This window comes from Azospirillum largimobile (genome assembly GCF_977007025.2).
In genome coordinates, this window is record NZ_CDRMUA020000001.1 from 1,025,575 (window position 1) to 1,137,032 (window position 111,458).

Here is a 111,458-nt window from a genome sequence, read left to right on the forward strand (position 1 = left end):
CGATGATGTTGGTGGCGAGCAGCACCTCGAACTTGCCTTCGTCGAAGGCGGTCATCACGTCTTCCAGCTCGCTGGCCGCCATCTGGCCGTGGGCGGTGACGATCTTGACCTCCGGCACCAGTTCGCGCACGCGCTCCGCCACCTTCGCCAGATCCTCCACGCGCGGGCAGACGTAGAAGCTCTGGCCGCCGCGGTAATGCTCGCGCAGGATCGCTTCGCGGATCACCACCGGGTCGTAGGGCAGCACGAAGGTGCGCACCGCCAGACGGTCGACCGGCGGGGTGGCGATCAGCGACAGCTCGCGTACGCCGGACAGCGCCATCTGCAGGGTGCGCGGGATCGGCGTGGCGGTCAGCGTCAGCACATGGATGTCGGCGCGCAGTTCCTTCAGCCGCTCCTTCTGCTTCACGCCGAAATGCTGCTCCTCATCGACGATGACCATGCCCAGGCGCTTGAAGTCGAGGCCTTTGGCGAGCAGCGCATGGGTGCCGACGACGATATCGGCCGTGCCCTCCGCCAGTTCCTTCTTCACCAGAGTCTGTTCGCGGGCGGTGACCATGCGCGACAACTGGACGACACGCACCGGCAGCCCGTTGAACCGGGTGGAGAAGGTCTTGAAATGCTGACGGGCCAGCAGGGTGGTGGGCACGACGACGGCGACCTGCTTGCCGCTCATCGCCACCATGAAGGCGGCCCGCAGGGCTACTTCGGTCTTGCCGAAGCCGACGTCGCCGCAGACCAGACGGTCCATCGGGCGACCGCTGCCGAGGTCGGTGAAGATGTCCTCGATCGCCTTCAACTGGTCGTCGGTCTCGGGATACGGGAAGCGGGCGGCGAATTCCTGATAGACACCCTCCGGCGTCAGCACCGGATCGGCCTTCTTCAGCATCCGCTCCGCAGCGATCTTCAGCAGGGCTTCGGCCATGTCCTTCAGGCGCTTCTTGACCCGCGCCTTGCGGCCCTGCCAGCCGGCGCCGCCCAGCTTGTCGAGCTGGACATTGGCGTCCTCCGAGCCGTAGCGCGACAGCACCTCGATGTTCTCGACGGGGACGTAGAGCTTGTCGCCGCCTTCGTAGATCAGGCGCAGGCAGTCGTGCGGGGCGCCGGTGACCTCCAGCGTCTCCAGCCCGTCATAGCGGCCGATGCCGTGGTCCATATGGACGACGATGTCGCCCTCATGCAGGGCAGAATGCTCGGCGATGAAGTTCGCGGCCTTGCGCTTCTTCTTGGCCGGGCGGACCAGGCGGTCGCCCAGGATGTCCTGTTCGGTAATGACGGCGAGGTCGGCGGAGATGAAGCCATGCTCCATCCCCAGCACGATGGTGCCGATGATGCCGCGGTCGAAACGGCGGACATCCTCGATGCTCTCCGCCGGCTCCAGCCCCGGAATGCCATGGTCGGCCAGCACGTTGGACAGGCGGTCGCGCGATCCGGCGGAATATCCCGCGATGAGCACCCGCCGCCCGTCGGCGCGGAGCGCCCGGATATGGTCCTTCACCGCGTCGAAGACGTTCACGTCGGGGCGGTTGCGCTCCTCCGCGAAATCGTGGCCGCGCTTGCCGCCGGCGTCCACCGTCCCCTTGATGCCGGGGGGCGTGGAGAAGATCTGCAACTGCGCCACCGCGCGCTCCGCCATCAGCGCGTCCCAGCCGGTGGTGTCGATGAACATCGATGCGACCGGCACCGGTTTATAGACCGGCGATCCTGTCCGCTTCTCGATGGTCATCATCGAATCGCGCGAGGCGTGGAAATCGACCACCTGCGCCATGCGGGCGTCACGCGCCTCCGCCGCCTGGTGGTCCAGGCTGACGATGCCGCGCGGCAGGTAATCCAGCACCGTGTCCATGCTCTCGTGGAACAGCGGCAGCCAATGTTCCATCCCGCCATAGCTGCGGCCGGCGGAGATCGCCTCGTAGAGCGGGTCGTCGTCGGTCACCGCGCCGAACAGCTCGCGGTAGCCGGACCGGAAACGGGCGATCCCCGCCTCGTCCAGGAAAACCTCCGACATCGGCTTCAGCTCGACGCTGTCGCGCTTGTCGGTGGTGCGCTGGGTCATTGGATCGAAGGCGCGCACCCCCTCCAGCTCATCGCCGAACAGGTCGAGGCGCAACGGCTCCTCCGTGCCCGGCGGGAACAGGTCGACGATGCCGCCGCGCACCGCGAACTCGCCGGGCTCCCGCACGGTCTGGGCGCGGGTATAACCGTTGCCGGCAAGGTAGCGCTGAAGCTTCTCCAGGTCGATCCGGTCGCGCAGCTTGGCCGAGAACACCGCGTTCTTGAAAGCGCTGCGCGGCGGCACCTTCTGCACCACGGCGTTGACGGTGGTCAGCACGATCAGCGGAGCCAGCCCGTCGCGGTTGGCCGCCGCCTCGCGCCGGGCGATCAGCCGGGTCAGCGTGTCGATGCGGCGGGCGACGATGCCGCCGTTCGGCGACACGCGGTCGTAGGGCAGGCAGTCCCAGGCCGGGAAGGTCAGCACTTCCAGCTTCGGTGCGAAGAAGGCCAGCGCCTCCGCCAGCAACGCGCAGCGCGTGTCGTCCAACGCCACATGCAGCAGGCCATAGGCCCCGGCCTTCTGCGCAAGCTCCGCCAGGATGCGGGCGTCATGACCCTCGGGCGCGCCGCCGATCAGGAGACGGCCGGCGCGGCCGGGCTGGAGATCGTAACTGACCAAAGGAGGATGCCTCGGGAATACGGGGGACAGGCTGGGAACGTCAGGAGCCTTGACGTGGTGTGTAACGGAACGCCGTCAACAGGCGCATCACGTCGCTGTCATGTTCGGCGGGAACCGGCTCCCGACCCGACATCCAGTCGTAGAGGTCGGGGTCGCCCAGTTCCAGCAGCGCTTCGAACCGGTCGAGCATGGCATGGTCGAACTCGCCGACATGGGCGTCGGCGAAGCTGCCCATCAGCAGGTCCATTTCGCGCGTGCCGCGATGCCAGGAGCGGAAGCGCAGCCGCTTGCGCCGGTTCTCAAGCGATTCGGCCTTCTCGGGAGCCGGCGTTTCGGAAGCCGGGGGGGTGCCGTTTTCGGTCATTGCTGTCCAACGTCGAAAACCCCCAGCGCCACCAGCGGCGAAGGGGGAACCATTCAGGAACCCCATCCTGCACGGGCGGGCGCCGCGATGCAACCTCGGCCGCCTGCCTTGATCCCTGCCATCTTGACCATGGGAGGCGGATGTCCTATCTGCCCACTGGCCCGCGGGGACGACCCCGCCAATGAGAGAGGGTTACCGGGTGGGGACGACCCCGCCATTCCAAGACGGAGGTACCGTCATGGCGTGGGTCACGCTGTTCTTCGCCGGTCTTTTCGAAATCGGTTGGGCCGTCGGCCTGAAATACACCGAAGGCTTCACCCGTCTGGTCCCAAGCGTGCTGACTGCTGCGGCGATGCTGGCGAGCATCCTGCTGCTGGAGGTCGCGTTGAAGACGCTGCCGCTGGGCACGGCTTATGCGGTGTGGACGGGGATCGGCACGGTCGGCACCGCGGTGCTGGGCATGTGGCTGTTCGGCGAACCCGCCGGAGCCCTGCGGCTGCTGTGCATCGCGGCGATCGTCGGGGGGATCGTGGGGCTGAAGGTTCTGCACGGGTGAGGGAATCTGGCACTCACTCGCCCCCACCCTAACCCTCCCCCGCTGGGCGCTACGGCGTGCACACATCTCGCAATTGCGAAAAGGCGTGCAGCTTGGCTTGAGGAAAGCCCCTCTCCCCTTGCGGGAGAGGGGTTGGGGTGAGGGGCGCAGATCCTGATTGCACCGGCCCATGGCTGGTCGCACCCCTCATCCCAACCCTTCTCCCGCAAGGGGAGAAGGGCTATTCGCTGCCAAAGGCTGCTGTTCTTTCGCCGATGCGAGATGTGTACATCCCGTAGCGCCCAGCGGGGGAGGCTAGGTGGGGGGCTAGCTTACCCGTTACAGCCGCCCTCACACCTCTTCCGTCCTGCAAGTAAGCCCCAACGTCTCCGCGGTGTTCGCCACCGCCGACAGGCAAATCTCCGCCCGCTCCGCCGGGATCGACACCGAGAAGCGCAGGACATAGCGCTCGCCGGCACGGTCGGGCAGGGTCTGCGCGTCCAGCCGCACGATGTTGGCGTCGAATTGGGTGAAGATCTCCGACAGACGCGCCACGAGGCCCGGCTGGTCGCCGCCCGACACCTCGACGCGATGGGTGACCATGGCCTGTGGCCCCGGCTGGGGATCGAAGGCGAAGGGTGTGACCTTCACCTCGGCGCCGGACAGCACGGGCAGGGACGACAGGCTGGCCTGAACCTCCGCAACCGTCAAACCGGCCGGCAGCTCGCAGACGGCGGAGAACTCGGCACCGGTGCCGAGCGAGGCGAAGGTGGCGTCGCGCAGGTTGATGCCCTGTTCGAACAGATGGCTGGTGATGCCGGAAACCAGCCCGACCCGGTCGGGGCAAAAGGTGGAAACCAGGGCAAGTCCGGCAGTCGATTCCGTCGCCATCGCACATCTCCCGTGTCGGTTTTCTTCGCGGGCACGGGTTCGGCCGTGCCGTCCGGATGGGTGATCATCGAAGCGGGGTGCCTGGAACGCCAGCACAAAATGGCGTTCAGCTGCCGAACAGGCGGCGGGTGGCGGCGCTGATGGCGTGAAGCTCCGCCGCCAGCGCCGGGTCGACGTCGTCGACATAGTGGGAGGCGAGCAGTCCGAAATTCAGATCCTCGGCACGGTCCAGCCGCTTGGCGCCATCCCGTGCCGCGCCATCGACATAGTCGAGCTGGCGCTGGATACTGGTCAGCCAGCTGTTGTCCGGCTCCCGCCCCGCCAGTGCCGCAACCCCGGCGGAGGCGCGTGCGATGCGTCGGCGCAGGTCGTCGGTGGTGGCGATGTCGGCCATGGCGAATCCTCCTCGTGGGCGGCGGTGACGGCCAGTCTGACCGTCCGCCGTCAGCCGGAGAACAGGGAAACGGAGCCGAAGGTCGCGATGTTATTGGGCGAGGCCGCCGCTGGTCACGCCAGCCTTGACGCTGTTCGGCACAACCACCTGGGCACAGCCGCCTTTGGTCTGCACGCTGGTGCCGGGCGTGGTCCAGTTGTCGACGATGGGAGCGGCGACCGACTGCAAGCCCTGACCCGACGGCAGCACCGCCTTGTACTCCGCCCGGCCGGTGCCGGAAATGCCCAGGCAATCGGGTGTCGCGGTGACGACGGGAGAGAAGAAGTTCCCGAATCGGACGGTGTCGTACCCGGTGCGGACATACTGGAACCAGGTGGTGCCGGCGGGGATGTCGATCACCTCCAGCGGCTTGGAGAAATCGATCCCCTTGGAGTCATCGCCATAGCGGGACGAGGTCAGGTCGGTCGATGCGTAGAAATAGCTCGCCACCACCACACGGGCGTTCAACTGGTCGGCGCTGGAGCCGGCGGCCTTGGCGACGGCCACCTGCTCCGCCGTCGGGGCGGTCTGGGCCTGCCCCGGGACCGCGGCGGCCAGGGTCAAGCCCACGGTCAGGGAAAGTGCGAGTGCCGCCTGCCGAACGATGTTGGAAAAAGAGCGCATCGGTTGTCGTCCAATCCGGAAAATTGAAAAACTCCGGAACAACGATACCCATGCAATCGACCGGTCCAAGCCCCGAATGCGAAAGGGGCCGGACCATGCCATGGTCCGGCCCCCTCATCGCATGCAGTGTAACGTGGTGCGCCGTCAGGCGGCGGTGCCGCCGACCGTCAGTCCTTCCAGCTTCAGGGTCGGCTGGCCGACGCCGACCGGCACGCCCTGGCCGTCCTTGCCGCAGGTGCCGACGCCGGGGTCGAGACGGCTGTCGTTGCCGATCATCGACACCTTGGTCAGGCTGTCCGGGCCGTTGCCGATCAGGGTGGCACCCTTCACCGCGGGACCCAGCTTGCCGTCCTCGATCAGGTAGGCTTCGCTGGCGGAGAAGACGAACTTGCCGTTGGTGATGTCGACCTGACCGCCGCCGAAGTTCTTGGCGTAGATGCCTTTCTTGACCGAGGCGATGATCTCGTCCGGCGTGTGGTTGCCGTTGCGCATCACCGTGTTGGTCATGCGCGGCATCGGGTTGTAGGCGAAGCTCTGGCGCCGGCCGTTGCCGGTCGGGCGCATGCCCATCAGGCGGGCGTTCATGCGGTCCTGCATGAAGCCGACCAGGATGCCGTCCTCGATCAGCGTGGTGCACTGGCCGGGCGTGCCCTCGTCGTCGACGCTGATGGAGCCGCGCGAGTTCTCGATGGTGCCGTCATCGACGATGGTGACGCCGGGAGCGGCGATGCGCTGGCCCAACAGCCCGGAGAAGGCGGAGGTCTTCTTGCGGTTGAAGTCGCCTTCCAGCCCATGGCCGATGGCCTCGTGCAGCAGGATGCCGGGCCAGCCGCTGCCCAGCACCACCGTCATCTCGCCGGCCGGGGCGGGGACGGAGGAGAGGTTGACCAGCGCCTGCCGCAGGGCCTCGTCGACGAAGCCGCGCCAGGTTTCCGGCTGGATGTAGTGTTCGTAGGTGACGCGGCCGCCGCCGCCGTAGCCGCCGGTCTCCATCCGGTCGCCCTCGGCCACCACGACGGAGACGTTCAGGCGCACCAGCGGGCGCAGGTCGGCGACGCGGACGCCGTCGGCGCGCATGATCTGCACTGCCTGCCATTCGCCGCTGATCGAGCAGCTGACCTGCCGCACCCGCTCGTCCTTGGCGCGGGCATAGGCGTCGATGTCGGCCAGCAGCTTCACCTTCTCCTCGAAGGGGACGAGGTGCAGGGGATTGTCGGGGATGTAGAGGGCGCGGTTGGTGCCGGCCGGCGGCTCCGCCAGCGTGCCGCTGTGGCCGGCCTGCACGGCGCGCACGGTGGATGCTGCCCGGCGGATGGCCTCTTCCGACAGGTTGCTGGCATGGGCATAGCCGGTCGCCTCGCCGGCGATGGAGCGCAGGCCAAAGCCCTGGGTCGTGTCGAAGCTGGCGGACTTCAGCTTCCCATCGTCCCAGCCCAGCGACTCGCTCTGAGCGTATTCGAGGTAAAGCTCCCCATCGTCGGCACTGTGCAGGGCGTCCTGCACGACGCCTTCCACGCGGGCGCGGTCCATGCCGGCGCGGTTGAAGAAGAGATCGTCGGTGACGGCAAGCGCGCTCATGAAAACTCCGAACCTGTGATGGGGCGGAACCCGGTCTGCCCGGCCTGATGGCTTGTGCCGGCCTCGTTCCATGGTAGGACACAGTGTCATAGCGGGCGTTGTCGCGCCGCGCCGTACGATGTGTTCTAACGGACAGACTATAGTGTGGCGACGCGCGGGCCATCCGGCAAGGTTTGGCAATGCCGGGGGGCATGCCGGGCCGGGTGCCGCGCAGGAGAGGGGGGCTTCATGACCGAGAACGCGGTGCGGGCGACCATGGACACGCTCAATCGCGACGGTGCGGCCGGTGCCATGGTCGGCCCGCGCCCCTTGCGCGACCACCCGCTGCGTCAGGTCCTGACCAACGAGGTCCATGCCCGTCCGCCGGAATCCGTGGCGGCGCCGGTGCGCGCGACGATGCTGGCGATGCTGTCGGGGGAGGGGGCTACCGAGGCCGACCGCCGCCATCTGGAGGCGCTGTGCGACTGGGCCGGCGTCGTCCGGCCGCCGCAGGGCGCCACACACCACAGCGCGTCCTTCGGCAGCTTTCATCTGAAGTGGGAGCGGCATACCGAATTCTCGACCTGGACCGTCTTCCGCCCCAGCGCCATGCCGGCGGGCGCCCTGGTCGATCCCTTCCTGGAGCCGGCGCTGCATGCCCTGCCGCGGGACTGGCTGGCCGGTCTGCCGGGCGAACTGCTGGTCGGCATCCATGTCGCCGTGCTCGACGCCGATACGCCGGAGCCGTCGCCCTCCATGATGGCGGCGATGTTCGGATCGGAGAGCTATGTCGGTTCACGCATCGCCGGCCGGTCGGCAACGGCCTGGACCGATTTCCGCATCCATGGCGACGGCTTCTCCCGCATGCTGGTCGCCGACCATTCGATGACGCCGCGCCAGACCGGGCGGGTGTTGCAGCGCCTTCTGGAGATCGAGACCTACCGGGTGCTGGCCTTGCTGGCGCTGCCGATGGCGCGCGGCGTGCTGCCCCGCATCGGTCCGATCGAAGCCGGCGTGGCGGAAGTCACCAACCGGATCGCCAGCCTGCGCGGCCTGCAGGACGAGCGCGACCTGCTCGACCGGCTGACACTGCTGGCGGCGCAGACCGAGCAGATATCGGCCGAGACCGCCTACCGGTTCGGCGCCGCCCGCGCCTATTACGAGCTGGTGGAGCGGCGAATCGAGGAACTGCGCGAGATCCGGATCGAGGGGCTGCAGACCGTCCAGGAATTCATGGACCGCCGCCTGACGCCCGCCATCCGCACCTGCGAGGCGGTGGAGCAGCGGCTCGAGTCGCTGTCGCAACGGGTGGCGCGGGCCAGCACCTTGCTGCGCACCCGCGTGGAGATCGCGGTGGAGGGCCAGAACGCCGAACTCCTCCAGTCGATGGACCGCCGCGCCCAGCTGCAGCTGCGCCTGCAGGAGACGGTGGAAGGGCTGTCTGTGGTGGCGATCAGCTATTACCTCGTCGGCATCGTCGGCTATGCGGCGAAGGGGCTGAAGGGATTCGGGCTCAAGGTCGATCCCGACATGCTGGTGGGATTGATGATCCCCATCGTCATCGCCTTCGTCTGGTCCGGTGTGCGGCGGATCCGCAAGGTGCTGGTCGGCGGGCATTGAGGGGCGTTTTGGCGGTATTGGTTCGTTTTTGAAGGGGCAAGTTAGACCCCCACCTATCCTCCCCCGCTGGGCGGGGGAGGGATTGGAGCTTAGTCGGCGTTCAGCGGCAGTCTCCTCCCCCGCCCAGCGGGGGAGGGTTAAGGTGGGGGGGGCCAGCGCCTATCACCTTTGCGCATCTGGCCCGAAGACCACACCTCACCCATCCTTAGTTCCTGAGTCGCGCACTGACGCCGCAACAATCCTGCGGCTGGTCTGCGCGAACCCTCACATCCTTTCCTGTACCCATTCCCGCAAAAATCCGCTCCGCCAACGGACTGCGACGGAATGTCGCATGGATTGACCCCTGCATGCGCTCAACCTTTGTACCCATGGCGCAGCTGAATGTGAGGAAAAGTCTATGCAATCGGTGGGAGAGAGGAAAGGCTTGTAACCCAGCGTGGCGGGGGGATAAGCTCCGGATGCGGGTATATGTCGCGCTAAGATGGCGTGATCCCTGCATAAACTGGCGTTCGCTGATGAGCCCAATTATGGACCGAACGAACGGATGGCGGTCCAACGGACAAGAGGGCGGAGGGGGCGTCGGCGGGAAGAGACGACCGCGTGCCATGACGAGCGTCGCGGCTAAGAAGGGGTTGGGGATGAGAAGGCAAAGCCTGTACACCGCCGGCCTGGCGGCGGTCCTGTCGATGGTCGGGCCGACGATGATGGGGTGGGGTGCCGCCCTGGCGAACGAGCCGAAGCCGTGGGAGATGGGCATGCAGCCCTCCGCCTCCCCGGTCAAGCACCTGATGACCTCGTTCAACGACCTGCTGACCATCATCATCACGCTGATCGTCATTTTCGTCGCGGCGCTGATGGCTTATTGCGTCGTCCGCTTCGATGCGAAGAAGAACCCGGTTCCGTCCAAGACCTCGCACCACACGGTGCTTGAGGTCGCCTGGACCGTCGTGCCGGTGATCATCCTGATCGTGATCGCGGTGCCGTCCTTCAAGCTGCTATACGCCGCGGAACGCATTCCCGAGGCCGAGATGACCGTCAAGGTCACCGGCCGGCAGTGGTACTGGGACTATGAATATCCCGACCACGGCAACATCGCCTTCTCCAGCTACATGGTCCCGGAATCGGAGATCAAGCCCGGCCAGCGCCGCCTGCTGGAGGTCGACAACCGGGTCGTCGTTCCGGTCAACACCACCGTTCGGCTGATGGTGACCGCCGGCGACGTCATCCATTCCTGGGCGATGCCGGCTTTCGGCGTCAAGAAGGATGGTGTGCCCGGCCGTATCAACGAGACCTGGTTCAAGGCCGAACGCGAAGGCGTCTATTACGGCCAGTGCTCCGAAATCTGCGGCACCAACCACGGATACATGCCGATCGCGGTCGAGGTGGTTTCCCGCGAGGCGTTCGACGCCTGGGTCGCCAAGACCAAGTCGGCCTCCGCGCCGAAGGACCCGGCCCGCAACGTGGCGGAGCGTCCGACCGGTACGCTGGTCGAATGAGGATGCCGGCTGGCCCCGCGGACTTCGCACAGCCCGGCACAGGGACGACGCGATAAGAAGAACAGAACATACCCAGCCGCTGCCGGCCCGCGGAAGAACGGGCGGTGCGGCGGCCAGGGACAGCGACGAAGGGTAGAGACATGGCAAACGCCACACCGGGACAGGATCACGCCCACGGACAGGATCACGGGCATGGTCATGGGCATGACGACCATCACATGCCCGGCTTCGTGCAGCGCTGGTTCTATTCGACCAACCACAAGGACATCGGCACGCTCTATCTGATCTTCTCGGTGATCGCCGGGCTGATCGGCGGCCTGTTCTCCGTCATCATGCGTGCGGAGCTTCAGTCGCCGGGCCTGCAGTTCGTCTCCGACGGCCAGATGTGGAACGTGCTGATCACGGCTCACGGCCTGATCATGGTGTTCTTCGTGGTGATGCCGGCGCTGATCGGCGGCTTCGGCAACTGGTTCGTGCCGCTCATGATCGGCGCGCCCGACATGGCCTTCCCGCGCATGAACAACATCAGCTTCTGGTTGATCGTGCCGGCCTTCCTGCTGCTGCTGGGCTCGGCCTTCGTCGGCACCGGCGCCGGCACCGGCTGGACCATCTATCCGCCGCTGTCGGCACAGCTGGGACACAGCGGGCCGTCGGTCGACATGGCGATCTTCGCCCTGCATCTGGCCGGCGCCAGCTCCATCCTCGGTGCGGTGAACTTCATCACCACCATCTTCAACATGCGCGCCCCCGGCATGACGCTGCACAAGATGCCGCTGTTCGTCTGGGCGATGCTGGTGACGGCCTTCCTGCTGCTGCTGGCCGTGCCGGTGCTGGGCGGCGCCATCACCATGCTGCTGACCGACCGCAATTTCGGCACCACCTTCTTCAACCCGGAAGGCGGCGGCGACCCGATCCTGTTCCAGCACCTGTTCTGGTTCTTCGGCCACCCCGAAGTGTACATCATGATCCTGCCGGCCTTCGGCATCATCAGCCACATCGTGTCGACCTTCTCCAAGAAGCCGGTGTTCGGCTATCTCGGCATGGCCTACGCCATGGTCGCCATCGGCGTGGTCGGCTTCGTGGTGTGGGCGCACCACATGTACACGGTCGGCCTCGACGTCGACACCAAGGCCTACTTCACCGCCGCGACCATGATCATCGCCGTGCCGACGGGCGTGAAGATCTTCTCCTGGATCGCCACCATGTGGGGCGGGTCGATCGAGTTCCGCGTGCCGATGCTGTGGGCGCTGGGGTTCATCTTCCTGTTCACCGTCGGCGGCGTGACCGGCGTGGTGCTGGCGAACGGCGGCCTCGACAACTATATGCACGACACCTACTACGTCGTGGCGCACTTCCACTATGTGCTGTCGCTGGGTGCGGTGTTCTCGATCTTCGCCGGCTGGTACTACTGGATCGGCAAGATGTCGGGACGCCAGTATCCGGAGTTCTGGGGCAAGGTCCATTTCTACACCACCTTCGTCGGCGTCAACCTGGTGTTCTTCCCGCAGCACTTCCTGGGCCTGTCGGGCATGCCGCGCCGCATCCCCGACTATCCGGATGCCTTCTGGGGCTGGAACATGATCTCCTCGCTGGGCGCCTATCTGTCCTTCGCCTCCACGCTGCTGTTCGTGTGGATCGCCTGGAAGACGCTGCGCAGCGGCGAGCGGGTGCCGGGCGCCTATTGGGGCCCGCAGGCCGGCACGCTGGAATGGTCGGTCAGCTCGCCGCCTCCGTTCCACGCGTTCGAGACGTTGCCCCAGGTGAAGTAAGCATGCTAACGGGCGGGCGTTGCCGCACTGCAGCGCCCGCCACTGCGAAAGCTATCGCCGGTAAGCCCGAACAATGGGCATCGGCAGGACGGGCGCCGGGGCGACGGACCCGGGGTTAGAAGACGACAAGGACATGACATGACGGACGTGACGAACGAACTGACGCTCAATCAGACCGGAGGGGCGTCGGCCGGTGACTTCATCGAGTTGCTGAAACCGCGGGTCATGTCGCTTGTGGTCTTCACCGGTCTGGCCGGCATCGTCCTGGCCCCCGGCCACATTCATCCCTTCCTGGCAGTGGTCGCCGTGCTGTGCATCGCCGTCGGCGCCGGGGCGTCGGGCGCCATCAACATGTGGTACGACCGCGACATCGACGCCGTGATGGCCCGCACGATCAAGCGGCCGATCCCGTCGGGCCGGGTGGAACCGTCGGAGGCGCTGGGCTTCGGCGTCACCCTGTCGGTGCTGTCCGTCGTGGTGATGGGGCTGGCGGTGAACTGGGCGGCGGCCTCGCTGCTGGCGTTGACCATCGGCTTCTACGTCTTCGTCTACACCATGTGGCTGAAGCGCCGGACCCCGCAGAACATCGTGATCGGCGGGGCCGCCGGCGCGTTCCCGCCGATGATCGGCTGGGCCGCGGTGACCGGCAGCGTCGATCTGCCGTCGATCCTGCTGTTCCTGCTGATCTTCCTGTGGACGCCGCCGCACTTCTGGGCGCTCGCCCTGTTCCGCAACGGCGACTACACCCGCGCCGGTGTGCCGATGATGCCGGTGGTGGCGGGAGAGGGGCCGACCAAGCGCCAGATGCTGGCCTATACGCTGATCCTGCTGCCGGTGGCCGCGGCGCCGTCCTTCGTCGGGATCGCCGGACCGGCCTATCTGGCGGTGTCGGCCGTCCTCGGCCTGATGTTCGTCGGCCATGCCGTCCGCGTCCTGCGCGCGACGGACGACAAGCCGGCCAAGAAGATGTTCGGTTTCTCGATCCTGTACCTGTTCCTGCTGTTCGCCGTGATGATGGCGGAGCGGCTGATCCTCGGAGGGTGGGCATGACGGTGATGGAACACGATACCCCGATCGATACCCGCGCCTCGGTGGAGGAGCAGAAGCGGCAGGAGGCCGCGCTGCGGGCCAGGAAGCTGCGCGGCCGCAATCTGGCCGTTCTGGCGGCGCTGCTGACCCTGGTCGTCCTGTTCTATGCCATCACCGTCGTGCGGATGGGCGGGGCGCACTGATGGCCAAGAGCGGCGGGATGACCAAGCGCGACGACAGGCTGCGCCGCCGCAACCGGCTCGTCCTGGGCTCGCTGTTCGGGCTGGTGGCGGGGATGATCGGGCTGACCTATGCGTCTGTCCCGCTCTACAACCTGTTCTGCGCCGTCACCGGCTTCGGCGGCACGACCCAGCGGGCCGAGCAGGCCGCGAACCGGGTCGTCGACCGCAAGGTCACCATCCGCTTCAACGCCGACACCAACAACGCGCTGCCCTGGTCCTTCAAGCCGGAGCAGAAGGAACTGGTGCTGAATCTGGGAGAGACCGGGTTCGCCGCCTATCGGGCGGAGAACCGCGGGGTCAAGCCCACCGTCGGCACCGCCGTCTACAACGTCTCGCCGGACAAGGCGGGCGCCTATTTCAACAAGATGCAGTGCTTCTGCTTCACCGAGCAGATCCTGGAGCCCGGCCAGGCCGTGGACATGCCGGTGACCTTCTTCGTCGACCCGTCGATGGCCGACGACCCGAACATGGACGACGTGACGACCATCACGCTGTCCTACACCTTCTTCCGCGCCAAGGACAGCGAGGCCCGGCTTGCCCAGCATGCCGCGCCACCCGCCCCGTCCGGCGGGGCGGAGACAAGCAAACAAAAGGCGGAGCCGGGGGCGACCGCCACAAACTGAACAATATGGGGTAGTGAGACGATGGCCGACATCACCCACGGGCAAATGCCGCACGCCGAACCGTCAGCCCATGAACCGGGCGCCGGCATCCCGCATCCCTACCATCTGCTGAAGCCCAGCCCCTGGCCGCTGATCGGCGCCTTCTCCGGGGGGCTGCTGGCGACCGGTCTGGTCGTCTACATGCATGACGGCGGCTCCTTCCTGATGATCCTGGGGGTGCTGGCCATTCTGGTGACGATGTTCGGCTGGTGGCGCTCCGTGATCCGGGAATCGGTAGTGGAGCATGCCCACACTCCCGTGGTGAAGATCGGCCTGCGCTATGGCATGGCGCTGTTCATCGCGTCGGAGGTGATGTTCTTCTCCGCCTTCTTCTGGGCCTTCTTCCACGCCGCCCTGGATCCGAAGGCCTCGCCCATCAATCCCGACGCCATCTGGCCGCCGCCCAACGTGCATGTCATCGACCCGTTCGACATGCCGCTGATGATGACGATTACCCTGCTGCTGTCCGGCGTCACCGTCACCTGGGCCCACCATGCGATCCTGGAGGGGCGCAACCGCGAGGCGGCGAAGGCTCTGGGCCTGACCGTGCTGCTGGGCGTGCTGTTCAGCTTCTTCCAGGTCTATGAGTATGTTCACGCCGCGTTCAAGTTCACCGACGGCATCTTCCCGTCCACCTTCTACATGGCGACAGGCTTCCACGGCTTCCATGTGCTGGTCGGCACGATCTTCCTGGCGGTCTGCTGGTTCCGCACGGTGAAGGGCCATTTCACCCCCGACAGCCATTTCGGCTTCGAAGCGGCGGCCTGGTATTGGCACTTCGTCGACGTTGTCTGGTTGTTCCTGTTCGTATCGGTCTACTGGTGGGGTGGCTACGGCGGCGTGATCGCCAGCCACTGACGCCACCGGCGCCGAGCCGTTCCGGCAGCCTTCACCCTTTGCCGGAGCGGCCCGAACGGGAGGTTTCAGCGTGAACGACCAATACCCCAGAGTTCCCCCGATGTCCGCGGGCATGCGCTGCGTCTGCCCGCGCTGCGGACAGGGGCGGCTGTTCGCCGGCTTTCTGACGGTGGCGGAACGCTGCGAAGTCTGCGGCCTCGACTTGTCCCAGGTGGACAGCGGCGACGGCCCTGCCGTATTCCTGATCTTCATCCTGGGATTCCTGGTGGTCCCGGTGGCGCTGTGGGTGTCGATGACCGTCGAATGGCCGCTGTGGCTGCACGCAATCGTCTGGAGCATCGTGGTGCTGGCCCTGACGCTTGGCATGCTGCGGCCGGCCAAGGCCTATGTCATCGCCCTGCAGTACCGCTACCGCCGCAGCGAGGTCGAGAAGGGATCATGAAGGCCGCAACCACCGGAACAGGGGCGGCGGGAGATGGCGCCGGATCGCGGGAGCGCCGGCGATTCCGTCCGTCCTTCGGCGCCACACTGGTGACGGTCCTCGGGCTTGCGGTGGCCATCGGCCTCGGCACATGGCAGTTGGAGCGGCTGCAGTGGAAGACCGATCTGGTCGCCCGGATCGCCAACCGGATGGCCGAGCCGCCGGTGCCGCTGCCTTCCCGCATCGACGACCCCGCGGCCTGGGAGTTCCGGCCCGTCACCCTCTCCGGCAGTTTCCTCAACGACAGGGAAATTCTGCTGATCGCCCGTCCGCACCAGGGCCGGGTCGGTTACGAGCTTCTTGTCCCGTTCCAGCGCGCGGACGGGGCCGGCATCGTGCTGGTCAACCGCGGCTTCATCCCCATGGACCTGCGCGATCCCGCCTCCCGCCCCACCGGTCAGGTGAAGGGGGAGGTCGGCGTCAGGGGCATCGTCCGCCTGCCGCAGCAGGCCGGCCTGTTCCAGCCCGGCAACGGCACGCCGCAGCCACGGACCGCCTGGATGCGGCCCGATCCGCCCGCCATGGCGGCGGCGCTGTCGCTGGACTGCGTGGCGCCCGTGGTGGTGGAGATGCTGCCCGGCCAAACCTTCGGACCCGCGAACGCCGGCTTGACCAGTGCGCCGTCTGGCACCCTGGCGGGAATCGAACCGCGCGTGGACCTGCCGAACAACCATCTGCAGTATGCCTTGACCTGGTATGGGCTTGCGGTAACGCTCGCCGGGATCTACGTGCTGTCGCAGCGCAAGCGCGCCGACACCGGAACCGACGGACGATCCGATGACCGCATATCAGGAGCTTGAACGCCGCCATGCCCGCATCGCCGCCATCGGCGACGCGCTGGGCATTCTCGGCTGGGACACCCAGACGATCATGCCGGAGGGCGCCAACGACGGCCGTGCGGAGCAGACCGCCACCCTGTCGGTGATCGCGCACGAGTTGGCGACCGATCCCCGCATGGCCGACCTGCTGGCCGAGGCGGAGACCGACACCGGCCTCGATCCCTGGCAGCGGGCCAACCTGCGCGAGATGCGCCGCCACCACATCCAGTCCACCGCCATCCCCGCCGATCTGGTGGAGGCGACCAGCAAGGCCGTATCGGTCTGCGAGATGACATGGCGCGCCGCGCGGGCCGAAAGCGATTTCGCCAAGCTGCTGCCCTCGCTGACCGAGGTGCTGGCCCGTGTGCGCGAAGGGGCGGAGGCGATGGGCTCCGTCATGGGCATTAGCGCCTATGACGCGCTGCTCGACAGCCACGACCCCGGTGCGCGGGCGGAGCGGATCGACGCGCTGTTCGCCGACCTCTCCACCTTCCTCCCCGACCTGATCGGCCGCGTGCTCGACCGTCAGGCCGCCGTGCCGGCAGCGGTCGATCCGCAGGGGCCGTTCCCGGTTGAGAAGCAGCGCGAACTGGGCGTGCGGATGATGGAGCGGCTCGGCTTCGATTTCAGCCGCGGCCGGCTCGACGTGTCGCTCCATCCCTTCTGCGGCGGGGCGACCGGCGACGTGCGCATCACCACCCGCTATGACGAGGCGAACTTCACCGATGCGCTGATGGGCATCCTGCACGAGACCGGCCATGCCCTGTACGAGCAGAACCGCCCGCGCGCGTGGCTGGGCCAGCCGGTGGGCCAGTCGCGCGGCATGGCTGTGCATGAGAGCCAGTCTCTGTTGATGGAGATGCAGGCCTGCCGTTCGCCGGAGTTCATCACATGGCTTGCTCCGGTGGTGCGCGAGACCTTCGGCGGAGAGGGGCCGGCCTGGGAGGCCGACAATCTGCGCCGGCTCTACAGCCGGGTCGAGCGCGGCTTCATCCGCGTCAATGCCGACGAGGTCACTTATCCGGCGCACATCATCCTGCGCTATCGCCTGGAAAAGGCGTTGATCGCCGGTGACCTGACCTTGCCGGACCTGCCGGGCGCCTGGAACGACGGCATGGCGGAGCTGGTGGGTGTCGTCCCGCCGAACGACCGGCTGGGCTGTCTGCAGGACATCCACTGGCCGGGCGGCGGCTGGGGCTATTTCCCGAGCTACACCCTGGGCGCCATGACCGCGGCCCAACTGTTCGACGCCGCGCGCACCGCCGATCCGGAGATCGTGCCCGCCCTGTCACGCGGCGAGTTCGCGCCGCTGGTCGCTTGGTTGCGGGTGAATGTGCACGAGACCGGCTGCTTCCATGCCTCGGGCGACGAATTGCTGATGGCGGCGACCGGCCGGCCGCTCGACTCGTCGGTGTTCAAGCGGCATCTGGAAAAGCGTTATCTCTGAATCCGTGACCGCGGCCGGCCTTTCGGCGGGAGGGGCCGGCCCGGATTCCTATCCCTACACCGCGATCTGCGTGACCAGCGGCGTGTTCACCCCGGCGTCGGCGCGGCGATAGGCTTCGATGGCATCGGACCAGGGCTCGATGGTCAGTCCGCTGCCCATCGCTTCCTGGTGGATGCTTTGGGCGACATAGCCGGCGTTGGGAAGGGCGGTCAGCGGAACGGGACCGCCGGTGACCGGGCTGGAGTCGTCGGCGGTGGAACCGATCGTGAAGCCGCCTGCCGATCCGCCTGCACCTCGCGTGCGGGTGGCCGTCGAGTCGCCATCGGCACGGCCGCTTCCCTGCAGCGCATCGCCGGTGGCCTCGGTCCCTTCCTTGTTCCGCTTCCGCTCGTCCTCGCCGGGAATCCGGCGGATCGGCTGAACGGCCGAGGCATCGCTCGCCAGCATCTGACGCAGCTTCGCAACGCCGGAAGTGGGCATCGCGCCGGTCGGTGCGGGGAGGGCGGCCAGTCCGGACAAGTGGTCGAAACCTCAGGGTGGCGGGAAGGCGGGCGGCGGCATGGTCACGGCGGCCATGTGGCCGTTTTGATCTTGCACAAACCACACGCGATTCGAAACAGGGTAGTGGGACAAATGTTCCGAAATGCTTAAAATGTCCGTTAAATGTCCCGAGGTTGCGACACCCTGACATCGACGAATGCTCGGCAGGACGGGAGCCGGCTGTTACAGTGGCTCGTTCGAATTCGGACCCGCGTAACGACGGATGGCGCGCCGACCTTGCCAGCCCAGATCCCCGAACTTCCGACGAACCTCTCCGTCACCGCCCGGACCATCGGGACGGATCCGTCCATCGGCGACGATCTGTCGGCGCTGGCGCTGGAGCAGATGGATCAGGGCGTGATCCTGGTCGATGCCGACCTCACCGTGAAGGTGATCAACGGACCGCTCTATGAACTGTTCGGCCTGCCGCGGGGATTTATGCCGGGGGCCGACTACGCGCAAATGGTCCAGTTCCTGGCGCGCAACGGCGAATATGGTCCGGGTGATCCCGAGGCCATCGCTGCCCGCCAGCTGGAACGGGCACTGTGCGCCGATCCTTCCTTATACGAACATCGCCGACCCGACGGCCGGGTGCTGGAGGTTCGGACGCGGCGGACCACCGGCGGAGGTTTCATCCGCACCTATACCGACGTCACCGAGCGGCGCCGGGCGGAGGACGATCTTACCAAGCAACGCCACCTGCTTCGCCTGACCCTGGAGAATATGGGCCAGGGCATCGTCCTGCTGGACCGCGACCTGCGCTACATCGCCTGGAACGGTCTTGCGCTCGACATACTGGGCGTGTCGGAGGAGGACATGCGCGGCAGGCCGCGTCTGCAGGACGTGATGCGCCACCAGATCGCTGGCCGGCTGGTGCAAATGCCGGCCGGCTCCCCCGATTTCGGCGACGATCTGGAGGCCAAGACGGCCTATCTCATGGAGCGGATCGGCCGACCGGCGCGCGAATTCGTCTATGCCCGGCCTCAGGGCGATGGCCGCTTCATCGAAGTGCGGGTGGTGCCGCTTCCCGACGGCGGGCAGGTTCGCACCTTTACCGACATCACCGGCCGGGTCATCGCCGACGAGGCCGTGCGCCAGAGCCGGGAGATCCTGACCGGCGTCATCGACGCCATTCCCGCGCTGATCGACGTGAAGGACCGCGACGGCACCGTCCGGCTGACCAACCGCTTCTACCGCGAGACCTATGGTCCGGCCGAAGTCCCTCCTCCCGGTCCGCCTGCCGACCGTGCCGCCGCGCTGGACCGGCTGGTGGTGGAGAGCGGCCAGGGCGTGCCCTTTCACGAGGACCGTGCGCCCGACGGGGACGGGAGCTTGCGCGACTGGCTGACCACCAAGATGCCGCTGACCGACGAGGATGGCGAAGTGACCCACATCGTCACCGTGGCGCTGGACATCACCGCCCGCAAGCGCGCCGAGGCCGAGCTGCGCGACGCCCAGGCCAGCCTGATCCAGGCGGAAAAGCTGGCATCCCTGGCCCAGCTGGTCGCCGGCGTGGCGCATGAGGTGAACACCCCGATCGGCGTCACCCTGACCGCCATCTCCCACCTTGGCGAAGAGGTCGGCCGCATCCGCAACCTGTTCGAGGAGAACCGCATCCGCCGCAGCGATTTCCAGGAATTCCTGGACGTTGCATGGGAATCGACGCGGATGATCCTGTCGAACGTGGAGCGCGCCACCGGCCTGATCCAGAGCTTCAAGCAGGTCGCCTCCGACCAGGCGAGCGGCGAACGCCGCCCCTTCGACCTCGCCACCTATGTGGACGAGGTGCTGCTGAGCCTGCGCCCCCGCCTGCGCCGCACGCGGGTGACGGTGGAGCTGGACATTCCCGCCGGCCTGATCGTCGACGGCTATCCCGGCGCCTTCGCGCAGGTGCTGTCGAACCTGATCATCAACGCTCTTGTTCATGCCTATGACGAGGGGGACGCGGGCCGAATCCTGCTGTCCGCCCGCGAGCAGCCAGCCGGCTGGATCGAGATGCACTATGCCGACGACGGCAAGGGCATTCCTGCCGACATCCGGTCGCGCATCTTCGAACCCTTCTTCACCACCAAGCGCGGGATGGGCGCCAGCGGCCTGGGTCTCAGCATCTGCGCCAACATCATGACCGGCACCATGCGCGGCAGCATCGCGCTGGAGGACGACGGTGCCGGGAAGGGCACGCGGTTTTTGCTGCGGTTTCCGGTGGCGTAGGGAAAGCAGCCGGTCGGAGACCGGTATGGCGCCCGCTCGGTCACTCTCCCCGTCAAGGCCACCGGGACAGGGAGCTTCCGAAGAGACTTAAAAGCGAATTGTCAGGTCCCCACCAATTCCTTGCGAATTCGCAATGCCACCCGCCGGTCATCCCATTAGCCTGTGCTCATATTCGAGACCCACTGCCGCTCAGGGCGGCACAGGAATGGAGCACACACCATGGCGACCCACACCGACCTGAACGCCCCGGTCTATGAGCAGTTCAACCTCGGCATCTTCCTGCTCGGGCTGCTCGCGGCGGCGTTGATGCTGCTGATCCTGCCCATCGGCTTCATCTTTCACCCCACCGTCATCCTTTATGCCGCGTTGCTCGGCACCGCGGTGTATTTCGGCGCGATCTGGATGATGACCGCCGGGGCCAAGCGAGGCTGATATGGAAAACGCCCTCCCCGCGGTTAAACGGGGAGGGCGTCTTCGCCTCACGTCATCTCACCGATCAGTCCGAGCCTTCACTCCGCCGCCAACGGCTGCGGGGCGGCGACCGGGGCGCGGTAGGCCTCCAGAAGCTGGGCTTCCTTCGCCTTCGCCACCGACACGTTGCGGGCCTTCACCGGGCCGTAGCCGCGCATCTCCATCGGCAGCTTGGCGATCTCCACCGCCAGATCCAGCTTCTCGCGGGTCAGGCTGTGCAGGACCTCGCCCATCACCGCTTCATACTCGGCGATCAGCTGGCGTTCCTGGCGGCGCTCGGCGGTGCGGCCGAACGGGTCGAACCGGGTGCCGCGGAGGCGCTTGCCCTTGGCCAGCAGGCGCAAGGCGTGCAGCATCCACGGGCCGAAGGTCTTCTTCTTCGGCTCAGCCCCGTCCACTTCGGTCTCGCCCATCACCGGCGGGGCCATGTGGAAGGTCAGCTTCCAGTCGCCTTCGAACATCCGCGCCACATTCTCGACGAAGCCGGTGTCGGTGTAGAGGCGCGCCACCTCATACTCATCCTTGTAGGCCATCAGCTTGAAGTGGGACCGGGCGACCGCCTCGGTCAGCACGGTGGAGCCGGGGGCCTTCTGCTGCTCGATCCGGCGGGTCCAATCGACCAGCGCATGATAGCGGGCGGCGTAGGCGGCGTCCTGGTAATCGACCAGGAAACGGTGGCGGCGGTCGATCACCTCCTCCAGGCTGCCGGACTGGCGGCGCTGGTCGAGCAGCAGCGATTGCGCGGCCTGCACCGGCTCCTGGGGCGTTGCGGCGGCCTCGACGGATGCCAGATCGACGGCGGCGCGGCGGCCCCACTGGAAGGCGTCGAGGTTCAGCTTCACCGATACGCCGTTCAGCTCGATGGCCTTCAGGATCGAGTCCTCGCTCAGCGGGATCAGGCCCTTCTGCCAGGCATAGCCCATCAGGAACGGGTTGGCGTAGATGCTGTCGCCCAAGAGAGCGGTGGCGAGCTTCGTCGCGTCGAAGGCATCGACGTTGGCCTCGCCGCAGGCCTTGCGGATGTCGCCGACGAGATCGCGCACCGGGATCACCATGTCCGGCTTCTTGATGAAGTCGGCGGTGATGCTGTCATGGGTGTTGATCACGGCACGGGTGCGGCCGGCGGTCATCTTCGACAGGCCGTCGCCCGCCGCCGCGACGATCAGGTCGCAGCCCAGCACCGCGTCGGCCCCGCCGGCGGCGATGCGGACGGAGTGGATGTCCTCCGGCGTGTTGGCGATGCGGATGTGGCTGGTGACGGCGCCGCCCTTCTGCGCCAGCCCGGTCATGTCGAGAACGCCGACGCCCTTTCCCTCGATATGGGCGGCCATGCCCAGCAACGCACCGATGGTGACGACGCCGGTGCCGCCGACGCCGGTGACGTAGAGGCCCCACGTCTTATCAAAGGTGGGAAGAGCGGGGGCGGGCAGGGCGGTGGCATCGGCCGATTTCGCGGCGGCCGGCTTCGGCTTGCGCAACTGGCCGCCTTCCACCGTCACGAAGCTGGGGCAGAAGCCCTTGGTGCAGGAATAGTCCTTGTTGCAGCTGGACTGGTCGATCTGGCGCTTGCGGCCGAACTCGGTCTCCTGCGGGATCACCGAGACGCAGGACGACTTGGCGGAGCAGTCGCCGCAGCCTTCGCAGACCAGCTCGTTGATGACCACGCGCTTGGCCGGATCCACCATCTTGCCGCGCTTGCGGCGGCGGCGCTTCTCGGTGGCGCAGGTCTGGTCATAGATCAGGACGCTGACGCCGGGGACCTCGCGCATCTCCTTCTGCACGCGGTCGAGGTCGTCGCGGTGCTCGACGTTGCTGTATTGCGGCAGGCCGTTGTTGATGCCGTATTTTTCCGGCTCGTCGGAGACGACCGTGATGCGCTGGACGCCCTCCGCCCGCAGGACATTGGCGATGGACTGCACCGTCAGCGTGCCGTCGAAAGGCTGGCCGCCGGTCATGGCGACCGCGTCGTTGAACAGGATCTTGTAGGTGATGTTCACTTTGGCGGCGATGGCCTGACGGATCGCCAGGATGCCGGAATGGAAATAGGTGCCGTCGCCGAGGTTGGCGAAGATGTGCTTTTCGTCGGTGAAGGCGGCCTGACCGACCCACGGCACGCCTTCGCCGCCCATCTGGGTGAAGGTGTCGGTCGAACGGTCCAGCCACGTCGCCATATAGTGGCAGCCGATGCCGCCGAGCGCGCGGCTGCCCTGCGGCACGACGGTGGAGGTGTTGTGCGGGCAGCCGGAGCAGAAGGTCGGCTTGCGCACTACGCGCGCCACATGGGCCTTCTGCTTCTCCTGCGCGTCGAGGAAGGCGATGCGACGGACGAGGTTCTCGTTGTCGATGAAGCGCTGCAGGCGGCGGCCGATCACCACGGCGATCTGGGCGGGGGTCAGCTCCCCGGCGCTGGGCAGGATCCACTCGCCCTGCTCGTCGAACTTGCCGACAACCTTCGGACGGACGTCGGGGTTCCAGTTGTACAGCTGTTCCTTCAGCTGGTTTTCGATGACCGCGCGCTTCTCCTCCACCACGATGATCTCTTCCAGACCCTCGGCGAAGTGGCGGACGCCGTCGCGCTCCAGCGGCCAGGGCATGCCGACCTTGTAGACGGTGATGCCCCAGTCGGCAGCCATCTCCTCGGTGATGCCAAGCTCGTCGAAGGCCTGTCGGACGTCGAGATAGCTCTTGCCGGTGGTGACGATGCCGAAGCGCGGACGCGGGCTTTCCATCACCACCCGGTCAAGCTTGTTGGCACGCGCGAACGCCAGGGCGGCGTACAGCTTGTGCTTCATCAGCCGGTATTCCTGCTCCAGCGGCGGGTCGGGCCAGCGGATGTTCAGGCCGCCGGCCGGCATCTGGAATTCGGTGGGGATGACGGGGGAGACACGGTGCGGATCGATGTAGACCGAGGCCGAGGTGTCCACCGTCTCCGCAATCGTCTTCATGGCGATCCAGCAGCCGGAATAGCGGCTCATCTGCCAGCCGATCAGGCCGTAATCCAGGATCTCCTGCACCCCCGAGGGGTTCAGCACCGGGATCATGGAGTGCATGTAGGCGTGTTCGGATTGGTGCGGGAAGGTGGATGATTTGCAGTTGTGGTCGTCGCCGGTCAGCACCAGCACGCCGCCATGCTTCGACGTGCCGGCGGCATTGGCATGCTTGAACACGTCGCCGGACCGGTCGACGCCGGGGCCCTTGCCGTACCACATGGCGAAGACGCCGTCATATTTGGCGCCCTTGAACATGCCGACCTGCTGGCTGCCCCAGACGGCGGTGGCGCCCAGTTCCTCGTTCACGCCGGGCTGGAACTGGATGTGGTTCTTTTCCAGGAACTTGCGGGCATTCCACAGATTCTGGTCGAAGCCGCCCAGCGGCGAGCCGCGATAGCCGGAGATGAAGCAGCCGGTGTTCAGTCCGGCAGCAAGGTCGCGCTGGCGCTGCATCATCGGCAGGCGCACCAGCGCCTGGGTGCCGGTGAGATACACGCGGCCCTGTTCGAGCGCGTACTTGTCTTCGAGCGAGACAGTTGCCAGCGGTACGGTTGAGGCCGCCATTCTTCATTCCCTCCCATCGGTCGGCAGCCTGGCAAAATCCGGTGCGGAGTGCTGGGTCGCCGATTTGTTCGCTGGGCAAAAAGGTAATGAAGGCTGTCTTATATCGCAACGCCTGCTGCCGGCCGTCCTGCAAAAAGCAAGGAACGGCGCGGCAACCGGCGGTATTCCGTAACGGAGCGTATGGAAAGCCCTGCCTTGTGGAATTTCCTGCTCCGCTCCCTCTGGCCCAGACCCTCTCCAGACGATATGGGGGCGGACTCAGCGTCCCGTCAGGGGGGATTTGCCCGGAGGCGTCGGGCTGCCGCCCTCCGGCCAATTGCCGAAGTCGGTCTGGCCGCGGGCGGCCAGGGTGCGGACGCTGGCGCGCAGCGTGCGGATCAGGCACAGCGCCACCGCCATCGACTGCGTGCTGCCGTCGGAGCCCACCAGCCAGCGCAATGCCGCGGCATGAGCCTGCAGGGCGTCGACATAGCCCTCCACGTCCGGTTCCACCCAGGTGACGCAGGTGGACAGTGATGCGACGATCGACGACGCGGCGGAATCGCCGGCGGCAGCCAGTTGCAGGTCGGACAGCGCGTGACGCAGCCGGCTGCCGATGGGGTCGGGGCGGTCGATCGCCGCCTCCAGCTTGTCGATCGCCAGCATCAGCCGGACCCGCTTGGGATCGCTGCTGCGCAGTGTTGCAGCGCCTTGGTCCGGCGGCGTCGCCGCGGGGGAAAGGGGGGGCGGAGCCGGCGGCGGCAATTGCACCGCTCCCCCCGACGCCGGACGCAGAGTGGCGGGCTGGGGGGTGGAGGGGCCGGAGCCGTCGGTGCGGCCTTCGTTGCGTGTTTCCGCTTCGCCGGTGCTGCCGCTGTTGCTGCGCGGCGCCGTTTCGCGGCGGTTCAGCACCGCGTCGATGCGACGGGCCAGCGTGGCGGCCGGCACCGGTTTCGCCAGAACGGAATCCGCTCCGGCATCCCAGGCGCTGCGCACGGTGGCGAGGTCGGCATTCGCCGTCAGCACGATGATCGGCATGGCGGGGCGCATGCTGTTTGCGGACTGGCGCACCCACTGGATCAGCTGGGCGCCGCCCACCGGTTCCATGACCCAATCCGTCACCATCAGGTCGAAGACCTCGCGGCGCAGCGCGTCCTTGGCCTCCTGGCCGTTGGCGACCGCGGTGATCTGGCCCACTCCCCAAAGCCCCAGCATGTCCTTCAACGCCCGCTGAAGCAGCGGATTGTCGTCGACAATCAAGATTTTGACGGGAGAGGCGGGGCGCTTCGTCATGGAGCGGTTCCAATGATGCGGCTGTGTCTTCCCCATATCCGCCTCGCCGGACCCGATTTCATGGAGGGGGACGGGTAACCGACCAATGAGACGTCGCCTGCACCCTTCGGCAGCCGGGGTTATCCCTGCCGCCCTTCGAAAGGGTTGGGTCGCGGCGCAGGCACCCCTTTCGATGCCGGTCTCTGCCGATCGGCATTTATATGAGAATACTCTGATGGGAATGGACGGACCGCCGGACCGCTCCTATGATCCGGGTTCCTGGTCGTTTGTGAAAGGGCGGTACGATGGACGGCGGATGCTGTGGCGGTTCCTGTGGCGGCGGCGGATCTCCCCGGCCGACAGGCGGGGCGGGCGACCTGAAGCACACCATGCGGATGTCGATGGTGGTGCATGGGCTGCTCGGCGCCCTGCTGCTTGCCGCCGCCGATGCGACGCAGGCGGTTTCCCTGTGGGCGGCGGGGCTGCTGGTGCTGAACCATGCGGCGACCAATGGGGTGGCGCTGGCCGGCATGGGCCATGCCCCGGAATGGCGTGCACGGCTGTCGGCCGTGCAGGGAGCGGCGTTGGCGGCTGCCGCGGTGGCGCTGGTGGTCGCGGCCGGACGCAGCATCGCCGGCATGGCGTTGCCAGACGTACCGCTCGCCAGCCTTGCCCTGCTGTTTGCCATTGGCGTGACGGTGACGGCGGCGACCCTGCTGTTCGCCGGCCGGAGCGGCACGCTGACCCTGCGGGCGATCTGGCTGTGTGCGCGCAAGGACGTATTGCCGTTGGCCGCAGGGCTGGTGGGGCTGGCGGCGAGTTGGCTTCTGCTGGACGGTGCGCCCGACGCGCTGGTCGGTGCCGGCGTGGCGGCGATGCTGCTGCCGGCGGCGTGGGGGCTGGTGCGGGGCGGGATGGTGGGCGAGGGTGGTTCCGTCAGGATGCGTTAGACCCCCACCCACCGCTCCTAACCTCAAGACCGCTGCCGCAACCGCTCCAGCAGGGCCTTGGTCGCGAAGCCGTCGGGGATCTCCCCGATCGACGCCTGGAAGCGGCGCACCGCGTTGCGCGTGTTCGCTCCCACGATGCCGTCCGCCGCGCCCGGTTCCATGCCCAGCGACGTCAGCCGCTGTTGCAGATCGATGCGCTCGTCCCGGCTCAGCGCCTGTTCCTCGCGCGGCCAGCCGCCCTGGACGCCGGGCTTGCCGGTCATGCGGTCGGCCAACAGGGCTACGGCCAGCGAATAGCTGGTCGACGGGTTATAGCGCATGATCGCGCGGAAATTGTCGCGCACCAGGAAGGCCGGGCCGCGATGACCGGCCAGCACCAGGATCGCCGCCGGAGCATCGCCCGCCAACTCGGTGCCGTCCAGCGGCGCCACGCCCAGCCGGCGCCATTCCGACAGCGGCTTGGTGATGCTCAACTCGGCTTGGTCGTAAGGGAAGCCGTCCGGAAGCCGCACCTCCTGGCCCCAGGACTCGCCCTGCTTCCAGCCATTGGCGAGAACGAATTTGGCGGTGGAGGCCAGCACGTCCGGCATGCTTCCCCAGATGTCGCGGTGACCGTCGCCGTCCTCGTCCACCGCGTTGCGCAGGAAGACGGTCGGCATGAACTGGGTCTGGCCCATGGCCCCGGCCCAGGAGCCGGTCATCCGCTCCGGCGCGATGTCGCCGGAATCGAGGATGCGCAACGCCGCCAGCAGTTCCGAACGGAAATATGCGGCGCGGCGGCCTTCGAAGGCCAGCGTCGTCAGCGCGTCGATGACGGAGAAGTTGCCGGTTGACTTGCCGAAATCGGACTCCACGCCCCAGAAGGCGACCAGGATTTCCCCCGGAACGCCGGTGCGGCGGGTGATGCGGGAAAGCAACGCCGCATGCTCCTGCAACCTCCGCCGGCCGTCCTGGACGCGCTTTTCATTCACGGCGCTGTCCAGATACTGCCACACTTGCCGGGTGAATTCGGGCTGGGACGAATCGAGCTCCACGACGCGGTCGGATAGCTTCACACGCTGGAAGGCGCGGTCGAAGGTCTGCGGACGAATGCCTTGCGACAGCGCTTCGGCGCGCAACGCCGCCAGCCATTCGGCGAAGGAGACGGACTGCTGGACGGTGGCCTGCGCCTGGACGGCGGAGGGTGCCGAGGCTCCGGTGGCGGCCGGGCCGCCCGCAACCGGGGCGGTGGCGCCGGTGCTCTGGCATCCGGCCATCAGTAGGGTGGCGAGAAGGAGGCGGGCGGGATGACGGAACGGAAGTCGCATGCGCTCGACCGTGATCGGAAGGGAAAGGCGGAGCGTGACCCTAGGACGCCCGGCCCCGCCGCTCAACCGCCAATTCACCGTCACCAGGGACGATGCCGCGGTTTGCACCGCAGCCGGTCCGCGGGCGTGCTTGCACGGGGAGCGGCGCGGTCCATATCTCTTTTCGTACCCATAGCTTCGCGGCCCTCGCCCGGCGGGTCTTCGTCCTTCGGGACCGCTTTCGCGTTGGGAAGCGGTACCCGGAGCACATGCCGGAACCCGCCCCGATCAGTCGCGTTGATTAGCTGCCGCTTCGATGAAGGGGCCGCCTTCTGCCACGGAACGCCAAAGGTGCCGACGCCATGAAAATCGTGATCTTCGGCTTGACCAACGGGTATCGCCACGACGGCGGCCACATGGTGCGGTGGCGAGCGCTGATCCAGGCGCTGGCGATCCGCGGCCATCGCGTGGTCGCGGTCGAACGCGCCGGCCCCGACGCGGCGACGACCTGGACCATCCCCGGCGGCGACGTCCTGTCCTATGCCGATTGGGATGCCGTGGCGGTGGACGCGGCGGCGCAGGCCGACGATGCTGGCGTGGCGCTGGTGGTGGCGCACGGGCCGGATGCCCGCGCCGCGGCCAATCTCGTCCGCAACTCGAAGGCCGTGCGCCGCGCGCTCTACGATCCGGAGGCTCCGGTCAGCCTGACGGCGCTGGAGGCTGGGGAGACCGTGGACCATCTGCCGGCGGACGGGCTGGGCGGCTTCGACATGGTCCTTGCCTCCTGCGGCGGGCCGGCGCTGGAGCGTTATCGGGCCAAGGCGGGTGCGGAGGCGGTGGCGCCGCTCTATCCCTGGATCGTGCCGGAGGCGGACAAGCCCGGCGACTTCAAGCGGGAATATCTTGGCGACCTCTGCTGCATCGTCGCCGGTCCCGACGGCATTCGCGAGGGGCTGGGGAACTTCTTCATCGATCCGGCGCAACGGCTGACCCGGCGTCGCTTCGTGCTGGTGGGCACCGACCTGCCGGATGGGGTGCCGCGCGCCTCCAACGTCCTGACCTTCCCGGACCTCGACCCGGCCGAGCACGCCGATGTCCTGGCTTCCGCCAGCTTGGCGCTGACGCTGGCACGCGATGACGAGCGCAGGATCGGCTGGTGCCCGTCCGACCGGCTGTTCCTGGCCGCTGCCTGCGGTGCCGCGATCGTCGCCGACCAGTGGGAGGGGCTGGACAGCTTTTTCGAGCCCGGCCGGGAGATCCTGGTCGCCGCCCAGACCGACGACGTGACCACGGCGATGATGCTGCCGCGCAACCACCTGACCGACCTGGGCCGGCGGGCACGCAAGCGGGTGTTGGCCGAACACAGCGCCGAACGGCGGGTGCAGGAACTGCGCAGCATCCTGGACCTGAAGGGCGGCGGCGACGACTGACCTGCCCGGCCACGGAGCAGCAGCTATGGGGATGCGGAAAGACGGGGAGCGGGCTATGGTCCGCTCCCTTTCTTTCTGCCAACCGGGGAACCTGCCGCCGATGCCGACCGTCACCATCCGCCCCGCCGTCGAGGCCGATTGCGCCACCATCCTGCGGTTCGTCCGTGAACTGGCCGAGTTCGAGCGCGAGGCCGACGCGGTCAAGGCCACGGAGGAGGATTTCCGCCGGGACGGCTGGGGAGAACAGCCGGTGTTCGAGGCGCTGATCGCCGAACTGGACGGCGCGCCGGTCGGGTTTGCCCTGACCTTCCGGAATTTCTCCACCTGGGAAGGGCGGCCCGGCCTGTATGTCGAGGACCTCTACGTCACGCCGGATGCCCGCCGCTATGGCGTCGGCCGCAAGCTGTTGGCCGCGGTGGCACAACGCGCGGTGGAGCGCGGCTACCGTCGTGTGGATCTGAGTGTCCTGGACTGGAACCCGGCGCGTGGCTTCTACGACCGGGTGGGCTTCCGCCAGATGAAGGAATGGCTTCCCTACCGGCTGACCGGCGACGCGCTGTCGGCGCTGGCGGCAGAAGGGGACGCTGAGGCCTGACCGTCCAGACGGGAAAAGCCGTCCGGAATGACCAGGGATCAGGCGGCGCGGTTCAGTGCGGACGCGCCGATGATCTCGGCATAGTCGGCGCGTTCATTGCGCAGGTTGGACAGAAGATCGACAAGACTATCGCGGACGAACGCATCGTCCTGTTCCACGATGGTGTCTTGGGTCAACCGAATGAACTGGTCGAGAAGCGCGATGTGAGCCGCAGAGGATGCGTTGATCTTCTTCGAGTTGACGGCGCCGATCATGTAAATCTCCCTTGGCCTGAGCGTTCCCGATGGACTTATTAAGCCGTCGGGCCGGTTAAGGACTTCCTAACAGGGCTATGCTGCAGGTCGTATCTTCGGGGGTACTTCCGATCTTTGGTAATGGTACTATGACCACTCCAATGAGGTACCCCGTAGGCCTAAGACAACGGCCCGAAACCTGCGGCTTTGTATCCCTACCGGATGTCCCGGCGCGTGCCGTGTTCCATGACAACACGCAACGCTATGTCCGGTTTCTCAGAGCGCCCGGGGAATTGGTGGGAGAGACTACCGAAGGGTGCATTCTCTGCAACCCATTGGGTTAGGTACAAACCCCTGAAAATGTTGAAGCTTCTTCCGGCGGCGACATCATTGGACGGTCGTGACCCGGTCGTGCACAGGTTGGCCGAGCCATTTTCCGACTGCGGATGGTTCCAATATTCCGCAGTCGGATCAATGGGTAAGCAGGCTTTTTCCTGCGGCGGAACTGCTGTCGGGAAACGACCGGCCTCAGGCGGCGCGCCGGGCATCCATCCGGTCGCGGGCGTCGGCGCGCTCCAGCGCACGGGCGACAAGATCGTCGAACAATCCGCCGATCGGCGCGTCGAGCACCGCCGTCCGGCTGGCGAGCATCGGTCCTTCCATCAGGATGGATCCTTCCTCCCCCGGGCCGAGAACGCGCCAGCCGCGGCTCTTCATCTCCGCAACGCGCGTCCGGGCAATGAACGCGCGGACATGGTCCGGTGCAAGATCGTCCATTCCGTCCCCCATTCGCTTTGATGGCCGACGTCACGCCGGCCTCTCGGTTCACCAGGAAAGCGTACGGAAGAAACGCGAACGCAACAAGAACAAATTCGGGGAAAGAGCGAGGATTTCTGCCGAGTCGCTCACGCTCATGCTTGCTATGCCCTCGGCGTCCCTTGCTGTCGGGGCCGTCGCCTCAAAGATCAGGCGGGGCGGCGGCGATTGCAACCCGTCCCACCCGTGACCAAAAACGGCGATCAGGAAAGGTCCAGCCATGAGCGGCGTCCGCACCGAAACCGACAGCTTCGGCCCCATCGAAGTTCCGGCCGACCGTTACTGGGGCGCGCAGACCCAGCGCTCCCTCCAGAATTTCCGCATCGGCGGGGAGCGCATGCCGGCCCCGCTGGTCCGCGCGCTGGGCATCCAGAAGCGTGCCGCGGCGGCGGCCAACATGAAGCTGGGCGTTCTCGACCCGAAGCTGGGTGCGGCCATCATGGCCGCGGCCGACGAGGTGATCGACGGGCGGCTGGCCGATCACTTCCCGCTGGTGGTCTGGCAGACCGGCTCCGGTACCCAGACCAACATGAACGCCAACGAGGTGATCGCCAATCGCGCCATCGAGCAGCTCGGCGGCACCATGGGGTCGAAGACGCCGATCCACCCCAACGATCACGTCAACATGGGGCAGTCGTCCAACGACAGCTTCCCCACCGCCATGCATATCGCAGCCGCCGACGAGATCGTCCGCAGCCTGATCCCGGCACTGGAGCATCTGCGCACCGCGCTGGACGCCAAGGCCGACGCCTTCCAGGACATCGTCAAGATCGGCCGCACCCATCTGCAGGATGCCACCCCGCTGACGCTGGGGCAGGAATTCTCCGGCTATGCGGCGCAGGTGTCCTACGGCATCGGCCGGGTGAAGGGATCGCTGCCGCAGCTCTACCGGCTGGCCCAGGGCGGTACGGCGGTCGGCACCGGGCTGAACGCCAAGCCGGGCTTCGCCGAGGCCTTCGCGGAGGAGGTCGCGGCCTTCACCGGCCTTCCCTTCGTCACGGCGGAAAACAAGTTCGAGGCGCTGGCGACGCATGACTCGCTGGTCGACGTTCACGGACACCTGAACACGCTGGCGGTGTCGCTGATGAAGATCGCCAACGACATCCGGTTGCTTGGCTCCGGCCCGCGGTCGGGCATCGGCGAGCTTTCCCTGCCGGAGAACGAGCCCGGCTCCTCCATCATGCCCGGCAAGGTCAACCCGACCCAGTCGGAAGCGATGACCATGGTCTGCGCCCAGGTGATGGGCAACCACACCACGGTCACCGTGGCCGGCGCTACCGGCCATTTCGAGCTGAACGTGTTCAAGCCGGTGATCGCCTACAACGTCCTGCAATCGATCCGCCTGCTGACCGACGCGGCGATGAGCTTCACCGACAACTGCGTCATCGGGATCGAAGCAAACCGCGACCGGATCGCCAAGCTGGTGTCCGACAGCCTGATGCTGGTGACCGCGCTGAACCCGCATATCGGCTATGATGCCGCGGCGAAGATCGCCAAGAAGGCCCACAAGGAAGGGACAAGCCTAAAGGAGGCCGGACGGGAACTCGGACTCCTGACGGATGAGCAATTCGATCAATGGGTTCGCCCCGAACGGATGGTTGGTCCCGGCTAAGCTTGGGGTTAGGGTGGGGGTGTCCATCCCGGCCGTTCCGGCCTTCCTCTGACCACCCCCATCCTGCAAACCGATGCGTGCGTGACCATGAAGAAGCGTTCGGTACTGATTGCCGGCCATCCCACAAGCGTTTCCCTCGAAGAAGAATTTTGGGACGCCCTGAAGTCGGTGGCGCAGGCGCGCGGCCTGTCGGTGAATGCCCTGATCGAGGAAATCGACCAGACGCGCACCGGCAACCTGTCCAGCGCCATCCGCGTCCATGTGTTGAAAGCGGTGCAGGGGCGTGGGCCGGGGGAGGGATGACGCAGGCGCCAAGATGCCCTGCATCCTCCAATGGACACCCGCCCGCGGCGGGCGTACACGGTGCGGGCTTTCCGCCACCTGACGCGATGCCGCCATCATGCCGCCCGATGCCTCCACGCTCGACATCATCGCCTTCGTCTGGTTCGTCGGCTCCTGGGTCGGCTTCACCGTCATCCAGGATCATCTGCTGTCCGGCCGAAACGTGGTCAACCAGCATCTGAAGATCGTGCGCCGTCACTGGATCGAGCGGATGCTGGAACGCGAGAACCGCATCATGGATTCGCAGCTGGTCGGCCACACCATGCACAGCTGCACCTTCTTCGCCTCCACCAACATGCTGGTGCTGGCGGGCCTGATCGGGTCCTTCGGTGCGGCGGAGCGGGCGCAGCAGCTGGTGTCCAACCTGTCCTTCACCGTCCAGACCTCGCATCAGCTGTTCGAGATCAAGATGCTGCTGATGGTGGTGATCTTCACCTTCGGCTTCTTCAAGTTCACCTGGGCGCTGCGCCAGTACAATTACTGCTGTGCCCTGATCGGTTCGGCCCCGATGCCGCCGGTTCGCCCCGAGGACCGCAAGGCCATTGCCGAGACCATCGGCGAGGCGCTGACCCTGGCCATCACGGCGCTGAACGGCGGCATGCGCGCCTATTACTTCGCGCTGGCGGCGCTCGCCTGGATCATCGGGCCGATTCCCCTGATCGCGGCCAGCAGCGGCGTCATTCTGGTTCTTACCCGCCGTCAGGCATTTTCCGCCACGGAGAAGGTGATCCGCATCCAAACCGACTGGTTGAAGAGAAACGATTCAATCAATTGCGAATAACAAATAAAATGCTGTTCTGTTTTATCGTCGTGCGACCAAATATCCTCTACCTGATGGCGAGTTGCGGTGGTTAGTGTTACCGCCATGTGACGGATCGCGCCGCGAATGCCGGGGCGGTAAAGAGGAAGATGAGGGCGACGATGGACGCCAACACCGCGATGAGCATCATGGAGTCGCTGGACCAGGCGGAGGATCTGCTGCGCCGCATGCGGCTGCGCGATGGCTATGCCGGCAACGATATGCTCGCCCGCAACCGTGAACTTCTGGACGCCGCCCGCCGCCGTCTCGAACAGGTCCACAGCATCGCGGGAATGGACGCCCTGGACAGCTGCCCCCGCTGCCGGGTTCCGCTGCCGGCCTGAGAGGCCGCTTGGCCAGCCGGCGCAGCCAGCGGAGGACACCACCGGCGGTCACCGTCTGCGACTGCTGGTGTCACCCTTTCAGCAGAATCTTTCCGCCGCTGCGCACCCGGGACCAATCCTTGGCAAAATAAGCGAAGTCGCGGGACGGCCGGCTGAACAGAAAACCCTGGGCCAGCGACACGCCGAGGTCGGTCAGCAAGCCTGCATGCACCGGTTCCTCCACCTGCTCGCCGATCAGTTCCAATCCCAGCTGGCGGCAGACGTCCACCATGGAGCGCAACATCGCCATGTCGCGTGGGCTGTTGACCGCGCCGCGGACAAACTTGCCGTCGATCTTGGCATAGTCGGCCTGGATGCCGTAGAGCGACTGGAAGCTGGTCGATCCCGCCCCGACATCGTCCAGGCAGATGCGGAACCCAACCTGGCGCAACTTCTGCAGAACGTCGTTGAGCTTGGCGATGTCGGTGACGACCACGGTTTCCGTCACCTCGATCAGCAGTTTTGCGGCCAGATCGCCATAAGGGGCGACGACCGACTGGAACTGCTTGAGGAAGATCGGGCTCATCAGCGTCTTGGCCGACAGGTTGATCGCCACGTCCGGCAGCTTCGGTTCCTTGCGGAATTCCTTCAGCGTGTCGAGCACCGTCTGGGTCAGCAGCAGGTCGAAATCATAGATCAGCCCGACATCCTCGGCGAAGGTGATGAAGTCGGCCGGAGAACTCGTTCCCTCCACGCGGGTCAGCGCCTCCAGGTGGTGGACGGCGCCGGTGGCGATATCGACGATGGGCTGATAGACGACGATGAAATCGCGGTTGTCGATGGTGGCGCGCAGTTGTCCGATCCGTTCCACCGCACCCGCCATCAGGCGGTTGGCCCCGTCCTCCAGGCTGGAGATGGTGAACTCCCCGCCCTGGGCGGAGGCGAAGGCCTGGACGGTATAGACCAGGGCGCGGGCGGCATCGGCAGGGTCCAGCCGGTCGTCGGCCATGTCCAGGGTCCAGGACCGGATGCCGCCGGGCAGGGCACCCCCCGCTGCCTCGATGATCTGGGCGATGTGTCCCTGCACCTCGTGGCCGTCGATGTCCGCGGCATGGACGATGCCATAGCGGTCGCTGCCCAATTGGCCTGCGCTGTCCCCATCGGCGGAGATGCCGCGCAGATAGGCGTCGATGCCGTCGCGCACCTCGGCCGCCGCCCCTTCCGGCATGGCGTCGACCATCGCCTGCAGCCCTTCGACCAGCAGCAGCGTCAGTCCCTGGTCCACCCCCTTCTCGCGGGCTGCGAGGAGCCGCTCCTCGAGGATGCCGGCGAAGCCGGTCTGGTCGAGCAGTTCACCCTGCACCGGAGGTCCGGCGCAGCCGGTTCGCGGCGGCACGGTCAGCAGTATGGTCAGGAACAGCGACCCCGGACAGGAATCGAGCCGGCAGCCGCCCAGGAGCGCCGGAAACTGCTGCCCGTCGAAGGCCTGGAACAGAACGCGCGACGGCTTGATCCGCGCCTTGTCCCGGATGCGCTCGAACAGGACATGGACGTATTTGCGGTCGCCAGGGGCCACAACCTCCATCAGGTTGGAGCCCACCAGCCCACCAACCTCACCCTTGGTCAGGCGGCAGCGGGCGCCGGCGGAAAACAGGATGTTGCCTTGAGCATCCGTCTCGATCAGCAGATCGGCGGCGGCGAAGGCAAAGCCGACGAAACGGTCCCGGTCGCGGCTGGACTGAGGCCGGCGCGGTCCAAGCGGACCGGCCACCGGGGTCACGACCGGGCCGATCACCGGAGTGGAGCGTCCTGCATTGTCCTGCGCCAGGGGCATCGTCATGCGGCTACAAATTATATCAAAGTTTAGAGAGTTTCCGCGGGAATGTGACGTAGAGTAACCAATGTTGACATAGGTTAAAAGCCCGCCGGTGGCGGATGACCTTCGGCACATGGATACGCGACAATTTGTGACAGCTCTGCCGCGATCATGAGTAAACCGGTATGGCCACTCACCCTTCATTTAAAAGGGGGAGTTGTCTCCTGCGCAGATGCGGGCATTCATTCCGGCCATGCAACAAACGGGCGGGGGAGGCGGAGGAACGCCGCAGGGCAAAAGAAAAAGCCCCGCACGCCATGGAGTTGCGGGGCTTTGCTCAATCCGGTGAAAGGAACGTCAGCGGCGCGGGAACAGCCGGTTGACATGGCCCATCTTGCGGCCGGGCCGCGCTTCCGCCTTGCCGTACAGGTGCAGGCGGGCGCCGGGTTCGGCCAGCAGTTCCGGCCAGCGCAGCACGTCGTTGCCGATCAGGTTGGTCATCTCGGCATCGGCGACGCGCTCCACCGACCCCAGCGGCAGACCACAGACCGCGCGCACCAGCTGCTCGAACTGGCAGGCGGCGCAGGCATCCATGGTCCAGTGGCCGGAATTGTGCGGGCGCGGCGCCATTTCGTTGACCAGGACGCCACCGTCCGCGGTGACGAACATCTCCACCGCCAGGACGCCGACGAGATCCAGTGCTTCGGCGATGCGCCGGGCGATGCGGTCCGCTTCCGCCGCCGTCGTGGCCGAAACCTTGTCGGATGAGGCGGGGGCGATGGTGACGTCGAGAATGCCGTCCTTGTGCCGGTTCTCCACTGCCGGATAAGCGACCATCGCGCCGTCGGCACCGCGGGCGACGATCACCGACACCTCGCAGTCGTAGGTGACGAAGCCCTCGACGATGCCCTCGACGCCGGGCTTTCCGCCGCCGATGGCGCTCCAGGCTGCTGCCGGGTCGCTGCCGGCTTCAAGCCGCGCCTGCCCCTTTCCGTCATAACCGAGGCGGGTGGATTTCAGGACGCAACGCGGGCCGATCTCCGCCACCGCGCGGGCGACCTCGTCGGCGCCGTTCGCGGCGCGCCAGGGCGCCGTCGCGATGCCCAGCCGGTTGACGAAGCTCTTCTCCGCGATGCGGTCCTGCGCAACCGACAGCACGTTGGGGCCGGGATGCAGGTTGGTGAAGCGGCGCAGATGCTCCGCCGTCGCCACGGGGACGTTCTCCCACTCCAGCGTCACCACGTCGACGGAGCGGGCGAAGCGTTCCAGCGCGTCCAGGTCGTCCCAATCGGCGACGGTCGCCGCGGCGCTGACCTGCGCCGCCGGGCTTTCCGCCGCATCGGGGGCATAGACATGGGTCTTGTAGCCCAACCGGGCCGCGGCGAGCGCCGTCATCCGGCCGAGTTGCCCGGCACCCAGCATGCCGATGGTGGAACCGGGGGCGAGACGGGGCAGGGCGGTGCCCTTCGGATTGCCGGTCATGGCGGTAGGGCCTTCTCGCTGTCAGGTCGGGTCGTCGACGGGCGTGTCGGCCACCGCCACCGTCTGGCGCGCGCGCCAGCCGTCAAGCGCCTCGGCCACCGCCGGATCCATCAGGGCGATGACCGAGCCGGCCAGAAGGGCGGCGTTGATGGCGCCGGCCTTGCCGATGGCCAGCGTGCCGACTGGGACGCCGCCCGGCATCTGGACGATCGACAGCAGGCTGTCCATGCCCTTCAGCGCGTGGCTTTCGACGGGAACGCCGAAGACCGGCAGCGGAGTCATCGACGCGGCCATGCCCGGCAGGTGGGCGGCGCCGCCGGCCCCGGCGATCACCACCTTCAGCCCGCGCATCTTGGCGGTGGTGGCGTACTCGACCAGCCGATGGGGCGTGCGGTGGGCGGAAACGATGCGGACCTCGTGCGGGATGCCCAGCGCGGCGAGGGTGTCGGCGGCGTGTTTCATGGTGGTCCAGTCCGACTGGCTGCCCATGATGATGCCGACCAGCGGCTGAACGCCGTCGGCCGCGATGTCGTTGGCCGGAACGGCGCTGTTCGGGGAGTGTTCGGCGGACACGGCGTGGCGCTTTCCTCAAGGTCCGGAAAGCGGCGCATTATAGGTGGAGTCGGGCCGCTGTCCAGAGCCGGCGCCGGCCCGCGGCCGGTCGCGTGGCGAATCCATCCCCTCCGCTGCGACATCCCGGCCCTTCCGGTGGAACATGGTTCCACTTATGGTGCCGTCCTATATGAACTGGATAGACCCTAGGCAATTCCGGACCGGACCCATCGCATGACCGACACCGTTCCCAGCGAAGACCAGCGCAACGAGCACCGCGACATCCGCACCGCCATGGCGGAGGAACGGATGGCCACCGTCGGCATCGACGAGGCGTCGATCGAAACGCTCGTGCGGACCTTCTACGGCAAGATCATGAAGGATGACGTTCTGGGTCCGATCTTCGGCCGGGCCATCACCGATTGGGAACCGCACCTGCGCAAGATGATGGATTTCTGGTCGTCCATCGCCCTGCTGACCCAGCGCTACGACGGGCGACCGATGCCGGTCCACATCTCGCTGGGGCTGGAGCCGCAGCATTTCGAACGCTGGTTGGGCCTGTTCCGCGAGACCGCCCACGAACTCTTCCCGCCCGACGGCGCCGCCTTCCTGATCGGCAAGGCGGAGAACATCGCCCGCAGCTTCCAGATGGGCATCCAGTTCTTCACGGTGCCGAAGAAGGGGTGACGGAGGGCTTGATATCCCGGCTCGAAGCCGGATCGTTTCCACATCGACCGTCATTCCCGTGGAGGCGGAGATGACGGCCGATAAGGGACGTGCTTGGCTTCGGCAGCAATCCAACCTGTAAGTTAGTGCCTATGCGCCTTCGCTGGAATGACGATGCGAGAGAGCACCGCCTACGCTGCTAAGCGATGATATCCGGCAGGAGCCGGCTTTCCAGGACCATGATCTGGTCCTTCAGCATCAGCTTGCGCTTCTTCAGCCGCTGCATCTGCAGCTGGTCGTAGGGCGCGCGTTCGGCGAGCCGGGCGATGACGTCGTCCAGGTCGCGGTGCTCGCTGCGCAAGCTCGCCAGCTTTTCCTTCAAAATCTCTTGCTCGTTCATCGCGCCCGTAGGAAGTGGCCGTTGCCCCGGATGGGTCGGGGGTGCTCTTGCGGGTGGCCCTTTGGCTGGGCGGGCCGCACTATACCAGATTTCCGGCGGGACGGCACCGTCAAACCACCGGTTTCGTCCTTTGGCCATGAGGAGCGCGGCGATCGTCCGGCGGGGGCATTCCACCTTTGCGGATGCGGGCAACGATTGCGGGAAATGCCTGTTCCGGTAACATGGTGGTTGATTTCAACAAACAGGCGAACGGGACGGGAACCCCTCAATGACTGCCCCAAAGAAAGCCGGCAAGCGCATCGGCATCCTGACCAGCGGCGGCGACTGCGCCGGGCTGAACGCCGTCATCCGTGCGGTGGTCCATCGGGCCACCGGCTATGGCTGGCAGGTGCTGGGCATCAAGGAAGGCACCCAGGGCCTGCTGCAGCGCCCGGTGCAGTACCAGACGCTCGACCTCGGTTCCGTCGACGGCCACATGATGCGTCAGGGCGGCACCATCCTGGGCACGACCAACCGCGGCGATCCCTTCGCCTATCCGATGCCCGACGGCACGCTGAAGGACCGGTCGGACGAGATCATCGGCGGCTACCGCGAACTCGGCCTGGACGCCCTGATCGGCATCGGCGGCGACGGCAGCTTCGCCATCCTGCACAAGCTGGCGCAGAAGGGCGGCTTCCCGATGGTGGGCGTGCCCAAGACCATCGACAACGACCTGGGCAAGACCGAGGTGTCGGTCGGCTACGACACCGCCGTCGCCGTGGCGGTGGAGGCGCTCGACCGCCTGCAGCCGACCGCGGCCAGCCACCACCGCGTCATGGTGCTGGAGGTGATGGGCCGCGACGCCGGCCACATCGCGCTGGCGGCCGGCATCGCCGGCGGAGCCGACGTGATCCTGATTCCGGAAATCGCCTATTCCATCGAGAGCATCGCGGCGAAGATCCAGGATGTCCGTAATACCGGCCGCAACTTCGCCCTGGTCGTGGTGTCGGAGGCGGTGAAGACGCTGGAGGGCACTGGCGTCAAGAAGGTGCTGCAGGGCGGCGAGAAGCGCTATGGCGGCATCGGCGACTATATCGGCGAGAAGATCGCCGACGCCACCGGTGCCGAGACTCGCGTCACCGTTCTGGGCCATGTCCAGCGGGGCAGCATGCCCAGCCCGCGCGACCGGCTGATCGCGTCCGCCTTCGGCGTCCACGCCGTCGACCTGATCGCGGAGGGCAAGTTCAACCGCATGGTCGCCTGGTCGAATCGCGGCGTCATCGACGTGCCGATCACCGAGGCGATCGAACATTACTCCTGCGTCGAGTTGGACGGGGCGCTGGTCAAGACCGCCCGCGGCCTGAACATCAGCTTCGGCGATTGAGCGGGACGGTGAACCCGTTCTGGGACTTCTCCCTGGCCGTCTACGGGCGGCCGGGGGTTCCAGCCCTTTGCCTGTCGTTGCAAGACCGGCGCGGGGTGGACGTCAACGTGCTGCTGTTCGCCGCCTGGGCTGGGCTGGAGTGCGGCGTCCGCCTGTCCGAGGCCGAGCTTGCCCGCATCGATTCGGCAGTTTCCGGCTGGCGGGAGGAGGTTGTTCGCCCCTTGCGCGCCCTGCGCCGCCGCGCCAAGGATGAGGACGACGCATTCTACCGCCGCATGAAGGCCGCGGAACTGGAGGCCGAGCGTGTCCAGCAGGACCGGCTGTTCGTCGCCGCCGGGTTCATGCCGCGGCCGGGCGGCAGCGCGGAGTTGGCCGCCCGGAACATGGCGCTGCTGGTGCCGGGCGGCGATCCGGCACTGGACGAACTGGCGGGGGTGCTGGCCGGCCGCTGAGCGGCTGCCCCGTCATCCTACCGGTTCAGGATCAGTTCGTTCGGATCGCGCACCGTGTCCGACACCAGAGCGGGTTTGCCGGCATAGAAGGCGCTGCAGCGCTTGCCGCTGACCAGTCGGGTCAGCGCTGCCTCCCACTCGCGGCCCTTGGGACCGATGATGCGCAGCTTCAACTGGTCGACCAGCGGGAAGACCTTGAACTGATCGATCTCGATCGGCTCGGAGGTCACGGTGGTGAAGGCCTCCTGCTTCAGGGTCAGGGTCTTGCCGTTGATTTCCAGCGTGATGTCCTGCGCCCACGGGCAGCCGTTCGGCTTCGCGCCTTCGCTGGCAATCGCTGGAGCCGTTCCGCCGACGCACAGCGAGAGCATGAGGGCCGCGGCGGCAAGAACGCGCGTCCGGCAGGCGCCGTGTCTGGAAAAGGCCCGGGCTTGGCGCGAGGTCATGATCCGCTCCTTGGAAAACGGCGCGGACAATAGCGATGCATCAGTCTCATGACAATCCAGGGAAAATCCCGATTCTGTGACCGTTTGCGACGATTGGCGACGGTGCCCGACTGGACTGGTGCCGCCGCCGCGGCGCATGATCCGAAACACCGCCGACCCCCGCCAACCCGCAAGAGTCCCGATGGTCACTTTGTCGCAGGCCCTGCAGATCGCACTCGACCACCATCAGGCGGGCCGGGTGGCGGAGGCGGAAGATATCTACCGCCGGATCCTTGGCGCCGATCCGGAATATGCCGATGCCATGCAGCTTCTGGGCGTCCTGGCCGCACAGACAGGTCAATTGGAGGCGGCGGTGCGGCGGCTTCGCCTCGCGGTGGCATTGCGCCCCGACTCCGCAGGCGGCTGGTCCAACCTCGCCGGGGCCGAGCAGTCTGCGGGCGCCGTGGAGCGGGCGGTGCTGCTCTATGGCCGGGCGCTGTGCCTGATGCCGGAGTTGGCCGATGCCCATGCCAGCCGGTCCGCGGCCCTGCGCAGGCTTGGGCGGCATGATGCGGCGCTGGCGGCTGCCGCCGTGGCGTCGAGTCTGGCGCCGGATCATGCCGACGCGCTGGCCAACCGGGCGGCGGCGCTTCTGTCGCACGGCGAGGCCCAGGCGTCGGAATCCTGCGCACGCCGGTCGCTGCGCCTGAATGGACGGTCAGCCGTGGCTCACGCAACCTTGGCCGCCGCTCTCGCCGCGCAACGCCGCTGGACCGATGCCGAAGCGGCGGCCCGCGACTCGCTGACGGCTGACCGCAACCTCGGCGAGGCATGGGAGGTGTTGGGCGCGGTGCTGGCGAAGCTCGGGCGCTTCCCCGAATCGTTGGATGCCTTCGCCAATGCCGCGCGGCTGCGGCCCGGCCCTTCGCTGTGGGCGGCCCGCGGCACCGCGCTGATCGCCATGGCCCGGCCGGATGAGGCTGCCTCCGAGTTCGAGCGCGCATTGGCCGACCGGCCGCAGGATGCCGGGCTGCACTGGAACCTCGGCTTCGCCCGGCTGATGGCCGGCGACTATGCCGGAGGCTGGCCGGAGTTCGAGTGGCGCCGCCACGACGACCGTGCCGAGCCGCCCTGGCGTCGCTTCTCGCAACCGACATGGCGGGGGGAGGCGTTGGAGGGCCGGACCATCCTGCTCTATGCCGAACAGGGACTGGGCGACACGCTGCAGTTCCTGCGCTACGTCCCGCTGGTGGCCGCTCGCGGCGGCCGTGTGGTTCTGGAGGTTCAGCCGTCCCTGCTGCCGCTGATGGCGGGCGTGGACGGACCGGCCCGGGTGATCGCGCGCGGCGACCCGCTGCCGCCCTTCGATCTGGAATGCCCGCTGATGAGCCTGCCGCGCGCCTTCGGCACGATGGCGGACGACGTGCCGGCGACCGTTCCCTATCTGCGGGCCGATCCGGCGCGCGTCGCAGTCTGGCGCGAACGCCTTGCGGCAGGAGTTGGGCTGCGGGTCGGCCTCGTCTGGGCGGGCAACCCGCGTTTTCCCGGCGACGACCAGCGCTCTCCCCGGCTGGCCGGCTTGCGCGGGCTATTGGATGTGCCGGGCTGCCGCTTCTTCGGGTTGCAGATGGGACCGGGGCGGGCCGATCTCACGCAAGCGGCTTTGCCGGACGGCTTCACCGATCTGGCCCCGAAGATCGCCGATTTCGCCGATACGGCGGCGATCATGAGAAATCTGGATTTGGTGGTGTCGTCCTGCACCGGACCGGCGCATCTGGCCGGGGCGCTCGGCGTGCCGCTTTGGGTGGCGCTGCCCTTCTCCGCCGACTGGCGCTGGATGGCCGGCCGCGACGACAGCCCATGGTATCCGACCGCCCGCCTCTTCCGGCAGCCGGCGCCCGGCGACTGGAGGTCAGTCGCCGGACTCATGGCCGCCAAACTGGCGGTTCTGGCTCAGCGCTTGATGCCGTCGCCGTAGCGCGAGCAGTCGTAATCGTCGGTTCCGACCTCTGCCCGGCCGCCGTTGGATGTGTTGTAGCGCGGATCGTCGCAGCGGCCATTGCGCGCATAGGGCGAGTCGGAGCTGCCCGACCCGAACAGGCCGCCGCCACCGCTGCCGCCGAACAGACCACCTCCGCTGCTGCCGCTGTTGCCCGTCTGGTTGCAGGCGGCCAGCGCAAGGGGGGCGGCGACCAGGATCACAAGTGGAAGTGCAGTCTTCATGGCGTTCCCTACCTCTTGTCGGAGTGAAGAAAACCTCTTTCCTTCGCTCTCAACAGGGTAGGGCGCCCTGAAATTCCCGTGCTCGCGCTTGGGTACGGCGTTTGCGCGGCTTTCTTACTCGACCGGCTGGAACAGGCGGGTGGAGGGGTTGATCGCCCACATCTCGCCCGACTGGATGTCGAACCACCAGCCATGGATGTTCAGCGTCCCCGCTTCCACGCGTTCACGCACGAAGGGGAAGGTCATCAGGTTTTCGACCGACGCGCGAACCGCCGCCCGTTCGATCACTGCCGGGGTATTCTGCAGCTTTTCCGCATCGGCCCGCGCCTGTTCCGAACCTTCCGGCCCGACATAGGGATCGAGCGCCGAGCCGGCGATCGACACCCAGGGGGACACGAAATCATCCTCCGACTTCTGGCCGGCGCGCAGCCGGATCAGACCCTGGATGCCGCCGCATTGGGCGTGACCCAGCACGATGATCTCCGACACCTTCAGCGACTTGACCGCATATTCGATGGCGGCCGAAGTGCCGTGATAGGCGCCGTCGGGCTGATAGGGCGGGACGAGGTTGGCGACGTTGCGCACGACGAACAGCTCGCCGGGCTCGGCCATGGTCAGCAGGGCGGGGTCGACGCGGCTGTCGGAACAGCCGATCAGCAGAACTTCCGGATGCTGCCCTTCGGTCGCCAGCTGGCGCATGCTGTCGGGTCGGCGTTCGTAATAGCGGGCGCGGAACGCTCTGATGCCGGCCAGAAGCTGGCGGATGGGCTCGCTCGGTTGGCTGCTGAAGGGCATGGTCGGCTTGTCCCCGTTACTGTCGGCCGGCGGCAGCGCCGGCTCCGCTACATTTCGCATTGACAGCGGTATAACGGCATTGCGCCCGCGGTCCAAGCCGCCTGTTGCGGCATCGCAGCGCGGGTCAGCCCTCCGCCGAACGCTCACCCCACCGGCGCAGATTGCCGGCGTCCAGCCCGAACAGGTCCAGCACCCGTCCCACCGAATGGTCCACCAGATCGTCGATGCTGTCGGGCCGCGCATAGAAGGCGGGCACCGGCGGCGCGATCACCGCCCCCATCTCCGCCAGCGCGGTCATCGTGCGCAGATGGCCCAGATGCAGCGGCGTCTCCCGCACCATCAGGACCAGCCGCCGCCGCTCCTTCAGCGCCACGTCCGCCGCGCGGGTCAGCAGGGTGGAGGTGACGCCGCTGGCGATCTCGCTCATCGTGCGGACCGAACAGGGGGCGACCACCATGCCCAGCGTGCGGAAGCTGCCGCTGGAGATCGCAGCCCCGATATCGGCAGCGGAATAGCTGACGTCGGCCAGCGCCCGCAGTTCCGCCACCTTCATGGCGGTTTCATGCGCCAGCGTCACTTCGGCTGACCGGCTGACGACCAGATGCGATTCGACGCCGATCCGCCGCAGCGTCTGCAGCATGCGGATACCGTAGATCACCCCCGACGCGCCGCTGATGCCGACGACGAGTCGGGGCGGAGGTGTGTTGCGGTCGGTCATCGCAGGCTTTCATGCCCTCTCCCACACGGGTGGGGGAGAGGGATGGCATCAGTGGGCGTCTTCCTGTTCGGAATAGCGGTCGTCGTCGCGGTTCTCGCCGTAGAAGTCCTCTCCGGCATCCTCCGGCGCGCGCGGCACGCCGCCGCGGCGGATGGCCAGCGCCAGCGCTTCTTCCAGCTCACGGCCGGAGCAGAGGCCCAGCATGACCGGGCTGCGCGGCTTGATGTTGGCGACGTTCCAGTGGGTGCGGTCGCGCACCGCGGCGATCGTCGGCTTGGTGGTGCCGATCAGCCGGCAGACCTGGGCGTCCGACAGTTCCGGATGATGCTTCAGCAGCCAGGCGATGGCGTCGGGCTTGTCGCCGCGCTTGGTGATCGGGGTGTAGCGCGGACCCTTGGACCGGGAGGCGACCTGCGGCAGGTCGGCGACCAGCAGCTTCAGGCGCAGATCCTGGTTCTTCTCGCAGCGCTCGATCTCCTGCTTGGTCAGCTGGCCGTTGGCGATGGGGTCGAGCCCCACCATCCCGACCGCGACCTCGCCGTCGGCGATGGCCTGGACTTCCAGCGAATGCATGCCGCAGAAGGCGGCGATCTGCTCGAAGGACAAGGACGTGTTCTCGACCAGCCAAACGGCCGTCGCTTTCGGCATCAAGGGCAGTGCCATCATCCCTCCTGACAACTCTTCACCGGCCGCACCCGCTGGCGGGTGGTGCGGCCGGCCGTTCGAACTGGTTATGCGGCGCGAGAGCGGTTCCGCGATCCCGGGGCGGTTGCCCCATTCTCGTCACCACGATATAGGGCGAATACCGGTCCGCGTAAGCATGCTTGCGCAGGCGCACCGGGAAATCCCGGCCGCCCGCTCGCCTCTGCTAACCCGTCTTGGCAGCCTAAGGCAAGCCCGACGGCGCCGTGTCGACGAAGAAAGCGCAGAATGCGGTCCGGCTTTGCGTTCCGGACCGCCCCGGAAGGCCGTTCAGGCCGCGTCGGGTCCGACCGTCAGCACGATCTTGCCGATATGGGTGCTGCTTTCCATCAGGCGATGGGCCTCGGCTGCCTCCTCCAGCGGGAAGGTGCAGTGGATCTGCGGCTTGATGCTGCCGGACTCCAGCAGCGGCCAGACATGCTCGCGGAGCTCGGCGGCAATGCGGCCCTTTTCGGGCACCGGGCGGGCGCGCAGGGTCGACCCGGTCAGCGTCAGCCGCTTGGTCATCACCGGCGCCATGTTCAGCGACACCTTGGCCCCTTGCAGGAAGGCGATGGAGACGTGGCGGCCGTCGACCGCCATGATGTCGACGTCGCGGGCGATGTAGTCGCCGCCGACCATGTCCAGCACCACGTCGACGCCGCGCCCGCCGGTCGCCTCGCGGATCACGGAGACGAAATCCTCGGTCTTGTAGTTGATGGCCCGGTCGGCGCCGAGCTGCTCGCAGGCGCGGCACTTGTCGTCGCTGCCGGCGGTGGTGAAGACCGTGGCGCCGAAGGCCTTCGCCAACTGGATCGCCGTGGTGCCGATGCCGCTCGACCCGCCATGGATCAGCAGCGTCTCGCCGCGCTTCAGGGCGCCGCGTTCGAACACATTGGTCCATACGGTGAAGAAGGTCTCGGGCACCGCCGCCGCTTCGACCATCGACAGCGATCCGGGCACCGGCAGGGCCTGCACCGCCGGCACCACGCAATATTCGGCATAGCCGCCGCCGGCCACCAGCGCGCAGACGCGGTCGCCGCTGGCCCAGGTCTCGACGCCCTCGCCGATGGCGATGACCGTGCCGGACAGCTCCAGCCCCGGCAGGTCGGAGGCGCCCGGCGGCGGGTCGTAGCGGCCCTGGCGCTGCAGGGTGTCGGGACGGTTCACGCCCGCGGCGGCGACCTCCACCAGGATCTCGCCGGGACCCGGCACGGGGGCCGGGCGGCTGGTGGGGCGCAGCACCTCCGGCCCTCCTGGCTGGGTGATCTCGACGCAGCGCATGCTGTCGGGCAAGGCGAGGCCCATGGCGTTCTTCCCTTCTTTTCCGTGGTCGGGCAGGCGTTTGCCGGCACCGGTGCATTGGAATTGTCCGGCTCGAAAGGTAGATTTGACCGACCGGCCTGACAAGGCGAAGGCGGAACACGCGGCAGGGAAGGGAACCAAGCCATGGCCATCGACGACCGTTTCGAGGATCTGGAGCCGCGAAAGGCCAAGCCGGCGCCGAAGGACCTGACCGTGATGGGCGTGGCCGAGCTTGAGGCCTACATCGCCACGCTGCAGGCGGAGGTCGAACGTGCCCGCGCCGCCATCGCGGCCAAGCAGGCGCAGAAATCGGCGGCCGAGGCATTCTTCAAGAAGGGCTGACGAAAAAAACCCTCCCCCGCGGGCGGGAGAGGGCTTTTCTGGATATGTCGGCGCTTCACCGTCCCGGGCCGACCAGATCGCGGTAGCAGTGCCAGGAGGCATGGCCGATCACCGGCAGTGCGATCGCCAAACCGATGAAGGCGGTGACCATTCCGGCGCTCATGAACAGGGCGATCAGGAAGCCCCAGGCGATCATTGGGCGAATGTTCGCCCGCACCACGGCGATGCTGGTCGCCATGGCGGTGAAGACGTCGGTGTCGCGGTCCAGCAGCATCGGGATCGACACCACGGCGACGGAGAAGACCGCGGTCGCGATGACCCCGCCGAACAGCGTGCCGGTCAACAGGAACGGAATGGTGTCTGCCGAGAAGAAGATGCGGTCGACCAGCTGGTCCAGCGCCGGCGGCTCGCCCGAGAAGAACAGGGCGAAGATCAGGAAGGCGATGCGGATCCAGGCAAGCATGGCCAGCATCAGGACCAGTCCGATCCCGGCGATCTGAACCCCGTTGCGGCGATAAACGGCGGCAACCTTGCCGAAGGTCGGCCGTTCGCCGAGCTCCAGCAGCCGGCTGGTCTCGTACAGCCCGACCGCCAGGAGCGGGCCGACCAGCATGAAGCCGGCCCCCATCGGCAGCAGCAGGTATTCCATGTCCAGCAGGGCCAGCCCGACCACAAGGACGAAGCTGGAGATCACCGCCAGCGCGCCATAGGCGAAGCTGATGGCGGGCGCCGCCATCATGTCCTGCCAGGCCGACGCCAGCCAGACCCAGGGGCGGTCGATTTCCACCGTCCGGATCGGCGGCAGCCAAGCCGGACTGTGGGCCGAGTTGTGGGATTGAGGCGTTTGAACGGATCCGCGAAACGACGTCATGTCGACCATGATGACGGCCCTCCCCAACAGCCAAGGAGCGCACCGGTCGGCGCCCTTGGCAGGCACTGTCACATGATCAGTCCGATAGTCGCAATAGGGAACTATCGGTATATCCAATAGTAACAAAAGCGCCGAGGTTATTCCCAGTGCAAAGCTTGGTCTTTACCGTGCTTTGGCACGAGCAGGTCAGGTCTCGTCCTCAAGCTTATGTCCATCCAAAGTCTGAGTACGCTGCTCGGCCTCCTTGCGGTCGCGCTCCTTCTCCGCCTTGGTGCGTCCGAATCGGGTCCGATTCGCTTCGGCTTCCTTCGCCCGTTCGGCCCGTTCGCGGGTCTTGCGGAAGCGGTTGAGGTTGACCACGTCGCCCATGGCACGGTCTCCGGCTGCTGAATCTGGGTTTTCGGGTCCGGCGCGGCCGGATGGGCGGCGGCGCGCGGAGAATTCCTGGGGAAAAAATCGGACAGGCCCCAACTTGGCCGTGGGATTGCCCAAATTGCTTGTTTCTTCTGCGGGCGCTAGCTTACCGAAGGACTGTCCTCATCGGAAGCCGCCATCGGGTCCCGACCGGCGCGGAGGGTGAGGGGCAGCAAAGGCAAGCGCGTGTCGGTTCGTATCCCATGCGGGGACGGGCCGGTGCCGGTCGATGGCGGCGACGTGGTAACAATGACGTGGCAAAGGGGCACGGCCGAGGATAAGGCCGGCGCAGGGAAGGCGGACACCCGGTGAAGAAGATCCTGATCGCTGCACTGGCCGGACTGGTGGTTCTGGCCGGCATCCTGTTGGCAGCGCCGAGCCTGATCGATTGGAACGCCTACAAGGGCACCATCGCCGAGCGTGTATCGCAAGCGACCGGGCGCCGGGTGGAGTTGCGGGGCGACGTCGGCTTCACCCTGCTGCCGTCGCCGGCGCTGACGGTGCGCGACGCCCGGCTCGCCAACGCTTCCGGTGCAGCCGAGCCCGACATGGTGCGGTTGAAGAAGCTGGATGCCCGCGTCGCGCTCGGCCCCCTGCTGAGCGGCCGCATCCAGGTGGAGAGCATCACGCTGGTCGAACCGACCTTCGTGGTGGAAGTCCTGATGGACGGCCGGATCAATTGGGACCTGTCCACCACCGGCAGCAGGCCCGGCGACGGGCTGGGCGCCGCCGAAGGGCTGGTGTCCGCCGTCAGCTTCGATCAGGTGCTGATCGACAACGGCACCGTGATCTACCGCGACGACCGCAATGGCCGGACCGAGACGGTGGAGGGGCTGAGCGCCCGCATCGCCGCCGGCAGCCTGAACGGTCCCTTCCAGATCCAGGGCGATTTCCGTTTCCGCGGCCTGCCCCTTCATGGCGAGGCGACCGCCGGCCGCTTCACCGAAGGTGCGGCGGTCCCGGTACGGGCGACCCTGTCGATGCCCCATACCGACGCGACCCTCCGCTTCGCCGGCATCCTGACCGGCGGCGGCGGATCGAAGGTGCAGGGCGACCTCCGCGCCGAGGGCAGCGACTTCGCCAAGCTGGTGGACGCGCGCCGGCCTGCGGCGCTGGCCCAGCCCTTCAACCTGCGTGCGACGGTGGAGGCGGGGACCAGCCTCGCGACCTTCTCCAGCCTGGAAGCCCAGCTGGGCGACACCCGGGCCACCGGAAATGCCACCCTGCGGGCCGGCGACCCCGCCAAGCGCGAGGCGCCGCGCACCGAACTCACGCTCGCCGTCAATCGGCTTGACCTGGATTCCTGGCTGGCGCGGAGCGGGCAGGGGGGCACGGCCGGCGGTTCCGCCACCACGGCTCCGGCAAACCCCGCGGCCGGCGGCGCCAGGCAGTCGGGCCTGTCCTTCGCCCTGCCGATCGGGGTGGAGGCCAAGCTGGACGTGGCCGTCGATGCCATGAGCTACAATGGCGGGGTGGTGCGTCAGGGCCGGGTCGAGGCGAGCCTGACCGACGGCCGGCTGAACATCGACCGTATCAGCGCCCTGCTGCCCGGCGGGTCGGACTTCGTCGCGGCGGGAGAGGTGACCACGCCGGGTGGCCTGCCGACGCTCGACATGCGGATGGAGGCGAATGCCGACAACCTGCGCGCCCTGCTGGAGTGGGCGAAGCTGGATGTCCGGTCCGTTCCCGCCGACCGGCTGCGCCGCGCTTCCCTGGCCGCCCGGCTGCAAGGCCATGCCGACCGCTTCGAGATGTCGGGAATCGATTTCCGCTTCGACAGCAGCCGGCTGAGCGGTGCGGTCGCCTATGTCGACCGCGGCCGTCCCGCCTTCGGCGCCCGCCTCGAACTCGACCGCCTTTACCTGGACGGCTATCTGCCGGCCGAACCCCTGCCGGCCCAGCCGGCCACACCAAACTCGGCCCAGCCGGCAGCGCCACGCGCCCTCGGACCGCGGGCCGGCTCCACCGGCTCGGCGCCGATGCCGCAGCGGCTTCTCGGCCTTGCCGACGCCAACCTCGACCTGCGGATCGGGCAGTTGACCGTGGGCGGCTTGCCGGTCCAGGGGCTTCATCTCGATGCGACGGTCGCGTCCGGCGCGCTGACTGTGCGCGAAGCCAAGGTGGACAACATCGCGGGGCTGACGGCGCGCGTGGACGGGCAGGTCGCCAGCCTGATGCCGTTGCGCGGCGTGAACCTCGCCCTGGCGGCGGAGGCCAAATCGCTCGGCGGGCTGCCCAGCGCCGTTGCCTGGCCGTCCGGTTTGCCGGCGCCGGAACGGCTGGGCTCGGTCAGTGCCAAGGCCCGGCTGGCCGGCGACGGGGAGCGGCTGGCAGTCGAGGCATCCGCCGGCATGCTGGGCGGCACGCTGGAAGCCGGCGGTGCCGTCCTGGGGCTCGACCGCACGCCCAGCGCCGACCTGAAGCTGCGTTTGACCCATCCGGAGATGGGGCGCGTCGCGGCGCTGTTCGCCGACCGCGGGCTGGCCCGCGCCCTCGGTCCGCTGGACCTTTATGGCGAACTGACGGGGAGCGCGACATCCCCGGTGCTGAACAACCTCCAGGGGCTGGTCGCCGGTGTGCCGGTGCGCGGCAAGCTGGTCCTCGACCGCAAGCCGGCGCGGCCCGCCTTCCAGGCCGACCTGCAGACCGGCGACCTCGACCTCGACCGGCTGCGCAACGCGCCGCTGGTGGGCGATGGTGCCGGCCGCAATGCGGGGGCATCCGCCGGCGATCCGGCTGCCGTCGCCCCTGCCGATCCGCTGGCGGATCTCGACTGGATGCAATCGGCGGACGGCCGCCTCGCCCTGACCTCCACGTCGCTGACGCTGGGCGGGCAGCGCATCGTGCAGCCGGCGCTGCGGGCGACGCTCTCCGGCGGAACCGCGACCCTGGAGCAGCTGGACGGCGAATGGCAGGGCGGCCAGATCGGTGTCAGCGGCCGTGTCGCCGCCGTACCGGGGCAGGAGCCGAAGCTTGACGCCGACATCACCGTCATCAAGGCCGATTTCGGGACCGCGCTGTCCGGCTTCGGCGGGCTGGGGCTCGGCGGCGGCGCCGTGGATCTGGACATGACCGTCTCCGGCAGCGGCCATGGCGACGCGCTCGTGCGCAGCCTGGCCGGCCGCGGCCGGGCGGTGGCGTCGGGTGGCGTGCTGCGTGGGGTCGATCTCGCCGCTCTGCGCAGCCGGCTGGCCGGGGTTGAGCGCACGCAGGAGGTGCTCGGTGCCGTCGCCGGTGCCCTGCAGGGCGGGGAGACCAGGCTGGAACGGCTGGACATCCGCTTCGCCATCGAGCAGGGGGTGATTCGCGCCGACGACGCCCGCCTGGCCACCGCTCCCGCCGACGGCACGCTGGCCGGTACGGTCTCGCTGCCCGACGAGCGGGTGGATTTGGGGTTGACCCTTAAGGTGAAGGCCGACGGCGACCTGCCGCCGCTGACCCTGCGCATCGCCGGCCCCTGGGACGCACCGACCCAGACTCTGGACCTGAAGGCCCTGCGTGACCGCTTCAATGCGGCGTCCCCGGCCGACCCCGCGGTCCGGCCGTGAGGTCCGCCGCATGCCACGGCTGCGCGCCGTGGTATGCGTGTGATGGGCCAAGGGCGTTGAAGTCGCGGCGCGCGGCGTCCATAATGAACGAACGGTAACCGGAAGTCAGAGCCGATGCAGGTGGACAATAGGATTTTGGACGATCTCGCCCGTGTGGCGGGTGGCGCTCTCGGCGCCTTCTCGTCCTTGCGCGAAGAGGCCGAAGGTCAGCTGCGCGCTCAGCTCGAACGTGTTCTGTCGCGGATGGACGTGGTCAGCCGCGAGGAATACGAGGCCGTCCGCGCCATGGCCGCCAAGGCCCGTGAGGAGCAGGAGGCGATGGCCGAGCGGCTTGCCGCGCTGGAGGCCACCGTCGCGACGCTGACCGCCGGGCATGCCCCGCTGCCGGTCGTGGTCGAGCCGGCCGGCGTTCCGGCGGTGGTCGACACCGATCCGGTGACGCCGGCGGCGGCCCCAGCGGCGCCCAAGCCTGCCGCGGATATCACCGGCACAGGGCCTACCGCGTCCTGAGCATCTGCGCAGCCGCAACACCCGGCGCCCCTCACGTCATCGTTCCGGCTTGTGTCGCCATCGGCGGCTTGGCCGGGTCTTGGCCGGTTGACGACCCGAACGTCGGCCGGTCGGAACGCTGACCGGGTGCCGATGTGGGCGGACGCCGCGTGCCGATGCTCATCTTTTCATCACCTTCGGGGTATTGGCCCGGACCCGCGCAATTAGACAGGCGCGTCTTCTGGTCCGGGTGAACGGTACCGCCCATTGCGCCTTCACAGGAGGACGCTGACATGTCGGCAGTAGCCGTCGAAACCACCACTCCCGCCCACAACCCGCTCGACGTGGTCGAGGAGATCGTAACCGCCAACGAGTGGCCCTTCGACCGCGCCACCGAGGACGAACTCGTCGTCGAGATCGGCGGCCGCTGGTGCGATTACCGGCTCTATTTCGTCTGGCAGCCCGATGTCAGCGCGATGCAGTTCTCCTGCCAGTTCGACATGAAGGTCCAGGCTGCCCGCCGCACCGCCGTCGCCGAACTGCTGGCAGAGGTGAACGGCCGCATGTGGCTGGGCCATTTCGACGTCTGCTCGGAGGAGCATACGCCGATGTTCCGCCAGACCATGCTGCTGCGCGGGTCGCGCGGTGCCGCGGTGGAACAGCTGGAGGATCTGGTGGAAATCGCCCTGTCGGAGTGCGAGCGCTTCTACCCGGCCTTCCAGTTCGTGATCTGGGGCGGCAAATCCGCGCCGGAGGCGGTGTCCGCCGCCATTCTCGACACCATGGGCGAAGCGTAAGCCCGAGCATTGGCATGAACAGGGGGAACGACGGGGTCATGACGGCGGATAACGGTGCGTCGCTGCTGCTGGTCGGTTGCGGGAAGATGGGCGGGGCGATGCTGGACGGCTGGCTTGCCGCCGGAACCGCTTCGCGCGTCGTGGTGGTCGACCGGGCCGGTCTGCCGGAACGGCTTGCCGGTGACGCGCGCGTCTCGCCGGCGTCCGGCGCGGACGCGCTGCCCGACGGATTCGTTCCCGATGTCGTGGTGCTGGCGGTCAAGCCGCAGGTGATGGAAGAGGCGCTGCCGGCCTACCGGGCGCTGGTCCGTCCCGGCACCGTCTTCCTGTCGATCGCCGCCGGCAAGACCATCGCCTATTTCGAACGGCTGCTGGGAGAGGGGGCGGTCGTCGTCCGCTCCATGCCCAACACGCCGGCCGCGATCGGCCGCGGCATGACCGTCGCCGTTCCCAACGCCCGTGTCAGCGCAGACCAGCGCGATCTGTCCGACCGGCTGCTGCGCGCCGTCGGCGATGTCGCCTGGGTCGAGGATGAAGGTCTGCTGGATCCGGTCACCGCCGTGTCCGGCAGCGGCCCTGCCTATGTCTTCTTCATGGTCGAGGCGATGGCCAAGGCCGGCGAGGCTGCCGGGCTGCCGGCCGATCTGGCGATGCGGTTGGCCCGCGCCACCGTGTCGGGCGCCGGCGCCCTGCTCGACGCATCGCCGCAGGAGGCGGCCGACCTGCGCAAGGCGGTGACCAGCCCCAACGGCACCACCCAGGCCGCCCTCGATGTGCTGATGGCGCCTGAAGGAATGCAGCCGGTGATGACCGCTGCCATCGCCGCCGCCACCCGGCGGTCGCGCGAACTGGCCGGTTGACGGGAGGCGGACATGGCGACCGCGCTCAGCCCCTCCGCCGCCCGTGTCCAGGCCCTGCTTGACAGCATCGGCCTCGGCCATCGCGTGATCGAGCATGAAGGCAGCACCCGCACCTCGGAGGACGCCGCGAACTCCGTCGGCTGCGAGGTGGCGCAGATCGCCAAGTCTCTGATCTTCCGCACCAAGGAGACCGGGCGCCCGGTCCTGGTCGTCGCCAGCGGCACCAACCGGGTGGACGAGAAGGCGGTCGGCCGGCTGATCGGCGAGAAGATCGAGCGCGCCGACCCGGAGTTCGTCCGGGAGTCGACCGGCTTCGCCATCGGTGGCGTTCCCCCCATCGGCCATGCCGTACCGCCGCTGGTGCTGATCGACGACGACCTGCTGCGGCTGGAAACCATCTGGGCCGCCGCAGGCACGCCGAACGCCGTGTTCCGCCTGACGCCTGCCGATCTGGTCAGCATGACCGGCGGACGGGTGGAGACCGTGCGCAAGGCGTGACGATTTCGGGGGACGGGTGACGTTTGCCCGTCCGCGCACCACCTTATGACGCGATCCCTGTCGCCTGGAGGTGGTGCCATGTCCGACATGTCGTCCGACAAGCCTGAAGACAACAGCTTCCGCTCCGATCCTACCGACCCGGACTCTCTCGATCGCACCGTGGCCGCGGCAGCGATGAGGCTGGCCGCCGAGAAGGGGTGGCGCCGCGTCGGGCTGCTGGAGGTTGCGCATGCCGCCGGCATACCGCTGTCCCGGTTCCACCACCGCTATCGCGGGCGCGCCGACGTGCTGGCGGCGGTGTCGCGGGTCGCCGACGCCACGGTGCTGGCGGGGGACGTCGCCGCCGATCCGACCGAACCGGCGCGCGACCGGCTGTTCGACGTGATGATGCGCCGCTTCGACGCACTGCGTCCTTTCCGGGAAGGCCTGCGTGCCGTGGTGCGCGACCTGCCGGCCGATCCGGCGACCGCTCTTGCATTTTCCTGCGCCTTTGGCCGCTCCATGGCCTGGATGCTGCGCGCCGCGGGGATCGATCCCGACCAGCGTGGCGGGGCAGCCCTCGTCGCCGGTCTCGGCACCGTGCATGCGCGGGTGATGCGGGTCTTCCTGAACGACGACACTGCCGACCTGTCGCGCACCATGGCGGCACTCGACAATGCGTTGCGCGGGGCGGAACGATGGGGCGCGACGTTCTGCCGCTGGACCGGCCGCCGGGGGCCGCTTGGCCGGAGAACCGGGCCGGATTCCATGGCATCAACGGTTTAGACTATGTTGGTCGTGCGGAGGGTAGGGCAATGCGGCATTTTTACCCGCCAAGGTTATGCTGCGGCGCAAAAACCGCATTGACTAACTTTTCGGCACTCTGCATAGTCGGCCAATCAATGTTGCGTCGCAACATGCCCGTATTCCGATGCGGGCAGCAAACACTGATGCTGGGATGAGAAACATGGCCAAGATGAGCGGTAACCCCTTCCTCGAATTCGATCCGTCCAAGCTGATCGGCGACCTCAAGGTTCCGGGCGTCGATATCGAGACCATCATCGCCAGCCAGCGTAAGAACATCGAGGCGGTGACCGCCGCCAACCAGCTGGCCTATGAAGGCTTCCAGGCCATCGTCCGCCGTCAGGCCGAAGTGCTCCGCACCGTGACCGAGGACGTGAACCGCGCCGTCGGTGAGCTGACCGCCGCCGGCACGCCGGAAGAGAAGGCCGCCAAGCAGGCCGATCTGGTCAAGGTCGCCTTCGAGAAGTCGCTGGCCAACATCCGCGAACTGAGCGAGATGATCGCCAAGTCGAACACCGAGGCCGCCGAGATCCTGACCAAGCGCGTGTCGGACAGCCTGGACGAGGTCAAGGCCGCCATCGCCAAGACGAAGGGCTGATCCAGCCTCCGGTCCGCCAGGATCTGCGAAGAGCCGGGTTCTGCGAAGAGGGGTCGCCATCGGCGGCCCCTTTCCATTTCCGGCCGCAAGCTTGCTGATTCCCGCTTCCGGGTTCCGAGATCGGGGCAGGCGCGCTACCTTGGCGCCCTACTCAACCGGATCGGGACAGCCATGACCATCACCTACGACGATTTCGCCAAGGTCGACATCCGCGTCGGCACCATCCTTGCGGTCGATCCCTTCCCTGAGGCGCGCAAGCCCGCCTACAAGCTGACCATCGATTTCGGCGGCGACATCGGGCCCAAGCGCAGTTCCGCGCAAATCACCAGCCATTACGCTGCCGATGCGCTGGTCGGCCGCCAAGTGCTGGCCGTGGTGAATTTCCCGCCCAAACGTATCGGTCCCTTCACCAGCGAGGTGCTGTGCCTGGGGCAGCCCGATGCCGAGGGTGCGGTGGTGCTGGTGGGTCCTGACCACGCGGTGCCGGATGGAGCGCGTCTGTTCTGACGACGACAGATTCGAAAACCCTATGCGTCCAAAAGAAACTCTTTCGGGTTGCAAGAGTTCGTTGTGAATATCGCGACAAGTGGTCGCAGGGCTCGTATGTATTTTAAATGAATGCAGTCTAAACCAGGATGGCATAGTGCGCGCGACTGTGAACTCGCACTTGCAAACTGTTTTCTGGTGGATGGCACTCATGGATGCCCTGCGCGCCTTTGTCGGCCGGCTTTCGATTTCCACGAAAGTCACGGTGTTGAACCTCTTCGGCATGTTGATCCTCAGCACGGCGATCCTGTTCGCGATCGGGCAGGTGATCGTCCGTGACCTGGAACGGCAAGCGATCGAGATGCAACGCCTCAGCATGGACATCGCCTGGTCGTCGCTGAACGAGCGCGGCGGTGCCTTCACCGTCGCCGACGGCAAGCTGCTGCTCGACGGTGTCGTCATGAACGACAACAACGTCGTGGTCGACAAGATCAAGCGCATCACCGGGGGCACTGCCACCCTGTTCCTGGGCAACCGCCGAATCGCCACCAACGTGATGAATGCCGACGGCACCCGCGCTGTCGGCACCACGCTGGCCCAGGGTCCCGCTTACGAGTCGGTGTTGCGCCAGGGCGCCCCCTTCCGCGGCATGGTCGATATCCTGGGCGAGCCGTATTACGCCGCCTACGACCCGATCAAGGACAAGGCCGGCAAACCGGTCGGCATCCTCTATGTCGGCATCAAGAAGGCGGAGGTGTTCAAGACCTTCGACGACAGCATGCGCTTCGCGACGATGCTGGTCGTGCTGTGCGCCGTCGTGCTGGCGGTGCCGGGCTATCTGGTGTCGCGGGGGCTGCTGCGTCCGCTGGGCCAGCTCAGCCAGGTGATGACGGCGCTGTCCTCCGGGGATCTGACCGCCGAAGTGGCGGGTGCAAAGCGGCTGGACGAGATCGGCGCGATGTCGCGCTCCGTCCTGGTCTTCCGCGAAGGCATGGCCGAGGCGGAGCGGCTGCGCGCCGAGCAGGAGCATCAGCGGATCCAGGGTGAGGCGCAGAAGCGCAAGGCCCTCCAGTCGATGGCCGATACGGTGGAGCAGGAAAGCCGCGGTGCGGTCGAGCGGGTCGCCGCCCGCACCCAGGAGATGGACCGCAACGCCGGCGCCATGGCGAATTCGGCCGGGTTGGTCGGCTCCAACGCACAGAATGTCGCCGCCGCCGCGGCGCAGGCGCTCAGCAACGCCCAGGCGGTCGCATCGGCCGCGGCGCAGCTGACGGTCTCGATCGAGGAAATCGGGACCCAGGTCGGCCATGCCGCCAGCGTCACCCGTGCCGCCGTGGCCGCCAGCGACCAGACCGAAAGCACCATCGAATCGCTGTCCTCCGCCGTCGGCCGCATCGGCGACGTGGCGGAACTGATCCAGGGGATCGCCGCCCAGACCAACCTGCTGGCGCTGAACGCGACCATCGAGGCGGCGCGGGCAGGGGAAGCGGGCAAGGGTTTCGCCGTCGTCGCCAACGAGGTGAAGAATCTGGCCAACCAGACTTCGCGCTCCACCGAGGAGATCTCGCGCCTGATCACGGAGATTCAGTCCGTGACCGCCCGCAGCGTGGAGGAGGTGCGCAGCATCAGCCGCACCATCGGCGAGATCGACTCCATCTCCGGCACCGTTGCCGCGGCGGTCGAACAGCAGGCGGCCGCGACCCAGGAAATCTCGCGCAATGTCGGCCAGACGGCCAGCGCCGCCACCGACGTGTCGACCCGCATCGACGAGGTGTCGCGCGAGGCCAAGGTGACGGAGGAGCGCGCCGACCTGCTGCGGGCCGGCGCATCGGAGGTCACCCACAGCATCGACGAGTTGATGCATGTGCTGGTTCGGGCGGTGCGCACGGCGACGGAGGATGTCGACCGCCGCAGCCTGCCGCGTTACCGGGTCGATGCCCCCTGCACGGTCGAGGCGCCGGAAGGCCGGCTGACCGTGCGGCTGCTCGACATCTCCCGCCACGGCGCCGCGCTGGGCGAGGCCGACGCCGTCGGCAGCCGCGGCACGCTGCTGTTCGACAGCCTGGGCGTGGCGCTGCCCTTCGAGGCCTTCACCCGCGAGGAGGGGGTGGTGCGTGTCCGCTTCCGGCTCGCCGAGATCGACCGGCAGTCCTTCGACGCCCGCTTCGACCGCTTCGAGGAAGCGATGGCGGGCCGGCGCCTGGCTGCCTGAACTCCGGCTGGCTGAGCGGTAGGGCATGGGCCGCCGGACCGGTCACCCGGGGGGCGGTCCCGAACGGCGAGGCCGGGGCTCAGACCCCGGCGCGCCGGGTTGCCGTGGCGTGCATGTGCGGCGGGGTCATGCCGGACCGCGCCTGCTCCAGGGCGCCCTGCTGGCGTGCGGCGAAGACGCCGGCTTCCGTGCGGTTGCGGAAGTGCAGCTTCGACAGCACGCTGCGCACCATCGACTTGATCACCGCCTCCGACAGGTCTAGCGCGTTGGCGATGGTCCGGTTGTTCATGCCTTCGCCCAGCAGGCGTAGGGTCTCGAACTCCGGGTCCGACAGTCGCGGCAGCAGCGTCAGGCGGATTTCGTCCACACCCAGCCGCGACAGGAACTGCTTGGGCATCAGGCAATGCCCTTCCAGACCGAGATCCAGAAGTTCGTTGATGCGGTCGACGTTCAGATCCTCGAACACCCAGGCATCGGCAAAGGCCAGGATATGGGCGGCGTCCAGCAACTCGCGCGAGGACAGCACCACGACGATCCGGGACCGGCGGGACAGCCGGAGATAGACCATCGGTTCGTTCTCGCGAAGCGCGGTGAACTGCTGCAGGCCGATCAGGATCGCATCCGGCGTCAGCGCGCTCTGGGTCAACTCCCCGATGTCGTGCAGAACCGTCACGCGGTGGCGTCCGCCGCGGTCGAGCTGCTGCACCACGTTCTCGGTCAGCGCGTTGTTGTCGAGGATCAGGCAGACATGCATGGGAGTCACCGCGTTGCGGGTCTGGTGAGATGCTTTCTCATGGGCGTACTCATGGTGTGTGTGCATGGGTCAGCTCTGTCTGGAGGAGGCATCCACGGCCGGCCCGGCTCGGGGCGTCGCCGCCTGCGTCTAAGGGTTGAAACGGAGTCCGGCCGGTTGGCCCAGGCACGTCTTCGGTCAAGATCAAAGCGGTTATGGGAAATTTCCCTGCCAAGTATTTCTGCGTTGTCCGCAGTCCGACGGTCATTCCCGGGAGGGAAATCCTGATCGCACCGCGTGATTTAGAAATGAACTGAGCTCCGCGTAAATCAGGCGATGGATGATCAGCCAAGATCGCTTTTCGTCTCCTTGTTGGTCGCCTCAGGTTTCGAAACGGTAACACCTATGGAATGATGTGTGCTGGCCGGGTCACACGGGAATGCGCGTTGGTACAGGCATCCTTCAGGACTATCCGTTCGGTTTGGTTACGGTTTTCCCTCCTCTCTTGCGCAGCCGAATCGGTGTTAACCGATCGCCTGACACACGAACGCCACAAAGATGGCAAGGTTCCAGAAAAATTCCCGTCGCTAATGGAGACAACAGGTCTCATTTCGAATAATCCCAATAGGGACAAGTGAATCCAATGAGCCTGCGCGATAACGACATTCGCATCCGCAGCAGAATCTATGACTTTCGTCGGAAGCGTTGCTTTGGCCTGCCATGACCTATGGCCCCTCGAACGGGGGTAGCAGCCTCCAATGACCTATGGCCCTTGTCCGGATACAGAGGCTCTTCCGATCGTGGTATCAGATACCCAACACAGCGAAAACAAGCCAACAACGGCAGACGGCCTTCCGGCCGACACCGGTAAGAGGCCGCATGAACGATCGACCACCAAGTCGTCGACGTGGAGTGAATGGGGTGATCCGGGTGCCGCGGGGGCGCATCGGACAAAAACGACAACAGCCCAGGCGTGAGCCGGCCATCATCGGTCGGGCCGGGGCCGGCGAGCGAGGATGACGGGGACCATGAAGATTCTGATCGGGGATGACCATCTGCTGTTCCGTGAAGGCCTGCGGCGGTTGCTCGAGCAGTTGCAGGGCGATGCCAGCTTCGTCGAGGCCGGGACCTTCGACGAGGTGCTGGACCAGTGCCGCGCAGGCGGCACCTTCGACATCATCCTGATGGACCTGCATATGCCGAACTGGCCGGGTTTCGACGGACTGCGCGAAATCCAGGCGCTGCAGCCGGGCGTGCCGGTGGTGGTGATCTCCGCATCGGAAGCGCTGGGCGATATCCGCGGCGCGCTCGACCATGGCGCGACCGGCTATATCCCGAAGTCGAGCAGCGTGAAGGTCATGATGGGCGCCCTGAACCTCGTGTTCTCGGGCGGCATCTACCTGCCGCCGGGCGCGCTCACCGCCAGCATGGAAGCCGCGCCGCGCCGCCGCACGGTGGAGGTCGCCGACCGCAGCGCCGGTTACGGCCTGACCCAGCGCCAGCGCGAAGTTCTGGAATGCCTGCGCCTCGGCAAGTCGAACAAGCAGATCGCCTATGAACTGGGTCTGTCGGAAGGGACCGTGAAGATCCACGTCACTGCGATCTTCAAGTCGCTGGGCGTCAAGAACCGGACCCAGGCGGTCATCGCCGCCGCCGCCATGTCGGCGTAGGAATAGGGTCGGCTTAAGGAATCGGACGGCTTCGGCCGATCCGGGCAACAATACGGGCTGCAGAACCGGGCCGCGGGGGATCGCCTCCGCGGCCCGTATTTCTTTCGGCGTTCAAGTCTTCTCACCCTTGCGGGAGAGGGAGGCTCTTGACCCGACGGGTTGCCCGATGCTATCCGCCCCTCTTGATCTTGCGGAGCCATCCGTCCGGGTAACCGGTCGGCAAGGCTCCGCTCGACCCGCGCCGCCATCCGGGCCGTGCGCGAAGCCGCCACCGCAAGGACGCCACCGCAGCGCCATGAGCGATATTTTCCGCGAAGTCGACGAGGATCTGCGCCGGGACCGCGCGGAGCACCTTTTCAAGAAGTATGGCGGCGCCATGATTGCCGCCGTCGTCCTGATCGTCGCTGGCACCGGCGGCTACAGCTTTTGGCGCCACTGGCAGGCGCAGAAGAAGGAAGAGCAGACCGCCGCGCTGGTCACCGCCATCGCGCAGAGCGCCCAGGGGCCGGAGAAGGGAGTGGAGGCTCTGGCCGCATTCGCCGGATCCGCCAACCCCAGCCTTGCCGCCATCGCCCAATTCAATGCCGCGGCCCTGATGATCCGCCAGGGCAAGCCGGCGGAGGCCGCGACCGTCTATGACGGCATCGCCGGCAACGGCTCCGTCCCTGCCGAATACCGCGACCTCGCCACACTGATGGCGGTGATGCAGCGCACGGACGGCGGCGACCCGGCGCAGCTGACCGCGAAGCTGCAGCCGCTGACCGCCGACGGCAGCCCGTGGCGCTTCACGGCGCGCGAACTGACGGCGGTGCTGGCGGTGCGCGCCGGCGACACGGAAAAGGCCCGCACGCTCTTCAAGCAGCTGGCGGACGACCAACAGGCGCCGTCGGGCGTGCGCAGCCGCGCCGCCGATCTCGCCACCCTCTACGGCAAGGGCTGACCCAAGGCCATGACGACCCAACAGGCGATTCTCCGCAAGACGGCGGGCACCAGGTCCCGCAGCATCCGCCGGGCAGCGCTGCTGTCCGCGTCGCTCCTCGCAGTGTTCCTCGGTGGGTGCGACACGCTGGACAGCTGGATGGGCAAGACCCCCGATCCGCCGCTGCCCGGCAAGCGCGTCGCCGTCCTGCAGCGCGAGCGCAAGGTGGAACCGGACGCGCAGCTTGCCGCCGTGGCCGTCACCGTGCCGCCGGCGGTCGCCAACGCCGCCTGGTCGCAGCCGGGCGGCACGCCGGACCATGTGCTGGGCAATCTCGCCCTGTCGGCCAACCCGTCCGACGCATGGCGCGCCGACATCGGTTCCGGTTCCAGCAGCTCGCGCGCACTGCTCGGCACGCCGGTGATCGGTGACGGGCGCATCTTCGCCATGGACGCCGATTCGCACGTCTCCGCCCTGAACGAGCGCAGCGGCCAGTCGCTGTGGCGCGTCGACACCCGGCCGGAGAACGAGCGCGGCGGCGCCACCGGCGGCGGCGTCGCCTATGCCGATGGCCGCGTCTATGCCGCCACCGGCTTTGCGGAAGTGCTGTCGCTCGATGCCGGCAGCGGCAAGGTTCTGTGGCGCAAGCGCATTGCCGGTCCGGTTCGCGGCGCCCCGACGGTTGCCGGCGGCCGGGTGATGGTCATCACGCTCGACAACCAGACCATCGCGCTGTCGACGGACGACGGTTCGGTCCAATGGTCGCACCAGGGCATCCTGGAGACCGCCGGACTGCTCGGCGCCGCCAGCCCGGCCATCACCGGCACGCTGGTCGTCGCCCCCTATTCCTCGGGCGAGCTGTTCGGGCTGCGCCCGGAAAACGGCCGCGTCGCCTGGCAGGACAGCCTGGCCGCCATCCGCCGCACCGGCGCGCTCAGCAATCTGGCCGATATCCGCGGCCTGCCGGTGGTCGACCGCGGTGCCGTCTATGCTATCGGCCATTCCGGCCGCATGGTCGCCATCGACGAGCGCATCGGCGCCCGCATTTGGGAAACGGAGATCGGCGGCGTCAACACCCCCTGGCTGGCCGGCGACTATCTGTTCACCGTCACCAACGACCAGGAGGTCGTCGCGGTGGCGCGCCAGAACGGCAAAGTCCGCTGGGTGGCGCCGCTCGCCCGCTTCAAGGATCCCGAGGACAAGACCGGCCCGATCGTCTGGTCCGGCCCGGTGATGGCGGGCAACCGCCTGTGGGTCGCCGGGTCCAACGGCCAGCTGCTGGGCCTGTCGCCTTCGGACGGCAAGGTGGAGGTGACGCGGTCGCTGCCCACCGGTTCCTACTTGTCTCCGATCGTTGCCAACAACACTCTTTATGTGCTGTGCGACAACGGAACGCTTGTCGCGTTCCGCTGATCGCGGATTTCCTCCGTCTGTTGTGAAAGGCCTTTGGCCCCATGTCGTTCACCGTGGTCCTCGTCGGTCGGCCGAATGTCGGCAAATCGACTCTCTTCAACCGTCTGGCCGGCAAGAAGCTGGCCCTGGTGGACGATACGCCGGGCGTCACCCGTGACTGGCGCTCGGCCCCGGCCCATGTCGGCGGCCTGTCCTTCACGGTGGTCGATACCGCCGGCCTGGAGGACGTGACCGACGACAGCCTGGAGGCGCGCATGCGCCGCCAAACCGAGCAGGCGCTCGCCCGCGCCGACGTCGCGCTGTTCATCATCGACGCCCGCGCCGGCATCACGCCGCTGGACCGCCATTTCGCCAACCTGCTGCGCCGGGGCAAGACCCCGGTGCTGCTGGTCGCCAACAAGACCGAGGGCAAGGCCAGCCAGCCCGGCATGTTCGAGTCCTACGAACTTGGCCTGGGCGATCCGATTCCGCTGTCCGCCGAGCATGGCGAGGGCATGGCCGACCTTGTCGAGGCGCTGCTGCCCTACGCCCCGCCCGACGACGGGGGAGAGGCGGAGGAGGCCGATGACGGCTTCGATCCCAGCATCCCCATCGGCGACCAGCCGGAGCCGGAGGAGGATCGCAGCAAGCCGATCCAGATCGCCATCGTCGGCCGTCCCAACGTCGGCAAGTCCACGCTGCTGAACAGCCTGCTCGGCGAGGAACGCGTGCTGACCGGCCCGGAGGCCGGCATGACCCGCGATGCCATCGCCGTCGACTGGGAATGGCGTGACTGCAGGTTCAAGCTGGTCGACACCGCCGGCATGCGCCGCCGCGCCCGCGTCGACGAGAAGGTCGAGAAATTGGCGGTCGCGGACAGCCTGCGCGTCATCCGCATGGCGAATGTCGTCATCCTGGTCGTCGATGCCGGCGCCATCCTGGACAAGCAGGACCTGACCATTGCGCGCCTGGTGATCTCCGAGGGCCGCGCCCTGGTGATCGCCATCAACAAGTGGGACGCGGTGGACGACCGCGCCATGGCGCTGCGTCAGGTCGAGGACAAACTGGAGGCGACGCTCGGCTACATCAAGGGCGTGAAGGTCGTCACCATTTCGGCGCTGAAGGGCCACAAGCTCGACACGCTGCTGGACGGGGTGCTGGAGACCTACACCGTCTGGAACCGCCGCATTCCGACCGCGCAGCTGAACCGCTGGATCGAAGGCGTCCTGGAACACCATCCGCCGCCCCTGGTGGAAGGCCGCCGGGTCAAGATCCGCTACGTCACCCAGGTGAAGACCCGCCCGCCGACCTTCGCCCTGTTCGTGAACAAGCCGCTCGACCTGCCGGAAAGCTATCAGCGCTACCTGACCACCCACCTGCGCGACAGCTTCGACATGCCCGGCGTGCCGGTGCGGTTGCTGCTGCGCAAGGGCAAGAACCCGTACGCGGAGGACTGAGCGGGGGAGGGGCGTCGTGCCCCCTCCCTCCCCCGCCTTTGGCGGGAGAGGGTAGATTAGCAATGCGGCGGCAGTCCCCTCTCCCGCGATCGGATCGGCCTATGGCCGACCGAGTGCGGGGGAGGGTTAGGGAGGGGGCAAAACGCCCCCCGGCTCCCACCCCTCCGGCGCCATCCTGAACCCGGCGAACTCGAAGGCCGGTGCCACGGTGCAACTCACGAGCGACCAGCCGCCAAGGCTCCGCGCCGCCTGCCAGGCGCCGACCGGAACCACCGCCTGCGGCCGCTCGCCGCCTTCGATGTCCATCCCCAGCCGGCAGCGCTCGACCGCACCGCCTTCCTCATGGACCGACAGCTCCAGCGGTGCTCCGCCATGCCAGAGCCAGATCTCCACGGCATCCACCGCGTGCCAGTGCGACCGCTCGCCCGCCCGCAGCAGGAAGTAGATCGCGGTGACGGCCCCGCGTCCGCCATCCGCCGGCGCCCGGTAGGTCTCGACGTAGCAGCCGCCTTCCGGATGCGGCTGAAGTCCCAGCAGTTCAATCAGCCGCTCGGCGGACAAGGCGCGTTCAGGCATCGTCGTTCTCGCCCACATGGATGATCAGGTCGAAGGACACTCGTGTGTCCTCATAGATCGCCGCCAGCGGCAGCCTCACCTCAAGCGCCGGGATCGATAGCACTCCCTCTCGCCCGGAAATCAGTTCATGTGTCCAGCCGTCCCCCGCGCGCCGGAAGCTTTCCACCACCGCCACCCGCTGATGGACCAGAACATATTGGGTCAGGGAGGGCAGGGTGCGGTAAGCGGCGCTCTTGGTGGTATGATCGTAGCTGGAGGTGCTGTCCGACAGCACTTCGACGATCACCGTCGGCTCGGTCGCCAGCCGGTCGCGGTCGTCCAGCGCGGCGCAGGTGACGAAGACATCCGGATAGAACACCGACTCGTCGGCCCGGATGCGCATCGTCTCCTGGAATACGCGGCAGGGCGAGCCGCGCAGATCCGCCCGGAGAGCGGAATAGACGTTGCCGGCGATCTGGTTGTGCGCGACCGTCCCGCCGACCATTGCCACGATCTCGCCCTGAAGGAATTCATGGCGGCTGTCCTGCCGATCCTCCCAAACCAGAAATTCGTCCAGCGTCATCCGGCGGTGTTTGCGCAGGGCCATGACCGCCCTCCCGGTCGGTGAAAGATCACTTGGTCATTTTACACCGACCGCGTCCGTGCCGCCATGCCCAGCCCCTCGCGCAACTCCGGCATCAGCATCGCTCCCAGCATGGCGATCACCGGTAGTACGGCATAGTCGCCGCGCGCCGCCGCGTCGATCAGGTCGCGGGTGCTGTGCAGTTCGATCCGCATGTCCTCGAGGTCGCCGTTGTCAGGCTCCGCCACCTTGCGGGCGTCCTTGGCGTGGAACATGTGGCAGGTGCTGCCCTTCGAGTTGGCTCCGACCACGAAACCGCCGAGCGCCGTCCAATCGTCGGCGGCATAGCCGGTCTCCTCCAGCAGCTCGCGCTTGGCGGCGGCCAGCGGATCCTCGCCGGGTTCGATGGCGCCGGCCGGGAAGGTCAGGCTGACGCGGCGGGCACCATGCTTGTAGGTGCGCAGCATCACCACCCGGCCATCCGCGGTCTCGACATACATCAGCGCGAAGTCGGGCTGGTCGAGCTGGTAGAAATTCTCGACCGTCCGCCCATCCGGCAACTGGACGGTCTCCGCCCGCACCTTCAGATAGGGGCTGGCGTCCAGCAGGTCGCGGCTGCCCAGCACCTCCCAAGGCTTCTGTTCGTCACTCATGCGGCGTTCCCATAGGGAGGCTGGGTGTAGCCGGCGGGGGAAAGCGTGAAGATCTCGCAGCCGTCCTCGGTGATGCCGATCTGGTGCTCGAACTGCGCCGACAGCGAACGGTCGCGGGTGACCGTCGTCCAGCCGTCGGACAGGATCTTCACCTCATGCCGGCCGGCGTTGATCATCGGTTCAACCGTGAAGACCATGCCGGGGCGCAGCTCCACGCCGGTGCCGGGCTTGCCGAAATGGTCCACATGCGGCGCGTCGTGGAAGACCTGCCCGATGCCGTGCCCGCCGAAGTCGCGGACGACGGAGCAACGCGCCGCCTCGGCCATCGTCTGGATGGCATGGCCGATGTCGCCCAGATGGTTGCCCGGCTTGGCCTGGGCGATGCCGGCCATCATGCAGCGATAGGTCAGGTCGACCAGCTTGCGCGCCTTGACGCCGATCTTCTCGCCGACGAAGTACATGCGGCTGCTGTCGCCGTACCAGCCGTCCAGGATCACGGTGACGTCGATGTTGACGATGTCGCCCTCCACCAGCTTCTTGTCGTCGCTGGGGATGCCGTGGTTGACGATGTGGTTTGGCGAGATGCAGCTGCTGGCCGGATAGCCATGGTAGCCCAACGTCGCCGGAATGCCGCCGTGGTCGCGCTGGAACTCTTCGATCAGCTTGTCGAGCCGGCCGGTGCTGACGCCCGGCACCACGAAGGGCGTGATGTAGTCCAGCGTCTCGGCCGCCAGCCGGCAGGCCTTGCGCAATGCCGCGAATCCCTCCGGACCGTGCAGCACGATCCGCTTGCCTTCCTTATCCATCAAACCGTCATCCGTCACGTAAATCCTCTGGTCTTTCAGCCGCTGCGCCCATCCGCAAGCCGCGCAACAAGCTATCACGCCCCCGGTCTGAAAAAAGCCCCTGCATTCCACCCCTGCAAGCGTAGGATTCGGCGGAACGGCTTGCTATATGTGGCGGGCCTTATCCCCATCGGACTACCAGACCTTTGGCGAAGCCCACCACCCGATATGTCTGCCAGGCTTGCGGTGCCTCCTTCCCCAAATGGGCGGGCAAGTGCGACGCTTGCGGCGAATGGAACAGCCTCGTCGAGGAGGCCGCACCCGATAGTGCGCCCAAGGGGCTCGGGTCAGCCCGTGGCCGCCGCATCGACTTCGTCGGCCTTCATGGCAACAGCGAGGCGCCGCCGCGGCGCATGACCGGCATCGCCGAATTCGACCGCGTGTGCGGCGGCGGGTTGGTTCCCGGTTCGGCCATCCTGATCGGGGGCGATCCCGGCATCGGCAAATCGACCCTTCTGCTCCAGGCGATGGCCCGGCTGTCGCAGGACCACCGCTGCGCCTACGTCTCGGGCGAGGAGGCGGTGGATCAGGTGCGGTTGCGCGCCCAGCGCCTGGGCTGCGCGTCGGCTCCGGTGGATCTGGCCTCGGCCACCAGCGTGCGCGACATCGTCGCCTCGCTGGACGACGCCAAGGGGCCGGAGGTGATCGTCATCGATTCGATCCAGACCATGTATATGGACAATCTGGACAGCGCCCCCGGCACCGTTGCCCAGGTGCGCGCCAGCGCGCAGGAACTGATCCGCGTCGCCAAGCGGCGCGGCGTCGTCCTGCTGCTGGTCGGCCATGTGACCAAGGAAGGCATGATCGCCGGTCCCCGCGTGCTGGAGCACATGGTGGACACCGTCCTCTATTTCGAAGGCGAGCGCGGCCACCAGTTCCGCATCCTGCGCGCGGTGAAGAACCGCTTCGGCCCGACCGACGAGATCGGCGTGTTCGAGATGGGCGACGCTGGCCTCGGCGAGGTCGCCAACCCGTCGGCCCTGTTCCTGGCCGAGCGGCGCGGCGACGTATCCGGCGCCGCCGTCTTCGCCGGGATGGAGGGCACCCGCCCCGTCCTGGTCGAAGTGCAGGCGCTGGTCGCCCCGTCGCCGCTCGGCACGCCGCGCCGGGCGGTGGTCGGCTGGGACTCGGCCCGCCTTGCCATGGTCCTGGCGGTGCTGGAGGCCCGTTGCGGCGTGCAGATCGGCGCCAACGACGTCTATCTGAACGTGGCCGGCGGCCTGCGCATCACCGAACCGGCCGCCGACCTTGCGGTTGCCGCGGCCCTCGTCTCGTCGCTGACCGGGGAGCCGGTTCCGGCCGACGCGGTGGTGTTCGGCGAGATCGGCCTGTCGGGCGAGGTCCGCGCCGTCGGCCAGAGCGACACGAGGCTGAAGGAGGCGGCGAAGCTCGGCTTCTCCTCCGCCATCTTCCCGGCGAGACGGACCGGCAAGAAGGGCAGCCGCGGCGACAACGGCCTCAAGACGGTCGAACTCCAGCAGTTGGGCGAGCTGATGCCGCTGTTCCAGGCGCAGGGCTCCTCCGGCCGTCCGCCCTCGCGACGCGGCCATGACGACAACGACACGCGCCGCTGGCGCGACGACGAATTCATCTGACGCCACCCCTCAATCGGCATCTCAATTATCGGCACAGGGCAATGGACAACCTTCCCGTCAATCCGGTGGACATCGTCGTCATCGCCGTCCTGCTTCTGTCGGCGCTTCTCGCCTTCAGCCGCGGCATGGTGGCCGAAGTGGTGTCGGTCGCCGCCTGGGCCGGCGCCGCGGTGATCACGCTCTACGCGCTGCCCCATGTCCTTCCCTACGCGCAGATCTATATCCGGTTCGAGATGCTGGCCTACGCCGCTTCCGCGGTCGGGGTGTTCATCATCGCGCTGATCGTGCTGTCCCTGTTGGGCCGCAGCCTGTCGCGCGGGGTGCAGGCCTCGGCCCTGTCGGCGCTGGACCGCACGCTGGGCTTCGTCTTCGGTTTGGTGAAGGGCGGCGTGCTGGTGTCGATCGCCTACCTGTTCTTCCTGTGGCTGGTGCCCAACCCGGCGGAACAGCCGGTCTGGCTGCAGGAGGCGAAGACACGTCCATTCCTCGCAAAGGGGGCGGAGACTCTCTACGCCTTCGTTCCGGAGAACCTGCGCAGGGAAGGGCTCGGCCAGATGGACATGGCGCGCGACCGCGCACGTCAGGCGATGGAGGCCAAGCAGGCGCTCGACCGCCTGTCGACGCCGGTACCCAGCCCCGCGAAGACCGGGGGTGCACCGGCACCCGATACCGGTTATAAGGACCGCGACCGCGCCGACCTTGAAAGGCTGATGCAGAACAACGCCCGCTGAGCTTGACCGCTCGGTTTCGGCGCTATCGACGTTTGTGGACCGTTTCTTTCCGTTGCATGTGCTGACGCGCCCCCGGCGCCTCTTGGACGAAGGACTTCTGGTGATGCTGACGACGCATCCGTTCGACGACGACAAGCTGCGCGAAGAGTGCGGCGTGTTCGGCATCTACGGCAACCCGCAGGCGGGCGCCATCACGGCGCTGGGCCTGCATGCCCTGCAGCACCGCGGGCAGGAGGCGGCGGGCATCGTCAGCTTCGACGGCGGCCGCTTCCACCTGCAGCACACGCTGGGCCTGGTCGGCGACCATTTCAGCTCTGAGGCGATCATCGCCAAGCTGAAGGGCGCCAGCGCCATCGGCCACGTGCGTTACGCCACCACCGGCGACACCTCGATCCGCAACGTCCAGCCGCTTTATGCCGATTTCGAGTTCGGCGGCTTCGCGTTGGCCCACAACGGCAACCTGACCAACGCGCAGACCCTGCGCCGCCAGCTGGTCCGTCGTGGCTGCCTGTTCCAGTCCTCCACCGACACCGAGGTGATCGTCCACCTGATGGCGACGGCCCGCGGCGGCTCGCCGGTGGATCGCCTGATCGAGGCGGTCCGGCAGGTCGAGGGTGCCTTCTCCCTGGTGGCGCTGACCTCCAAGGAAGTGATCGGCGTGCGTGACGCTCTCGGCGTCCGTCCGCTGGTGCTGGGCAAGCTGGGCGACACCCACATCCTGGCGAGCGAGACCTGCGCCTTCGACATCGTCGGTGCCGAATATGTCCGCGACGTCGAGCCGGGCGAGATGATCGTCATCGACGCCGGCGGCGTGCACAGCCTGCGCCCGTTCCAACCGCAGCAGCGCCGCCTGTGCATCTTCGAGTACATCTATTTCGCCCGTCCCGACAGCGTGATGGAGGGCACCTCCGTCTACGAGGCGCGCCAGCGCATCGGCCGTGAGCTGGCCCGCGAGGCCGGTGTCCCCGCCGACGTGATCGTGCCGGTCCCCGACAGCGGCGTGCCCGCGGCGCTGGGCTATGCCCAGGAAGCCGGCGTGCCCTTCGACCTCGGCATCATCCGCAACCACTATGTCGGCCGCACCTTCATCGAGCCGACCGACCAGATCCGCCATCTGGGCGTGAAGCTGAAGCACAACGCCAACCGCGCGATGATCGTAGGCAAGCGCGTCGTGCTGGTGGACGACTCGATCGTCCGCGGCACCACGTCGAAGAAGATCGTCGAGATGGTGCGTGCCGCCGGTGCCGCCGAGGTGCACATGCGCATCTCCAGCCCGCCGACCTCGCACCCCTGCTTCTACGGCATCGACACGCCGGAACAAGGCAAGCTGCTGGCCCACCGCATGACGGTGGAGCAGATGCGCGAGTTCATCCAGGCCGACAGCCTCGCCTTCATCTCGCTCGACGGCCTTTATCGGGCGATGGGCGATGAGAAGCGCGATCCGGCAAAGCTCGGATACTGCGACGCCTGCTTTACCGGCGATTACCCGATCCCGCTGACCGACGCGCTGGAAAATCCGCCCGTCGAGGCGAACGTCGCCGTCCGCGCCTGACCCCAAAACCCTCCCCCCGCAACGGGGGAGGGTTTTTCGTATGTGAACGAACAATAATCCCAGGAAACGAGTCGTCCCCATGTCCCGTCTCTCCGGCCGCATCGCCCTCGTCACCGGCGCATCGCGCGGCATCGGCGCCGCCGTCGCCAAGCGCTTTGCCGCCGAAGGCGCCCATCTGGTCCTGGTCGCCCGCACCGTCGGCGGGCTGGAGGAGACCGACGACGCCATCCAGAAGATCTCCGGCCAGTCGGCGACCCTGGTGCCGATGGACCTGCGCGACTACGACAAGATCGACCAGCTCGGCCACGCGCTGTATGAGCGGTTCGGCAAGCTGGACGTGGTCGTCGGCAATGCGGGCGCGCTGGAGGCGCTGGGCCCGGTCGCACAGTATGATCCGAAGCTGTGGTCGCGGGTGATGGACCTGAATGTGACGGCGAACTATCGCCTGATCCGCTCGATGGATCCGCTGCTGCGCGCGTCCGGCACCGGCCGCGCCGTCTTCGTCACCTCTGCCGCGGCCAAGGCCCCGCACCATTACTGGATGCCCTACGGCGCCAGCAAGGCGGCGCTGGAGATGATCGTCAAGACCTATGCGATGGAAGTCGCCAGTTCCAGCGTGCGTGTCAACCTGATCGATCCGGGCGTGGTCGCGACCAAGCTGCGCACCCAGGCCTTCCCGGGTGAGGATCCGACGAAGATCACCCAGCCCGATCAGGTGACCGAGCGATTCGTGGAACTGGCCGAGGCCGGCTGCACCAAGCACGGCGAACTGGTTCTGGCGCAGTAACCGGCCCCGACCCGTTGTCGTAGGACCTTCCTCCCGATCCTTCCCCGGCACCGGCAGACGCCGGGCGGGGAAGGATGGATGGAAACGAATGCGCGTTCCGGCCTTCCGCCTTTACAGCGTGAAGATCGCCAGCAGAACCAGCACCGCGATGACGCCCGCGATGCTGAGCTTCATGAATTTGGTGAAGGCGATCCAGGTCGCCTGATGGGTACGTACGGTCTCTTCACTGACCGGGTTGGGACTCACGGCCGCCATATCGATCAACCCTCCAACAGTTTCTTTTGCCCGCAATTCTGACGCAGGCGTACGGAAACGCAACAGATTCCGAGCGGAACCGTCAACTATGCCGGAAGGGTAGGGGCCGGAAGGAAGAACCCGCCTAAAGGGGCGGGTTGAGAACGGTCGCCAGTTCAGGCAGCGGCCCGTCGATCCGCACCAGATCGCCGTCGACGCGGGCGCGACCCTCCGCGATCAGGCGGACGGCATGGGGATAGAGCTTGTGCTCCGCCTCCAGCACCCGGTCGGCCAGACGATGGGCATCATCGCCGGGCAGGACCGGAACGGCGGCCTGCGCGATGATCGGACCATCGTCCATCGCCGGGCGGACATGATGGACGGTGCAGCCATGGAAACGGACGCCGGTGGCCAGCGCCCGCTCATGGGTATCCAGGCCCTTGAAGGAGGGCAGCAGGGACGGGTGGATGTTGATGAGCGCATCCTGCCAGCGCCCGACGAACCAGGGCGACAGCAGCCGCATGAAGCCGGCGAGGCAGACCAACTCGACGCCGGCCTGCCGCAGTTGGGCGTCCATCGCCGCCTCGAAGGCCGGCTTGTCGCCGGGATAGTCGCGGTGGCTGACCACCGCGGTGGCGATCCCGGCCGCGGAGGCACGTTCCAGGCCGAAGGCATCGGCCTTGTTGGACAGCACCAGCGCGATCTCGGCCGGGAAATCGGGCGCGGCGCAGGCGTCGATCAACGCCTGCAGATTGCTGCCGCGCCCCGAGATCAGGACGCCGAGCTTCAACTTGCTCATCGAACCTATCCTTGGGCGTCCCTTACGCGGTCCAGGCCGCGTCCATGCCATCGACGGTCACGCGGGCGTCGCCGTCCTTCAGCGCGGTGACGGTGCCGACGGTGTAGACCGTCTCGCCGCCCTCGCGCAGGATGTCGATGGCCTCGTTCGCCTTGTCGGCGGGAACCACCACGACCATGCCGAGGCCGACGTTGAAGGTGCGCGCCATCTCGTAGGGAGCGATGCCGCCGGTCTTCATCAGCCAGGAGAAGACGGGGGGCAGCGCCCAGGTCGAGGCGTCGAGCACCACACCCAGCCCGTCGGGGAGGACGCGCGGAATGTTCTCGATCAGGCCGCCGCCGGTGATGTGGGCCATGGCACGGACCGTGCCGGCGCGCACCGCCTTCAGCGTGCTCTTCACATAGATGCGGGTTGGCGTCAGCAGAGCCTCGCCCAGCGACTTCGACTCGTCCCACGGGCAGGCGGCGTCATAGCCGAGTCCCGACTTCTCCACCAGCTTGCGCACCAGCGAATAGCCGTTGGAATGCACGCCGGTGGACGCGAGGCCGAGAACCACGTCGCCCGCCTGGACGGTGGAACCGGTCAGGGCGTGCTGGCGTTCCACGGCACCGACGGAGAATCCTGCGAGGTCGTAATCACCTTCGGAATACATGCCCGGCATTTCGGCGGTCTCGCCGCCGACCAGCGCGCAGCCGGCCTGACGGCAGCCTTCGGCGATGCCGGCGACGATGTCGCGTCCGGCAGCCACGTCGAGCTTGCCGGTGGCGTAGTAATCCAGGAACAGCAGCGGCTCCGCGCCCTGGACCACCAGATCGTTGACGCACATGGCGACGAGGTCGATACCGACGGTGTCGTGGCGGTTGGCGAGAATCGCCACCTTCAGCTTGGTGCCGACGCCGTCGGTCGTCGCGACCAGGAGCGGATCCTGGTAGCCGGCGGCGCGCAGGTCGAACAGGGCGCCGAAGCCGCCCAGGCCCGCGTCGGAGCCGGAACGCGCGGTGGAGCGGGCAAGGGGCTTGATCGCTTCGACAAGCGCGTTGCCCGCATCGATGTCCACACCGGCCTGCTTGTAGGCGTCGGACATGTTATAGGACTGGGTGCTGATGGTATCCTCGCTTGGGCTGAGCTATATACCGGGCCTTGGGCTCGGGCCGAACATACTCGAATCGGAAGGCTTTGCAATGCTCCACCGCCGCCGCGCGCCGCTCCTCGCCGGTCTTGCTGCCATGTCCACCGCTCTGGTCCTGACCATGACCGGGCCGGCGGGTGCGCAGACCGGTTCCCCGCCGCCGGCCGCCGCCTCTGCCGCCGCCTCTGCCGCCATGCCGTCCGCCTCCGACCCGTTCGCGGTGTCGGGCGTCCGGGTCGACATCAACGGCAGCAATCCGACCACGGTCCGCGACCAGGCGATCCGAGAGGCGCAGGCCAAGGCCTGGGCGGAGCTCTATCGCCGCCTCGTCCCCGGCGGCACCCCGCCGCGCCTGTCGGACAACGAGATCGCCAGGCTGGTCCAGGGCTTCGAGATCGACGAGGAAAAGGTGTCGGCCAGCCGCTATGTCGGCGCCATCACCGTGCGGTTCCGCCCCAATGCGGTGCGCGACGCGCTCGGCCAGAGCGGCGGCGCCACCCAGTATGTCGAGCCGCCGTCGCGTCCCTTCGTCATCCTGCCGGTGACCCAGACCGAAGGGCGCACCATCCTTTGGCAGGACCGCACCCCCTGGCGCGCGGCATGGGAAGCGCGGCAGCCCGCCGCGTCCCTGGTGCCGCTGGTCGTGCCGGACGGCGAACTGACAGACGCGCAGGCGATCAGCGGCGAGGACGCCATCGCCGGCAATGCCGAGGCGCTGGGCCGCATCGCCCAGGCCTACAAGGCCGGCGGGGTCGTCGTCGCCCGCACCGATCTGCCGGCCAACGGCCCGGATCCGGCGCGCGGCATGACGGTGGACGTCACCCGCTACGGGCTAGACGGCACGCGCGACAATCAGGTCGTGCAGGTGAAGGGCGGCAGCAGCGCCGACGACGTGCTGACCCGCGCGGTCGCCGCGGTCGGCACCCAGCTGGACGACTCCTGGCGGCGCGAGCACACCACGGCGACCGGCCCGGAGCACAACACCCTGGTCCGCATTCCGCTGTCGGCGGTGAACGACTGGGTGGAAACGCGCAAGCGCCTTTCCTCCGTCAATGCGGTGACCCGGACCAACCTCATGTCGATCAGCCGCAGCGAGGCGCTGATCACCCTGACCCATCGCGGCGATCCCGACCAACTGGCCCAGGCGCTTGCCCGCCAGGATCTGGGCCTTGCGCGCACGGCCGCGGCGTCTCCGGCCGCCTATCCCGCTGCGCCGCTGCCGGTTCCCTCCGCCGATTGGCAGCTGACGCTGCTGCCGCGCGGGTCGGGAGCCGCGTCGGCCGGGGCCGTTCCGTCCTCCGCTTCGCCGGCCGCATCTCCAGTCCCGGCCTCGCCGACGTCGCTGGCGCCATCGGCGCCGCTCGATGCCGGCGGCACGCTGGGCGCTCCGCCGCGCAATCTGGGAACGCTGCCGGCCAAGAGCGCGCCGTGAGCGTTCCGAACATCATCACCTTCCTGCGCATCGTGGCGGTTCCGGCCGCGATGTACATGATCCTGACCGGCAAGATGGAGTGGGCCTTCGCCCTCTTCGTCGCCGCCGGCCTGTCCGATGCGCTGGACGGCGCCATCGCCCGCATGTTCCGGGCGCGTACGGTGTTGGGCGGCTACCTCGATCCGCTGGCCGACAAGGCGCTGATCGTCGGCGTGTACGTTGCGCTGGCCTGGGTCGGATCGATCCCGCTGTGGCTGGCGATGATGGTGATCTTCCGCGACATCATGATCATCGGCGGCGTCATCCTTCTGTTCACGCTGAAGGAGACCTTGGCGATGCAGCCGCTCTACGTCAGCAAGGTGAACACGGTGGTGCAGATCGCGCTTGCCGCCGCGGTGCTGGCGCCGCCGGCGCTGGGCCTGCCGGAAATCCATCTGTACGGGTGGGAGCTGGTAGACGTGCTGGTGTACGCCTGCACGGTGACCACGGTGTTGTCCGGACTGCTGTACGCACGGCGCGGTGCCCTGCTGTTCAACCGGCTCGGCGGCGTTCCGTGACGTCGGCCAAGCAGCTCCGTTTCTGGCTGATCGGGCTCGGACTGTTCGTCCTTGCGCTGTGGCTGCTGGCCGACATGCTGCTGCCCTTCGTGGTGGGGCTGGCCATCGCCTATCTGCTCGACCCGCTGGTCGACCGGCTGGAGCGGGCGCGGCTGCCGCGCTGGCTCGGCACCACGCTGGTGCTGCTGGGATTCCTGCTGGTCCTGGTGCTGATGGCGCTTCTTCTGGTGCCGCTGGTGCAGGGGCAGATCTCCCACCTGCTGGAGGTGCTGCCGACCTACGCCACGCTGGTGAAGGAGCGGCTGATCCCGGCGCTCGACCGCTTCATCCATCGGCTTCCTGCCGACGATGTGGAGCGGCTGCGCGCCGCCGCCGGTAATTATGCCGGCGAGGTGGCGGGGATGGTCGGTCGCATCGTCAGCCGCATCCTGTCCGGCGGCGTTGCCGTGTTCGACATCGTGACCCTGATGTTCATCACCCCCATCGTCGCCTTCTATCTGATGCGCGACTGGGACGTGATGGTGGGGAAGGTCGATTCGTGGCTCCCTCGCCAGCACGCCGAGACGGTGCGCGAGCAGGCGCGCGAGGTGAACGTGACCCTGTCCGGCTTCGTGCGCGGGCAGGCGATGGTCTGCCTCGTGCTGGGCGTCTTCTACGCGCTGGCGCTGTCGGCGGCGGGGCTGGATTTCGGGCTGGTGATCGGCCTGATGGCCGGGATCCTGTCCTTCATTCCCTATGTCGGCAGCCTGTTCGGCTTCGTCGCGAGCACCGGGCTTGCCCTGCTGCAGTTCGACGAGCTTTGGCGGGTCGCCGTCGTGGTGGGCATCTTCCTGTTCGGGCAGGCGGTGGAGGGCAATGTCCTGACGCCGAAGCTGGTCGGCGACAAGGTCGGGCTGCATGCGGTCTGGGTGATGTTCGCCCTGCTGGCCGGCGGCAGCCTGTTCGGATTCGTCGGCGTGCTGCTGGCGGTTCCGGTGGCTGCGGTGATCGGCGTGTTGACCCGCTTCGCGTTGCGACAGTATCTCTCAAGCCCGTACTACCGCGGCATCGACGCGGAACGCTGATGGGTGTGTCCGCATGAGCTTGCCGGCGCAGATACCGCTCGACCTCGGGCATCGGACGGCGATGGGCTGCGAGGACTTCCTCGTGGCGTCCAGCAATGCCGACGCGGTGGCCTGGCTCGACCGCTGGCCGTCCTGGCCCGCTCCGGCGCTGACCGTGTTCGGGCCGGCCGGCTGCGGCAAGACCCATCTGTCCCAGGTCTGGCGCGCCCGCAGCCATGCCGTCATCACCAGGGGCGATATGCTCGACTCGGGCGTGGTGCCAGGGCTGCTGGCGCCCACAAACGCCGTGGTGGTCGAGGATGCCGATGCGGTGTCCGGCAGGCCCGAGCGGGAAGAGGCGCTGTTCCACCTCTACAATCTCGCCCGCGAGCAGCAGGGCCACCTTCTGCTGCTGTCGCGCAAGGCGCCGTCGCGCTGGCGCACGCGGCTGGCCGATCTGCGGTCCCGCATCAAGGGGGCGCCGGCGGTCGAGGTTCGTCCGCCCGACGACGCGTTGCTGGCCGCCGTGTTGGTGAAGCTGTTCGCCGACCGGCAATTGCGGCCGGGGCTGGAGGTCATCACCTACCTGCTGGCGCGGATGGAACGGTCGCTGGACTTCGCCCGCCGGCTGGTCGCTGCACTGGACCACGCATCGCTCGCAGCCCATCGCGGCGTGACCGTGCCGTTGGCGCGCGAGGTCCTTTCGGAACTGCAACGGACGGAACCGCAACGATCCGGTTCCAAAACGACACGCTAAGAACATAAGGAAGGGACGAGCATGGACCTGGGTATCGCCGGCCGCCGCGCCATCGTCTGCGCCGCCAGCAAGGGGCTGGGCCGTGCCTGCGCCTTCGCGCTGGCCCGCGAAGGCGTGCATGTCACCCTGACCGCCCGCAACGCCGATGCGCTGGAGGCGACGGCGGAGGAGATCCGCAAGGCGACCGGCGCGACCGGCGCCACCGTCACCACCGCTGCCGGCGACATCACGACGGAAGAGGGACGGGCCGCGGCACTCGCCGCCTGTCCGGAGCCGGACATCCTGGTCAACAATGCTGGCGGGCCGCCGCCCGGCGATTTCCACGACTGGGACCGCGAGGACTGGATCCGCGCGTTGGACGCCAACATGCTGGCGCCGATCTTCCTCATCAAGGCGACGGTGGACGGGATGATCGCCCGCCGGTTCGGCCGGATCGTCAACATCACCTCGGCCGCGGTGCGGGCACCGATTCCGATTCTCGGTCTGTCGAACGGTGCGCGCAGCGGCTTGACCGGATTCGTTGCCGGACTGTCGCGCCAGACGGTGAAGCACAACGTCACCATCAACAATCTGCTGCCCGGCCCATTCGAGACCGACCGCCTGCGCAAGACTATGGAAGGCGGAGCCAAGGCCGCCGGTCGCAGCATCGACGAAGAGATGGACCTGCGCCGCAAGGGAAATCCCGCCGGTCGATTCGGTGATCCGGAGGAATTCGGGGCCGCCTGCGCCTTCCTCTGCGCTGCGAGTTCCGGTTTCATGACCGGCCAGAACATCCTTTTGGACGGCGGAGCCTACCCGGGCACCATGTAAAGGGGCGGTCGAGGGGCAGGAAAGCCCCCACGTCTCAAGTTTGTCCCTCCAATTCGCATCAAAATCCGCCCATCGTCACAGGCCATTAAGAAACGACCGCGGGAAGGGGGCTTCGGCACCGCTTCCCCGGTCCGCCGGTTCGCAAGCGCGGCGGTGCCGCGGCGACCGGACAACGGCTGAAAAGCCACTGGCACAGGAACGATGAGCATGCAGCAGAGCGTGGCGGCCCCCGCGGTCTACACCGACCTTGGCCGCGTCATGGAAAGCATCACCCGGCGCTTCCTCGACGTGCTTCGGATGGAACTGGCCCGGATCGGCGTGACCGACCTCAGCCCGACCCAGGCCCTGATGCTGCTGCACATCGGCACCGAGGAACTGTCGGTCCGCGATCTGCTGGAGCGTGGCTATTACCTGGGCTCCAACGCCTCCTACAATCTGAAGCACCTTGTGGAAGCCGGGTATGTCGACCGCAGCCCGTCCCTGCGCGACCGGCGGGCCGCGCGGCTCAAGCTGTCCGAACAGGGGCTGGCCACCTGCGAGGCGTTGAAGAAGCTGGAAACGGCCCGGGCCGACAGCCTGTTGCGCAGCGACAGCGACGGCGCCGATTTCGAGACCACCTACCGCACCCTGCGGCGGCTGGAGCGCGCCTGGACCGACCTGATCCGCTACGACGACGCCGATCCAGCCTGAGTTTCGGCCCGAAATTATCGAACGTCCGACACGTAATCTTATACCCACCTACCCGTTCGATCTGTGTCCGGGAGGGAACACCCGCGCCCATAACAGGAACATAGGAAGAACTGCGAAGTTGCCGTTCCACGTCTGTTCTGGTAGCTATACCGGAACAAGACACGAACAATGGAGGTTGGCATGTCGGTTCTGGCTTTCCTGCGTGAATGCATGACCCTCGCCCTGTTCCTCGCCGTGCTCTATGGCTGGGCAACGGTCGGGCCGATTCTGATCGGCTGAGCAGGCCTATGGCGTCGGGGCGCCTGCCCCTTCGGAAGAGGTCCCCGAACGAGGGATGCCGCGTCGGTATTATATCCGAAATCCCAGCCCACCCCGGCCGGCGCAGCGCTTACATCGGGAACACGCGGAACCGTTCCTGGCCCGACAGAGAAGCCGAAAGGGGAACGGTTCCGCGAACGCCGACAACGCGTGGGGATTGGGACGGATGCGGAATTTCTTTCGGAAGCGTCGTTCGGCCGCTGTGGCGGACGAACGGATGCCGGCGGCTGGCGGAGCGGGTCTCGGCGGTAGCGGACTTGGTGGCGGCCTTACCGGCAACGGGCTCACAGGCAATGGAATGGGCATGGCCGGACCGGGTATGTCGGGGCCGGGGATCTCAGGCCCTGGACCTGCCGCCGGCAACTTCCCCAATGCACCCGGATTCTCCCGGCCCGGCGGGACGCTCCTGCGTCCGGTCGATGGGGGACAAGGTCGGAGCGGGTTCGAGGCGATGCGCGGTCCCGCCGCGCCGCGTCTTCCCGACGTGATCGACAACGACGCCACCAGCGACCGTCGCGGCCACATGTTCCCACAGCCCGGAGGGCGCGAGGCGGAGAGCGAGCACGATCTGCCGCGCTTCACCATGTCGGTCAACGGCGGCTATCGCGGCGGCATGGGCGCCAACGCGCCAGCGATGCTGAAGGGGCTGACGCCGGAGCTGAACGGCCTGCTGCGCGAAGCCTTCACCCCGACGCGGCCGAAGCAGCAGCTGAACGGCTTGTTCATTGGCCGCAACGACACGCTTCGCCGCATCATTTCAGCGATCGAGGAGGAGCGGGCGCACGTCATCCTGTATGGCGACCGAGGCCGCGGCAAGACCTCCGTCGCCAACGCGATCGAGAAGATCGCCGGGCAGGCCGGCTATCTGTCGCTGAAGCTGACCTGCAGCGGCGAACTGAGCTTCGAGGACATCTTCAGGCACTTCCTGAAGAAAATCCCCTCCACCTACTACCGGTCCGCGCTCGACAACCCGTTCGCGGCCCGGCGCAACTTCGCCAGCCTGAACGAGCTGCTGCCGGACGGCACCTTCAGCGTTACCGAGCTGAACGAGGTGCTGTCGGGCATCCATGCGACCCATGTGCTGTTGATCCTGGACGAATACGACCGCGTCCTCGACGAGGATTTCCGCAACAAGCTGGCGGAGCTGTTCAAGAATCTCACCGACAGCTCGATCCCCGTCACGCTGTTGGTGGTCGGCGTCGCCGAGAACCTGGACCAGCTGCTGGGCAAGCATCCGTCGATCCAGCGGTCGCTGGTGCCGGTGCATCTGCCGCTGATGACCGATCAGGAGATCGGCCGGCTGATCCAGGCCGGTGCCCAGAATGCCGCGATCGAGTTCGCGCCGGATGTGGTGCGGCGGATCGCCGAATTCGTGCGCGGGCTGCCTTACTACGCACAGCTGCTCGGCCTGCACGCGGCGCGCAGCGCCGTCAGCCGCGGCAGCAAGTTGGTGGAGCGGCCGGATCTGGCCTATGCCGTCGCCCGCTGCCTGCAGGAGGCCGAGCGCGGCATCGTCGAGAGCTATGCCCGCGCACTGGCCGCCGACCGCCGCGCGGAGCTGGAGGACGCGCTGCTTGCCGCCGCCCTGTGCCCGGCCGATGCCTATGGCGTGTTCGACCCCAACGATCTGGCGGGCGACAGCGGCGAGTTGCCGAGTGCCGCGACGCTGGACCTGCTGAAACGCCTGACGCGCGAGGACCATGGCGGTGTCCTGGCCCCGGTGGTGGAACCGGGCCTGGAACGCTACCGCTTCCGCAATCAGATGATGCGCCAGTACGTCCTGATGCGTCAGGCGAGCGAGCGCGGCCAGATCTGATCCATCCCCGATCAGGCCGTCCTTCGGCCCTTCCCCGGCGACGGGGGAGGGCCACTCTTTATCAGGGAAGCCTCGTTACAGATAGGCCGCGCGGCGTTGGCCCGTGGCCTTCTGCCACGACCATTCGACGACCGCGCTCATCAGCCGCTCCAGCCCGGGCTTCACCTCGGCCGCCAGATCGGGGCGGAAGCGGTAGGGAGCATCCTCGTCCATGTAGGTGGACTGGGTCAGCTCCAGTTGGATGGCATGGATGTTCTCCTCCGGCTTGCCGTAGCTGCGGATGATGAAGCCGCCGCGCATACGGCCGTTCAACGCGGCGGAGTAACGTTCCGATGCCGAAAGGACGTTCATCAGACGCGCGACCAGCGGTTGGGCGGCACTGCTGCCGTCGCCGGTCCCCAGGTTGAAGTCGGGCAGGGTGCCGTCGAAGAATCGCGGAACCCGGCTGCGCACGGAATGGGCGTCGAACAGGACCGCGACCCCGAATCGGTCGCGCAGGGCGCGCAGCTCGTTGTGCAGCTGGTCGTGATAGGGGCGCCAGTAGGCGCCGACCCGCCGTTCGATCTCCACTTGTTCCGGTTCCTGACCGGCTTGGTAGATGGGCGCACGGTCGAAGGTGGTGAGCGGACAGATCTCCGTCGGGTCCAGGCCAGGCTGGGCGACGAGACCGTCGGGATCGCGGTTCAGGTCCACCACATAGCGCGAACACAGCGCGGTCAGGAAACCGATTCCGAGCGCCGGGGCGAAATGATACAACCGGTCCAGGTGTCGATCGACGTCGGGCTGTGCCTGCCCGTGTTCCGTCATCGTCGTGGCGATGTCCGGCGGAATCATCGTCCCGACATGCGGAATGCTGAGCAGGACCGGCGTTTCGCCTGGCTGGAAGCGGAAGGTTTCCATGGCTCGTCTCGTTACGGGAACGGCTGGCTCAGGGCTGTGTGCAGTGCGGCAGGGACAGCCGGTGGACTATGAGGCGCACTGCCGTATTCCGTCAAACACATTGCGTTTTTTTAAAACCTGCAGTGATGCCGCATGCATTGATTCCGCACATGGAGATCCTGTCCTTCTGGACCGAATTCCCTACAACAGCACACCGAATTGCCCGTTGACCGGAAGCTCGACTTGCCGGACACTCCCGCGCAATCGGCGACCGTCCGGCAGAAGGCGGCGCCCAGCACCGGATCAAGCTGTCCCCCGGCGACCGGCCCAAAGACTTCCAAAGCACACGGCGCCCCGATTTCGCAGCCCCGGTGACGAAGCAACGCAGCAGGGGAGAAGCGACCATGAACTCCGCCACCCGTCTTGGCGCGGCCATGCCCGGCCGGCGCCAGATCTTGTTGCCGCTTGCGCTGGCACCCGTCGCCGGCTGGGCCGTGTGGGCCGCCGGCACGCCCGATGCGCCCAACCACCCCGCCGGCCCCTTCCACCTGCCGCTGGACGAAACCACGGCGCTTTGGCGCGACCTTGGCGCGGTCCGGCTGGGGGGCTTGGCCGGCGATCCGCAGTTTCCGGTCAAGGTGTCTGCCCTGGACGGCCGTACCGTCACCGTCCGCGGCTTCATGGTTCCGTTGACCGGCGGCACCACCCACAACCGCTTCATCCTGTCCGCCAACCCCATGGGCTGTCCCGCCTGCGAAAGCCCCGGTCCGGCCGCCATGATGCATGTGCACTCCTCCATCGCGCTGCCTGCCACGCGGGAGCCGGTGACCCTCACCGGAACCCTGCGCCTGCGTCCGCAGGAAGGGCTGTTCTACCGGTTGGACCGCGCCGAACAGCGCTGGGCCTGAGCGGCCCCGACGCATCACCGCCGGTGCGGCGGTGACCGCCGCGACCGAACTGCGCTTGACTTCGGCGTGGGCCATGGCGGCGGCGCTGCTGATCTATGGCGGCATCAGCGTTCCGGCGCCGCCGTCCCTGCGCTGGGGCGAGGCCGCCATCGGCCTGCTGATCCTGCTGGCCATCGGCTGGAGACGGCCTCTGATGGTCGCGACCGGCCACGCCCTGCACGACTTGGGTGATGCGGCGTGGATGGCCGTTGCGGTCGCGGCGCTGGGCTGGCTGCTGTGGGTGCCGCTGCTGCGCGGCGCGGCATTGGGTTGGGAGGCGGCGGACATCCTGCGCGATGTGGTGCCGCTGTTCTATCTGTTCCTGCCCGTGCTGCTGGTTCCCGCCTTGCGGCGCGCCGGAACCTGGGGTGTGCGCCTTCTGGCCGGCGGGCTGACGCTTGCCGGGCTTCTGCTGGCATTGCGCTGGTGGAAGCAGGCGGAGTGGGGATTCGGTGCCGTCGGCACGCGGGCGATGGCGGACGGGGGCGCCTATCTGCTGAATGCCCCATCGGTGCTGTTCGCCGCGGTGGCATTGCCGGCGTTGGCACTGTCGCTGGTGGCGGTCGGGGGATCGTTCAGGCGCTGGATCGCGGCGTTCGCCTGCGCCGCCGGGGGATCGCTCTGCCTCGGCGCCCTGGCTGGGGCGGTCCACCGCACCGCCCTGGGGCTGTCGGCGCTGTCTCTGACGATTGTGGCCCTGTGGTGGGTGCGGCGACGCCCCTGGCTGGCGGTGCCGTTGCTGCTGGCAGCCGGTTTCGTCGTCCTTCCCGCCGGGGATGCGCTGGTCGGCGCTTGGCAACAGGTGGCGGAGAAGACCAGGCTGACCGGGGCGAACACGCGTTGGGAGGAAGCGGCGGTGGTGATCGACCATGCCGTCTCGTCGCCCTGCACCCTGCTGTTCGGCGATGGATGGGGAGCGCGCATCGCCAATCCGGCCGTCGGGGGATGGCGGGTCAGCTACACCCACACGCTGGTCAGCTACAGCCTGTTGAAGACCGGGCTTTCAGGCATGCTGGCGCTTGGAGCCTATCTGTGCGCCCTGGTTCGTCCCTGGCGCCGCCTGCTGGCGGAGGATCCGCCGCTGGCCATGGCGGTGGTGCCGCCGCTGCTCATGGCGCTCTGCCTCCACACCAGCTTCAAGTATCTCGACACCGGCGTCATCCTGTCGCTGATGCTTTTGGGGTCCGAACTCAGGAAAGGGTTGTCCAAGCCCTAGAGCACAAGCATACTTTCGCGTGCAATTCAGGCTTTGGTGCGCTGTGACGCTCGGCATACCTTCCATTCTGTTCGTGAATCGGGTGTTTCCGCCGGACCGCGGGGCGACCGGGCGTTGCCTCCATGATCTGGCGACCCGCATGGCGGATGCGGGCTGGCGGGTCACGGTGGTCGCGGACGGCCCGGAGTCGCGGGCCGATGCCCCGGATGGCATTGCGCTCCACCGGACCGGCGGCAGCGTGCCGGAGGGGGAGAGGCCGGACGCCCGTGCGTATATCGAGTCGCTGTGCCGTCTGACCGGACGCGCCCTGCGCCTGCCGCGCCACGACGTGGTGGTGACGATGACCGACCCGCCGATGCTGGCGCTGGCCGGGCCGATGCTGGCGGCACGCCATGGTGCGGCATCGCTGCACTGGTGCCAGGATCTCTATCCCGATCTGCTGCCGGTGCTGGGGGTGCGGATGCCGTCGATGCTGCACCGACTCGCCGGGAGGGGAATGGCCCGGTCCCTCCGCCGTCACGACGGCGTGGTCGCGATCGGACGCTGCATGCGCGACCGGATCGCGGCCATGGGCGTGATGGGGGAGCGGCTGAGCCTTCTGCCCAATTGGCCCGACCCCGCCATCCACCCTCTGCCCAAGGAGGGGGGCGGGTTCCGCAGTTCGCTGGGGGTGGTGGACGGGGACAGCCGCTTTCTGGTCGCCTATTCCGGCACGCTCGGCCTCGCCCACCCGATGGACGGCGTGCTGGAGGCGGCGGCGCGGCTGCAGGACAGCGACCCTGGTGTTCTGTTCCTGCTGACCGGGGAAGGGCGGGGATTCGCGGCGGTGAAGGGGGAGGCGCAACGCCGGGGACTGCGCAACCTGCGGCGCCTGCCCTGGCAACCGGCGGATCGGCTGGCGGAGAGCCTGTCGGCCGCCGACCTGCATCTCGTGACGATGCACCCGGCGGCGGAAGGCATGCTGGTGCCGAGCAAGCTGGCCGGCGTCCAGGCGGCGGGCCGCCCCTGCCTGTTCCTCGGTCCGCGGGGCAGCGAGGCCGCCGCGCGGGTTGCCGGCTGCGGACTGGTCATCGACCCGTTCGACGGTGCCGCCATCGCCGATGCAGTCCGGTCCTATGCCGCCGATCCGATGCGTTGCGCGGCGGAAGGCGCACGCGCCGCCGGCCAATCCGCGGTCTGGACGGCCGATCGGGCCGCCAACGCTTTCGCCGCAATCGCCGAAGGCCTTCTGCCGGCGCAGCGAATCCCCCAGACAATGATGACAAGGCCGTTGCCCCATGCCTGACGGCGCGCTGGGCCAACCCGATGCCATGACGCTGCGGCTCCCCGTGACGGGTGGGGAGGGCGATCTCCGCCGCCTTGTTCGCACGCTGCGGCAGGGCTGGCGCTGGCTCCTGTCCGGCGGCTTCGGCGGCATTGCGCTTGCGGTTTGCGCGCTGTGGCTGGTTACGCCGGCCTATACGGCGGCGATGGTGATCGGTCCTACGGCCCGGGTCGGTTCCGCCGCCATGGGCGCGCGCGTGCCCATGCTGAGCGGACGCGATTCCGCCGCGATGGCCGAACCTGGAGCCGGCGACGAATCGCTGTCGGATTTCGCCCGCTATCTGGAGCTTCTCGGTTCCGGCCCGGTGGCGGAGCAGCTGGCGCGCGATTCCAGGCTGCTGCAGGCCCTGTTCCCCGACCGCTGGGATGCGGAGACGCAAAGCTGGCGCCCGCCCTCCGGAGTGGTTCCGACTGTGAAGCGCGCGCTGCTCTCGCTGGTCGGCCGGCAGGATTGGGTGGAACCGGATGGAGAGCGGGTGGCGCGGGCCCTGCGCGACCGGCTGGTGATCGACATGCTGCGGTCGGGTCCGATGCGGCGGATCACGTTGCGCCATTCCGACCGCGCCACGGCGCTCGACCTGCTGGGCCGCGTCGCTGCGGCCACCGACGCCCATTTGCGGGCGGAGGCGGCACGGCGCAGCGCCGCCCAGATCGCCCACATCAAGGACCGGCTGGGTGCCGTCACCGTGGCTGAGCACCGGCAGGCCCTAAGCGACCTGCTGCTGGATCAGGAGCGCGTGGCGATGATGATCGGGGTCGATCTGCCCTTTGCCGCCGACATGATCCAGCCGCCCGGCGCCGCTTCCCTGCCGGACTGGCCGAACCCGGCGGTGGTCGTGCCGCTGGCGGGAATGGCCGGATTGATCGCTGCCTGCTTCTGCCTATCCGCCCGCCATGCCCTTCGGGACGGGCGCACGGGGGAGGAGGCGCGATGACTCCAATCCCCGTTTCCGTCGTGGTGATGACCCGCAACGAGGCCGCGAACCTCGTCCCTTGCCTAGCGGCGCTGACCCGCTTTGCCGAGTGCTTCGTCGTCGACAGCGGCAGCGAGGACGGAACGCCGCACATCGCGCGGTCCCTTGGCGCAAAACTGGTGCCCTTCCGCTGGAACGGCCGCTATCCGAAGAAGAAGCAATGGTGTCTGGACAGTCTGCCGCTGGCCCATGACTGGGTGCTGTTCGTCGATGCGGACGAACGGCCGACCACGGCGCTGGTCGATGAGATCGCGGGTCTGATGGCCGGCGGTCCGCGCCATTCCGCCTATTGGGTCGATGGCCGCCCGGTCCTGCGCGGCCGCGCGCTGCGCTTCGGCTGCTGGAACCGCAAGCTGGCCCTGCTCGACCGCCGCCATGTCCGCTTTCCCGATCTGCCGGACCTGGATGTCGCCGCCATGTGGGAGGTGGAAGGCCATTACCAGCCGCTGGTCGCCGGCACGACAGGGCGGCTGCGGCACCCGATGGACCATGGCGACGCCAAGCCGCCGTCCGCCTGGTTCGACCGGCACAACCGCTATTCCGACTGGGAGGCGGCCTTGCGTGCCGACGGCCGGATGGACCGGTTGATCGACGACGAGCCGGGCGATGGCGGAGTCCTGCGTCGGCGGACGCTGAAGCGATTGTTTCAGCGCCTGCCGGGCCGTCCGCTCTGGGCCTTCCTGCATGCCTATGTGCTGCGCCTGGGCGTCCTCGACGGCACAGCAGGGCTCGACCACGCGTTGGGACGCGCGTTCTACTACTGGCAGGTCGGGCTCAAGATGCGGGCTGCCGTGCAGGCGCAGGCTTCCGCCGCGCGCCTTCCGTCGGGCTGCTCCCCTTCGCCCGGCCCTTATTCCTCGACCAGCGCGATGCGGTCGCCGCCCAACGCCTTCAGCAGGTCGAAAGTGCGCTTGCGCACGCCCGGATCCTCGATCCGGTAATAGGCACGGACCAGTTCCAGCGTTTCACGGCGGGCCATCGATTCGAACTCGTCGGTCTCGCTCGCGCTTTCGGCCGGCGCCTCGGCGGCGATCTGGTCGGGAGACGGCATGTCGTCGAAGAAGTAGCTGACCGGAACGCCCAGAACCTGGGAGAGGTTGTAGAGGCGGCTGGCGCTGATGCGGTTCGACCCGCGCTCGTACTTCTGCAGCTGCTGGAAGGTGATCCCGACCGCCTCGCCCAGCTTCTCCTGGCTCAGGCCAAGCAGGGTGCGGCGAAGCCGCAGGCGGGCACCGACATGGATGTCGATGGGGTTGGGACCTTCGCCGCGGCGCGAGAGGGTGTGGGCGGGGGCGAGTTTGGTCTTGGTCGCGCTCATAAGTCGTACCTCGAAGGGAAAGCCGGAGGGAAGGCGCCGCGAGAATGCTTAGTTCAGAAAGTAAATTCTATGCAACCATTTGTGCGCATCAACGGTCCGTTTGGGTGGAAGTGGGAAGCCATGCACGAAAGACATTAAGTTTCCGGGCATCGGAAACGTAATTTCGCGTAAGCCGTGGGAAAATGATGACGCACTGCCAGCGCGACTCGTTGCAGTGCGGAAACCGCCGTCGCGCACACCGGGCTCTGCCCCAGATGCATGCGTCGAATCGCCTCCTGCTCACATCGGCCCGTGGCGGCATCGCGCTGCGACAGGCCGCCGGGGGCGAACAGGCATACGGGCAACCGCAGCCGGACCGCCGGTCCGCGACCCAGGGCGGCAAGCGTGAAGGCATAGTCGGCCGCGATCCTGAAAGCGGGATCGAAACGAAGACCCGAGAGCGCCTGTACGCTGTAGATCATGGCCTGATGGTGCGTGAACATGCCGAAGGGTGCCCAGCGGTGGGACCGCGCGCGCTTCAACAGGATACGTCCGTCGCTCTGCCGCTCCAGCGCATCGCCGTAAAAAAGGGCGGCACCGGGATGGCGGCCGGTGGCCTGCAGCAACCGGATGGCGGTGTCCGCAGCGGCCAGCCGGTCGCCGGCATTCAGGAACAGCACATGGCTGAAGCCGAGCCGCCGGGCGGTATCGAGCCCATCGTTCATCGCCGCATAGAGCCCCCGGTCCAGGGCGGACCGCCACCAGACCGGCAGATCGGCGTGGTCCGCCAGCCATTCCGCGGTGCCGTCGGTGGATCCGCCGTCGGCAACCAGCCAGGCGACCTGCGGCCCCAATTGCCCCCGCAAGCTCTCATGGGTGTCGATCAAGCCGGTGCGGTCGTTACGGACCACGGTCAGGATGGCAAGGCGGAGAGGGGGAGCCGTGGTCATCGTGCGATCACCGAAACGGAAGCGGCGGTGATGGCGAGTTGGCTCAGGATATTGCCGAAGGTCTTGGCGACGTCGAGTCCATCGAAAGGCCGCGGGTCGCGCGGCACCACCAGGATAGAACCGGGCGGAATTGCCTCCACCCGATGGTTCCAGGAGGACAAGGCCAACGGACGCGCCCGGCCGTCGGGCAGAACCAGGAAGCTGCGGCCGGTATCGGCATCACGGGTCGGTCCTCCGGCCTCGCTCAGGTAATCCTCCGCGCTCTTGCCGCTGACGAACTGTGCGGCGGTGGGGTGCAGGACCTCGCCGGCGACCGCGACGGTCAGCGGCCGCTTGGGGATCACGATGCGGTCGTCAGGCTCCAGCAGCGGATCCAACCCGGGCCGCGTGCGCAGGACCGCCGGATCCGCTTCCACCACCACGCGGCCGAGCGGTTCCGCACCGCGAAGCTGGGCGGCGAGCTGCCGGGCCAGCGCGACATTCTCCGCCTTTACCGGCTCGCCCTTTTCCACCTCCAGCGCCAGCGTGCGTTCCAGTTCCCGCGCCTGACGCTGGAACTGATCCTTTTCGCGGCGGCGCTCGCTCTCGCGGGTCAGGACGGCTCCGGCTGGATAGGCATCCTCCAGCAGGCCGCCGGCCCGTGCGATCAGGGAGGACAGCGTCTCATTGCGGCCGATATCGTACCGGCCGGGACGGCGCACCGCCCCATCGATGGCAACGGCGCGCGACTCCAGTGCCTGCGGCCGTGGATTGATCCGCAATGCATCGCCGAGTCCGGCAGTGTGCGCTCCGTCGCGGCCGAGATCGACGATGCTTCGGCTGCCGGTCGCAGCGGTCAGCTCCGCCGCAGCCGGATCGGCGTCGGCCGACAGCCCGCCCGCGACGGCGACCAGCGCGGACAGCGGCGTGCGGTCGGCGATTGGATAGCCGCCGGGATCGCGGACGGCGCCGCGCACCTGCACCGACCGCTCGCCGATCAACGCGACGATAGCGGGATCGAGCAATGCGGCCAGCATCGGCGGTTCGTCCGCCGCCTCTCCCTCGGCTGATGCGGTGGATTTGGCATTGGTGCCGGCGTCGGTGGGCTTCACCAGGCCGCGGATGTCGTCGGTGGCGAACAGGTGGATGCGGTCGCCGTCGACAAGTCCACGGTCGGCACGCCCGGCAGCCACCTCCTGCGGGGAGAAGGGCAGGTAGGCGCGTGTCAGGCTGCGCCGGTCATAGCGCTCCACGATCCCCAGCAACGGATAGACGTCGCGCTTCAGGGCTTTCCCCTCCGCCAACGCACTCCGCAGCGTGATCCCGGCGGTCAGGCGGCGAGTGCCTGGGCGGCGGACATGGCCGATCAGCTCAAATTGCGGTGCATCCGTTTCGACGATGGTCTCGCGGGCACCGGTGCTTGCCTCGTTGGCGGCGCCCACGACCGGATAGAAGCCGGGGCGCGGGACGCCGGACAGCCGAAGCACGGCATGGCGGAGCGCCAGGGGAAGCAGGTCGGGCACCGCGGCGAACAGCGGCGGGCAAGGGGCGCGTGAGCCGGTCAGCCCGGCGGCGGCGCGCGCCTGCGGTCCGGTGGCGAGCGGCCCATCGGGTTCTGCGGCAAGGATGCGGGCCAGCGCGACCAGACCGGGGCAGGCGCCCTCCGGCGGCTGCCGCTCCCCGCGAAGCAGGGCCAGAACCGGCTCCGCCGTCAGGAAATCGATGTCGCCCGCCCCCAGCACATAAAGGATGTCGCCCTCCGCCACCCGGCGGCGGTCTCGCCCGTTCAGCACGGCGGAGAGATCGACCGGGTGGAGGATTCGCGCCCCCGTGGCGGAGTCGCTGATCTCCAGTGTCGCGAAAGGCAGATAGGGGGCGGGCCGCAGATCGCTGCGGGAGAGCAGCCCGCCGATGGTCCCGCCCTGAGGAAGGGCGCGCGGACCGGGGCGCAGGACATGTCCCTCCAGCCGCACGTCATCCCGGCGGTCCTCGCGCATTGGGGCAAGCAGCAGCAGGTCGCCGTCGCCGAACCGGCGGGCATTGGCGTCTGCGACCTCCTCGGTCGTCTCCTCGCCGGACGGGCCGATGCCGAATCGCAGCAGCCGGGCACGGCCGGGTCACAACGCGCCGCCGGCCAGTTCGCGCAATTCGGCTGCCGACAGCGGACCGCTGCCGGGCGGCAGCTCATAGATGCCCGGCCGCTTGACCGGGCCGGCGACACCGATCGTGGCGCCCAGCGGTGGAACGAACAGGCGGTCGCCGTCGCGCAGCGGCTGATCGGCATTGCCCGCGTCCCCGGCCAGCTGCAGGGCATACAGATCCACGGCGATGCTGCCGCCTGCACGCATCAGGCGGATGGCACGCAAGCTGCCGCTGCGCTCCACCCCGCCGGCCGCCGACAGGGCGTCGAGAGCGGTGGCGAATGCGCTGACCTCCTGCCGTCCGGGACGCTGCACGACGCCGGTGACCACCACGCCGATCCGCCGCACCTCCGCCAGGGTGGCGAAGGCTTCCGTGTTGGGCCAGGTCGCGGCGACCGCAGCGGCAAGCTCCCGCCGGAGGGCATCCAGCGACAGGCCTGCGGCGGTGACCGGGCGCAGGTCGTCCACCACAAGCTGGCCGTTGCGGTCGATGGCGAATCGCTTGCTGAATGACTTCTGGCCGCGGAGAGTCACCGTCACCGCATCGCCGGTGTTCAGTACATAATCGCCCTGAACGGCACCGGGTGCGCTCTCGTCGGTCGCCACCGATTCTCGTGCGGGGGCGAACAGGTCGTAGCCGAACTGGCGTAGCGGTTCGCCGGCGCGGGCGGAAAAGGCGGCTTCCAGAGGTGAGATGGAAGGCGGCAAAAGAGTATCGCTTCGCGTCGGCCCGGCGGCAAACACGGCGCACGCCCACAGCAAAGGCACCGCCCCCGGTGCGAGACGGGCGAATATCCTGCACGCAGCAGCCAGCATCGATGTCAAATATCCTGTCATTCACCCGCCCTAAGCGAGCAAAAACCGGTGAACACTATCGAGTGTATTCAACTGGAAGGCAATGCTCTGCATCCAGGGCGCCATGCAAAAGGGTGGCATCCGTGCACTGGCAGGTGGGGATATGATGAACCGTCCGTCAGTCGCGCTGCTGCGGCGAGACCGTGGAGCGGCAAAGCACCGGCAGATGGCCGGAAAACACAAGGATGCCAGTGGCGTGATCGTCATCCACAGCGAAGAGCACCGGCTGCAGGCCGGCCGGTCCGAACTCAACGACGGCCAGCTCGTCCCCTGCTACGAGAAGCCGGCGCGTGCCGACATCGTGCGGGCGCGGATCGAGGTGTTGGGGCTCGGGCCCATCGTCGAACCCACCCGCCACGGCCTCGCCCCGTTGGAGCGGGTGCATGACGCCGGCTACCTCGGCTTTCTCCAGACCGCCTGGGACGAGTGGGTGAAGGAGCATGGCGCGGACATCGATGCGCTGCCGCTGAACTGGGTGGCGCCCGGCATGTCGCGGCGGCGGGTGCCGCGGTCCATCGACGGGCGACTCGGCTTCTATTCCTTCGATGCCGGGACGCCGATCACCGCCGGTACCTGGAAGGCGGCGACCGCCGCGGCGGACTGCGCGCTGACCGGCGCCGACCGGCTGCGGGCCGGCGATCGCAGCGCCTTCGCCCTCTGCCGCCCGCCGGGCCACCATGCCGGACATGCCTTCTACGGCGGCTACTGCTTCCTGAACAATGCGGCCATCGCGGCGCAGTGCTTGCGCGACGGCGGGGCCGCGCGGGTGGCGGTGCTGGACGTCGACTACCACCATGGCAACGGCACGCAGGAGATCTTCTGGGAGCGCGGCGACGTGCTGTTCGTGTCGATCCATGCCGATCCCATCGACGAGTTCCCCTATTTCTGCGGCCATGCCGACGAGACCGGCGCCGGGGCGGGGGAAGGGGCGAACCTGAACCTCACGCTGCCCTGGGGCACCGACTGGACCGGCTACGCCCAGGCGCTGGCCGCCGCCGCCGCGCGAATCCGGGAGTTCGGGGCGGACGCCCTGGTCCTGTCGCTGGGGGCGGACACCTATGGCGGCGATCCGATCTCCCGTTTCCGGCTGCTGTCGGAGGATTTCCTGCGCATGGGGTCCGCCATCGCCGGCATTGGCCTGCCGACGCTGTTCGTGATGGAGGGCGGCTATGCCGTCGACGATCTGGGCGTGAACGTCGCCAATGTGCTGACCGGCTTCGAGCAGGGTTGAGCAGGACCCGCGGGGACGGAACGGCCTTGCCGTTGCCCGTGAGGCCGATTCGTCCTAAATTGAACGGAGAACCGGACCCTTCTTGAGGATGTGGACGGTGGCCGCCGACCTTTCCATCTCCAGCCTGTCCATCGGGACCTACGGCACTCCGCGCAACCAGCCGCCTCGGGGCCAGGGACGCGGCCAAGGCACGGGCGCGTCCGGCGCGAAGGACGGCGGTGGGGCCACCGACACGGTGAGCCTGTCCGACGCGGCCCAGCAGCAGGTCCAGAAGCTCAAGCAGGTCGATGCCAACGTCCGCCAGCACGAGGCGGCGCATCAGGCGGCCGGCGGCAGTCATGCCGGCGGTGCGTCCTTCACCTACACGCGCGGGCCGGATGGCAAGAGTTACGCCACCGCGGGCGAGGTGCCGATCGACGTCAGTTCCGAATCGGAGCCGGCCGAAACCGTCGCCAAGATGGAACAGGTGAAGGCAGCCGCCCTCGCTCCCGCCGACCCCTCGCCGCAGGACATGCGCGTCGCCGCCCAAGCCGATGCGGCGAAGCTGCAGGCGCAGGCGGAGCAGCGCCGGCAGGGTGGGGACGCTGCGGCCGGACGCGCCGCCGCGGCCTATGGGGCGGCGCAGTCCCTGGGTTATGGCCAGGCAGGAAGGGGGCTGACGGTCTGAAGCGGTGCGGCAATGAGGCCGCCGCTCCGCTCCGCCCGTGATGCTCAGCGCCGCGGCGTGGTCTCTCCATCCAGCGTCAGCAAGGCGCCGTACAGTTCCGGACGGCGGTCGCGGAAGACGCCCCAGGAGGCGCGCTGGGCGGCGATGCGGTCGAGATCGAAGGTCGCGGTCAGCACCGTGCGGCTTTCGCGGTCGGCCTGCGCCACGATCTCGCCCTGCGGCCCGGCGATGAAGGACGAGCCGTAGAAGGTCAGCGCGCAGCTTTCCCCCGGCTCCACCCCGACGCGGTTGGAAGCGACGAGCGGCATCAGGTTGGCGCCGGCATGACCCTGCATCACCCGGGTCCAATGGCCCTGGCTGTCGATGGAGGAGTCCTGCGGCTCCGACCCGATGGCGGTCGGGTAGAGAAGGATCTCCGCGCCCTTCAGCGCCATGACGCGGGCGGTCTCCGGGAACCACTGGTCCCAGCAGATGGCGCAGCCGACGGTGGCGTAACGGGTCTTGAACACCGGGATGCCGGTGTCGCCGGGGCTGAAATAGAACTTCTCCTGATAGCCCGGTCCGTCGGGAATGTGGGACTTGCGGTAGATGCCCAGCAGGCTGCCGTCCGCATCGACCATGGCCATGGAGTTGTAATAGGCGTTGCGCGCCTTTTCGAAGAAGCTGACGGGGATCACCACCGACAACTCGCGCGCCAGCGACCGCATCCGCTCGATCACCGGATGGCCTTCGGCCGGGGCGGCGAGTTCGAACAGCGACTGCTTCTGGTCCTTGCAGAAATAGGGGGTCTCGAACAGTTCCTGCGGCAGGATGATCTGCGCACCCTTTGCGGCCGCTTCGCGAATCAGCGATTCGACGCCGTCGACGTTGGCGGCACGGTCCCAGCTGCAGGCCATCTGGGTGGCGGCGACGGTGACGGTACGGGACGAGGGGACGGTCGGCGAAGCGGTCATTGCGGTCGCTGGCTCCTGTTGCGGCAAGTGTCTGTGGCGATTGACGTCTGTGTGACCAAAGGTCGCGGCGGATACAAGCGCCAGGGCGGGATTTCGGTGGATTTTAGCGAAATGTTCACATTTCGGCGATTCGTAGATGCAATCTGCCAAATAAAACCGATCCAAACGTTAATCTTCGCGCCCGTCATCATATGCGGATATGGCAACCCAGGCCTGGTCTGAAAAGATCGACTGCACACAAGGCGGCCATGCACCGTATCCGAGCCGCTGTTCTGCTTAAGTTGGACGAAATTTGCCGATCCTTTGACCGACATATCATTGCATGCCTGCGACCGACGGCTACGCAATTGATTTGCGCTTTGCACACAGCACGTTATGATTGGATGACGCAGCCAGGACCATTCGTGTCAAGGTGGTATCACCAGGAAGGCATGGATCCGACCGACGCTATGCTGCCGGGTACCCTCACGGGCAACCGCCCGGCGCTTGCACCCGGTGGGCGGGAATGGTTGTTGGATCGGTAACGACGGCAGAGAGATTGTCGGTATGGAGGCGTCTGTCAAGGGGTGGGAGCCGGAGCGCCCCGACGGTTCGGAGGATGCGGCCGGTTCGGCCGACGGTGCGTTATCGTTCGTCGTCCGTGACGTGAACCGCGCATTCGCCCGTGCTCTGCAGACGCGCATCGCGCGGTCGGGCGTCAGCATGGGGCAATGGTTCTTCCTGCGCGCCCTATGGGAGGAAGACGGCCTGACCCAACGCGAACTCAGCCACCGCGTCGGCATGATGGAGCCGACCACCGTCACCGCTGTCAACGTGATGGAGGGGCAGGGGTTGGTCCAGCGGGTGCGCAACAGCCACGACCGCCGCAAGATGAACATCTTCCTGACCGACAAGGGCCGGGCGCTTCGCGATTCGATGATGCCCAGCGCGTCGGAAATCGCTCAGCTTGCCATTCAAGGCATCACGCCGGACGAGTTGGATGTGACTCTGGACGTGCTGCGCCGCGTCGGTTCAAACCTAAACGCCGCAGCGGCGTCCGCCCGCGACGGCGAGGACGAGTGAACCGGGCGGCCTGCCGCCGCCCATCTTCCCGCACGTCAAGAGACCAGACTTCAAGCAACCTCAATCGTCGTCCGGGTCGGGCGGCGGCGGCAGGCTGGCGCCGGTCAGGTTTGCTCCGGTGAATTTGGCGTCGCGGATGTTCGCGTCGCTCAGGATCGCGCCGGTCAGGTTGGCGTTGGCGAAATCGCAGCCCGACAGGTTGGCTCCGCGCAGGTTGGTGCGGATGCAGGACGCGTTGGTCAGCCGCGCGCCAGTCAAGTTCGCCGCCCACAGCCGGCCGGTCGGCTGGCCGTCCGGCCCCTTGATGTCGACCCAGCCGATACCGGCGCCGTCCAGCCGCACCCCGTCCATGCTGGCGCCGCGCAACGTGGCGCCGTCCAGGATCGCCCCACCCAAATCGGCGCCGGCCAGCACCGCCTCCGAGATGTCGCACATGATCAGCAACGCCTCGCGCAGCTTGGCGCCACTGAGGTTGGCACGCTTCAGATTGGCACCGGACAGGTTGACGCCCGACAGGTCGATGTGGCTGAGATCGGCGCCGGTCAGGTCGGCCCGCGCGCCCATCGTGCCGTTGGTGTTGATCCAGGTGTAGTGGCTGTGCAGGGCCTGCTGGATCTGGACGGAGAAATTGTCGGCCGACCGCGCCAGATTGGCGCCGGTGGTGTCGGCGCCGGCCAGATCGGCTCCCTCCAGCTTGGCACCCTGCAGGTCCGCATTGCGCAGGTTGGCGCCGGCCAGCATCGCGCCGGTCAGGTTGGCGTCGCGCAGAACGGCCCCTTGCAGGTTCACGCCGGACAGATTGCTGCCGCGCAGGTCGGCGCGGGCAAGATTGCAGCTTTTCATGCTGGCGCGCATCAGCGTGGCGCCGGTCAGCAGCGCACCCTCGCAATCGGCGCCGTTCATCGACACGTCGGTCAGATCGGCACCCGACAGGTTGGCGTTGGTCAGCGACGCATCGTCGAAATCGCTGCCGGCCAGATCGGAGCGGACGAAATCCAGCCCCTTGCCCCCCTTGCCGCCGCCCTGCCCGCCATAGAGCAGGGCGCCGCCGCGCAGGTCGGCCTCCTTCAGGATGGCGCGCTTCATCTTGGCGCCGCGCATGTGGGCGCCGCGCAGATCGGCGCGGTACAGGTTGCAGCCGGACAGGTCGGCCTTGGTCAGGTGGGCGGCAAACAGGTCCGCGGTGCTGAGGTTGGCGTTGGACAGGTCGCAATGGGACAGATTGGCGCCGGACAGCTTGCCCTGTGCCAGGTTCACCCCGGACAGGTTCGAGCCTTCCATGTTCGCCATGGTCAGGTTGGCGCGCGAACCGCCCGACTTGTTCTTCAGCCAGCGCTCGTGCTTTTCCAGCACGGCAACCAACTCGTGCGGTGTCATCGGTCCTGTCCGGTCTGTCTGGTTGCGTGGTCCATCGATAGACCAGTGTCCAGAAATAATCTATGCCAAAGGTTAAGGCCGCCTCCAGTGCGCTTCCAGTGCATCGGCGGCTTGGCGCGGCGGCGCCCGCCCCCCATCTCCGGGGCGTCGGGCACCGGACCGCCTGTCACAGCAAGGAGTTGGGGATCATGTCGGGTGGACACACGCTTGCGGCGTTCGACACCGAACTGGCGGCGCTGCGCACCGCCATTGACCGCATGGGCGAGCTGGTGGAACGGCAGGTCGGGCTCGCGCTCGATTCGCTGGCCGGTCCGGACGCCGATATCGCGGGCGAGGTGCTGAAGGGCGACGCCGAGATCGACCGGCTGGAGATGGAGGTGGAGGCGATGACCGTCCGCCTGCTGGCTCTGCGCCAGCCGATGGCGAAGGACCTGCGCGAGATCGTGGCGGCGCTGAAGATCGCCTCCAACCTGGAGCGGATGGGCGATTTCGCCGGCTCGGTCGCCAAGCGGGCGGTCACGCTGGCCACCCTGCCGGTTGCGCCGCCGGTCGCCTCGCTGGTCCGGATGGGCCGCATGGTGCAGGCGATGATCGGCGACATGCGCCGCGCCTACACCGAACAGGACGCCGATCTGGCCGCCTCCGTCCGCGATTGCGACGGCGAGGTCGATGCGGCCTATACGGCGCTGTTCCGTGAATTCTTGACCTACATGATGGAAACGCCGGCCCAGATCACCGGTTGCACCCACCTGCTGTTCGCCGCCAAGTCGATCGAGCGCATCGGCGACCATGCCACCAACGTGGCGGAGAACATCAGCTTCCTGGTCAAGGGCCGCCTGCCGTCGGACGAGCGCCGCAAGGAGGACCTCAGCAGCTACGCCGTCGCTCCACCGCGCGAGGGTGCGTGAACGCCAGGGCTTGACAGCCGGCGGTGGCATGTGGTGCCGTTGTCGGCATGAACATGTCCTCGCCTCTCCTGTCGCAGCATTGGTGGTGGCCCGTCTCCAACGGGCCGGCCTGGCGACGCGTGTGAACGTGGATTGACGACAAAAGGCCGCCCGGTGCATCCGGAGCGGCCTTTTTCCTGACCCGGCAGCGGGTCACCGAAGGGAAAGACGGACAAGCAGGCGGAAGCACCGTGCGGCGTCACCGACAAGACGCCCGAACAGGAGCCCCGCCGCCATGACGCCCTCCCACCTGTTTCCCTCCCATATCTTCCTGGCCGATCCGGCTTTCCTCGACCCGTTCTCCGCCATCACCGGCGGCGGGATTGGGCTGCGCCGCACCGCCGAACCGGTTGGGATCGCCGACGCGCTCGACACGCTCGCCTCCGCGCTGGACGAGCGGCGCGGCCTGCTGCTGTCGGGCGGAGTGGAGGCGCTCGGCCGCTACCGCCGTCAGGCCATGGGCTTCGTCGATCCGCCCCTGTCGGTGACCGCGCGCGGCCGGACAGTGCGCATCGACGCGCTGAATCCCCGCGGCCGCCTTCTGCTGCCCGCCATCGCCGACGCACTGGACGGACATGAGGCGCTGGTCGGGCTGGAGGTGACGGCTGGCCGCATCACCGCGCTGGTCCGCCGGCCGACGGGCGTCTTCGCGGAGGAGGAGCGCAGCCGGCAGCCGTCGGTCTTCAGCGTGCTGCGGGCGCTGATGGCGCTGTTCTCCTGCCCGGACGAGCCGTTCCTCGGCCTCTACGGTGCCTTCGGCTACGATCTTGCCTTCCAGTTCGAGCCGATCCGGCGCCGGCTGGAGCGGCCGGACGACCAGCGCGACCTCGTGCTTTATCTGCCCGACCGGCTGCTGGTCGTCGATCATGGCGCCGGGATGGCCCGCCGCTTCACCTACGAGTTCGTGGTGAACGGCGTTTCCACCGAGGGGGTTGCCGGCGGTGGCCGGGTCCACGCCTACCGACCCGACACCAATGCCGCCGCGGAGTGCGACCATGCGCCGGGCGAGTACCAGCAGGTGGTGCGGGCGGCGAAGGAGGCCTTCCGTCGCGGCGACCTGTTCGAGGTGGTGCCCGGCCAGACCTTTGCCGAGCCCTGCGCCGACAGTCCCTCCACCATCTTCCGCCGGCTGCGCGCCGCCAATCCGGCCCCCTACGAGGCGTTGATAAATCTGGGGGACGGCGAGTTCCTGGTCGCCGCCAGTCCGGAAATGTATGTCCGGGTTGGATCGGGCACTACGGCGGCGCGGGTGGAGACCTGTCCGATCTCCGGCACGGTGGCCCGCGGCGCAGATGCGCTGGGCGATGCCGCGCAGATCCTGACCTTGCTGAACTCCGCCAAGGACGCGGCGGAGCTGACCATGTGCACCGACGTCGACCGCAACGACAAGGCGCGGGTGTGCGAGCCCGGCTCGGTCCGCGTGGTCGGCCGGCGGATGATCGAGCTGTACTCCCGCCTGATCCACACCGTGGACCATGTGGAGGGCCGGCTGCGCGAGGGCTTCGACGCTCTGGACGCCTTCCTCACCCACAGCTGGGCGGTCACGGTGACCGGCGCACCGAAGCGCTGGGCCATGCAGTTTCTGGAGGACACCGAACAGTCGCCGCGCCGCTGGTACGGCGGAGCCTTCGGGCGCATCGGCTTCGACGGCGGCATGGACACCGGCCTGACCCTGCGCACCATCCGCATGAAAGACGGGGTCGCCTTCGTCCGCGCCGGTGCGACCCTGCTGTCCGACAGCGACCCGGAGGCGGAGGATGCGGAATGCCGCCTGAAGGCCTCCGCCTTCCTCGACGCGGTACGGGGGGACGGGGCGTCGCCGCGGCTGGCGCTGGTCGCCACCGAACCGTCGGCGGCGGCCCGGCGGAGCGGGGAGGGGCGGCGGGTGCTGCTGGTCGACCATGACGACAGCTTCGTCCACACGCTGGCCGACTATTTCCGCCGGACCGGGGCAACGGTGACGACTCTGCGCCACACCCATGCGCGGACGGCGCTGCGCGACGATCCGCCCGACCTGTTGGTGCTGTCGCCGGGGCCGGGACGTCCTGCGGATTTCGATGTCGGCGGCAGCGTGCAGGCGGCGCTGGACCTCGGCGTGCCGGTGTTCGGCGTCTGCCTGGGGCTGCAGGGGATGGCCGAGAGCTTCGGCGCGACGCTCGACCGCTTGCCGGAGCCGATGCATGGCAAGGCCTCTCCCCTGATTCATCAGGGCTGCGGACTGTTCGAGGGGCTGCCGCAGGGGATGCGGGTGGGCCGCTACCATTCGCTGGTAGCAAAGCGCGACAGCCTGCCGCCGGAGTTGCGGGTGACGGCGGAGACGGAGGACGGAACGGTGATGGCGATCGAGCACCGGACGCTGCCGCTGGCCGCCGTGCAGTTCCACCCCGAATCGATCCTGACGCTCGACGGCGGCCACGGGCTGGCGCTGATCGACACGGTGATGGCGACGCTCGCCACGCGTGGCGGCAGGCTGCCGGAAAGGGAGGCGGCGGCCTGAAATCGGGGTCGCCGGGGGAACACGGCGCCGTCCGCTCCCCCGGCATCACTCGGTCACACCGGCAGCCGGATCACCGCGCGCAGGCCGCCATAGGGGCTGTCGTCCAGCGTGATGTCGCCGCCATGGCTGCGCGCCACGTCGCGGGCGATGGTCAACCCCAGGCCCGAGCCGCCGGTGTCCAGGTTGCGGCTGCTGTCGACGCGGAAGAAGGGCTTGAACACGTCTTCGCGCAGATAAGCGGGGATGCCGGGGCCGTCGTCGTCGACGGTGATCTCGATCACGCCCTCCTTCGGTTCGGCCTTGACCCAGGCGGTGCCGGCATGGCGGCCGGCATTGACCAGCAGGTTGGCGATACAGCGGCGGACCGCGTTGGGACGCAGCGGCAGGACCAGCCCCTCCGGCGCCGTCAGCGTCACCTCGGTCCCGTCGCGCCGCGCACCGGCGGCGACCTCGTTCAGGAGGCGGGTCAGGTCGGTCGGCTGCACCGCCTCCGTCCCTTCGCCGCGGGCGAAGGCGAGATAGCCTTCGATCATCTGCTCCATCTCGGCGACGTCGGCCTTCAACTCCTCCACCTCGGGGTCGAGGTCGGGATGCTCGATCATGTCCAGCGCCAGCTTCATCCGGGTCAGCGGGGTGCGCAGGTCGTGGCTGACGCCGGCCAGCATCTCCGTCCGCTGGTTCATCTGGCGCTGGATGCGTTCGCGCATCAGCAGGAAGGCGGAGGCGGCCTGCCGCACCTCCGTCGCCCCTTCCATCTTGAAGTTGGAAACGTCGCGGCCCTTGCCCAGCGCGTCGGCGGCGATGGCCAGCCGCTTGATCGGGCGGATCTGGTTGCGCATGAACAGGATCGCCACGGCGAACAGCACGACGGCCGAACCGACCATCCACAGGATGAAGATGTAGCTGGTCGGCGTGAACAGGCGCCGCTCCGGCGACATCACCGACAGCACGCCGTCGGCCATCTGCACCCGGATCTCGTACCATTCCCGCGCGACGCGGGTGTTGATGGCGAAGGGCCGGCCGATCCGTTCGTCCAGTGCCTTGCCCAGCGTGCGTTCCAGCAGGCCGCTCAGCCGCCGGCGCTGATCCGGCAGGACCTGATCCGGCTCAAGCGTGACGATCAGATCGGTGGTGCGGGCTATGGTGGCCAGCGTCCAGTCACGCCCCTCCTGCGACGGGTCGTGTTCGATCATGGCGATCACGGTGGCGATGTCGCCGGCCACGGCATAGGCCAGCCGGTTGGTCACCGTGTCCCAGTGGCGGTCGTAGAAGATCCAGGTCGCCACAGCCTGGGCCAGGATCACCGGCGTGACGATGATCAGCAGCGTCCGGCCGAACAGGGTGCGCGGCAGGAACCGCTTCAGGAACGGCGTGCGCCGCCGCCGTTCGGCCCGCCGCGCCGCGACCGTCCGGTCCGATGCCGCCGTCAAGGATCGGGCCTCAGCACATACCCCTCGCCGCGGACGGTGTGGAGGTAGCGCGGCTCGCGCGGGTCGGCCTCGATCTTGCGGCGCAGGCGGGTGACCTGGACATCCACGGTGCGGGCGTTGCCGGCGACCTTGCTGCGCTCCGTCAGCTCCTCGCGCGTGAAGGTGACGCCGGGCGAGGCGGCGAGGATGCGCAGCAGGCTCGCCTCCGCCGTGGTCAGGCGGATCACCTCGTCGCCCTGGCGCAACTCGTCCCGGTCCGGCAGATAGGTCAGCGGGCCGAGCCGCACGGGCACCGCAGGCGGTGCCGCCGGTTCGGGCGGACGCGCGGCCTGCCGGCGCAGGATGGAGTTGATGCGCAGCAGAAGCTCGCGCGGGTTGAAGGGCTTGGCGAGATAGTCGTCGGCCCCGGCCTCCAGCCCGGCGATGCGGTCGTCCGGCTCGTCGCGGGCGGTCAGCAGCAGGATCGGCAGGTCGCGCTCGCGCCGCAGCGACTCGGTCAGCGACAGCCCGGATTCGCCCGGCATCATGATGTCGAGCACCAGCAGGTCGAAGGCCAGCCCGCCCAGCTGCGCGCGGGCATCCGCGGCGTCACGCGCGGTGCTGACCAGAAAGCCGTTGCTGGCGAGGTACTTGCGCAGAAGCTCGCGCAGGCGGGTGTCGTCGTCGACGACCAGGATGTGAGGCTGATCTTCGGTCATGGCGCGACTATAACGCGTGTCCCCGCAATCGACATAGTGGCACCATGCGTGACGCATCATGGGTGTGCATGGCGGGCAGTCGTGTAAGCGGTTGGCCGTTTCGCCCTCGTTCCGTGTTACCCTCCATATGTCCTCCTCAGAGGGCCGAGAGACACAGGAGCGATCACGATGGCCTACGACCACAGGTCCAACGACCCCCGGGACCTGGACGCCCAAGACCTCGCCGAAATGACCCGCAACTTCCTGGCGAAGGGCGGCAACATCGTTCAATGTCCGCCGGGTGCTTCGGAAAACGTGGTGTACCGCAAGGGCGGCTTCCGCCGCCGCACCCCCAACGACACGAAGGCCGCGGCCGACAAGCCGGCGGACACCAACACGGCAGAGGCCGGCTCCAAGGATGCCGGGCCGGCGGCGCCGGAGACGAAGACGGAGCCGAGCGCCGGCTGAGGCGGTTGCAGCGTTTCGTCTTCAGCGTTTAGCGGCAAGACGGGCAGGGGGAACGGGCGGTGCGAATTTCGCGCGGTCCCCCTCGTCCAGCATGCCCATCATCACCTTGCGGAATCCCTCCACCGCCTCCGCTCCGGCCATGCGGTAGGCGCGGGCGATGCGCTGGCGCTGGGTCTCGGACAGCTGGCGCTCCAGCTCCACGCCCTTTTCCGTCAGCTCCAGCAGACGCTGCCGCCGGTCGCGGGCGCCGGTCTGCTGGTCGATGAATCCCTGGCGCACCAGTTCGCCCAGCACGCGCGACAGGCTCTGCTTGGTGATCTTCAGGATCGCCAGCAGTTCCGAAACGGTGATCTTGGGATAGCGGCCGACGAAATAGATCACGCGGTGGTGCGCGCGGCCGAAGCCGATCTCCGCCAGAATTTCGTCCGGTTCGGCGGTGAATTCGCGATAGGCGTAGAAAAGCAGCTCCATTCCGGTACGGAGTTCCTCCTCGCGGAGGAAGAGCTGGTTCACGCCCGCTTTCAGGTCAGCCATGGCGACGCGGTTGGTTCGATTTATTCTAATTAGGACAGCGGCTCAGACATAAACAATCGTACGTCCGGTTACAAGAACAAGCTCGTTCCCGGACGCGGCTTTTCCTCCGGCGCTCAGGCGCTGCCGATCAGGATTCCGGTGGCGAAAACCAGCAGTCCGCCTACCACCACCTGGAAGGCGGCCGACAGCAGCGGCGTGTCCATGTAGCGGTTGCGGATCCAGGCGATGATGGCCAGTTCGATCACCACCACGCCGATGGCGATAGCGGTCGCCGTCCAGAAGTGCGGGATCAGATAGGGCAGGGCGTGGCCCAACCCGCCCAGCGTGGTCATCGCGCCGCAGACCACCCCGCGCAGCCACGGGCTGCCGCGCCCGGTCAGCGACCCGTTGTCGGACAGCGCCTCGGCGAAGCCCATGGAGATGCCGGCGCCGATGGAGGCGGCCAGACCGACCAGGAAGGTCTCGTGGCTGTCCTGCGTCGCGAAGGCGGCGGCGAACAGCGGGGCCAGCGTCGACACCGATCCGTCCATCAGCCCGGCCAGCCCCGGCTGGATGATCTGCAGCACGAACAGCCGGCGTTCCGATTCGTGTTCCTGCTCCCGCACCTTGGGAGAGACGTATTTCGCCTCCAGCCGTTCGGCCTTGGCCTCGTGCCGCCGCTCCTCCTCGGCCAGATCGCCCAGCAGCTGGCGAATGGCGGCGTCCTGGGACCGCTGTGCGGCACGGGTATAGAAGCGCTTGGTCTCGGCCTCCATCAGTTCCGCCTGCCGGCGGACGGTGTCGAGTCCCAGCGGGCGCGTCAGCCAGACCGGCTTGCGCTCCACGAAGCCTTTCACGTCCTGGCGGCGGATCAGCGGGATGTGGTCGCCGAATCGCGTGCGGAAGAGTTCCAGCAGCCGGTGCCGGTGACCGTTCTCCTCCGACGCCATGGCGCTGAACATGCGGGCCGTGTCGGGGTAGTTTTCGGCCAGACCATGGGCGAACTCGTCATAGATGCGGCTGTCTTCCTCTTCCAACGAGATGGCGAGCGCCAGCAGCTCCTTTTCCGTCAGGTCCGAGAAGTTCTTCATCTGGTAGTGCCTTCACCGCAAGGGGATGGTGTGTTGCGAATGAACCTATTCCGGATAGGGGCATCTTCAACTTGGCGGCTCGGCCGATATGGCTGCCCCGGGCCGGCGACGGCATAGGCAGGGTGCTACACGATGTCCCTTAAGGCCAGCGCGGGCGGATGCGCCGGTCGGGTGAGTGGAAATTCGTCGGCGGGCTTGGTATGGGCTGTGGTCACGAGAGGCAAAGAACGTTCCACAAGTTCCCATATAAAGCCGAGACAAGAAGGAAACGACCATGACCGCACGCCGGAAGCTGATCGCCGGAAACTGGAAGATGAACGGGTTGAAGGCTGACGGGCTGGATCTCGCCTCCGACCTCGCCGGGCGGCTGAAGGGCGCCGGCCCGGTGGCCTTCGACATGCTGGTCTGCCCGCCCTTCCCGCTGCTGTTCCCGGTGGGGGAGGCGATCGCCGACAGCCCGCTGGCGCTGGGCGGCCAGGATTGCGCGCCGAAGACCTCCGGCGCCCACACCGGCGACGTGGCCCCGACCATGTTGAAGGACGCCGGCTGCCGCTTCGTCATCCTCGGCCATTCGGAGCGCCGCGCCGACCATGGCGAGAGCGACGCCGTGGTCAACGCCAAGGCCGTCGCCGCCCATAAGGAGGGTCTGGTCGCCATCGTCTGCGTCGGCGAGACCGAGGCGCAGCGCGATGCCGGCCAGGCGAACGCCGTGGTGTCGGGCCAGCTTGCCGGCTCCATCCCCGCCGGTGCGAATGCCGAGAACACCGTCATCGCCTATGAGCCGGTCTGGGCCATCGGCACCGGCAAGACCGCGACTCCGGACGACGTGAAGGCCATGCATGCCCATATCCGGGCCGAGTTGGCCGGCAAGATCGCCGATCCGGACAAGGTGCGCATCCTCTACGGCGGTTCGGTCAAGCCGGGCAACGCGGCGGAGCTGATGGCGGTGGACAACGTCGACGGTGCGCTGGTCGGCGGTGCCTCGCTGAAGGCCGACGATTTCTGGGGTATCGCCACCGCCTGCCGCTGATACCCCTGCCGTTTGCGACATGGCACCATCCGGTGTCAGCCATGCCGCCAACGGATACGGCCTAGGTATTTTGGCGCTGGCATATCGCGCGGCGCCGCGGTACAAACAGTGGGCGCGCGCCACGGGCCCTTAAGACGGCCTGTGGCGCGCTATTCGATTTTTGGGATGGGTGTGGGGTGAGCATCGCATGGAATCGGTGATTCTGGTTATTCACCTGCTGATCGCCATAGGGCTGGTCGGCGTGATCCTGATCCAGCGGTCGGAAGGCGGCGGGCTCGGCATCGGCGGCGGCACCATGGGCGGCATGATGAGCACCCGCGGAACGGCCAATCTGCTGACGCGGACCACCGGCATCCTGGCGGCCTGCTTCTTCGCCACCAGCATCGTGCTAGCGATCCTGGCCGGCGGGCATTCCCGCCCGGCGTCGATCATCGACAGCCTGCCGGCGGCGCCTTCGCAGTCGACCGCTCCGGCGGCCCCGGCGCAGCCTGCCGCTCCGGCCCAGCCCGCGCCGCCGGTGGCCCAGTAAAGGGTCCATCCCAGCAGCGCACGGGTACGAGCGAACAGCGAGGCGGCCTCCCCGAAGCCGCCTCTTTCTTTTGAGGGCCGACGTTCGCGACGCCATGTCTCGGCGGCGACCCTTCGGGGGACGTTGAACATCTCTCCCCTCCGGGGAGACGGACAATCCGTCCCCTATGGGGAAGGACAATACCGTTCCCTATGGGGATCGATTACTCCGTCCCCTATGGGGACATCGGCCATCCGTCCCCCACGGGGACATGGAACAGCTCTCAAGCTCTTCGGACGGACATGACTCGCTACATCTTCATCACCGGTGGCGTCGTTTCTTCGCTGGGCAAAGGTCTGGCGTCGGCGGCGCTTGGGGCGCTTCTCCAGGCGCGCGGCTACAAGGTGCGTCTGCGCAAGCTGGACCCGTACCTGAACGTCGACCCCGGAACGATGAGCCCCTACCAGCACGGCGAGGTCTTCGTGACCGACGACGGGGCTGAGACGGACCTGGACCTCGGCCATTACGAGCGCTTCACCGGCGTGTCGGCCCGCAAGGGCGACAACATCACCACCGGCCGCATCTATTCCACCGTGATCGCGAAGGAACGTCGCGGCGATTACCTGGGCGGCACCGTCCAGGTCATTCCGCACATCACCGACGAGATCAAGGAATTCATCCGCGCCGACGCCACCGATGAGGACTTCGTCCTGATTGAGATCGGCGGCACGGTGGGCGACATCGAATCGCTGCCCTTCCTGGAGGCGATCCGCCAGTTCGGCAACGAGGTCGGCCAGGAGAATGTCCTCTACATCCACCTGACCCTGCTGCCCTACATCCCGACCGCCGGCGAGCTGAAGACCAAGCCGACCCAGCATTCGGTGAAGGAGCTGCTGAGCGTCGGCATCCAGGCCAACATCCTGCTGTGCCGCGCCGACCGTCCGATCCCGGAGAACGAGCGCAAGAAGATCGCGCTGTTCTGCAACATCCGTCCGGAGCGGGTGATCGCGGCGCTGGACGTCGATTCGATCTATCAGGTGCCGATCAGCTACCACGAGGAAGGCTTCGACACCCAGGTCCTGAGCTACTTCGGTCTGCCGACCGACAAGGAGCCGGACCTGTCGCGCTGGACCCGCATCATGGACCGGGTGCGCAAGCCGCAGGGCGAGGTCACCATCGCGGTGGTCGGCAAGTACATCAGCCTGCTCGACAGCTACAAGTCGCTGGCCGAGGCGCTGACCCACGGCGGCATCGCCAACAACGTCAAGGTCAATCTCGACTGGATCGATTCGGAGATCTTCGAGGATGACGACGCGGCGGTGAAGCGGCTGGAGAACGTCCATGGCATCCTGGTGCCGGGCGGTTTCGGCTCCCGCGGGACGGAAGGCAAGATCCGGGCGGCCCAATTCGCGCGTGAGCGCAAGGTGCCGTATTTCGGCATCTGCTTCGGCATGCAGATGGCGGTGATCGAAGCCGCCCGCAACATGGCGAAGATCGAGGATGCCGGCTCCACCGAACTGGGCAAGCCGGGCAACCCGGTCGTCGGCCTGATGACGGAGTGGATGCGTGGCAACACGCTGGAGCGTCGTGCCGAGGTCGGCGACCTGGGCGGCACCATGCGGCTCGGCGCCTATCCCGCCAAGCTGCTGGAAGGCAGCAAGGTCGCCGAGGTCTACGGCACCACCGACATCTCCGAACGGCACCGTCACCGCTACGAGGTGAACGTGTACTACAAGGAGCGTCTGGAGCGCTGCGGCATGAAGTTCAGCGGCCTGTCGCCGGACGGGGAGCTGCCGGAGATCGTCGAGATCCCCGACCATCCCTGGTTCATCGGCGTGCAGTTCCACCCCGAACTGAAGTCCAAGCCGTTCGAGCCGCACCCGCTGTTCACCGCCTTCATCAAGGCGGCGATCGACCAGAGCCGGCTGGTTTGAGAAAGCGGGGGCGTGCTATTGCCCCCACCCTAACCCTCCCCCGCTCTCAGCGGACCTACGGTCCGCCTGCCGCGTCAGCACAAAGCATAGCTTTGTGCGAGAGCTGGGCGGGGGAGGGGACGAGCGCTTGTTCGAAAAAGCAGCGGCAGTCCCTCCCCCGCCCAGCGGGGGAGGTTAGGTGGGGGTCTAACTTTCCCCCGAGGGCTGTCTAGCCATGAGAAGCCCCGCCCTCAAAAAGCGGGGCTTTTCCATGTCCGCCACCTTCCCTATACGTCACCTTCCTTGCACCCCCGACTCCCCTGTGCGACGATCCTCTGAAAATCGCGTAAGCGAACAATCGGATCGGGGGAAGGACCATGAACCGCGCCAGGATCGCCGCACTCGCCACCTGTCTGACCGCGCTCGCAGCGGTACCGACCTCAGCGGCGGATTACTCCTCCACCATCTTCTTCGGCGACAGCCTGACCGACAGCGGCGCGTTCCAGTCGCTTTTGCCGTTCGGCGGCAAGTTCACCACCAATCCCGGCCCGGTGTGGGCGGAGAGCCTCGCCGGTGCGCTCGGCACCTCCGCCATCACGGCGGCGCGGGGCGGCACCGACTATGCGGTCGGCGGGGCGCGGGTGAACACGTCGGTCGGTGTCCCGGCGACCGGTCCGACGGCGCTGGCGCCCAGCGTGGCGACGCAGATCTCCGGCTATCTCGCTTCCACCGGCGGGCGAGCCGATCCGAATGCGCTCTACACCGTCTGGGGCGGTGCCAACGACATCCTCGCCTCGCTGAGCACCCCGGCAACCGCCCAGGCGACGGTGACGCAGGCGGCCACCGATCTGGTGGCGCAGGTGGCCCGGCTGCGGGCCGCCGGTGCGCGCACCATTCTGGTGCCGACGGTGCCGGACATCGGCTCGACCCCCTTCGGGCGGGCCCAGGGCTCCACTGCGGCGGCGCAGATCTCGCAACTCGTCGGCGGCTATAACCAGTTGGTCACGCTGGGGCTGGCGAACGCCGGCGTCTCGGTCATCCCGATCGACACCTATTCGCTGCTGCGGGCGGCGGTGGCGAATCCAGCCTCCTTCGGCTTCACCAACGTGACGGGGACCGCCTGCACCACCAGCAGTTCGCTGCTCTGCACCTCCGCCACCCTTGTGGCGCCGAACGCGGCGGAGAGCTATCTGTTCGCCGATGGCGTCCATCCGACGACCGCCGGACATCGCGCGGTGTCCGACTTCGTGCTGAACGCGCTGACGGCGCCCGGCAACGTCGCGCAACTCGCCGAATCGCCCTTGCGGACGCGCGACCGGGTGACCGCGACGATCCTCGCCCAGGCGGCGACCAGCCTGTGGAGCCGCAAGCCCGGCGAAACCGGCGCTTGGATCAGCGGCGGAGCGGGGCGTCTGACCAGCGACCGCACGGGCGATCCCGGCGCGGCTGGGCAGGCGGAAGTGCGCGGCACGCCGCTGTCGGTCAGCGTCGGCATCGACAGGCGATTCAGCGAAAACCTGCTGCTGGGCGTGGCCGGCACGGTTTCCCACTATCGCGGCAGCTTCTCCACCGGCGGCGATTACAAGCAGCGCGACTATGTGCTGAGTGGCTATGGCGTCTACCACATGGGCGGCGCCTTCGTGAATGGTGTCGGGTCCTTCGGCTTCACCGATTACGACCTGCGCCGCGGGGTCACCATCAACGGGACCGACCATTCGACCGGCGGCAACACCGATGGCATCAACGCATCCTTCGGTGTCGAGGGCGGCTACGACTTCACCATGGGCGGCCTGACCCATGGTCCGGTGCTGGGCCTGCGCTATCAGCATGTGGAGGTGGAGGGCTTCAGCGAGGACAGCAGCCTGTTCGGCTTCACCTACCGGTCGCAGACGCGCAACTCGCTGGTCGGCAGCGTCGGCTATCAGGCGGCCTATGATTTCGGCAGCGTCCTGCCCTATGCCAAGGTGACGCTGAACCGCGAGTTCAAGGACGACCAGCGCAACATCACGGTGGAAAGCCGCAGCATCTCCACGCTCGCCTACGACGTGGCGGTGGCAAAGCCGGACCGCAGCTATGTCGACCTGACGGCCGGTGCGTCCTTCCGGCTGGCGGCGTCGGTGACCGGCACGCTCGGCCTGAATGCCCGGCTGGGCGACGAGGAACGCCGCGACTATGGTGGTTTCGTCGGCCTCAGCGTTGGTTTCTGACCAAAGGCGGGGTGACCGGGGCCAAGCCCGCTCCATATCAGGGGCGGATTTGCCAACGGGAGGATAAGAACGCCATGTCCGAGGTGATGATCGATGCCGCCGACGGCGGTCGCTTTTCGGCTTACGTCGCCGAACCCACGGTTACCTCGGCCGGAAGGCTGGCCGGCGGGCTGGTGGTGATCCAGGAGATCTTCGGCGTCAACGCTGTGATGCGCGAGCTGTGCGACTGGTACGCCTCTCAGGGCTTCCTGGCGGTGTGCCCCGACCTGTTCTGGCGCCAGCAGCCGGGCGTGCAACTGACCGACAAGACCCAGGAAGAGTGGAACCAAGCCTTCGCCTTGATGAACGGCATGGACCAGGACAAGGCGGTGGAGGACCTGAAGGCGGCGCTCGCCTGGGTGCGGGGGCGGGAGGGCTGCACCGGCAAGGCCGGCAGCGTCGGCTACTGCCTGGGCGGCCGGCTGGCCTTCATGATGGCGACAAGGTCGGACGCGGACGCCAATGTCGGCTATTACGGCGTCGGGCTGGAAGGGCTGCTGGGCGAGGCCGGCAAGATCGGCAAGCCGCTGCTTCTGCATGT

General features: G+C 67.6%; 108 protein-coding genes (2 of these 108 only partly in view). 65 read left to right on the forward strand and 43 right to left on the reverse strand.

What is annotated here, in order from left to right; genetic code table 11:
• A protein-coding gene (gene mfd / locus ACWPKK_RS04730; RefSeq protein WP_452001394.1) for a transcription-repair coupling factor crosses the window boundary here: on the reverse strand, positions 1 to 2,674 show its 5' portion. The gene continues 968 nt to the left of window position 1, outside the view; only the first 2,674 of its 3,642 coding nucleotides appear in the window; it begins with the start codon at positions 2,672 to 2,674; its stop codon lies off the left edge, out of view.
• Positions 2,675 to 2,714: 40 nt separating this feature from the next.
• The gene (locus tag ACWPKK_RS04735; RefSeq protein ID WP_324871317.1) at positions 2,715 to 3,038 is read right to left on the reverse strand and encodes an FAD assembly factor SdhE; all 324 of its coding nucleotides are present in this window, start codon (positions 3,036 to 3,038) and stop codon (positions 2,715 to 2,717) included.
• A 238-nt stretch (positions 3,039 to 3,276) separates the two neighbouring features.
• On the opposite strand from ACWPKK_RS04735, the gene sugE reads away from it, so the two are divergent.
• Positions 3,277 to 3,594 carry a quaternary ammonium compound efflux SMR transporter SugE gene (gene sugE, locus ACWPKK_RS04740; RefSeq protein ID WP_452001395.1) on the forward strand — a complete coding sequence of 106 codons (318 nt, stop codon included), beginning with the start codon at positions 3,277 to 3,279 and terminating at the stop codon, positions 3,592 to 3,594.
• 330 nt (positions 3,595 to 3,924) lie between these two features.
• Here sugE and ACWPKK_RS04745 read toward each other — a convergent pair whose 3' ends face one another.
• From ACWPKK_RS04745 to tldD, 4 genes are all read right to left on the reverse strand, one after another.
• Positions 3,925 to 4,464 (reverse strand): glycine cleavage system protein R, encoded by a 540-nt coding sequence (locus tag ACWPKK_RS04745; RefSeq protein ID WP_452001396.1) that lies wholly within the window; start codon positions 4,462 to 4,464, stop codon positions 3,925 to 3,927.
• A 106-nt stretch (positions 4,465 to 4,570) separates the two neighbouring features.
• Positions 4,571 to 4,858 carry an immunity protein Tsi6 family protein gene (locus ACWPKK_RS04750; protein WP_452001398.1) on the reverse strand — a complete coding sequence of 96 codons (288 nt, stop codon included), beginning with the start codon at positions 4,856 to 4,858 and terminating at the stop codon, positions 4,571 to 4,573.
• 90 nt (positions 4,859 to 4,948) lie between these two features.
• Positions 4,949 to 5,521, reverse strand: coding sequence for a polymorphic toxin type 46 domain-containing protein (locus tag ACWPKK_RS04755; RefSeq protein ID WP_452001399.1), 573 nt, complete (start codon positions 5,519 to 5,521; stop codon positions 4,949 to 4,951).
• 144 nt (positions 5,522 to 5,665) lie between these two features.
• Positions 5,666 to 7,099: a metalloprotease TldD gene (gene tldD, locus ACWPKK_RS04760; RefSeq protein ID WP_452001401.1), complete on the reverse strand. Its 1,434-nt coding sequence runs from the start codon at positions 7,097 to 7,099 to the stop codon at positions 5,666 to 5,668.
• Positions 7,100 to 7,327: 228 nt separating this feature from the next.
• On the opposite strand from tldD, the gene ACWPKK_RS04765 reads away from it, so the two are divergent.
• The 10 genes from ACWPKK_RS04765 (at position 7,328) to ACWPKK_RS04810 (ending at position 17,500) form a co-directional block, all read left to right on the forward strand.
• Complete coding sequence (locus tag ACWPKK_RS04765) at positions 7,328 to 8,698, forward strand: DUF3422 family protein (RefSeq protein WP_452001403.1); 1,371 nt, start codon at positions 7,328 to 7,330, stop codon at positions 8,696 to 8,698.
• A 638-nt stretch (positions 8,699 to 9,336) separates the two neighbouring features.
• On the forward strand, positions 9,337 to 10,194 hold the full coding sequence (gene coxB, locus ACWPKK_RS04770) for a cytochrome c oxidase subunit II (protein ID WP_452001405.1): 858 nt from the start codon (positions 9,337 to 9,339) through the stop codon (positions 10,192 to 10,194).
• 140 nt (positions 10,195 to 10,334) lie between these two features.
• Positions 10,335 to 11,963 carry a cytochrome c oxidase subunit I gene (gene ctaD / locus ACWPKK_RS04775; protein ID WP_324871325.1) on the forward strand — a complete coding sequence of 543 codons (1,629 nt, stop codon included), beginning with the start codon at positions 10,335 to 10,337 and terminating at the stop codon, positions 11,961 to 11,963.
• A gap of 138 nt (positions 11,964 to 12,101) precedes the next feature.
• Positions 12,102 to 13,013 carry a heme o synthase gene (cyoE, locus tag ACWPKK_RS04780; RefSeq protein ID WP_452001406.1) on the forward strand — a complete coding sequence of 304 codons (912 nt, stop codon included), beginning with the start codon at positions 12,102 to 12,104 and terminating at the stop codon, positions 13,011 to 13,013.
• Positions 13,010 to 13,195 carry a hypothetical protein gene (locus ACWPKK_RS04785; RefSeq protein ID WP_149223429.1) on the forward strand — a complete coding sequence of 62 codons (186 nt, stop codon included), beginning with the start codon at positions 13,010 to 13,012 and terminating at the stop codon, positions 13,193 to 13,195. Before cyoE ends, ACWPKK_RS04785 begins: the two co-directional genes overlap by 4 nt.
• Entirely contained in the window at positions 13,195 to 13,857 is a 663-nt protein-coding gene (locus ACWPKK_RS04790; protein WP_452001408.1) for a cytochrome c oxidase assembly protein, read from the forward strand. The genes ACWPKK_RS04785 and ACWPKK_RS04790 overlap by 1 nt, the downstream gene beginning before the upstream one ends.
• A 21-nt stretch (positions 13,858 to 13,878) precedes the next feature.
• Positions 13,879 to 14,754 carry a cytochrome c oxidase subunit 3 gene (locus ACWPKK_RS04795; protein ID WP_452001410.1) on the forward strand — a complete coding sequence of 292 codons (876 nt, stop codon included), beginning with the start codon at positions 13,879 to 13,881 and terminating at the stop codon, positions 14,752 to 14,754.
• A 100-nt stretch (positions 14,755 to 14,854) separates the two neighbouring features.
• Positions 14,855 to 15,196 carry a DUF983 domain-containing protein gene (locus ACWPKK_RS04800; RefSeq protein ID WP_452001412.1) on the forward strand — a complete coding sequence of 114 codons (342 nt, stop codon included), beginning with the start codon at positions 14,855 to 14,857 and terminating at the stop codon, positions 15,194 to 15,196.
• The gene (locus ACWPKK_RS04805) at positions 15,193 to 16,035 is read left to right on the forward strand and encodes an SURF1 family protein (protein ID WP_452001413.1); all 843 of its coding nucleotides are present in this window, start codon (positions 15,193 to 15,195) and stop codon (positions 16,033 to 16,035) included. Before ACWPKK_RS04800 ends, ACWPKK_RS04805 begins: the two co-directional genes overlap by 4 nt.
• A complete protein-coding gene (locus ACWPKK_RS04810; protein ID WP_452001415.1) occupies positions 16,013 to 17,500 on the forward strand; it encodes a carboxypeptidase M32 in 1,488 nt (495 codons plus the stop codon). Before ACWPKK_RS04805 ends, ACWPKK_RS04810 begins: the two co-directional genes overlap by 23 nt.
• Before the next feature lie 54 nt (positions 17,501 to 17,554).
• Here ACWPKK_RS04810 and ACWPKK_RS04815 read toward each other — a convergent pair whose 3' ends face one another.
• A complete protein-coding gene (locus tag ACWPKK_RS04815) occupies positions 17,555 to 17,947 on the reverse strand; it encodes a hypothetical protein (RefSeq protein ID WP_452001416.1) in 393 nt (130 codons plus the stop codon).
• Positions 17,948 to 18,277: 330 nt separating this feature from the next.
• Here ACWPKK_RS04815 and ACWPKK_RS04820 point away from each other — a divergent pair, with 330 nt between their 5' ends.
• Positions 18,278 to 20,251, forward strand: coding sequence for a PAS-domain containing protein (locus ACWPKK_RS04820; RefSeq protein ID WP_452001418.1), 1,974 nt, complete (start codon positions 18,278 to 18,280; stop codon positions 20,249 to 20,251).
• A 219-nt stretch (positions 20,252 to 20,470) separates the two neighbouring features.
• Positions 20,471 to 20,683, forward strand: coding sequence for a hypothetical protein (locus ACWPKK_RS04825; RefSeq protein ID WP_452001419.1), 213 nt, complete (start codon positions 20,471 to 20,473; stop codon positions 20,681 to 20,683).
• 77 nt (positions 20,684 to 20,760) lie between these two features.
• On the opposite strand, the gene ACWPKK_RS04830 is transcribed toward ACWPKK_RS04825, so the two are convergent.
• Entirely contained in the window at positions 20,761 to 24,276 is a 3,516-nt protein-coding gene (locus tag ACWPKK_RS04830; RefSeq protein WP_452001421.1) for an indolepyruvate ferredoxin oxidoreductase family protein, read from the reverse strand.
• A 258-nt stretch (positions 24,277 to 24,534) separates the two neighbouring features.
• The gene (locus ACWPKK_RS04835; RefSeq protein WP_452001423.1) at positions 24,535 to 25,548 is read right to left on the reverse strand and encodes a response regulator; all 1,014 of its coding nucleotides are present in this window, start codon (positions 25,546 to 25,548) and stop codon (positions 24,535 to 24,537) included.
• A 368-nt stretch (positions 25,549 to 25,916) separates the two neighbouring features.
• Here ACWPKK_RS04835 and ACWPKK_RS04840 point away from each other — a divergent pair, with 368 nt between their 5' ends.
• The gene (locus ACWPKK_RS04840; protein WP_452001425.1) at positions 25,917 to 26,477 is read left to right on the forward strand and encodes a hypothetical protein; all 561 of its coding nucleotides are present in this window, start codon (positions 25,917 to 25,919) and stop codon (positions 26,475 to 26,477) included.
• Between the two features lie 23 nt (positions 26,478 to 26,500).
• Here the strand turns inward: ACWPKK_RS04840 and ACWPKK_RS04845 are convergent, their stop codons facing one another.
• The gene (locus tag ACWPKK_RS04845; protein ID WP_452001427.1) at positions 26,501 to 27,784 is read right to left on the reverse strand and encodes a lytic murein transglycosylase; all 1,284 of its coding nucleotides are present in this window, start codon (positions 27,782 to 27,784) and stop codon (positions 26,501 to 26,503) included.
• Positions 27,785 to 28,125: 341 nt separating this feature from the next.
• On the opposite strand from ACWPKK_RS04845, the gene ACWPKK_RS04850 reads away from it, so the two are divergent.
• Both ACWPKK_RS04850 and ACWPKK_RS04855 read left to right on the forward strand, forming a co-directional pair.
• On the forward strand, positions 28,126 to 29,193 hold the full coding sequence (locus ACWPKK_RS04850; RefSeq protein ID WP_324871340.1) for a glycosyltransferase family protein: 1,068 nt from the start codon (positions 28,126 to 28,128) through the stop codon (positions 29,191 to 29,193).
• 100 nt (positions 29,194 to 29,293) lie between these two features.
• Complete coding sequence (locus ACWPKK_RS04855) at positions 29,294 to 29,788, forward strand: N-acetyltransferase family protein (protein WP_452001428.1); 495 nt, start codon at positions 29,294 to 29,296, stop codon at positions 29,786 to 29,788.
• A 38-nt stretch (positions 29,789 to 29,826) separates the two neighbouring features.
• Here ACWPKK_RS04855 and ACWPKK_RS04860 read toward each other — a convergent pair whose 3' ends face one another.
• On the reverse strand, positions 29,827 to 30,042 hold the full coding sequence (locus tag ACWPKK_RS04860; RefSeq protein ID WP_149223443.1) for a hypothetical protein: 216 nt from the start codon (positions 30,040 to 30,042) through the stop codon (positions 29,827 to 29,829).
• Between the two features lie 507 nt (positions 30,043 to 30,549).
• A complete protein-coding gene (locus ACWPKK_RS04865) occupies positions 30,550 to 30,798 on the reverse strand; it encodes a hypothetical protein (RefSeq protein ID WP_324871342.1) in 249 nt (82 codons plus the stop codon).
• 259 nt (positions 30,799 to 31,057) lie between these two features.
• Between ACWPKK_RS04865 and fumC the strand changes: the two genes are divergently transcribed.
• The 4 genes from fumC to ACWPKK_RS04885 all read left to right on the forward strand — a co-directional run bounded on the left by fumC (position 31,058) and on the right by ACWPKK_RS04885 (position 33,934).
• A complete protein-coding gene (fumC, locus tag ACWPKK_RS04870) occupies positions 31,058 to 32,449 on the forward strand; it encodes a class II fumarate hydratase (RefSeq protein ID WP_452001430.1) in 1,392 nt (463 codons plus the stop codon).
• A gap of 87 nt (positions 32,450 to 32,536) precedes the next feature.
• A complete protein-coding gene (locus tag ACWPKK_RS04875) occupies positions 32,537 to 32,752 on the forward strand; it encodes a ribbon-helix-helix domain-containing protein (RefSeq protein ID WP_149223447.1) in 216 nt (71 codons plus the stop codon).
• A gap of 97 nt (positions 32,753 to 32,849) precedes the next feature.
• A complete protein-coding gene (locus ACWPKK_RS04880) occupies positions 32,850 to 33,572 on the forward strand; it encodes a DUF599 domain-containing protein (protein ID WP_452001432.1) in 723 nt (240 codons plus the stop codon).
• Between the two features lie 140 nt (positions 33,573 to 33,712).
• Positions 33,713 to 33,934 (forward strand): hypothetical protein, encoded by a 222-nt coding sequence (locus ACWPKK_RS04885; RefSeq protein ID WP_452001434.1) that lies wholly within the window; start codon positions 33,713 to 33,715, stop codon positions 33,932 to 33,934.
• A gap of 70 nt (positions 33,935 to 34,004) precedes the next feature.
• On the opposite strand, the gene ACWPKK_RS04890 is transcribed toward ACWPKK_RS04885, so the two are convergent.
• The 3 genes from ACWPKK_RS04890 to purE form a co-directional block, all read right to left on the reverse strand.
• Entirely contained in the window at positions 34,005 to 35,753 is a 1,749-nt protein-coding gene (locus tag ACWPKK_RS04890) for an EAL domain-containing protein (protein ID WP_452001436.1), read from the reverse strand.
• 333 nt (positions 35,754 to 36,086) lie between these two features.
• Positions 36,087 to 37,211: a 5-(carboxyamino)imidazole ribonucleotide synthase gene (locus ACWPKK_RS04895; protein ID WP_452001437.1), complete on the reverse strand. Its 1,125-nt coding sequence runs from the start codon at positions 37,209 to 37,211 to the stop codon at positions 36,087 to 36,089.
• 21 nt (positions 37,212 to 37,232) lie between these two features.
• Complete coding sequence (purE, locus tag ACWPKK_RS04900) at positions 37,233 to 37,784, reverse strand: 5-(carboxyamino)imidazole ribonucleotide mutase (protein ID WP_452001439.1); 552 nt, start codon at positions 37,782 to 37,784, stop codon at positions 37,233 to 37,235.
• A 213-nt stretch (positions 37,785 to 37,997) separates the two neighbouring features.
• On the opposite strand from purE, the gene ACWPKK_RS04905 reads away from it, so the two are divergent.
• Entirely contained in the window at positions 37,998 to 38,450 is a 453-nt protein-coding gene (locus ACWPKK_RS04905; RefSeq protein ID WP_452001441.1) for a group III truncated hemoglobin, read from the forward strand.
• A gap of 178 nt (positions 38,451 to 38,628) precedes the next feature.
• Here ACWPKK_RS04905 and ACWPKK_RS04910 read toward each other — a convergent pair whose 3' ends face one another.
• A complete protein-coding gene (locus tag ACWPKK_RS04910) occupies positions 38,629 to 38,829 on the reverse strand; it encodes a YdcH family protein (RefSeq protein WP_012974357.1) in 201 nt (66 codons plus the stop codon).
• A gap of 268 nt (positions 38,830 to 39,097) precedes the next feature.
• Here ACWPKK_RS04910 and ACWPKK_RS04915 point away from each other — a divergent pair, with 268 nt between their 5' ends.
• Both ACWPKK_RS04915 and ACWPKK_RS04920 read left to right on the forward strand, forming a co-directional pair.
• Complete coding sequence (locus tag ACWPKK_RS04915; protein WP_194915168.1) at positions 39,098 to 40,192, forward strand: ATP-dependent 6-phosphofructokinase; 1,095 nt, start codon at positions 39,098 to 39,100, stop codon at positions 40,190 to 40,192.
• An 8-nt stretch (positions 40,193 to 40,200) separates the two neighbouring features.
• Entirely contained in the window at positions 40,201 to 40,644 is a 444-nt protein-coding gene (locus tag ACWPKK_RS04920) for a TIGR02444 family protein (RefSeq protein ID WP_452001443.1), read from the forward strand.
• Positions 40,645 to 40,661: 17 nt separating this feature from the next.
• On the opposite strand, the gene ACWPKK_RS04925 is transcribed toward ACWPKK_RS04920, so the two are convergent.
• Entirely contained in the window at positions 40,662 to 41,090 is a 429-nt protein-coding gene (locus tag ACWPKK_RS04925; RefSeq protein WP_452001444.1) for a hypothetical protein, read from the reverse strand.
• A gap of 181 nt (positions 41,091 to 41,271) precedes the next feature.
• Here ACWPKK_RS04925 and ACWPKK_RS04930 point away from each other — a divergent pair, with 181 nt between their 5' ends.
• A complete protein-coding gene (locus tag ACWPKK_RS04930; protein ID WP_452001446.1) occupies positions 41,272 to 43,047 on the forward strand; it encodes a tetratricopeptide repeat protein in 1,776 nt (591 codons plus the stop codon).
• Here ACWPKK_RS04930 and ACWPKK_RS04935 read toward each other — a convergent pair.
• The 5 genes from ACWPKK_RS04935 to ACWPKK_RS04955 form a co-directional block, all read right to left on the reverse strand.
• Positions 43,023 to 43,292 (reverse strand): hypothetical protein, encoded by a 270-nt coding sequence (locus tag ACWPKK_RS04935; protein ID WP_452001448.1) that lies wholly within the window; start codon positions 43,290 to 43,292, stop codon positions 43,023 to 43,025. The two genes, ACWPKK_RS04930 and ACWPKK_RS04935, sit on opposite strands and share 25 nt — an antisense overlap.
• Positions 43,293 to 43,406: 114 nt before the next feature.
• Entirely contained in the window at positions 43,407 to 44,087 is a 681-nt protein-coding gene (locus tag ACWPKK_RS04940; RefSeq protein WP_324871354.1) for a carbonic anhydrase, read from the reverse strand.
• 124 nt (positions 44,088 to 44,211) lie between these two features.
• Positions 44,212 to 44,805: a UbiX family flavin prenyltransferase gene (locus ACWPKK_RS04945; protein WP_452001450.1), complete on the reverse strand. Its 594-nt coding sequence runs from the start codon at positions 44,803 to 44,805 to the stop codon at positions 44,212 to 44,214.
• Between the two features lie 48 nt (positions 44,806 to 44,853).
• Positions 44,854 to 45,468: a DUF1013 domain-containing protein gene (locus ACWPKK_RS04950; protein WP_310113951.1), complete on the reverse strand. Its 615-nt coding sequence runs from the start codon at positions 45,466 to 45,468 to the stop codon at positions 44,854 to 44,856.
• Between the two features lie 309 nt (positions 45,469 to 45,777).
• Positions 45,778 to 46,794 (reverse strand): NAD(P)H-quinone oxidoreductase, encoded by a 1,017-nt coding sequence (locus ACWPKK_RS04955; protein ID WP_452001452.1) that lies wholly within the window; start codon positions 46,792 to 46,794, stop codon positions 45,778 to 45,780.
• Between the two features lie 141 nt (positions 46,795 to 46,935).
• Between ACWPKK_RS04955 and ACWPKK_RS04960 the strand changes: the two genes are divergently transcribed.
• Positions 46,936 to 47,133 carry a DUF1192 family protein gene (locus tag ACWPKK_RS04960; RefSeq protein ID WP_014247741.1) on the forward strand — a complete coding sequence of 66 codons (198 nt, stop codon included), beginning with the start codon at positions 46,936 to 46,938 and terminating at the stop codon, positions 47,131 to 47,133.
• Positions 47,134 to 47,188: 55 nt separating this feature from the next.
• Here the strand turns inward: ACWPKK_RS04960 and ACWPKK_RS04965 are convergent, their stop codons facing one another.
• Complete coding sequence (locus ACWPKK_RS04965; RefSeq protein ID WP_324871357.1) at positions 47,189 to 48,013, reverse strand: DUF2189 domain-containing protein; 825 nt, start codon at positions 48,011 to 48,013, stop codon at positions 47,189 to 47,191.
• Positions 48,014 to 48,190: 177 nt separating this feature from the next.
• Positions 48,191 to 48,373: a DUF4169 family protein gene (locus ACWPKK_RS04970; RefSeq protein ID WP_452001454.1), complete on the reverse strand. Its 183-nt coding sequence runs from the start codon at positions 48,371 to 48,373 to the stop codon at positions 48,191 to 48,193.
• A gap of 353 nt (positions 48,374 to 48,726) precedes the next feature.
• Between ACWPKK_RS04970 and ACWPKK_RS04975 the strand changes: the two genes are divergently transcribed.
• From ACWPKK_RS04975 to ACWPKK_RS05015, 9 genes are all read left to right on the forward strand, one after another.
• Positions 48,727 to 51,966, forward strand: a complete 3,240-nt coding sequence (locus tag ACWPKK_RS04975) for an AsmA family protein (protein ID WP_452001455.1) — start codon at positions 48,727 to 48,729, stop codon at positions 51,964 to 51,966.
• A gap of 114 nt (positions 51,967 to 52,080) precedes the next feature.
• Positions 52,081 to 52,476, forward strand: coding sequence for an accessory factor UbiK family protein (locus ACWPKK_RS04980; protein WP_452001457.1), 396 nt, complete (start codon positions 52,081 to 52,083; stop codon positions 52,474 to 52,476).
• 272 nt (positions 52,477 to 52,748) lie between these two features.
• The gene (locus ACWPKK_RS04985) at positions 52,749 to 53,252 is read left to right on the forward strand and encodes a type III secretion system chaperone family protein (RefSeq protein WP_149223467.1); all 504 of its coding nucleotides are present in this window, start codon (positions 52,749 to 52,751) and stop codon (positions 53,250 to 53,252) included.
• A 38-nt stretch (positions 53,253 to 53,290) separates the two neighbouring features.
• On the forward strand, positions 53,291 to 54,112 hold the full coding sequence (gene proC, locus ACWPKK_RS04990; protein ID WP_452001459.1) for a pyrroline-5-carboxylate reductase: 822 nt from the start codon (positions 53,291 to 53,293) through the stop codon (positions 54,110 to 54,112).
• Between the two features lie 12 nt (positions 54,113 to 54,124).
• Positions 54,125 to 54,610: a YbaK/EbsC family protein gene (locus tag ACWPKK_RS04995; protein WP_452001461.1), complete on the forward strand. Its 486-nt coding sequence runs from the start codon at positions 54,125 to 54,127 to the stop codon at positions 54,608 to 54,610.
• A 78-nt stretch (positions 54,611 to 54,688) separates the two neighbouring features.
• Positions 54,689 to 55,375, forward strand: coding sequence for a TetR family transcriptional regulator (locus tag ACWPKK_RS05000; RefSeq protein ID WP_324871364.1), 687 nt, complete (start codon positions 54,689 to 54,691; stop codon positions 55,373 to 55,375).
• A gap of 181 nt (positions 55,376 to 55,556) precedes the next feature.
• Positions 55,557 to 55,991, forward strand: coding sequence for a phasin family protein (locus tag ACWPKK_RS05005; RefSeq protein ID WP_149223471.1), 435 nt, complete (start codon positions 55,557 to 55,559; stop codon positions 55,989 to 55,991).
• Positions 55,992 to 56,162: 171 nt separating this feature from the next.
• Positions 56,163 to 56,498 (forward strand): tRNA-binding protein, encoded by a 336-nt coding sequence (locus tag ACWPKK_RS05010; RefSeq protein WP_452001463.1) that lies wholly within the window; start codon positions 56,163 to 56,165, stop codon positions 56,496 to 56,498.
• Positions 56,499 to 56,688: 190 nt separating this feature from the next.
• Positions 56,689 to 58,689, forward strand: a complete 2,001-nt coding sequence (locus ACWPKK_RS05015) for a methyl-accepting chemotaxis protein (protein ID WP_452001465.1) — start codon at positions 56,689 to 56,691, stop codon at positions 58,687 to 58,689.
• Between the two features lie 79 nt (positions 58,690 to 58,768).
• Here the strand turns inward: ACWPKK_RS05015 and ACWPKK_RS05020 are convergent, their stop codons facing one another.
• Entirely contained in the window at positions 58,769 to 59,509 is a 741-nt protein-coding gene (locus ACWPKK_RS05020; RefSeq protein ID WP_452001467.1) for a response regulator transcription factor, read from the reverse strand.
• 941 nt (positions 59,510 to 60,450) lie between these two features.
• Here ACWPKK_RS05020 and ACWPKK_RS05025 point away from each other — a divergent pair.
• From ACWPKK_RS05025 to der, 4 genes are all read left to right on the forward strand, one after another.
• Positions 60,451 to 61,092, forward strand: a complete 642-nt coding sequence (locus ACWPKK_RS05025; protein WP_324871368.1) for a response regulator transcription factor — start codon at positions 60,451 to 60,453, stop codon at positions 61,090 to 61,092.
• Between the two features lie 295 nt (positions 61,093 to 61,387).
• Entirely contained in the window at positions 61,388 to 62,032 is a 645-nt protein-coding gene (locus tag ACWPKK_RS05030) for a DUF2659 family protein (protein ID WP_452001469.1), read from the forward strand.
• A 9-nt stretch (positions 62,033 to 62,041) separates the two neighbouring features.
• Complete coding sequence (locus ACWPKK_RS05035) at positions 62,042 to 63,424, forward strand: outer membrane protein assembly factor BamB family protein (protein ID WP_452001471.1); 1,383 nt, start codon at positions 62,042 to 62,044, stop codon at positions 63,422 to 63,424.
• A gap of 41 nt (positions 63,425 to 63,465) precedes the next feature.
• On the forward strand, positions 63,466 to 64,860 hold the full coding sequence (gene der, locus ACWPKK_RS05040) for a ribosome biogenesis GTPase Der (RefSeq protein ID WP_452001472.1): 1,395 nt from the start codon (positions 63,466 to 63,468) through the stop codon (positions 64,858 to 64,860).
• A gap of 126 nt (positions 64,861 to 64,986) precedes the next feature.
• Here the strand turns inward: der and ACWPKK_RS05045 are convergent, their stop codons facing one another.
• From ACWPKK_RS05045 to map, 4 genes are read right to left on the reverse strand one after another with little or no spacing between them, the layout of a single operon-like run.
• Positions 64,987 to 65,436: a cupin domain-containing protein gene (locus ACWPKK_RS05045; RefSeq protein ID WP_452001474.1), complete on the reverse strand. Its 450-nt coding sequence runs from the start codon at positions 65,434 to 65,436 to the stop codon at positions 64,987 to 64,989.
• Positions 65,429 to 66,022 (reverse strand): Uma2 family endonuclease, encoded by a 594-nt coding sequence (locus ACWPKK_RS05050; RefSeq protein ID WP_324871373.1) that lies wholly within the window; start codon positions 66,020 to 66,022, stop codon positions 65,429 to 65,431. The genes ACWPKK_RS05045 and ACWPKK_RS05050 overlap by 8 nt, the downstream gene beginning before the upstream one ends.
• Positions 66,023 to 66,060: 38 nt before the next feature.
• Entirely contained in the window at positions 66,061 to 66,651 is a 591-nt protein-coding gene (locus tag ACWPKK_RS05055) for an NUDIX domain-containing protein (RefSeq protein ID WP_452001476.1), read from the reverse strand.
• The gene (gene map / locus ACWPKK_RS05060; RefSeq protein WP_452001477.1) at positions 66,648 to 67,457 is read right to left on the reverse strand and encodes a type I methionyl aminopeptidase; all 810 of its coding nucleotides are present in this window, start codon (positions 67,455 to 67,457) and stop codon (positions 66,648 to 66,650) included. Before map ends, ACWPKK_RS05055 begins: the two co-directional genes overlap by 4 nt.
• Before the next feature lie 185 nt (positions 67,458 to 67,642).
• Between map and radA the strand changes: the two genes are divergently transcribed.
• The 4 genes from radA (at position 67,643) to ACWPKK_RS05080 (ending at position 72,161) form a co-directional block, all read left to right on the forward strand.
• Positions 67,643 to 69,091, forward strand: coding sequence for a DNA repair protein RadA (gene radA / locus ACWPKK_RS05065; RefSeq protein WP_324871376.1), 1,449 nt, complete (start codon positions 67,643 to 67,645; stop codon positions 69,089 to 69,091).
• A gap of 41 nt (positions 69,092 to 69,132) precedes the next feature.
• Positions 69,133 to 69,822, forward strand: a complete 690-nt coding sequence (locus tag ACWPKK_RS05070; protein ID WP_324871377.1) for a CvpA family protein — start codon at positions 69,133 to 69,135, stop codon at positions 69,820 to 69,822.
• 103 nt (positions 69,823 to 69,925) lie between these two features.
• Positions 69,926 to 71,374, forward strand: coding sequence for an amidophosphoribosyltransferase (purF, locus tag ACWPKK_RS05075; RefSeq protein WP_452001479.1), 1,449 nt, complete (start codon positions 69,926 to 69,928; stop codon positions 71,372 to 71,374).
• Between the two features lie 79 nt (positions 71,375 to 71,453).
• Positions 71,454 to 72,161, forward strand: coding sequence for an SDR family NAD(P)-dependent oxidoreductase (locus ACWPKK_RS05080; protein WP_452001481.1), 708 nt, complete (start codon positions 71,454 to 71,456; stop codon positions 72,159 to 72,161).
• A gap of 111 nt (positions 72,162 to 72,272) precedes the next feature.
• On the opposite strand, the gene ACWPKK_RS05085 is transcribed toward ACWPKK_RS05080, so the two are convergent.
• The 3 genes from ACWPKK_RS05085 to purM all read right to left on the reverse strand — a co-directional run bounded on the left by ACWPKK_RS05085 (position 72,273) and on the right by purM (position 74,278).
• On the reverse strand, positions 72,273 to 72,416 hold the full coding sequence (locus ACWPKK_RS05085) for a hypothetical protein (RefSeq protein WP_324871380.1): 144 nt from the start codon (positions 72,414 to 72,416) through the stop codon (positions 72,273 to 72,275).
• Positions 72,417 to 72,540: 124 nt separating this feature from the next.
• A complete protein-coding gene (purN, locus tag ACWPKK_RS05090) occupies positions 72,541 to 73,194 on the reverse strand; it encodes a phosphoribosylglycinamide formyltransferase (RefSeq protein WP_452001483.1) in 654 nt (217 codons plus the stop codon).
• Between the two features lie 22 nt (positions 73,195 to 73,216).
• Positions 73,217 to 74,278 carry a phosphoribosylformylglycinamidine cyclo-ligase gene (gene purM, locus ACWPKK_RS05095; protein WP_452001485.1) on the reverse strand — a complete coding sequence of 354 codons (1,062 nt, stop codon included), beginning with the start codon at positions 74,276 to 74,278 and terminating at the stop codon, positions 73,217 to 73,219.
• A gap of 97 nt (positions 74,279 to 74,375) precedes the next feature.
• Here purM and ACWPKK_RS05100 point away from each other — a divergent pair, with 97 nt between their 5' ends.
• From ACWPKK_RS05100 to ACWPKK_RS05130, 7 genes are all read left to right on the forward strand, one after another.
• A complete protein-coding gene (locus ACWPKK_RS05100; protein WP_452001486.1) occupies positions 74,376 to 75,755 on the forward strand; it encodes a DUF2066 domain-containing protein in 1,380 nt (459 codons plus the stop codon).
• Positions 75,752 to 76,312 (forward strand): CDP-alcohol phosphatidyltransferase family protein, encoded by a 561-nt coding sequence (locus ACWPKK_RS05105; protein WP_324871384.1) that lies wholly within the window; start codon positions 75,752 to 75,754, stop codon positions 76,310 to 76,312. Before ACWPKK_RS05100 ends, ACWPKK_RS05105 begins: the two co-directional genes overlap by 4 nt.
• Complete coding sequence (locus ACWPKK_RS05110; RefSeq protein WP_324871385.1) at positions 76,309 to 77,376, forward strand: AI-2E family transporter; 1,068 nt, start codon at positions 76,309 to 76,311, stop codon at positions 77,374 to 77,376. The genes ACWPKK_RS05105 and ACWPKK_RS05110 overlap by 4 nt, the downstream gene beginning before the upstream one ends.
• 13 nt (positions 77,377 to 77,389) lie before the next feature.
• Complete coding sequence (locus tag ACWPKK_RS05115) at positions 77,390 to 78,112, forward strand: HdaA/DnaA family protein (protein ID WP_452001488.1); 723 nt, start codon at positions 77,390 to 77,392, stop codon at positions 78,110 to 78,112.
• Between the two features lie 21 nt (positions 78,113 to 78,133).
• Positions 78,134 to 78,922 (forward strand): SDR family oxidoreductase, encoded by a 789-nt coding sequence (locus tag ACWPKK_RS05120; RefSeq protein ID WP_452001490.1) that lies wholly within the window; start codon positions 78,134 to 78,136, stop codon positions 78,920 to 78,922.
• A gap of 207 nt (positions 78,923 to 79,129) precedes the next feature.
• Positions 79,130 to 79,612: a MarR family winged helix-turn-helix transcriptional regulator gene (locus ACWPKK_RS05125; protein ID WP_324871388.1), complete on the forward strand. Its 483-nt coding sequence runs from the start codon at positions 79,130 to 79,132 to the stop codon at positions 79,610 to 79,612.
• A gap of 769 nt (positions 79,613 to 80,381) precedes the next feature.
• The gene (locus ACWPKK_RS05130) at positions 80,382 to 81,746 is read left to right on the forward strand and encodes an ATP-binding protein (RefSeq protein ID WP_324871389.1); all 1,365 of its coding nucleotides are present in this window, start codon (positions 80,382 to 80,384) and stop codon (positions 81,744 to 81,746) included.
• Between the two features lie 75 nt (positions 81,747 to 81,821).
• On the opposite strand, the gene hutG is transcribed toward ACWPKK_RS05130, so the two are convergent.
• Entirely contained in the window at positions 81,822 to 82,646 is an 825-nt protein-coding gene (gene hutG / locus ACWPKK_RS05135; RefSeq protein WP_452001492.1) for an N-formylglutamate deformylase, read from the reverse strand.
• A 383-nt stretch (positions 82,647 to 83,029) separates the two neighbouring features.
• Between hutG and ACWPKK_RS05140 the strand changes: the two genes are divergently transcribed.
• The 5 genes from ACWPKK_RS05140 to ACWPKK_RS05160 all read left to right on the forward strand — a co-directional run bounded on the left by ACWPKK_RS05140 (position 83,030) and on the right by ACWPKK_RS05160 (position 88,026).
• On the forward strand, positions 83,030 to 83,533 hold the full coding sequence (locus tag ACWPKK_RS05140; protein ID WP_324871391.1) for a hypothetical protein: 504 nt from the start codon (positions 83,030 to 83,032) through the stop codon (positions 83,531 to 83,533).
• Between the two features lie 31 nt (positions 83,534 to 83,564).
• Entirely contained in the window at positions 83,565 to 84,788 is a 1,224-nt protein-coding gene (locus ACWPKK_RS05145) for a hypothetical protein (RefSeq protein ID WP_452001493.1), read from the forward strand.
• 73 nt (positions 84,789 to 84,861) lie between these two features.
• Positions 84,862 to 86,073, forward strand: a complete 1,212-nt coding sequence (locus ACWPKK_RS05150; protein WP_452001495.1) for a glycosyltransferase family 4 protein — start codon at positions 84,862 to 84,864, stop codon at positions 86,071 to 86,073.
• Entirely contained in the window at positions 86,066 to 87,046 is a 981-nt protein-coding gene (locus ACWPKK_RS05155; protein ID WP_452001496.1) for a hypothetical protein, read from the forward strand. The genes ACWPKK_RS05150 and ACWPKK_RS05155 overlap by 8 nt, the downstream gene beginning before the upstream one ends.
• A complete protein-coding gene (locus ACWPKK_RS05160) occupies positions 87,043 to 88,026 on the forward strand; it encodes a glycosyltransferase family 2 protein (protein ID WP_452001498.1) in 984 nt (327 codons plus the stop codon). The genes ACWPKK_RS05155 and ACWPKK_RS05160 overlap by 4 nt, the downstream gene beginning before the upstream one ends.
• Here ACWPKK_RS05160 and ACWPKK_RS05165 read toward each other — a convergent pair.
• The 4 genes from ACWPKK_RS05165 to ACWPKK_RS05180 all read right to left on the reverse strand — a co-directional run bounded on the left by ACWPKK_RS05165 (position 87,936) and on the right by ACWPKK_RS05180 (position 92,160).
• Positions 87,936 to 88,403 carry a helix-turn-helix domain-containing protein gene (locus ACWPKK_RS05165; protein WP_149223499.1) on the reverse strand — a complete coding sequence of 156 codons (468 nt, stop codon included), beginning with the start codon at positions 88,401 to 88,403 and terminating at the stop codon, positions 87,936 to 87,938. The two genes, ACWPKK_RS05160 and ACWPKK_RS05165, sit on opposite strands and share 91 nt — an antisense overlap.
• A gap of 134 nt (positions 88,404 to 88,537) precedes the next feature.
• Positions 88,538 to 89,332, reverse strand: a complete 795-nt coding sequence (locus tag ACWPKK_RS05170) for a glycosyltransferase (RefSeq protein WP_452001499.1) — start codon at positions 89,330 to 89,332, stop codon at positions 88,538 to 88,540.
• Entirely contained in the window at positions 89,329 to 91,308 is a 1,980-nt protein-coding gene (locus tag ACWPKK_RS05175) for an SLBB domain-containing protein (protein WP_452001501.1), read from the reverse strand. Before ACWPKK_RS05175 ends, ACWPKK_RS05170 begins: the two co-directional genes overlap by 4 nt.
• A gap of 120 nt (positions 91,309 to 91,428) precedes the next feature.
• Entirely contained in the window at positions 91,429 to 92,160 is a 732-nt protein-coding gene (locus tag ACWPKK_RS05180) for an SLBB domain-containing protein (RefSeq protein WP_452001502.1), read from the reverse strand.
• A gap of 313 nt (positions 92,161 to 92,473) precedes the next feature.
• On the opposite strand from ACWPKK_RS05180, the gene ACWPKK_RS05185 reads away from it, so the two are divergent.
• Both ACWPKK_RS05185 and ACWPKK_RS05190 read left to right on the forward strand, forming a co-directional pair.
• The gene (locus tag ACWPKK_RS05185) at positions 92,474 to 93,538 is read left to right on the forward strand and encodes a histone deacetylase family protein (RefSeq protein ID WP_452001504.1); all 1,065 of its coding nucleotides are present in this window, start codon (positions 92,474 to 92,476) and stop codon (positions 93,536 to 93,538) included.
• A gap of 88 nt (positions 93,539 to 93,626) precedes the next feature.
• Positions 93,627 to 94,205 (forward strand): putative metalloprotease CJM1_0395 family protein, encoded by a 579-nt coding sequence (locus ACWPKK_RS05190; protein ID WP_452004719.1) that lies wholly within the window; start codon positions 93,627 to 93,629, stop codon positions 94,203 to 94,205.
• 44 nt (positions 94,206 to 94,249) lie between these two features.
• Here ACWPKK_RS05190 and aguB read toward each other — a convergent pair whose 3' ends face one another.
• A complete protein-coding gene (gene aguB, locus ACWPKK_RS05195; protein WP_452001506.1) occupies positions 94,250 to 95,158 on the reverse strand; it encodes an N-carbamoylputrescine amidase in 909 nt (302 codons plus the stop codon).
• 546 nt (positions 95,159 to 95,704) lie between these two features.
• On the opposite strand from aguB, the gene ACWPKK_RS05200 reads away from it, so the two are divergent.
• Complete coding sequence (locus tag ACWPKK_RS05200; protein ID WP_452001507.1) at positions 95,705 to 96,220, forward strand: MarR family winged helix-turn-helix transcriptional regulator; 516 nt, start codon at positions 95,705 to 95,707, stop codon at positions 96,218 to 96,220.
• Between the two features lie 60 nt (positions 96,221 to 96,280).
• On the opposite strand, the gene ACWPKK_RS05205 is transcribed toward ACWPKK_RS05200, so the two are convergent.
• Positions 96,281 to 97,597: a pentapeptide repeat-containing protein gene (locus tag ACWPKK_RS05205; protein ID WP_324871401.1), complete on the reverse strand. Its 1,317-nt coding sequence runs from the start codon at positions 97,595 to 97,597 to the stop codon at positions 96,281 to 96,283.
• A 188-nt stretch (positions 97,598 to 97,785) separates the two neighbouring features.
• Between ACWPKK_RS05205 and phoU the strand changes: the two genes are divergently transcribed.
• Together phoU and ACWPKK_RS05215 are read left to right on the forward strand one after the other, a co-directional pair.
• Entirely contained in the window at positions 97,786 to 98,505 is a 720-nt protein-coding gene (phoU, locus tag ACWPKK_RS05210; RefSeq protein ID WP_149223506.1) for a phosphate signaling complex protein PhoU, read from the forward strand.
• Between the two features lie 274 nt (positions 98,506 to 98,779).
• A complete protein-coding gene (locus tag ACWPKK_RS05215) occupies positions 98,780 to 101,041 on the forward strand; it encodes an anthranilate synthase (protein WP_452001509.1) in 2,262 nt (753 codons plus the stop codon).
• A 53-nt stretch (positions 101,042 to 101,094) separates the two neighbouring features.
• Here ACWPKK_RS05215 and ACWPKK_RS05220 read toward each other — a convergent pair whose 3' ends face one another.
• A complete protein-coding gene (locus ACWPKK_RS05220) occupies positions 101,095 to 102,471 on the reverse strand; it encodes an ATP-binding protein (protein ID WP_452001510.1) in 1,377 nt (458 codons plus the stop codon).
• Positions 102,468 to 103,169: a response regulator gene (locus tag ACWPKK_RS05225; protein ID WP_310113881.1), complete on the reverse strand. Its 702-nt coding sequence runs from the start codon at positions 103,167 to 103,169 to the stop codon at positions 102,468 to 102,470. The genes ACWPKK_RS05220 and ACWPKK_RS05225 overlap by 4 nt, the downstream gene beginning before the upstream one ends.
• A gap of 168 nt (positions 103,170 to 103,337) precedes the next feature.
• Between ACWPKK_RS05225 and ACWPKK_RS05230 the strand changes: the two genes are divergently transcribed.
• Positions 103,338 to 103,616 (forward strand): hypothetical protein, encoded by a 279-nt coding sequence (locus ACWPKK_RS05230; RefSeq protein ID WP_452001512.1) that lies wholly within the window; start codon positions 103,338 to 103,340, stop codon positions 103,614 to 103,616.
• Between the two features lie 21 nt (positions 103,617 to 103,637).
• Here ACWPKK_RS05230 and ACWPKK_RS05235 read toward each other — a convergent pair whose 3' ends face one another.
• Both ACWPKK_RS05235 and mbfA read right to left on the reverse strand, forming a co-directional pair.
• Positions 103,638 to 104,150 (reverse strand): MarR family winged helix-turn-helix transcriptional regulator, encoded by a 513-nt coding sequence (locus tag ACWPKK_RS05235; protein WP_149223511.1) that lies wholly within the window; start codon positions 104,148 to 104,150, stop codon positions 103,638 to 103,640.
• Between the two features lie 113 nt (positions 104,151 to 104,263).
• Positions 104,264 to 105,220, reverse strand: coding sequence for an iron exporter MbfA (gene mbfA, locus ACWPKK_RS05240; RefSeq protein WP_324871405.1), 957 nt, complete (start codon positions 105,218 to 105,220; stop codon positions 104,264 to 104,266).
• 274 nt (positions 105,221 to 105,494) lie between these two features.
• Here mbfA and tpiA point away from each other — a divergent pair, with 274 nt between their 5' ends.
• The 5 genes from tpiA to ACWPKK_RS05265 all read left to right on the forward strand — a co-directional run.
• Positions 105,495 to 106,250 carry a triose-phosphate isomerase gene (tpiA, locus tag ACWPKK_RS05245; RefSeq protein ID WP_452001515.1) on the forward strand — a complete coding sequence of 252 codons (756 nt, stop codon included), beginning with the start codon at positions 105,495 to 105,497 and terminating at the stop codon, positions 106,248 to 106,250.
• Between the two features lie 187 nt (positions 106,251 to 106,437).
• A complete protein-coding gene (gene secG, locus ACWPKK_RS05250) occupies positions 106,438 to 106,779 on the forward strand; it encodes a preprotein translocase subunit SecG (protein ID WP_324871407.1) in 342 nt (113 codons plus the stop codon).
• A 281-nt stretch (positions 106,780 to 107,060) separates the two neighbouring features.
• Positions 107,061 to 108,692, forward strand: a complete 1,632-nt coding sequence (locus ACWPKK_RS05255; protein ID WP_310113871.1) for a CTP synthase — start codon at positions 107,061 to 107,063, stop codon at positions 108,690 to 108,692.
• A 356-nt stretch (positions 108,693 to 109,048) separates the two neighbouring features.
• Positions 109,049 to 110,878 carry an autotransporter domain-containing protein gene (locus tag ACWPKK_RS05260; protein ID WP_452001517.1) on the forward strand — a complete coding sequence of 610 codons (1,830 nt, stop codon included), beginning with the start codon at positions 109,049 to 109,051 and terminating at the stop codon, positions 110,876 to 110,878.
• A gap of 74 nt (positions 110,879 to 110,952) precedes the next feature.
• Positions 110,953 to 111,458: the 5' portion of a dienelactone hydrolase family protein gene (locus ACWPKK_RS05265; protein WP_452001519.1), read on the forward strand. Its footprint extends 202 nt past the window's final position; 506 of the gene's 708 nt are visible here — the first part of the coding sequence; it begins with the start codon at positions 110,953 to 110,955; the stop codon falls past the right edge of the window.

Coding starts and splice junctions, on each gene's coding strand:
- ACWPKK_RS05165 (WP_149223499.1), bottom strand. CDS start 88,403: ATGAGCGCGACCAAGACCAAACTCGCCCCCGCCCACACCCTCTCGCGC.
- ACWPKK_RS04795 (WP_452001410.1), top strand. CDS start 13,879: ATGGCCGACATCACCCACGGGCAAATGCCGCACGCCGAACCGTCAGCC.
- tpiA (WP_452001515.1), top strand. CDS start 105,495: ATGACCGCACGCCGGAAGCTGATCGCCGGAAACTGGAAGATGAACGGG.
- ACWPKK_RS04960 (WP_014247741.1), top strand. CDS start 46,936: ATGGCCATCGACGACCGTTTCGAGGATCTGGAGCCGCGAAAGGCCAAG.
- ACWPKK_RS05230 (WP_452001512.1), top strand. CDS start 103,338: ATGGCCTACGACCACAGGTCCAACGACCCCCGGGACCTGGACGCCCAA.
- ACWPKK_RS04835 (WP_452001423.1), bottom strand. CDS start 25,548: ATGACGAAGCGCCCCGCCTCTCCCGTCAAAATCTTGATTGTCGACGAC.
- ACWPKK_RS04765 (WP_452001403.1), top strand. CDS start 7,328: ATGACCGAGAACGCGGTGCGGGCGACCATGGACACGCTCAATCGCGAC.
- ACWPKK_RS05125 (WP_324871388.1), top strand. CDS start 79,130: ATGCAGCAGAGCGTGGCGGCCCCCGCGGTCTACACCGACCTTGGCCGC.
- ACWPKK_RS04985 (WP_149223467.1), top strand. CDS start 52,749: ATGTCGGCAGTAGCCGTCGAAACCACCACTCCCGCCCACAACCCGCTC.
- ACWPKK_RS04755 (WP_452001399.1), bottom strand. CDS start 5,521: ATGCGCTCTTTTTCCAACATCGTTCGGCAGGCGGCACTCGCACTTTCC.
- ACWPKK_RS05080 (WP_452001481.1), top strand. CDS start 71,454: ATGTCCCGTCTCTCCGGCCGCATCGCCCTCGTCACCGGCGCATCGCGC.
- secG (WP_324871407.1), top strand. CDS start 106,438: ATGGAATCGGTGATTCTGGTTATTCACCTGCTGATCGCCATAGGGCTG.
- ctaD (WP_324871325.1), top strand. CDS start 10,335: ATGGCAAACGCCACACCGGGACAGGATCACGCCCACGGACAGGATCAC.
- ACWPKK_RS04735 (WP_324871317.1), bottom strand. CDS start 3,038: ATGACCGAAAACGGCACCCCCCCGGCTTCCGAAACGCCGGCTCCCGAG.
- ACWPKK_RS05190 (WP_452004719.1), top strand. CDS start 93,627: ATGTGGACGGTGGCCGCCGACCTTTCCATCTCCAGCCTGTCCATCGGG.
- ACWPKK_RS05120 (WP_452001490.1), top strand. CDS start 78,134: ATGGACCTGGGTATCGCCGGCCGCCGCGCCATCGTCTGCGCCGCCAGC.
- ACWPKK_RS04880 (WP_452001432.1), top strand. CDS start 32,850: ATGCCGCCCGATGCCTCCACGCTCGACATCATCGCCTTCGTCTGGTTC.
- ACWPKK_RS05160 (WP_452001498.1), top strand. CDS start 87,043: ATGACTCCAATCCCCGTTTCCGTCGTGGTGATGACCCGCAACGAGGCC.
- tldD (WP_452001401.1), bottom strand. CDS start 7,099: ATGAGCGCGCTTGCCGTCACCGACGATCTCTTCTTCAACCGCGCCGGC.
- ACWPKK_RS04845 (WP_452001427.1), bottom strand. CDS start 27,784: ATGCGACTTCCGTTCCGTCATCCCGCCCGCCTCCTTCTCGCCACCCTA.
- purM (WP_452001485.1), bottom strand. CDS start 74,278: ATGTCCGACGCCTACAAGCAGGCCGGTGTGGACATCGATGCGGGCAAC.
- ACWPKK_RS04945 (WP_452001450.1), bottom strand. CDS start 44,805: ATGACCGACCGCAACACACCTCCGCCCCGACTCGTCGTCGGCATCAGC.
- ACWPKK_RS05015 (WP_452001465.1), top strand. CDS start 56,689: ATGGATGCCCTGCGCGCCTTTGTCGGCCGGCTTTCGATTTCCACGAAA.
- ACWPKK_RS04955 (WP_452001452.1), bottom strand. CDS start 46,794: ATGGGCCTCGCCTTGCCCGACAGCATGCGCTGCGTCGAGATCACCCAG.
- aguB (WP_452001506.1), bottom strand. CDS start 95,158: ATGACCGCTTCGCCGACCGTCCCCTCGTCCCGTACCGTCACCGTCGCC.
- ACWPKK_RS04815 (WP_452001416.1), bottom strand. CDS start 17,947: ATGCTGGCGAGCGATGCCTCGGCCGTTCAGCCGATCCGCCGGATTCCC.
- ACWPKK_RS05175 (WP_452001501.1), bottom strand. CDS start 91,308: ATGCGCGAGGACCGCCGGGATGACGTGCGGCTGGAGGGACATGTCCTG.
- ACWPKK_RS04810 (WP_452001415.1), top strand. CDS start 16,013: ATGACCGCATATCAGGAGCTTGAACGCCGCCATGCCCGCATCGCCGCC.
- ACWPKK_RS05030 (WP_452001469.1), top strand. CDS start 61,388: ATGAGCGATATTTTCCGCGAAGTCGACGAGGATCTGCGCCGGGACCGC.
- ACWPKK_RS04995 (WP_452001461.1), top strand. CDS start 54,125: ATGGCGACCGCGCTCAGCCCCTCCGCCGCCCGTGTCCAGGCCCTGCTT.
- ACWPKK_RS05025 (WP_324871368.1), top strand. CDS start 60,451: ATGAAGATTCTGATCGGGGATGACCATCTGCTGTTCCGTGAAGGCCTG.
- ACWPKK_RS05100 (WP_452001486.1), top strand. CDS start 74,376: ATGCTCCACCGCCGCCGCGCGCCGCTCCTCGCCGGTCTTGCTGCCATG.
- ACWPKK_RS05235 (WP_149223511.1), bottom strand. CDS start 104,150: ATGGCTGACCTGAAAGCGGGCGTGAACCAGCTCTTCCTCCGCGAGGAG.
- map (WP_452001477.1), bottom strand. CDS start 67,457: ATGGATAAGGAAGGCAAGCGGATCGTGCTGCACGGTCCGGAGGGATTC.
- ACWPKK_RS05085 (WP_324871380.1), bottom strand. CDS start 72,416: ATGGCGGCCGTGAGTCCCAACCCGGTCAGTGAAGAGACCGTACGTACC.
- ACWPKK_RS04825 (WP_452001419.1), top strand. CDS start 20,471: ATGGCGACCCACACCGACCTGAACGCCCCGGTCTATGAGCAGTTCAAC.
- ACWPKK_RS04950 (WP_310113951.1), bottom strand. CDS start 45,468: ATGGCACTGCCCTTGATGCCGAAAGCGACGGCCGTTTGGCTGGTCGAG.
- ACWPKK_RS04885 (WP_452001434.1), top strand. CDS start 33,713: ATGGACGCCAACACCGCGATGAGCATCATGGAGTCGCTGGACCAGGCG.
- purF (WP_452001479.1), top strand. CDS start 69,926: ATGCTGACGACGCATCCGTTCGACGACGACAAGCTGCGCGAAGAGTGC.
- ACWPKK_RS04750 (WP_452001398.1), bottom strand. CDS start 4,858: ATGGCCGACATCGCCACCACCGACGACCTGCGCCGACGCATCGCACGC.
- ACWPKK_RS04910 (WP_012974357.1), bottom strand. CDS start 38,829: ATGAACGAGCAAGAGATTTTGAAGGAAAAGCTGGCGAGCTTGCGCAGC.
- ACWPKK_RS04790 (WP_452001408.1), top strand. CDS start 13,195: ATGGCCAAGAGCGGCGGGATGACCAAGCGCGACGACAGGCTGCGCCGC.
- ACWPKK_RS04895 (WP_452001437.1), bottom strand. CDS start 37,211: ATGACCGGCAATCCGAAGGGCACCGCCCTGCCCCGTCTCGCCCCCGGT.
- ACWPKK_RS04745 (WP_452001396.1), bottom strand. CDS start 4,464: ATGGCGACGGAATCGACTGCCGGACTTGCCCTGGTTTCCACCTTTTGC.
- ACWPKK_RS05115 (WP_452001488.1), top strand. CDS start 77,390: ATGAGCTTGCCGGCGCAGATACCGCTCGACCTCGGGCATCGGACGGCG.
- purN (WP_452001483.1), bottom strand. CDS start 73,194: ATGAGCAAGTTGAAGCTCGGCGTCCTGATCTCGGGGCGCGGCAGCAAT.
- ACWPKK_RS05000 (WP_324871364.1), top strand. CDS start 54,689: ATGTCCGACATGTCGTCCGACAAGCCTGAAGACAACAGCTTCCGCTCC.
- ACWPKK_RS05200 (WP_452001507.1), top strand. CDS start 95,705: ATGGAGGCGTCTGTCAAGGGGTGGGAGCCGGAGCGCCCCGACGGTTCG.
- fumC (WP_452001430.1), top strand. CDS start 31,058: ATGAGCGGCGTCCGCACCGAAACCGACAGCTTCGGCCCCATCGAAGTT.
- ACWPKK_RS04935 (WP_452001448.1), bottom strand. CDS start 43,292: ATGAAGACTGCACTTCCACTTGTGATCCTGGTCGCCGCCCCCCTTGCG.
- hutG (WP_452001492.1), bottom strand. CDS start 82,646: ATGGAAACCTTCCGCTTCCAGCCAGGCGAAACGCCGGTCCTGCTCAGC.
- ACWPKK_RS05215 (WP_452001509.1), top strand. CDS start 98,780: ATGACGCCCTCCCACCTGTTTCCCTCCCATATCTTCCTGGCCGATCCG.
- ACWPKK_RS05070 (WP_324871377.1), top strand. CDS start 69,133: ATGGACAACCTTCCCGTCAATCCGGTGGACATCGTCGTCATCGCCGTC.
- ACWPKK_RS05170 (WP_452001499.1), bottom strand. CDS start 89,332: ATGACCACGGCTCCCCCTCTCCGCCTTGCCATCCTGACCGTGGTCCGT.
- sugE (WP_452001395.1), top strand. CDS start 3,277: ATGGCGTGGGTCACGCTGTTCTTCGCCGGTCTTTTCGAAATCGGTTGG.
- ACWPKK_RS04890 (WP_452001436.1), bottom strand. CDS start 35,753: ATGACGATGCCCCTGGCGCAGGACAATGCAGGACGCTCCACTCCGGTG.
- ACWPKK_RS04785 (WP_149223429.1), top strand. CDS start 13,010: ATGACGGTGATGGAACACGATACCCCGATCGATACCCGCGCCTCGGTG.
- ACWPKK_RS05005 (WP_149223471.1), top strand. CDS start 55,557: ATGGCCAAGATGAGCGGTAACCCCTTCCTCGAATTCGATCCGTCCAAG.
- ACWPKK_RS05050 (WP_324871373.1), bottom strand. CDS start 66,022: ATGGCCCTGCGCAAACACCGCCGGATGACGCTGGACGAATTTCTGGTT.
- ACWPKK_RS04860 (WP_149223443.1), bottom strand. CDS start 30,042: ATGATCGGCGCCGTCAACTCGAAGAAGATCAACGCATCCTCTGCGGCT.
- ACWPKK_RS05225 (WP_310113881.1), bottom strand. CDS start 103,169: ATGACCGAAGATCAGCCTCACATCCTGGTCGTCGACGACGACACCCGC.
- ACWPKK_RS05035 (WP_452001471.1), top strand. CDS start 62,042: ATGACGACCCAACAGGCGATTCTCCGCAAGACGGCGGGCACCAGGTCC.
- ACWPKK_RS05055 (WP_452001476.1), bottom strand. CDS start 66,651: ATGAGTGACGAACAGAAGCCTTGGGAGGTGCTGGGCAGCCGCGACCTG.
- ACWPKK_RS04905 (WP_452001441.1), top strand. CDS start 37,998: ATGACCGACACCGTTCCCAGCGAAGACCAGCGCAACGAGCACCGCGAC.
- ACWPKK_RS04970 (WP_452001454.1), bottom strand. CDS start 48,373: ATGGGCGACGTGGTCAACCTCAACCGCTTCCGCAAGACCCGCGAACGG.
- ACWPKK_RS05260 (WP_452001517.1), top strand. CDS start 109,049: ATGAACCGCGCCAGGATCGCCGCACTCGCCACCTGTCTGACCGCGCTC.
- cyoE (WP_452001406.1), top strand. CDS start 12,102: ATGACGGACGTGACGAACGAACTGACGCTCAATCAGACCGGAGGGGCG.
- ACWPKK_RS04875 (WP_149223447.1), top strand. CDS start 32,537: ATGAAGAAGCGTTCGGTACTGATTGCCGGCCATCCCACAAGCGTTTCC.
- ACWPKK_RS05045 (WP_452001474.1), bottom strand. CDS start 65,436: ATGCCTGAACGCGCCTTGTCCGCCGAGCGGCTGATTGAACTGCTGGGA.
- der (WP_452001472.1), top strand. CDS start 63,466: ATGTCGTTCACCGTGGTCCTCGTCGGTCGGCCGAATGTCGGCAAATCG.
- ACWPKK_RS04855 (WP_452001428.1), top strand. CDS start 29,294: ATGCCGACCGTCACCATCCGCCCCGCCGTCGAGGCCGATTGCGCCACC.
- ACWPKK_RS05185 (WP_452001504.1), top strand. CDS start 92,474: ATGGCCGGAAAACACAAGGATGCCAGTGGCGTGATCGTCATCCACAGC.
- coxB (WP_452001405.1), top strand. CDS start 9,337: ATGAGAAGGCAAAGCCTGTACACCGCCGGCCTGGCGGCGGTCCTGTCG.
- ACWPKK_RS04830 (WP_452001421.1), bottom strand. CDS start 24,276: ATGGCGGCCTCAACCGTACCGCTGGCAACTGTCTCGCTCGAAGACAAG.
- ACWPKK_RS04840 (WP_452001425.1), top strand. CDS start 25,917: ATGCGGATGTCGATGGTGGTGCATGGGCTGCTCGGCGCCCTGCTGCTT.
- ACWPKK_RS04805 (WP_452001413.1), top strand. CDS start 15,193: ATGAAGGCCGCAACCACCGGAACAGGGGCGGCGGGAGATGGCGCCGGA.
- phoU (WP_149223506.1), top strand. CDS start 97,786: ATGTCGGGTGGACACACGCTTGCGGCGTTCGACACCGAACTGGCGGCG.
- ACWPKK_RS04800 (WP_452001412.1), top strand. CDS start 14,855: ATGTCCGCGGGCATGCGCTGCGTCTGCCCGCGCTGCGGACAGGGGCGG.
- ACWPKK_RS04925 (WP_452001444.1), bottom strand. CDS start 41,090: ATGACCTCGCGCCAAGCCCGGGCCTTTTCCAGACACGGCGCCTGCCGG.
- ACWPKK_RS04850 (WP_324871340.1), top strand. CDS start 28,126: ATGAAAATCGTGATCTTCGGCTTGACCAACGGGTATCGCCACGACGGC.
- ACWPKK_RS04980 (WP_452001457.1), top strand. CDS start 52,081: ATGCAGGTGGACAATAGGATTTTGGACGATCTCGCCCGTGTGGCGGGT.
- ACWPKK_RS05140 (WP_324871391.1), top strand. CDS start 83,030: ATGAACTCCGCCACCCGTCTTGGCGCGGCCATGCCCGGCCGGCGCCAG.
- ACWPKK_RS05255 (WP_310113871.1), top strand. CDS start 107,061: ATGACTCGCTACATCTTCATCACCGGTGGCGTCGTTTCTTCGCTGGGC.
- ACWPKK_RS04865 (WP_324871342.1), bottom strand. CDS start 30,798: ATGGACGATCTTGCACCGGACCATGTCCGCGCGTTCATTGCCCGGACG.
- ACWPKK_RS05020 (WP_452001467.1), bottom strand. CDS start 59,509: ATGCACACACACCATGAGTACGCCCATGAGAAAGCATCTCACCAGACC.
- ACWPKK_RS05205 (WP_324871401.1), bottom strand. CDS start 97,597: ATGACACCGCACGAGTTGGTTGCCGTGCTGGAAAAGCACGAGCGCTGG.
- ACWPKK_RS05010 (WP_452001463.1), top strand. CDS start 56,163: ATGACCATCACCTACGACGATTTCGCCAAGGTCGACATCCGCGTCGGC.
- mbfA (WP_324871405.1), bottom strand. CDS start 105,220: ATGAAGAACTTCTCGGACCTGACGGAAAAGGAGCTGCTGGCGCTCGCC.
- ACWPKK_RS04915 (WP_194915168.1), top strand. CDS start 39,098: ATGACTGCCCCAAAGAAAGCCGGCAAGCGCATCGGCATCCTGACCAGC.
- ACWPKK_RS04965 (WP_324871357.1), bottom strand. CDS start 48,013: ATGGTCGACATGACGTCGTTTCGCGGATCCGTTCAAACGCCTCAATCC.
- ACWPKK_RS04940 (WP_324871354.1), bottom strand. CDS start 44,087: ATGCCCTTCAGCAGCCAACCGAGCGAGCCCATCCGCCAGCTTCTGGCC.
- ACWPKK_RS05155 (WP_452001496.1), top strand. CDS start 86,066: ATGCCTGACGGCGCGCTGGGCCAACCCGATGCCATGACGCTGCGGCTC.
- ACWPKK_RS05130 (WP_324871389.1), top strand. CDS start 80,382: ATGCGCGGTCCCGCCGCGCCGCGTCTTCCCGACGTGATCGACAACGAC.
- proC (WP_452001459.1), top strand. CDS start 53,291: ATGACGGCGGATAACGGTGCGTCGCTGCTGCTGGTCGGTTGCGGGAAG.
- ACWPKK_RS04930 (WP_452001446.1), top strand. CDS start 41,272: ATGGTCACTTTGTCGCAGGCCCTGCAGATCGCACTCGACCACCATCAG.